The organism is Halosimplex amylolyticum (genome assembly GCF_051414035.1).
Taxonomy (GTDB): domain Archaea; phylum Halobacteriota; class Halobacteria; order Halobacteriales; family Haloarculaceae; genus Halosimplex; species Halosimplex amylolyticum.
This window is the reverse complement of the sequence record NZ_JBLKNW010000002.1, coordinates 165,497-277,649: the sequence shown is the minus strand read 5'-3', so window position 1 is coordinate 277,649 and position 112,153 is coordinate 165,497. Positions and strand designations below refer to the sequence as shown.

At 68.3% G+C, this 112,153-nt stretch carries 104 protein-coding genes and 1 tRNA gene (2 of these 105 cut by a window edge); 58 read left to right on the top strand and 47 right to left on the bottom strand.

The features are described from left to right. Positions 1-14 carry the 5' portion of an IclR family transcriptional regulator gene (locus ACMGFE_RS11970; protein WP_436925430.1) on the bottom strand. It extends 763 nt beyond the left edge of the window, so the window shows 14 of its 777 coding nt (coding positions 1-14); it begins with the start codon at positions 12-14; the stop codon falls past the left edge of the window. Between the two features lie 178 nt (positions 15-192). After that, positions 193-1,536: an alpha-galactosidase gene (gene melA / locus ACMGFE_RS11965; RefSeq protein WP_436925429.1), complete on the bottom strand. Its 1,344-nt coding sequence runs from the start codon at positions 1,534-1,536 to the stop codon at positions 193-195. Positions 1,537-1,710: 174 nt separating this feature from the next. On the opposite strand from melA, the gene ACMGFE_RS11960 reads away from it, so the two are divergent. The 7 genes from ACMGFE_RS11960 to ACMGFE_RS11930 all read left to right on the top strand — a co-directional run bounded on the left by ACMGFE_RS11960 (position 1,711) and on the right by ACMGFE_RS11930 (position 10,078). Continuing rightward, positions 1,711-2,892, top strand: coding sequence for an ABC transporter ATP-binding protein (locus ACMGFE_RS11960; protein WP_436925428.1), 1,182 nt, complete (start codon positions 1,711-1,713; stop codon positions 2,890-2,892). A 78-nt stretch (positions 2,893-2,970) separates the two neighbouring features. Continuing rightward, positions 2,971-4,371 carry an ABC transporter substrate-binding protein gene (locus ACMGFE_RS11955; protein ID WP_436925427.1) on the top strand — a complete coding sequence of 467 codons (1,401 nt, stop codon included), beginning with the start codon at positions 2,971-2,973 and terminating at the stop codon, positions 4,369-4,371. A 22-nt stretch (positions 4,372-4,393) separates the two neighbouring features. Next, complete coding sequence (locus tag ACMGFE_RS11950) at positions 4,394-5,308, top strand: carbohydrate ABC transporter permease (RefSeq protein ID WP_436925426.1); 915 nt, start codon at positions 4,394-4,396, stop codon at positions 5,306-5,308. Then, on the top strand, positions 5,308-6,216 hold the full coding sequence (locus ACMGFE_RS11945) for a carbohydrate ABC transporter permease (protein WP_436925425.1): 909 nt from the start codon (positions 5,308-5,310) through the stop codon (positions 6,214-6,216). Before ACMGFE_RS11950 ends, ACMGFE_RS11945 begins: the two co-directional genes overlap by 1 nt. Before the next feature lie 783 nt (positions 6,217-6,999). After that, entirely contained in the window at positions 7,000-8,340 is a 1,341-nt protein-coding gene (gene hemL, locus ACMGFE_RS11940; RefSeq protein WP_436925424.1) for a glutamate-1-semialdehyde 2,1-aminomutase, read from the top strand. Between the two features lie 153 nt (positions 8,341-8,493). Beyond that, on the top strand, positions 8,494-9,156 hold the full coding sequence (locus ACMGFE_RS11935) for a DUF7344 domain-containing protein (RefSeq protein ID WP_436925423.1): 663 nt from the start codon (positions 8,494-8,496) through the stop codon (positions 9,154-9,156). Positions 9,157-9,274: 118 nt separating this feature from the next. Beyond that, positions 9,275-10,078, top strand: a complete 804-nt coding sequence (locus ACMGFE_RS11930; RefSeq protein WP_436925422.1) for an HVO_0234 family beta-propeller protein — start codon at positions 9,275-9,277, stop codon at positions 10,076-10,078. Between the two features lie 63 nt (positions 10,079-10,141). Here ACMGFE_RS11930 and ACMGFE_RS11925 read toward each other — a convergent pair whose 3' ends face one another. Then, a complete protein-coding gene (locus tag ACMGFE_RS11925; RefSeq protein WP_436925421.1) occupies positions 10,142-11,503 on the bottom strand; it encodes an endonuclease/exonuclease/phosphatase family protein in 1,362 nt (453 codons plus the stop codon). Positions 11,504-11,668: 165 nt separating this feature from the next. Between ACMGFE_RS11925 and prs the strand changes: the two genes are divergently transcribed. Together prs and ACMGFE_RS11915 are read left to right on the top strand one after the other, a co-directional pair. Beyond that, positions 11,669-12,520, top strand: coding sequence for a ribose-phosphate diphosphokinase (gene prs / locus ACMGFE_RS11920; RefSeq protein ID WP_436925420.1), 852 nt, complete (start codon positions 11,669-11,671; stop codon positions 12,518-12,520). 135 nt (positions 12,521-12,655) lie between these two features. Next, a complete protein-coding gene (locus ACMGFE_RS11915; protein ID WP_436925419.1) occupies positions 12,656-12,835 on the top strand; it encodes a hypothetical protein in 180 nt (59 codons plus the stop codon). 1 nt (position 12,836) lies between these two features. On the opposite strand, the gene ACMGFE_RS11910 is transcribed toward ACMGFE_RS11915, so the two are convergent. The 3 genes from ACMGFE_RS11910 to ACMGFE_RS11900 all read right to left on the bottom strand — a co-directional run bounded on the left by ACMGFE_RS11910 (position 12,837) and on the right by ACMGFE_RS11900 (position 15,839). Continuing rightward, positions 12,837-13,157, bottom strand: a complete 321-nt coding sequence (locus tag ACMGFE_RS11910; protein WP_436925418.1) for a HalOD1 output domain-containing protein — start codon at positions 13,155-13,157, stop codon at positions 12,837-12,839. Positions 13,158-13,742: 585 nt separating this feature from the next. Next, a complete protein-coding gene (gene ilvD, locus ACMGFE_RS11905; protein WP_436925417.1) occupies positions 13,743-15,494 on the bottom strand; it encodes a dihydroxy-acid dehydratase in 1,752 nt (583 codons plus the stop codon). Between the two features lie 210 nt (positions 15,495-15,704). Next, positions 15,705-15,839 (bottom strand): hypothetical protein, encoded by a 135-nt coding sequence (locus ACMGFE_RS11900; RefSeq protein WP_436925416.1) that lies wholly within the window; start codon positions 15,837-15,839, stop codon positions 15,705-15,707. Between the two features lie 162 nt (positions 15,840-16,001). On the opposite strand from ACMGFE_RS11900, the gene ACMGFE_RS11895 reads away from it, so the two are divergent. Together ACMGFE_RS11895 and priL are read left to right on the top strand one after the other, a co-directional pair. Then, positions 16,002-16,613: a cell division protein CdpA domain-containing protein gene (locus ACMGFE_RS11895; RefSeq protein WP_436925415.1), complete on the top strand. Its 612-nt coding sequence runs from the start codon at positions 16,002-16,004 to the stop codon at positions 16,611-16,613. Between the two features lie 232 nt (positions 16,614-16,845). Further along, a complete protein-coding gene (priL, locus tag ACMGFE_RS11890) occupies positions 16,846-18,069 on the top strand; it encodes a DNA primase regulatory subunit PriL (protein WP_436926088.1) in 1,224 nt (407 codons plus the stop codon). Between the two features lie 54 nt (positions 18,070-18,123). Here priL and ACMGFE_RS11885 read toward each other — a convergent pair whose 3' ends face one another. Continuing rightward, complete coding sequence (locus ACMGFE_RS11885) at positions 18,124-18,372, bottom strand: DUF7472 family protein (protein ID WP_436925414.1); 249 nt, start codon at positions 18,370-18,372, stop codon at positions 18,124-18,126. Positions 18,373-18,585: 213 nt separating this feature from the next. On the opposite strand from ACMGFE_RS11885, the gene ACMGFE_RS11880 reads away from it, so the two are divergent. Next, complete coding sequence (locus tag ACMGFE_RS11880) at positions 18,586-19,257, top strand: SWIM zinc finger family protein (protein WP_436925413.1); 672 nt, start codon at positions 18,586-18,588, stop codon at positions 19,255-19,257. Between the two features lie 73 nt (positions 19,258-19,330). Then, entirely contained in the window at positions 19,331-20,254 is a 924-nt protein-coding gene (locus ACMGFE_RS11875) for a polysaccharide deacetylase family protein (protein ID WP_436925412.1), read from the top strand. Positions 20,255-20,274: 20 nt separating this feature from the next. On the opposite strand, the gene hjc is transcribed toward ACMGFE_RS11875, so the two are convergent. Beyond that, entirely contained in the window at positions 20,275-20,796 is a 522-nt protein-coding gene (gene hjc / locus ACMGFE_RS11870) for a Holliday junction resolvase Hjc (protein ID WP_436925411.1), read from the bottom strand. Between the two features lie 335 nt (positions 20,797-21,131). On the opposite strand from hjc, the gene ACMGFE_RS11865 reads away from it, so the two are divergent. The 7 genes from ACMGFE_RS11865 to ACMGFE_RS11835 all read left to right on the top strand — a co-directional run bounded on the left by ACMGFE_RS11865 (position 21,132) and on the right by ACMGFE_RS11835 (position 29,164). Beyond that, positions 21,132-21,770 (top strand): TetR/AcrR family transcriptional regulator, encoded by a 639-nt coding sequence (locus ACMGFE_RS11865; RefSeq protein WP_436925410.1) that lies wholly within the window; start codon positions 21,132-21,134, stop codon positions 21,768-21,770. 122 nt (positions 21,771-21,892) lie between these two features. After that, positions 21,893-23,530 (top strand): MATE family efflux transporter, encoded by a 1,638-nt coding sequence (locus ACMGFE_RS11860; protein ID WP_436925409.1) that lies wholly within the window; start codon positions 21,893-21,895, stop codon positions 23,528-23,530. An 88-nt stretch (positions 23,531-23,618) separates the two neighbouring features. Further along, positions 23,619-24,269, top strand: coding sequence for a TetR/AcrR family transcriptional regulator (locus ACMGFE_RS11855; protein WP_436925408.1), 651 nt, complete (start codon positions 23,619-23,621; stop codon positions 24,267-24,269). A 132-nt stretch (positions 24,270-24,401) separates the two neighbouring features. Continuing rightward, positions 24,402-26,396, top strand: coding sequence for an ABC transporter ATP-binding protein (locus ACMGFE_RS11850; RefSeq protein ID WP_436925407.1), 1,995 nt, complete (start codon positions 24,402-24,404; stop codon positions 26,394-26,396). Further along, positions 26,393-28,465, top strand: a complete 2,073-nt coding sequence (locus ACMGFE_RS11845) for an ABC transporter ATP-binding protein (RefSeq protein ID WP_436925406.1) — start codon at positions 26,393-26,395, stop codon at positions 28,463-28,465. The genes ACMGFE_RS11850 and ACMGFE_RS11845 overlap by 4 nt, the downstream gene beginning before the upstream one ends. Positions 28,466-28,523: 58 nt before the next feature. Further along, entirely contained in the window at positions 28,524-28,799 is a 276-nt protein-coding gene (locus ACMGFE_RS11840) for a DUF433 domain-containing protein (protein ID WP_436925405.1), read from the top strand. Then, on the top strand, positions 28,796-29,164 hold the full coding sequence (locus ACMGFE_RS11835; protein ID WP_436925404.1) for a DUF5615 family PIN-like protein: 369 nt from the start codon (positions 28,796-28,798) through the stop codon (positions 29,162-29,164). Before ACMGFE_RS11840 ends, ACMGFE_RS11835 begins: the two co-directional genes overlap by 4 nt. Before the next feature lie 118 nt (positions 29,165-29,282). Here ACMGFE_RS11835 and ACMGFE_RS11830 read toward each other — a convergent pair whose 3' ends face one another. Then, positions 29,283-29,699 carry an SRPBCC family protein gene (locus ACMGFE_RS11830; RefSeq protein WP_436925403.1) on the bottom strand — a complete coding sequence of 139 codons (417 nt, stop codon included), beginning with the start codon at positions 29,697-29,699 and terminating at the stop codon, positions 29,283-29,285. 158 nt (positions 29,700-29,857) lie between these two features. Here ACMGFE_RS11830 and ACMGFE_RS11825 point away from each other — a divergent pair, with 158 nt between their 5' ends. From ACMGFE_RS11825 to ACMGFE_RS11815, 3 genes are all read left to right on the top strand, one after another. After that, the gene (locus tag ACMGFE_RS11825) at positions 29,858-30,103 is read left to right on the top strand and encodes a DUF2249 domain-containing protein (protein ID WP_436925402.1); all 246 of its coding nucleotides are present in this window, start codon (positions 29,858-29,860) and stop codon (positions 30,101-30,103) included. A gap of 187 nt (positions 30,104-30,290) precedes the next feature. Continuing rightward, a complete protein-coding gene (locus ACMGFE_RS11820; RefSeq protein ID WP_436925401.1) occupies positions 30,291-30,956 on the top strand; it encodes a DUF7998 family protein in 666 nt (221 codons plus the stop codon). Between the two features lie 81 nt (positions 30,957-31,037). After that, entirely contained in the window at positions 31,038-32,228 is a 1,191-nt protein-coding gene (locus ACMGFE_RS11815; RefSeq protein WP_436925400.1) for an MFS transporter, read from the top strand. A 22-nt stretch (positions 32,229-32,250) separates the two neighbouring features. Here ACMGFE_RS11815 and ACMGFE_RS11810 read toward each other — a convergent pair whose 3' ends face one another. From ACMGFE_RS11810 to ACMGFE_RS11775, 8 genes are all read right to left on the bottom strand, one after another. After that, a complete protein-coding gene (locus ACMGFE_RS11810) occupies positions 32,251-32,742 on the bottom strand; it encodes a hypothetical protein (RefSeq protein WP_436925399.1) in 492 nt (163 codons plus the stop codon). Positions 32,743-32,995: 253 nt separating this feature from the next. Then, a tRNA-Ser gene (locus ACMGFE_RS11805) sits at positions 32,996-33,076 on the bottom strand. A gap of 27 nt (positions 33,077-33,103) precedes the next feature. Then, positions 33,104-33,412: a DUF7981 family protein gene (locus ACMGFE_RS11800; protein WP_436925398.1), complete on the bottom strand. Its 309-nt coding sequence runs from the start codon at positions 33,410-33,412 to the stop codon at positions 33,104-33,106. Further along, positions 33,412-33,789 (bottom strand): Rid family detoxifying hydrolase, encoded by a 378-nt coding sequence (locus ACMGFE_RS11795; protein WP_436925397.1) that lies wholly within the window; start codon positions 33,787-33,789, stop codon positions 33,412-33,414. Before ACMGFE_RS11795 ends, ACMGFE_RS11800 begins: the two co-directional genes overlap by 1 nt. A 96-nt stretch (positions 33,790-33,885) precedes the next feature. Then, complete coding sequence (locus ACMGFE_RS11790; protein ID WP_436925396.1) at positions 33,886-34,377, bottom strand: DUF8162 family protein; 492 nt, start codon at positions 34,375-34,377, stop codon at positions 33,886-33,888. Positions 34,378-34,423: 46 nt separating this feature from the next. Then, entirely contained in the window at positions 34,424-34,942 is a 519-nt protein-coding gene (locus ACMGFE_RS11785; protein ID WP_436925395.1) for a DUF2243 domain-containing protein, read from the bottom strand. A 113-nt stretch (positions 34,943-35,055) separates the two neighbouring features. Then, on the bottom strand, positions 35,056-35,397 hold the full coding sequence (locus tag ACMGFE_RS11780) for a glutaredoxin family protein (RefSeq protein ID WP_436925394.1): 342 nt from the start codon (positions 35,395-35,397) through the stop codon (positions 35,056-35,058). A gap of 458 nt (positions 35,398-35,855) precedes the next feature. Continuing rightward, positions 35,856-37,058 carry an inorganic phosphate transporter gene (locus tag ACMGFE_RS11775; RefSeq protein WP_436925393.1) on the bottom strand — a complete coding sequence of 401 codons (1,203 nt, stop codon included), beginning with the start codon at positions 37,056-37,058 and terminating at the stop codon, positions 35,856-35,858. 203 nt (positions 37,059-37,261) lie between these two features. On the opposite strand from ACMGFE_RS11775, the gene ACMGFE_RS11770 reads away from it, so the two are divergent. After that, a complete protein-coding gene (locus ACMGFE_RS11770; protein ID WP_436925392.1) occupies positions 37,262-39,505 on the top strand; it encodes a hypothetical protein in 2,244 nt (747 codons plus the stop codon). 24 nt (positions 39,506-39,529) lie between these two features. On the opposite strand, the gene ACMGFE_RS11765 is transcribed toward ACMGFE_RS11770, so the two are convergent. The 5 genes from ACMGFE_RS11765 to ACMGFE_RS11745 all read right to left on the bottom strand — a co-directional run bounded on the left by ACMGFE_RS11765 (position 39,530) and on the right by ACMGFE_RS11745 (position 45,417). Further along, positions 39,530-40,246, bottom strand: a complete 717-nt coding sequence (locus ACMGFE_RS11765; protein WP_436925391.1) for a universal stress protein — start codon at positions 40,244-40,246, stop codon at positions 39,530-39,532. Beyond that, positions 40,243-41,658 carry an APC family permease gene (locus tag ACMGFE_RS11760; protein WP_436925390.1) on the bottom strand — a complete coding sequence of 472 codons (1,416 nt, stop codon included), beginning with the start codon at positions 41,656-41,658 and terminating at the stop codon, positions 40,243-40,245. The genes ACMGFE_RS11765 and ACMGFE_RS11760 overlap by 4 nt, the downstream gene beginning before the upstream one ends. Positions 41,659-41,730: 72 nt before the next feature. Beyond that, the gene (locus tag ACMGFE_RS11755) at positions 41,731-43,041 is read right to left on the bottom strand and encodes a nickel pincer cofactor-dependent isomerase, group 22 (RefSeq protein WP_436925389.1); all 1,311 of its coding nucleotides are present in this window, start codon (positions 43,039-43,041) and stop codon (positions 41,731-41,733) included. Further along, on the bottom strand, positions 43,038-44,171 hold the full coding sequence (gene pdxA, locus ACMGFE_RS11750; RefSeq protein ID WP_436925388.1) for a 4-hydroxythreonine-4-phosphate dehydrogenase PdxA: 1,134 nt from the start codon (positions 44,169-44,171) through the stop codon (positions 43,038-43,040). Before pdxA ends, ACMGFE_RS11755 begins: the two co-directional genes overlap by 4 nt. Continuing rightward, a complete protein-coding gene (locus ACMGFE_RS11745; RefSeq protein WP_436925387.1) occupies positions 44,164-45,417 on the bottom strand; it encodes a four-carbon acid sugar kinase family protein in 1,254 nt (417 codons plus the stop codon). The genes pdxA and ACMGFE_RS11745 overlap by 8 nt, the downstream gene beginning before the upstream one ends. Positions 45,418-45,568: 151 nt before the next feature. On the opposite strand from ACMGFE_RS11745, the gene ACMGFE_RS11740 reads away from it, so the two are divergent. Next, positions 45,569-46,150, top strand: a complete 582-nt coding sequence (locus ACMGFE_RS11740) for a hypothetical protein (RefSeq protein ID WP_436925386.1) — start codon at positions 45,569-45,571, stop codon at positions 46,148-46,150. On the opposite strand, the gene ACMGFE_RS11735 is transcribed toward ACMGFE_RS11740, so the two are convergent. Beyond that, positions 46,151-46,564 carry a hypothetical protein gene (locus tag ACMGFE_RS11735; RefSeq protein WP_436925385.1) on the bottom strand — a complete coding sequence of 138 codons (414 nt, stop codon included), beginning with the start codon at positions 46,562-46,564 and terminating at the stop codon, positions 46,151-46,153. Between the two features lie 611 nt (positions 46,565-47,175). Here ACMGFE_RS11735 and ACMGFE_RS11730 point away from each other — a divergent pair. The 5 genes from ACMGFE_RS11730 (at position 47,176) to ACMGFE_RS11710 (ending at position 50,004) form a co-directional block, all read left to right on the top strand. After that, on the top strand, positions 47,176-47,355 hold the full coding sequence (locus ACMGFE_RS11730) for a DUF5786 family protein (protein ID WP_274321919.1): 180 nt from the start codon (positions 47,176-47,178) through the stop codon (positions 47,353-47,355). Further along, complete coding sequence (locus tag ACMGFE_RS11725; RefSeq protein WP_436925384.1) at positions 47,352-47,924, top strand: endonuclease dU; 573 nt, start codon at positions 47,352-47,354, stop codon at positions 47,922-47,924. Before ACMGFE_RS11730 ends, ACMGFE_RS11725 begins: the two co-directional genes overlap by 4 nt. A gap of 59 nt (positions 47,925-47,983) precedes the next feature. Beyond that, positions 47,984-48,577, top strand: coding sequence for a uracil-DNA glycosylase (locus ACMGFE_RS11720; RefSeq protein WP_436925383.1), 594 nt, complete (start codon positions 47,984-47,986; stop codon positions 48,575-48,577). A gap of 105 nt (positions 48,578-48,682) precedes the next feature. Continuing rightward, complete coding sequence (hisH, locus tag ACMGFE_RS11715) at positions 48,683-49,372, top strand: imidazole glycerol phosphate synthase subunit HisH (RefSeq protein WP_436925382.1); 690 nt, start codon at positions 48,683-48,685, stop codon at positions 49,370-49,372. Between the two features lie 68 nt (positions 49,373-49,440). Beyond that, positions 49,441-50,004 (top strand): DUF8173 domain-containing protein, encoded by a 564-nt coding sequence (locus ACMGFE_RS11710; protein ID WP_436925381.1) that lies wholly within the window; start codon positions 49,441-49,443, stop codon positions 50,002-50,004. Between the two features lie 39 nt (positions 50,005-50,043). Here the strand turns inward: ACMGFE_RS11710 and ACMGFE_RS11705 are convergent, their stop codons facing one another. From ACMGFE_RS11705 to ACMGFE_RS11695, 3 genes are all read right to left on the bottom strand, one after another. Then, positions 50,044-51,714, bottom strand: coding sequence for a sensor histidine kinase (locus tag ACMGFE_RS11705; RefSeq protein WP_436925380.1), 1,671 nt, complete (start codon positions 51,712-51,714; stop codon positions 50,044-50,046). 590 nt (positions 51,715-52,304) lie between these two features. After that, positions 52,305-57,530 carry an LAGLIDADG family homing endonuclease gene (locus ACMGFE_RS11700; protein WP_436925379.1) on the bottom strand — a complete coding sequence of 1,742 codons (5,226 nt, stop codon included), beginning with the start codon at positions 57,528-57,530 and terminating at the stop codon, positions 52,305-52,307. Positions 57,531-57,543: 13 nt separating this feature from the next. Continuing rightward, positions 57,544-57,966 carry a PPC domain-containing DNA-binding protein gene (locus ACMGFE_RS11695; protein ID WP_436925378.1) on the bottom strand — a complete coding sequence of 141 codons (423 nt, stop codon included), beginning with the start codon at positions 57,964-57,966 and terminating at the stop codon, positions 57,544-57,546. A 126-nt stretch (positions 57,967-58,092) separates the two neighbouring features. Between ACMGFE_RS11695 and ACMGFE_RS11690 the strand changes: the two genes are divergently transcribed. Next, a complete protein-coding gene (locus ACMGFE_RS11690) occupies positions 58,093-58,896 on the top strand; it encodes an SDR family NAD(P)-dependent oxidoreductase (RefSeq protein ID WP_436925377.1) in 804 nt (267 codons plus the stop codon). A gap of 508 nt (positions 58,897-59,404) precedes the next feature. On the opposite strand, the gene ACMGFE_RS11685 is transcribed toward ACMGFE_RS11690, so the two are convergent. The 3 genes from ACMGFE_RS11685 to ACMGFE_RS11675 form a co-directional block, all read right to left on the bottom strand. Further along, on the bottom strand, positions 59,405-59,761 hold the full coding sequence (locus tag ACMGFE_RS11685) for a VOC family protein (protein ID WP_436925376.1): 357 nt from the start codon (positions 59,759-59,761) through the stop codon (positions 59,405-59,407). A gap of 161 nt (positions 59,762-59,922) precedes the next feature. Further along, complete coding sequence (locus ACMGFE_RS11680; protein ID WP_436925375.1) at positions 59,923-60,831, bottom strand: class I SAM-dependent methyltransferase; 909 nt, start codon at positions 60,829-60,831, stop codon at positions 59,923-59,925. Between the two features lie 173 nt (positions 60,832-61,004). Next, positions 61,005-67,367 (bottom strand): PAS domain S-box protein, encoded by a 6,363-nt coding sequence (locus tag ACMGFE_RS11675; RefSeq protein ID WP_436925374.1) that lies wholly within the window; start codon positions 67,365-67,367, stop codon positions 61,005-61,007. Between the two features lie 315 nt (positions 67,368-67,682). Here ACMGFE_RS11675 and ACMGFE_RS11670 point away from each other — a divergent pair, with 315 nt between their 5' ends. From ACMGFE_RS11670 to ACMGFE_RS11660, 3 genes are all read left to right on the top strand, one after another. Beyond that, complete coding sequence (locus ACMGFE_RS11670; protein ID WP_436925373.1) at positions 67,683-67,928, top strand: HalOD1 output domain-containing protein; 246 nt, start codon at positions 67,683-67,685, stop codon at positions 67,926-67,928. 2 nt (positions 67,929-67,930) lie between these two features. Further along, a complete protein-coding gene (locus ACMGFE_RS11665) occupies positions 67,931-68,083 on the top strand; it encodes a hypothetical protein (protein ID WP_436925372.1) in 153 nt (50 codons plus the stop codon). A 148-nt stretch (positions 68,084-68,231) separates the two neighbouring features. Continuing rightward, a complete protein-coding gene (locus ACMGFE_RS11660; RefSeq protein WP_436925371.1) occupies positions 68,232-68,996 on the top strand; it encodes a response regulator in 765 nt (254 codons plus the stop codon). Positions 68,997-69,314: 318 nt separating this feature from the next. On the opposite strand, the gene ACMGFE_RS11655 is transcribed toward ACMGFE_RS11660, so the two are convergent. Continuing rightward, positions 69,315-70,592 (bottom strand): adenosylhomocysteinase, encoded by a 1,278-nt coding sequence (locus tag ACMGFE_RS11655; protein WP_436925370.1) that lies wholly within the window; start codon positions 70,590-70,592, stop codon positions 69,315-69,317. 909 nt (positions 70,593-71,501) lie between these two features. On the opposite strand from ACMGFE_RS11655, the gene ACMGFE_RS11650 reads away from it, so the two are divergent. Beyond that, complete coding sequence (locus ACMGFE_RS11650) at positions 71,502-71,930, top strand: hypothetical protein (protein ID WP_436925369.1); 429 nt, start codon at positions 71,502-71,504, stop codon at positions 71,928-71,930. An 82-nt stretch (positions 71,931-72,012) separates the two neighbouring features. Here the strand turns inward: ACMGFE_RS11650 and serA are convergent, their stop codons facing one another. The 3 genes from serA to ACMGFE_RS11635 form a co-directional block, all read right to left on the bottom strand. Next, on the bottom strand, positions 72,013-73,602 hold the full coding sequence (gene serA, locus ACMGFE_RS11645) for a phosphoglycerate dehydrogenase (RefSeq protein WP_436925368.1): 1,590 nt from the start codon (positions 73,600-73,602) through the stop codon (positions 72,013-72,015). A gap of 201 nt (positions 73,603-73,803) precedes the next feature. Continuing rightward, on the bottom strand, positions 73,804-73,971 hold the full coding sequence (locus ACMGFE_RS11640; RefSeq protein ID WP_274321938.1) for a DUF7556 family protein: 168 nt from the start codon (positions 73,969-73,971) through the stop codon (positions 73,804-73,806). 207 nt (positions 73,972-74,178) lie between these two features. Further along, the gene (locus tag ACMGFE_RS11635) at positions 74,179-74,856 is read right to left on the bottom strand and encodes an MBL fold metallo-hydrolase (protein ID WP_436925367.1); all 678 of its coding nucleotides are present in this window, start codon (positions 74,854-74,856) and stop codon (positions 74,179-74,181) included. 59 nt (positions 74,857-74,915) lie between these two features. On the opposite strand from ACMGFE_RS11635, the gene ACMGFE_RS11630 reads away from it, so the two are divergent. The 4 genes from ACMGFE_RS11630 to ACMGFE_RS11615 all read left to right on the top strand — a co-directional run bounded on the left by ACMGFE_RS11630 (position 74,916) and on the right by ACMGFE_RS11615 (position 76,723). After that, the gene (locus tag ACMGFE_RS11630) at positions 74,916-75,122 is read left to right on the top strand and encodes a hypothetical protein (RefSeq protein WP_436925366.1); all 207 of its coding nucleotides are present in this window, start codon (positions 74,916-74,918) and stop codon (positions 75,120-75,122) included. 157 nt (positions 75,123-75,279) lie between these two features. Then, the gene (locus ACMGFE_RS11625; protein ID WP_436925365.1) at positions 75,280-75,939 is read left to right on the top strand and encodes a helix-turn-helix domain-containing protein; all 660 of its coding nucleotides are present in this window, start codon (positions 75,280-75,282) and stop codon (positions 75,937-75,939) included. A 63-nt stretch (positions 75,940-76,002) separates the two neighbouring features. Then, entirely contained in the window at positions 76,003-76,317 is a 315-nt protein-coding gene (locus ACMGFE_RS11620) for a toxin-antitoxin system TumE family protein (RefSeq protein WP_436925364.1), read from the top strand. Beyond that, on the top strand, positions 76,298-76,723 hold the full coding sequence (locus ACMGFE_RS11615) for an HVO_A0114 family putative DNA-binding protein (protein ID WP_436925363.1): 426 nt from the start codon (positions 76,298-76,300) through the stop codon (positions 76,721-76,723). Before ACMGFE_RS11620 ends, ACMGFE_RS11615 begins: the two co-directional genes overlap by 20 nt. A gap of 107 nt (positions 76,724-76,830) precedes the next feature. On the opposite strand, the gene ACMGFE_RS11610 is transcribed toward ACMGFE_RS11615, so the two are convergent. Then, a complete protein-coding gene (locus ACMGFE_RS11610) occupies positions 76,831-77,925 on the bottom strand; it encodes an aminopeptidase (RefSeq protein ID WP_436925362.1) in 1,095 nt (364 codons plus the stop codon). 68 nt (positions 77,926-77,993) lie between these two features. Further along, positions 77,994-79,040, bottom strand: a complete 1,047-nt coding sequence (locus ACMGFE_RS11605; protein WP_436925361.1) for a nucleotidyl transferase family protein — start codon at positions 79,038-79,040, stop codon at positions 77,994-77,996. A gap of 180 nt (positions 79,041-79,220) precedes the next feature. Here ACMGFE_RS11605 and ACMGFE_RS11600 point away from each other — a divergent pair, with 180 nt between their 5' ends. Both ACMGFE_RS11600 and ACMGFE_RS11595 read left to right on the top strand, forming a co-directional pair. Continuing rightward, positions 79,221-80,468 carry a hypothetical protein gene (locus tag ACMGFE_RS11600; RefSeq protein ID WP_436925360.1) on the top strand — a complete coding sequence of 416 codons (1,248 nt, stop codon included), beginning with the start codon at positions 79,221-79,223 and terminating at the stop codon, positions 80,466-80,468. Positions 80,469-80,547: 79 nt separating this feature from the next. Next, a complete protein-coding gene (locus tag ACMGFE_RS11595) occupies positions 80,548-81,558 on the top strand; it encodes a threonine aldolase family protein (RefSeq protein WP_436925359.1) in 1,011 nt (336 codons plus the stop codon). Positions 81,559-81,609: 51 nt separating this feature from the next. Here ACMGFE_RS11595 and ACMGFE_RS11590 read toward each other — a convergent pair whose 3' ends face one another. Continuing rightward, a complete protein-coding gene (locus ACMGFE_RS11590; RefSeq protein ID WP_436925358.1) occupies positions 81,610-81,762 on the bottom strand; it encodes a DUF7859 family protein in 153 nt (50 codons plus the stop codon). Between the two features lie 269 nt (positions 81,763-82,031). On the opposite strand from ACMGFE_RS11590, the gene ACMGFE_RS11585 reads away from it, so the two are divergent. Next, positions 82,032-82,676 (top strand): ArsR/SmtB family transcription factor, encoded by a 645-nt coding sequence (locus tag ACMGFE_RS11585; RefSeq protein WP_436925357.1) that lies wholly within the window; start codon positions 82,032-82,034, stop codon positions 82,674-82,676. Positions 82,677-82,756: 80 nt separating this feature from the next. Here ACMGFE_RS11585 and ACMGFE_RS11580 read toward each other — a convergent pair whose 3' ends face one another. After that, entirely contained in the window at positions 82,757-83,299 is a 543-nt protein-coding gene (locus ACMGFE_RS11580; protein WP_436925356.1) for a metallophosphoesterase, read from the bottom strand. A gap of 82 nt (positions 83,300-83,381) precedes the next feature. Between ACMGFE_RS11580 and ACMGFE_RS11575 the strand changes: the two genes are divergently transcribed. The 4 genes from ACMGFE_RS11575 to ACMGFE_RS11560 all read left to right on the top strand — a co-directional run bounded on the left by ACMGFE_RS11575 (position 83,382) and on the right by ACMGFE_RS11560 (position 88,335). Then, positions 83,382-84,341: a cation diffusion facilitator family transporter gene (locus tag ACMGFE_RS11575; protein ID WP_436925355.1), complete on the top strand. Its 960-nt coding sequence runs from the start codon at positions 83,382-83,384 to the stop codon at positions 84,339-84,341. Between the two features lie 95 nt (positions 84,342-84,436). Next, a complete protein-coding gene (locus ACMGFE_RS11570) occupies positions 84,437-86,677 on the top strand; it encodes an ATP-dependent DNA helicase (protein WP_436925354.1) in 2,241 nt (746 codons plus the stop codon). 371 nt (positions 86,678-87,048) lie between these two features. Continuing rightward, entirely contained in the window at positions 87,049-87,510 is a 462-nt protein-coding gene (locus ACMGFE_RS11565; protein ID WP_436925353.1) for a GyrI-like domain-containing protein, read from the top strand. Between the two features lie 135 nt (positions 87,511-87,645). Then, complete coding sequence (locus tag ACMGFE_RS11560; protein WP_436925352.1) at positions 87,646-88,335, top strand: HAD family hydrolase; 690 nt, start codon at positions 87,646-87,648, stop codon at positions 88,333-88,335. Here ACMGFE_RS11560 and ACMGFE_RS11555 read toward each other — a convergent pair. Together ACMGFE_RS11555 and ACMGFE_RS11550 are read right to left on the bottom strand one after the other, a co-directional pair. Next, positions 88,332-89,828 carry a PAS domain-containing sensor histidine kinase gene (locus ACMGFE_RS11555; protein ID WP_436925351.1) on the bottom strand — a complete coding sequence of 499 codons (1,497 nt, stop codon included), beginning with the start codon at positions 89,826-89,828 and terminating at the stop codon, positions 88,332-88,334. The two genes, ACMGFE_RS11560 and ACMGFE_RS11555, sit on opposite strands and share 4 nt — an antisense overlap. A 66-nt stretch (positions 89,829-89,894) precedes the next feature. Continuing rightward, positions 89,895-91,187 carry an O-acetylhomoserine aminocarboxypropyltransferase/cysteine synthase family protein gene (locus ACMGFE_RS11550; protein WP_436925350.1) on the bottom strand — a complete coding sequence of 431 codons (1,293 nt, stop codon included), beginning with the start codon at positions 91,185-91,187 and terminating at the stop codon, positions 89,895-89,897. A gap of 226 nt (positions 91,188-91,413) precedes the next feature. Between ACMGFE_RS11550 and ACMGFE_RS11545 the strand changes: the two genes are divergently transcribed. From ACMGFE_RS11545 to ACMGFE_RS11535, 3 genes are all read left to right on the top strand, one after another. Then, complete coding sequence (locus ACMGFE_RS11545; RefSeq protein ID WP_436925349.1) at positions 91,414-91,713, top strand: hypothetical protein; 300 nt, start codon at positions 91,414-91,416, stop codon at positions 91,711-91,713. 114 nt (positions 91,714-91,827) lie between these two features. Next, positions 91,828-92,124 carry a hypothetical protein gene (locus ACMGFE_RS11540; protein ID WP_436925348.1) on the top strand — a complete coding sequence of 99 codons (297 nt, stop codon included), beginning with the start codon at positions 91,828-91,830 and terminating at the stop codon, positions 92,122-92,124. A 262-nt stretch (positions 92,125-92,386) separates the two neighbouring features. Next, positions 92,387-93,595, top strand: a complete 1,209-nt coding sequence (locus ACMGFE_RS11535) for an RNA-guided endonuclease InsQ/TnpB family protein (RefSeq protein ID WP_436925347.1) — start codon at positions 92,387-92,389, stop codon at positions 93,593-93,595. Between the two features lie 78 nt (positions 93,596-93,673). Here the strand turns inward: ACMGFE_RS11535 and ACMGFE_RS11530 are convergent, their stop codons facing one another. Further along, a complete protein-coding gene (locus tag ACMGFE_RS11530; protein ID WP_436925346.1) occupies positions 93,674-95,347 on the bottom strand; it encodes a DNA-directed DNA polymerase II small subunit in 1,674 nt (557 codons plus the stop codon). Positions 95,348-95,529: 182 nt separating this feature from the next. On the opposite strand from ACMGFE_RS11530, the gene ACMGFE_RS11525 reads away from it, so the two are divergent. Continuing rightward, positions 95,530-96,546 carry a S24/S26 family peptidase gene (locus tag ACMGFE_RS11525; protein ID WP_436925345.1) on the top strand — a complete coding sequence of 339 codons (1,017 nt, stop codon included), beginning with the start codon at positions 95,530-95,532 and terminating at the stop codon, positions 96,544-96,546. An 86-nt stretch (positions 96,547-96,632) separates the two neighbouring features. Here the strand turns inward: ACMGFE_RS11525 and ACMGFE_RS11520 are convergent, their stop codons facing one another. Beyond that, positions 96,633-98,528 (bottom strand): AAA family ATPase, encoded by a 1,896-nt coding sequence (locus ACMGFE_RS11520; RefSeq protein WP_436925344.1) that lies wholly within the window; start codon positions 98,526-98,528, stop codon positions 96,633-96,635. 1,102 nt (positions 98,529-99,630) lie between these two features. Here ACMGFE_RS11520 and ACMGFE_RS11515 point away from each other — a divergent pair. The 5 genes from ACMGFE_RS11515 to ACMGFE_RS11495 all read left to right on the top strand — a co-directional run bounded on the left by ACMGFE_RS11515 (position 99,631) and on the right by ACMGFE_RS11495 (position 103,496). Beyond that, positions 99,631-100,272, top strand: a complete 642-nt coding sequence (locus tag ACMGFE_RS11515) for an Era-like GTP-binding protein (protein WP_274321957.1) — start codon at positions 99,631-99,633, stop codon at positions 100,270-100,272. 5 nt (positions 100,273-100,277) lie between these two features. Further along, positions 100,278-100,667 carry a DUF2073 domain-containing protein gene (locus ACMGFE_RS11510; protein ID WP_436925343.1) on the top strand — a complete coding sequence of 130 codons (390 nt, stop codon included), beginning with the start codon at positions 100,278-100,280 and terminating at the stop codon, positions 100,665-100,667. A 6-nt stretch (positions 100,668-100,673) separates the two neighbouring features. Then, a complete protein-coding gene (locus tag ACMGFE_RS11505; protein WP_436925342.1) occupies positions 100,674-101,582 on the top strand; it encodes an OapC/ArvC family zinc-ribbon domain-containing protein in 909 nt (302 codons plus the stop codon). Between the two features lie 151 nt (positions 101,583-101,733). Next, positions 101,734-103,248, top strand: coding sequence for an aldehyde dehydrogenase family protein (locus ACMGFE_RS11500; RefSeq protein WP_436925341.1), 1,515 nt, complete (start codon positions 101,734-101,736; stop codon positions 103,246-103,248). Between the two features lie 116 nt (positions 103,249-103,364). After that, entirely contained in the window at positions 103,365-103,496 is a 132-nt protein-coding gene (locus tag ACMGFE_RS11495; protein WP_436925340.1) for a hypothetical protein, read from the top strand. A 72-nt stretch (positions 103,497-103,568) separates the two neighbouring features. Here ACMGFE_RS11495 and mdh read toward each other — a convergent pair whose 3' ends face one another. Continuing rightward, positions 103,569-104,492, bottom strand: coding sequence for a malate dehydrogenase (gene mdh / locus ACMGFE_RS11490; RefSeq protein ID WP_436925339.1), 924 nt, complete (start codon positions 104,490-104,492; stop codon positions 103,569-103,571). Positions 104,493-104,655: 163 nt separating this feature from the next. Between mdh and ACMGFE_RS11485 the strand changes: the two genes are divergently transcribed. Further along, the gene (locus ACMGFE_RS11485; protein WP_436925338.1) at positions 104,656-105,447 is read left to right on the top strand and encodes an Sjogren's syndrome/scleroderma autoantigen 1 family protein; all 792 of its coding nucleotides are present in this window, start codon (positions 104,656-104,658) and stop codon (positions 105,445-105,447) included. Between the two features lie 41 nt (positions 105,448-105,488). On the opposite strand, the gene ACMGFE_RS11480 is transcribed toward ACMGFE_RS11485, so the two are convergent. The 3 genes from ACMGFE_RS11480 to ACMGFE_RS11470 form a co-directional block, all read right to left on the bottom strand. Next, positions 105,489-106,022 (bottom strand): redoxin domain-containing protein, encoded by a 534-nt coding sequence (locus ACMGFE_RS11480; RefSeq protein ID WP_436925337.1) that lies wholly within the window; start codon positions 106,020-106,022, stop codon positions 105,489-105,491. A gap of 144 nt (positions 106,023-106,166) precedes the next feature. Further along, positions 106,167-108,752: a DEAD/DEAH box helicase gene (locus tag ACMGFE_RS11475; protein WP_436925336.1), complete on the bottom strand. Its 2,586-nt coding sequence runs from the start codon at positions 108,750-108,752 to the stop codon at positions 106,167-106,169. 102 nt (positions 108,753-108,854) lie between these two features. Continuing rightward, entirely contained in the window at positions 108,855-109,178 is a 324-nt protein-coding gene (locus tag ACMGFE_RS11470; RefSeq protein ID WP_436925335.1) for a DUF8593 domain-containing protein, read from the bottom strand. Between the two features lie 252 nt (positions 109,179-109,430). On the opposite strand from ACMGFE_RS11470, the gene ACMGFE_RS11465 reads away from it, so the two are divergent. Both ACMGFE_RS11465 and ACMGFE_RS11460 read left to right on the top strand, forming a co-directional pair. Then, positions 109,431-109,916, top strand: a complete 486-nt coding sequence (locus ACMGFE_RS11465; RefSeq protein WP_436925334.1) for a cation:proton antiporter regulatory subunit — start codon at positions 109,431-109,433, stop codon at positions 109,914-109,916. Continuing rightward, the gene (locus ACMGFE_RS11460; protein WP_436925333.1) at positions 109,913-111,109 is read left to right on the top strand and encodes a cation:proton antiporter; all 1,197 of its coding nucleotides are present in this window, start codon (positions 109,913-109,915) and stop codon (positions 111,107-111,109) included. The genes ACMGFE_RS11465 and ACMGFE_RS11460 overlap by 4 nt, the downstream gene beginning before the upstream one ends. A gap of 52 nt (positions 111,110-111,161) precedes the next feature. On the opposite strand, the gene ACMGFE_RS11455 is transcribed toward ACMGFE_RS11460, so the two are convergent. Next, complete coding sequence (locus tag ACMGFE_RS11455; protein WP_436925332.1) at positions 111,162-111,743, bottom strand: dolichol kinase; 582 nt, start codon at positions 111,741-111,743, stop codon at positions 111,162-111,164. A 49-nt stretch (positions 111,744-111,792) separates the two neighbouring features. Then, positions 111,793-112,153, bottom strand: partial view of a glycine--tRNA ligase gene (gene glyS / locus ACMGFE_RS11450; RefSeq protein WP_436925331.1) — the 3' end only. The gene runs 1,442 nt beyond the window's last position; the window shows 361 of its 1,803 coding nt (coding positions 1,443-1,803); its start codon lies beyond the right edge, outside the window — the gene reads right to left on this strand; it ends in the stop codon at positions 111,793-111,795.

Genomic DNA, 112,153 nt, shown 5'->3' with positions numbered 1-112,153 from the left:
GGTGTCTCGTCCATACCTCGATCCTCGGTATCCAGCCCCATAGTTGTTCACATATTATGAACGGCGTCGCGGGAGCGAGCGGCCGCGGCGGCCGAATCGGCCGATTTTCGCCGCCTCACGAACGAGTCGGAACTCGGCGGCGTCTCGTTGTTCATACATCGTGAAGAAAAAGCCGCGTCGATGCCCGGCGTTTCAGTCGTCGGCGGCCGCGGACACGCGGGGTCGCCCGTCGTCGAGATCCGGGAGATACGCCTCGTTCGCCTCGATGAGTTCCTCGGTCATCTCGTGGATCTCGTCGAGCGTACAGGAAGCGGCCGTGAGCGGGTCGAGTTTGAGCGCCTGGTGGATCTTCTGGCGGTCACCTTCCAGCGCACCCTCGACGGCGAGTTCGTACACCGTCGTGTGCTGGCGGTCCAGGGCGGCGACCTCCGAGGGGAGTTCGCCCACCGAGCAGGGGTGGAGACCGGCCCCGTCGGCGAACACCGGGACCTCGACGCACGCGTCCGACGGCAGGTTCTCGATGGCGTCGTCGTGATTCGGGACGTTGAGGTTGAACCGCCGCGGCGTGTCGGTCTCCAGGGAGTGGATGAGCCGCGCGGCGTACTCCTCCGAGCGCTCGACCGCGACTTCGTCGAGGTCGACGGCCATCTCCGGGCTGTCGCGCTCCTCGGAGCGCTCCTTCCAGCCCTCGAGGTACGTCGCCGTCGCCATCCGTTCGGCGTAGTCCGTCCCGGCCAACTCGTCGATGACGTCCTCGTCGGTCCGGAAGTACGGGACGTACTCGCTCATGTGGTGGCTGGACTCCGTCGGGAAGTACCCGAAGTGGCGCATCATCTCGAAGCGGACCGTGTCCTTCCGGTAGGTCTCCTCGTCCTCGTAGGCGGCTTCGAGCGCCGGGTACACCGACTCGCCGTCGTGTTCCGCGGTGAGGAACCACGCCATGTGGTTGATGCCCGCGACCCAGTAGTCCAGTTCCTCCTGCGGGACGTCGACGTACTCCGCGATGGCTTCTGCCGTGTGCGGGACCGAGTGACAGAGGCCGACGACCTCGACGTCGGTCGCCTCGTAGACGGCCTTGCAGACGATGGCCATCGGGTTCGTGTAGTTGAGCAAGAGCGCGTCGGGACACAGCTCCTCCATGTCCGCGGCGATGTCGAGCATCGTCGGGATCGTCCGGAGGCCGCGGAACACGCCGCCGGGACCGGTCGTGTCCCCGATCGCCTGCTCGACGCCGTACTTCTCGGGGATGCGGATCTCGTTCTCGAAGGGCTCGGTGCCGCCGACGTTGATCATGTTGAGGACGTAGTCGGCGTCGTCGAGTGCTTCACGGCGGTCGGTCGTCGCCTCGACGGTGGCGTCGAGCCCCTCGTTCTCGACCATCGCGTCCGCGACCTGGCGCGTCTGTTCCAGTCGGTGTTCGTCGATGTCCATCAGCCGGATACGGCTGTCGGACAGCGTCTCGTAGGAGAGGATGTCGCCGACGAGATTGGTGGCGAACACCATACTACCGGCTCCGATGAACGTAATGGTTGGCACAGGTAGGTATGAAGAACAATACTATATAAATGCTTTCGTGCTTTAAAAATGCCCGTCGATCCGGGCCGGAGAACGCCGGACAACGCGTCTCAAGTCGCGTCAGGGGGACGTATGGTGGGATTCGGGTCGCGAACCCAGGAAAGCTTTAAGTACCTGTATCAGGAGTATCCGGTCATGGGTGACCTCGAGATCGAGAAGCTGCAGAAGGTGTTCCACGACGACGACGGCGACGTCGTCGCCGTGGACGACTTCGACGTCGACGTCGAAGACGGCGAACTGATCGTGCTGGTCGGCCCGTCGGGCTGCGGGAAGTCGACGACGCTCCGGTGCGTGGCCGGGCTCGAATCGCCGACGAGCGGGCAGATCGTCCTCGACGGCGAGGACGTGACCGACAAGAAGCCGAAGGAGCGTGACATGGCCATGGTGTTCCAGTCCTACGCGCTGTACCCGCACATGACCTCGCGGGAGAACATGGCCTTCGGCCTGAAGATGACGACCGACCTCTCGAAGGCGGAGATCAGAGAGCGCATCGACGACACGGCGGAGATGCTGGGCATCCGCGACCTGCTGAACAAGAAACCGGACGCGCTGTCGGGCGGCCAACAGCAGCGCGTCGCGCTCGGGCGGGCCATCGTTCGCGAGCCCGAGGTGTTCCTGATGGACGAGCCGCTGAGCAATCTCGACGCGAAGCTACGGACGCAGATGCGGACGGAACTCCAGTCGCTCCAGCAGGAACTCGGCGTGACGACGCTGTACGTCACCCACGACCAGACCGAGGCGATGACGATGAGCGACCGCATCGCCGTCCTCGACGGCGGCAAACTCCAGCAGATCGGGACGCCCCTGGAGTGCTACCACGAGCCGGCCAACCGGTTCGTCGGCGGGTTCATCGGGTCGCCGTCGATGAACTTCTTCGAGGTCGAACTGGACGAGTCCGGCGAGGCCCCCGCGCTCGTCCACGGCGGCTTCAGGTACGAACTCGACGAGGCGATCCACGCGGACATCCGCGGCCACGGGGACCGCTTCACGCTGGGCATCCGCCCGGAAGACATCGAGGTCGTCGCCCCCGAGGAGCACAACGCCATCTCGACGACGGTCGAGGTGACCGAACCGCTCGGCGAGGTGACCTACGTCTACATCGACATCGACGGCCAGCAGTACACGGCCACGCTAGAAGGCGACCTGGTCATCGACCCCGGACGCACGCTCACGATCCGCTTCCCGAAAGACCGGATCCACGTCTTCGACGGGGACACCGGCGAGGCACTCCGGAACCGCGCGCCCCCGGAAGACGACGAGTTCGAGGCGCTGGTCGGCATCGAAGACGCCGGCGGCGCGGAAGTCGGCGTCGAGTGACCGCGGCACCGCATAATATAATAAATGCGAAGAAAAGTATAAATAGAAATAACTGCACGTGGACGATAGGCGTTAATTATGCACGACTCAGACGCACCAGGGACGACGAGGCGGTCGATAGTCAAGACGCTCGGTATCGGCGCGACGGTGGGACTCGCCGGTTGTAGCGGTGGCGGCGGCGACGGCGGCGACGGCGACGGCGGAAGCAGCGGTGACGGTGGCGACGGCAGTGACGGTGACACCGGGACCACCCAGAACACCGACAAGGCGCTGATGTGGGAGTACGGGTTCCCGAACGAGGAGGGCGCAGAGCCCATCTGGAAGAACGCGTTCACGGAGAACTACGAGGACCGCACCGGCCAGGCGATCGAGATCGGGCGGTTCTCCTACGAGGACATGCGCCAGAAGTTCCTCACCGGCGCTCGAACTGGTGACCCCGACGCCATCGAGGGCGTCCTCAGCCACCTGACGGAGTACGTCAAGGCGGGCCACCTCGAATCGCTCGACGGCTGGGCGGAGGAGCTCGAACACTACGACGGCTTCGTCGAGAGCGCGCTCGACGCCTGCCGGTACAAGGGCAAGCTGTACGGCCTCCCCTACGAGGGCAACGGCCGCGCGTTCATCGTCCGGAAGGACATCCTCGACGAACTCGGCCAGGACATGCCGGAGACGACCCAGGAGATGCACGAGATCGGTCGGATGGTCAACAAGGAGGTCGACGGCGTCACCGGCTTCCACAACTGCACGAAAGACGGCAGCGTCCGGGCCTTCCAGGAGTTCATGAGCAGTGTCTACCAGTTCACCGACAACCTCTACGTCCCTGACGGCGACTCCTGGAAACTCAACATCGAGGCCGAGGCGCTCGGGAAGATCCTCGACGACTACTACTACCAGATCTACGCGGCCGACAACCCTGTCGGCACCCCCGACGACCTCGGGACCGGCTGGCAGACCAACGACCCCGGCTACATCAACGGGAACTACGCGTTCATCGAGTGCGGGACGTGGCTCCGTGGCTGGACGAGCGGGGAGAACATCGACAGCACCGAGGAGGCCGAGGACATCCTCGACAACAAGACCCGCGTCACCCACATCCCGCGCAGTGAGGGCGGCGAGAAGGGGACCTTCCTCGAGATCAAGCCGGTGATGGTCAACAGCCACTCCGACAACAAACAGAAGGGCAAGCAGGCCATCGCCGCCTGGACCGAACCGGACACCCTCGAAGGGATGGCCGAGGACTCGCCCGGCAAGGCGATGACCCCGGTCCACGAGGACATCGAGTCTACTATCGACAACGACGACTGGGCACCGTTCACCGAGGTCTTCAAGACCGGTCGCGCGCTGGCGAAGATCGCCTGGGGCCCGGTCCGACAGGAGTTCTACCCGCTCATGCAGGAAGTCGCCTACGGCCGAACCGACCCCTACGAAGCCGGCGACCAGCTCCACACCGCGCTCAAGGGCCTCGAGAGCGACCTGTAGGCTCACACGACACCCTCGAATCATGGCAACACCCACGAAATCACGAGTCCGCCGCTACGGGACCGAGTTCAAGTCTTTCCTCTCTGAGACGTGGCTCGGGTACGCGTTCGTCATTCCGGCGACGCTCCTGCTCGCGGTCATCATCGCCTACCCGACGCTCCGGGGTATCCAGCTCGCCTTCTATCAGGCGTCGCTCCTCAATCCCGGACAGATGCAGTTCATCGGGCTGGAGAACTTCGCCCGACTGCTGAGAGACACCACGTTCCACGAGGCGTTGTGGCACACCGTCCTGCTGACCGGCCTCGCCGTCTCGCTCCAGTACCTGCTGGGGCTCGGGCTGGCGCTGGTCCTCAAGGAGAAAGTGCCCGGCGCTGGCGTCTTCCGGAGTCTGTCGATGGTGACCTGGGTGATGCCCGTCATCGTGATGGTCATCATCTTCCGTTTCCTGGTCCAGAACGGATTCGGGCCGGTGAACATCATCCTCGGGAACCTGGGGATGGAGACGACCTACTGGTTCGGTGAACCGGGCGTCGCGTTCCCGCTCGTCGTGTTGATGCACGTGTGGCGAAACGTCCCGTTCTACGCCATCGCCTTGCTCGCGGCGATGAAGTCCATCCCCGTCGAGCAGTACGAGGCCGCGCGGCTCGACGGCGCGGGCCCGCTCCAGCGGTTCCGCTACATCACCCTGCCGCAGATCTCGTACGTCTCGATGATCATGATCATCTTGCACGTGACGTTCACGTTCAAGAACTTCGACATCGTGTTCCTGGCGACCGGCGGCGGGCCGCTGGGCAACACCGAGGTGCTTGCGACCTACGTCTACAAGCAGGCGTTCCAGCAGTACGCGCTCGGCTACGGCGCGAGCATCGGCGTCGTGATGCTCGTCATCATGCTGGTGTTCACCGTCGTCTACGTCCACATGGAGGAGACCGACTAATGGCGACCGAAACCGACACTCGAGACCAGACGCGAGACCTGAACTACGCCCAGCGGCTGGACGCGTGGCTGGACGAAGACATGTCGCCCCGGCGTGCGCTCTTCGTGTACCTCGTGCTCGGGCTGTACTTCTCGTTCCTGCTCCTGCCGGTGGTGTACATGGCGCTCGTGTCGTTCACGACCCAGGAGTTCCTGTTCTCGCCGGCGCTCATCCCGTCGCTCGGCGACCTCTCGCTGGACAACTACGCGACGGTGCTGTCGCAGGGCGAGTTCCAGACGTACTTCGTCAACTCGGTGATCGTGTCCACGTCGACGACGCTGACGGTGCTGGTCGTCGGCATCTTCGCGGGCTACTCGATGAGCCGCTTCGAGTACCCCGGTCGCGGGGGGCTGCTGTACGCCTTCCTGTCGACCCAGATGCTGCCGGTCGTGCTCATCCTTATCCCGTTCTACCTGCTCATGTTCAACCTGGGCCTCATCGACTCGCTGCTCGGGATCATCGTCGCCCACTCGGTCATCGGCATCCCGCTGGGGACGTGGCTCCTCAAGGGCTACTTCGACGACATCCCCGAGTCGCTCGACGAGGCCGCCAAGATGGACGGCTGCTCGGAGTTCGACCTGCTGTGGCGCATCCTCGTCCCGCTGGCGATGCCCGGCATCGCCGTCGCGGGGTTCTACACGTTCATCCTCTCGTGGAACGACTTCCTGCTCGTGTCGGTCCTCTCCCAGACGGCGGCCACGCGGACGCTCCCGTTCGGCCTCCAGCTGTTTCAGTCGCAGAACGCCGTCGCCTGGAACCTGCTCATCACCGCCGCGGTCATCACGATGATCCCCGTCATCCTGCTGTTCGCCGTCGCCCAGAAGTGGGTCGTCGAAGGACTCGCCAGCGGCGGCATGAAGGGCACCTGAGCGGCGGGCGTTCTCCGTTTCTCTCTATTGTCCGAGACAAGATAGGTTCCGCGGTGGCCCCGTGACGTTCGATCCGATAGACGTCATATAATTCTGCTTTAACCTGTGCTTTCATACCATATCTTATATATTTTCAACCGCGGCTTCCGCCACGACTGCGCCGGCGGTCGAGGGGCGACAGCAGGAAGTGACGTCTCAGTCCCGGAAGGCCCCCGATTCACGGACTGCTCACCGAGATCGCGTGCCGTCGCCGAACGACGGAGGGATCGCGGGGGTCATTCGCCCCGCGTTCGAACCACAGGGCCGTTGTGATCGGTCGGTCGCTGCTGATCCCCCGGATCTTGCTCCGCACGCGTGCGGTACGTCCGGTCCGGCTGGGCACGGATACCGTCGGGCCGTCTCCACTCGGTCACGAGCGGTCTGCCGACCCGAATTCCCGGATTTAATAAAGATTATATACATTTAAGAAAACAGACTTGATAGCGCTATCGATCGGATATCGCTCCCTCGAATCCGGTCGATCAGACGTGTCGGGAATTCTTCTTAACTGCCGCCAGCGATCGGCAGCGCGAGCCGACCGGCGGCGAAGTGACCGGCGATCGGACTGGATCGAACGCGGCGAGCGATCGCTCGGTCTGCGATCCCGCGGCCGGTTCCGGTGTCGGAACGGAGGGGCGGAGCCGTGTCGGCGAGGCGAACCCGTTCGGGCCGCACAGTGGGGAGAAACCGGCAGGCGCGTCCCACCTCGGTACGCCTTTGGGCGACGAGCGAGAAGGCGCGTGCATGAACCACGACCGGTCACGGGACCTCTACGATCGCGCGCTGTCGGTCATGCCGGGCGGCGTCAACTCCGCCGTGCGGGCGGCCATCGAGCCCTACCCCTTCTTCGTCGAGCGGGGCGACGGCGGCCACGTCGTCGACGCCGACGGCAACCGCTACGTCGACTGGGTGATGGGGCTGGGCCCGCTGCTGTACGGCCACGACCTGCCCCAGCCGGTCGAGTCGGCGATCCAGTCCCGCGTCAGCGAGGGACCGATGTTCGGCGCGCCCACCGAGATCGAGGTCGAACACGCCGAGTTCGTCACTCGGCACGTCCCGAGCGTCGAGATGATCCGCTTCGTCAACTCGGGGACCGAGGCGACCGTCTCGGCCTGTCGGCTCGCCCGCGCCGCGACCGGCCGGGACAAGATCGTCGTCATGCAGGGCGGCTACCACGGCGCCCAGGAGACCACCCTCGTCCAGGGCGAGTACGACGACGTCGAGCCCTCCAGCCCGGGCATCCCCCAGGAGTTCGCCGAACACACGCTCGCGGTGCCGTTCAACGACGAGGAGGCCGCCCACCGGGTCTTCGAGGACCACGGCGACGACGTCGCGGCCGTCCTCGTCGAGCCGATCCTCGCGAACATGGGCGTCGTCGCACCCGTCGACGGCTACCACGAGACGCTGCGCGACCTCACCGAGGACAACGGCGCGCTGCTGGTCTTCGACGAGGTCATCACCGGCTTCCGCGTCGGCGGCCTCCAGTGCGCCCAGGGGAAGTTCGACATCGAACCCGACCTGACGACCTTCGGCAAACTCATCGGGGGCGGGTTCCCCGTCGGCGCCATCGGCGGCCGCTCGGACCTCGTCGAGCAGTTCACCCCCTCGGGCGACGTGTTCCAGGCCGGCACCTTCTCGGGTCACCCCGTCACGATGGCCGCCGGCCTCGAATCACTGCGCTACGCCGCCGAACACGACGTCTACGACCACATCAACGACCTCGGCGAGCAGTTGCGGACCGGTCTGCAGGAGATCGTGCGCGACCAGGCGCCCGAGTACACGGTCGCCGGCACCGAGGGGATCTTCAAGGTGCTGTTCACGCGGGAAGCGCCGGACACCTTCGAGGACCACTGCGAGGGCGGCTGTTCCCAGCGACCCGACTGCCCGCGGTACGACGTCTGCCCGAAGAACGCCGCGGACGTCGCCGCCGGCCAGACCGACCGCTGGCGGCGCGTCTTCTGGCAGGAGATGAAAGAACAGGGTATCTTCCTCTCGCAGAACCAGTTCGAGGCGCAGTTCGTCACCTACGCCCACACGGAGGACGACGTCGAGGAGACGCTCGAAGCGTACAAGACGGCGCTGTGACGACGACGTGACGGCGCTGTGGCGGTGACGTGACGGCGGAGACGCCCTGATTATTCACTCGTCGCGTCGGTGGATGCCGTCGCTGCCCCGGTCGTCTCCGAGTGCTATCAGACCGTGAAATAGGCCACGATCGTTATTACGAGTGGACGCGGTATGGAGAGTAGCATGGACGTCCCGACGGCCTCACCGACCGCGCTTGACGCGCTGTCGGTCTCGGTCCGGCGGGTCGCGCTCGCCGCGCTGCGCGAGCGCGAGAACGCGATCTCGGTCGACGCGCTGGCCTCGGCCGTTGCGAGTCGGCTGTCCCAGTCGGCCGCCGACGGGCACGACGACACCGACGAGGCACTGCGGGCGCTGTATCACGTTCACCTCCCCGTGCTCGGGGAGGCGGGTGCGGTCACGTTCGATCCGGGCTCCGGGCTGGTCGCCGCCGCGAACGAGCCGCCGTTCGACGAGACGTGGGTGGAGCGACTGGTCGCCGACCACCCCGACCCGGCGTACGATCCGGTCCTCGACGCGCTGGCGAGCGGGCGGCGACAGGCCGTCCTCTACGAGCTGTTCACCGGGGGAGTGACGACGCCGGACGCGCTGGCCGCCGCGGTAGCCGCCCACGAGCGCGACGGGGCCGACGTGCCCGAACCCGTCTCACGCGTCGTCAGGCTCTCGCTGGCCCACACGCACCTGCCGGTGCTCGTCGCGGCCGGATTCGTCACCTGCGACCCGGAGGCCGGGACGGTGCGCGCGCGGGAGACGCCCTGGCGGTCGGACCCGTGGGTCCGAGAGAGTCAGATCGGCGAGTGGGCTGCCGTCGAGTGAGCGCGGGCAGGGGACACAGCGCGCACGCGGTCAGCGCGCCACCGCTCCGAACCGGTGCCCCCTCCGCTCCGAACCGGTGCGGCGGCAGGTTTTCACACCGGGGCCGCCCAGAGCTAGTATGAGCGCTCTCGAGGAGAAGCGGATGTACGGCGAGCGCCGCGAGGAGACGGTCGCGTACCTCGCGGCGGGACAGGGGGTGGCCACCGTGCGGATCTCCGGCGACCAGGTCGGCCGGTTCGGTCTCTCGCACCGCTGTCGCGCCCGCGACGTCGCGACGGCCGACGGTGCGGTCCTCGTCGCGACCGACGAAGACGTGCTCGTCGGCCCGGAACCGTTCGAATCGCTCGGGTTCGGTCCGGCGGTCGCGGTCACCGCGGACGACGGTGCCGTCGTCGCCGCCGACGAGGCGGGCCGCGTCTCGCGCTACCGCGACGGCGAGTGGACCGCGCTCGGGGAGGTCGACGACGTCCGCGCGCTGTCGGGCGCGTTCGTCGCCGCCGCCGACGGCGTCTTCCGGATCGACGGCGACGAGCTGGTCGGCGCAGGTCTCGACGACGTGCGCGACGTGGCGAGCGCCGACGGAGCGCCGCTCGCGGCGACTGGCGACGGGCTCTACAGACTGGGCAACGGCTGGCTCCGGGAGTGCGAGGGAGCGTTCACCGCCGTCGCCGCCGAGGACGGACAGGCGCACGCGGCGACCGCCGACGCGCTGTACGCCCGCGGGACGGACACCTGGGAGGCGGTCGACCTGCCCGTGGCGGGGACGGTCGTCGACGTGGCCTACGGGGAGTGCGTCTACGCCGTGACGGAGACGGGGACCGTCCTCGTCGACGCCGATCCGGAGACGACTCCCGATGGCGCCGGCGGCTGGCGAGCGCGGTCGCTCGGCCTGCCCGACGTCACGGCGCTGGCCGTGGCCTGACCGCCGTCCGCGGCGAACGGCCGGGACGCGGCGAACGTCCGGGGCAGCCGTACGGCCGACCGGTCAGTGCCGCTCGCGCGCGAGCGCCGCGTAGGTGAACGCGACCGCGGCCCCGAGCGCGCCGAACCCCGGCCCCGCTCCGCTCGACGGGTCGGATGGCCGGTCGGTCGACGAGGCCGGCGCGGACGCCGCCGACGGGTCGTCGGTCGTTCCGGTGGTGGCGTCCGTCCCGGCAGTCGTCGCCGTCGCTCCCGGTTCGTCCGTCTCCGTCGTCGGCGTCGCCGTTGGCGTCGGCGTGGGGGCGGGGACGTCGAACGTCCCGACGACCCCGGCGTGGTCTGACGGCCATACCGAGACCGAGTCGCCGTCGACCGTCGCCTCGACGCGGTCGGCCCCGTCCTCGCCGAGGCGCTCGACCGCGGTCGCTCGCACCTCGCCGCGCGAGAGGAGGCCGTCGACCCGCTTCGTCAGTCGCGAGTCGCCGGCCCCGACCAGCGACGGCCGACAGCACGTGTTTCCGTCGTCGTCGGGACGGAGCCGGCCATGGACGTCCGTGAGCGAGTCGGTCAGCGCGTCGTACGCGCCGGTCGTCGTCCCCGGGCCGCTGTTGAAGTCGCCGCCGACTACCACCGATCCCTCGGCCGGGAACGCGTCGAGCAGTTCCGTCGCCTGCCGGCGTCGGGCCGCCCCCGACACCGACTCCAGGTGCGTGGAGACGGCGGTGAACGCGGTCTCCTCGGGCCCGACGTCCGCCCGACAGTACCCCCGTCGGAGCGTGACCGTCCGGCCGGTCCCGGGGACGGGGAACGTCAGTCGCTCGTCGTACGTGTCTCCGCCCGCGTTCCGCGCGTCGACGCCCGGGCCGACGAGCACCGCGACCCGGTCGGTCAGGCGAACGGTCTCGGCGCCGGACTCGCTCTCGATCGGGAGTTCGACGTCGGTCGTGACGGTCGAGGCCGCGACCTCGAACGGCCGGCCGCGGCCCTCCAGCGCCGAGCGCACCGAATCGAGCACGTCGGTCACCAGTTCGCCGCCGTCGTCGGCCTCGCCGCCGGAACTGGCCTGGATGCGCGCCGCTTCCTGGAGCGCCACGACGTCGGCGTCTGCGGCGACCAGCGCGTCGGCGATCGCGCCGGCGCGCGCCTCGTAGGGGTGTCGACGGGCGCTGTCGAGCAGTTCCCCGGCCGTTTCGCGCACGTCGTCGGCAGTGCGGGCCTCGAGCAGGCGGAACAGGTCGACGCCGAGCGATACGTTCCAGGTGGCGACCGTCACGGGCCGGGTTTCCGTCACGAGTCGATTCCCGGTCGAGCGCGGTCGCCGGTCGGCGTGCCGACCGGCGAGTCCGGCCGGGAGGCCGGCGACACCCGCGAGCACCGCGCGGCGCGAACACGTCGGGGCGGCGCGATCGGGGGACGCGGAGGGCATCGTTGGCCCCCCTTGCGAGTGCAGGCTCTTGATGATGTCGCGTCGTTCTCAGCGACGACAATCGGGTCGCGTCGGCGTCGTTCCCGCCGCGCTGGCGTCGGGCGGTCCGCGCGGCCCGCCGCTGCAACCGAAACGGTGTTTACCGGCGAAAGCGACCACCCGCACATGATCGTCAGCGGGTCCACGTCACAGGCGTTCGCGGCCGCACTTGCAGAGGCGACGGGCCGGGAACTCGCCGCCGTCGAGTACGACCGCTTCCCCGACGGGGAACTCCAGGCGGCGGTTCCCGGATTCGCGGCCGACGACGCCGTCGTCGTCGGCTCGACCGTCTCCAGCGACGCGCACCTCGAACTGCTCCAGCTCCAGGACGCCGTCCGCGAGGCCGGCGCCGGCGAGGTGACGACCGTCCTCCCGTACATGGGGTACGCTCGCCAGGACCGGGCGTTCACCGCGGGCGAACCCGTCTCGTCCCGCGCGGTCGCCCGCGCCGTCTCGACGGGGACCGACCGCGTCCTCACCGTCAACCCCCACGAGACCGCCGTCTGCGACTTCTTCACCGTTCCGGCGGAGGCCGTCGACGCCGCCGGCCGCCTGGCCGAACCCCTGCCCTCCGACCTCGCGGACCCGCTGTTCCTCTCGCCCGACGAGGGTGCCGTCGACCTCGCGGCGACGACCCGCGACGCCTACGGCCGCGGCGCGACCGACTACTTCGAGAAGGAGCGCGACTACGACACCGGCGAGGTCGAGATCGAACCGAGCGACGCCGTCGTCACCGACCGCGACGTCGTGCTCGTCGACGACATCGTCGCCACCGGGTCGACGATGGCCGAGTCCATCGACGTGCTCACCGACCGCGGCGCCGCCCGCGTGTTCGTCACCTGCGTCCACCCCATGCTGGCCGCGAACGCCCGGACGAAACTCGAACGCGCCGGCATCACCGCCGTCTTCGGCACCGACACCATCGAACGACAGGTCAGCGCCGTCAGCGCCGCCCCGGCCGTCGCCGACCGCCTCTGACGGCGTCACCGTCCCGCCGCTCCTGCCCTGCCCCGCCATTCGGCCGCCCCCGGCCCCGCAGCGCTCGACGGTCGACAGGTGTCAATACCGTAACCTATAAACGACCAGTGAGCGAGATAGCGACTAACACGGACCATGACCGGCAAAACACACGGGCACTCGGGGTCCTCCGAGCCCGCGATCGGCACGCTCGATCCGGATTCGATCGACCGGATCGACGTTCACTTGCAGCGGGCGCTGGGGACGGACGACGCCGACGAGAAGGACTTCCACGTCCGACACGCCAGACAGTTGCTCGAAGCCTGTCGGGAGTAGGCTACGCCGACTCGATCGTGAGCTCGATCCGACCGTCGCCGGTGATCGTTACTTCCGTCCCCGCGTACGGGAACGACACTCGGACGGCCGCCGGGTCGCCAGATCGAACAATCACGTCCAGCGAGTCGGCGTCGATCACGTTCTGCAGCGGCTGAATCGCGGTAACGTTCCGGTTCGTGACGGCCGCGACCGCCTCCGGGACGGCGATGCTCGGCGTGTCCGCACCGCGCCAGTCGTAGTGGTCGAAGACGACAGTCTCCGCCGGCCCATCGCTGTCCCCCTCAGCGTCGTCGGTATCGCCCCCCTCGTTTCGGTCCTTCATGTCTCGATGTCCGGATGACCCCGCCGGATCGTCGGCCAGTTCACAATAATATTTGGACCTAAGCGGTCGCCCCGCATATACCTTGTGACAGAGATATCATTCGTGAAATTAACACTCACACCGCGAAGGGCGGTCGGTCGGCGCACCTGATGGGCGTAGTGCCCGGTAAAGCACAGTGCAGGACCGCCACGGCGTGTTCCTCATGGCTGAAACCTGTATCCGCTCGCTCACGAGCGGTGCATCGCGGCCACTTCGTGGCCGCTCGCTTCAGATAGACTCCCTACGGTCGTCTTTCGACCTTCGCAAATCCTTCGGATTTGCTCACTTCCGAAAGGCTCACTCCGTTCGCCTTTCGGCGTTCGCGGCCACTTCGTGGCCGCTCACTCCCACTGCACGCCGGGGTTCGTAGCACCCACCTTTTTCGCCTCGGGGTCGCTCGCTCCGCTCGCGACCCTCTCGGCCAAAAAGATGGGGCAAAAAACGGCCGCTCACACCGGAAGAGCGAGCACTTCCGAGCCCTCGTTCGCTTCGCTCACGAGGACTCCGTTCGCGGCCGCGGGTAAACCGAGACCACCGCGTCCGCCCTCACTCCCACTGCACGCCAGGGTTCGTGACCGCGCCGTTGGCCGCCGATCCGAAGTCGCGGTGGTACTTGGCCAGGACGCCGTTGTCGTAGGTCGGCTCGGGGTCGTAGTCTTCGAGGCGCTCCTCGATCTCCTCGTCGGTCAGGTCGACCGACAGTTCCAGTTCGTCGACGTCGATGGTGATGGTGTCGCCGTCCTCCAGCGCCGCGATGGGACCGCCGACGAACGCCTCGGGGGCGACGTGCCCGATGGAGAACCCGCGCGTCGCGCCGGAGAAGCGACCGTCGGTGAACAGCGCCACGTCCTCGGCGTGGCCCTGCCCGGCGACGGCGGAGGTGACGCCGAGCATCTCGCGCATGCCGGGACCGCCGCGGGGCCCCTCGTTGCGGATGCCGATGACGTCGCCGGACTCGACGTTGCCCTCCTGGACGTACTTCATCGCCTCGCTCTCCTCGTCGAAGATGCGAACCGGGCCCTCGTGGCGCAGGTGGTCCTCGCCGGTGATCTTGATGACCGCGCCGTCGGGCGCGAGGTTGCCCGTCAGGATGCGGATGGCGCCCTGCTCGTTCTTGGGCTCGTCGACCGTGTAGAGGTAGTCGACGTCCAGGTCCTCGATGGCCGGCGGGTCGTCGGCCTCCAGTTCCTCGCCGATCGTGTTGCCGGTGACCGTGAGGGCGTCGCCGTGGAGCAGGTCGGCCTCGTAGAGCGCGTTCAGCACGACCGGGACGCCGCCGACCTCGTGGAGGTCGTTCATCACGCGCTCGCCGCCGGGCTGCAGGTCGGCGATCTTCGGCGTGCGCTGGCTGATCTCGTTGAAGTCCTCGATGTCGAGGTCGACGTCGGCCTCGGCGGCCATCGCGAGCAGGTGCAGGACGGCGTTGGTCGAGCCGCCGACCGCGACCTGCAGCGCGATGGCGTTCTCGAAGGACTCCCGCGAGAGGAAATCGGAGGGCGAGCGCCGCGCCTCGACGACTTCCGTCGCGAGTTCGCCGGCCTCGCGGGCGACCTCGTAGCGGGCCTCGTCTTCGGCCGGTGGGGAGGCCGACCCGAGCGGCGCGAAGCCCAGCGCCTCGGAGATGGACGCCATCGTGTTGGCGGTGAACATCCCGCCGCAGGAGCCGGCGCCGGGGCAGGCCTGCTGTTCCATCTCGTAGAGTTCGTCCTCGGTCATCTCGCCGTCCGCGACGGCGCCGACGCCCTCGAACATGTTCTGGATAGTGATCTCGCGACCGTCGTGCTCGCCGGGCATGATCGACCCGCCGTAGAGGAAGACGCTCGGCAGGTCCGTCCGGATGGCCGCCATCATCATGCCGGGCATGTTCTTGTCACAGCCACCGATGGTGACGAGGCCGTCCATGCGCTCGCCGAAGGAGACGAGTTCGACGGAGTCGGCGATGAGCTCCCGGGATATCAGGGAGGCCTTCATCCCCTCGGTCCCCATCGAGATGGCGTCGGAGATGGTGATCGTGCCGAACTCGATGGGCATGCCGCCCGATTCGTCGATCCCCTCGTAGGCGGCGTCCGCCACGTCGTCGAGGTGGACGTTACAGGGAGTGATGTCCGCCGCCGGGTTGGCGACCCCGATCATCGGCGAGGACAGGTCCTCGTCGTCGTAGCCCATCGCGCGGAACATCGCCCGGTGGGGCGCCTTGTCGGTCCCCTCCGTGACTTCGCTGCTCGGCAGGTCGTCGGGTTTCTCGCCGGGAGCACCCTCGCGCTCGTCGTCGCGGGGTTCGGGTTCCTGGTGACTCATACCTCAGAGTGGTCGCCTGTGCCCTAAACCGTTTTCTACCGCGTGGTGTCGGGTGTCATCCGACGTCCGAACCGGTTCGGGGCGCGCGCTGGGGTTCCCGCGGCCCGTCCCCGGCCCACGATTCGGACCCCGTACTGGCCCACGATTCGGACCCCGTACTGGCCCACTCTTCGGGCCCCGTGCTGGAACACTCTTGGGCCCCGTGCTGGATCACTCCTCGGACGGCTCGCCCAGTGAAACGGCACAGCGGCGCTCGGCGGGGTCGATCCCGTCGGCGTCGGGAATTCCGTCCGACTGTTCGTCCCGCGCCCCCGTCGCCTCTGTCGATCCTGAGTCCGCGCCCATGTGAATATCCACCACGATCGTCTCACTTAAGGCTTGTTACCGGGTCCCTACCGGACGCACAGCGCCGGTCACGTCCGCGCTGTGTCGCCGTACTGGTCGCCTACGATTCGTCTTGCGCGCGTCTGACGGGTAGTTTTGTAGGTCGCGTGTCAACGGAGATCCATGCCCAGTCTCTCGGAGGCCTACGACCGCGGGGAGTGGACCGGGAGGGACCCGCGGCGCGTGTCCGCCGGCGGGAGCCTGTTCGTCGTCGGCGCGCTGGCCGTCGTGAGCGCCATCTTCGTGCTGACGACGGGGCTGGCGACCGTCTTCGACGCGACTACGACTACCGAGACGCGACGCGTCGCCGGCGTCCTCGCGGGCCTGGGGATCCCCGCGATGTTCCTCGGCGTCGTCGCCGTCCTGCCAGCGAGTCGCCGCGAGCGCCTCGGCGTCCTCGTCGGCGCCGCGCTCAACGTCGCCGGCGTCGGCCTCTTCAACCACGCCTACCCGACCCGGTGGGTCGAGGCCAGCCAGTCGCTCGCGTTCCCGACCGCCATGGTCTACTTCGTCGGCGGCTCGGTCGCGCTGTGGTTCGTCCTCTCGGCCGTCGCCTCGTTCAAGCTCCGCAACAACCCCCAGGGGACCATCCGCCTGGAAGTCACCCGCCAGGGCGAGACCGAGGAGATCCACGTCTCCCGCAGCCAGTACCGCCGCTACAAGCGCGCCGTCCAGGGCGACGACGAGCACAGCGAGGCCGTCGCCGAGGAGTTGCGCGCGCTCCACGAGGACTGAGGAGTTACGTTTCGCGGGTTTCGAGCGAGATCTGTCCTGACGGAGCAGCGACAGCTGGATCGCTTCCGGCGAGCACAGCACGAAAGTCCCGCCCGCACAGAATGACCGGTCAGTAGAAACCGGTCGGGCTTTCGTGCCGTCTCCGATCGCATCGCACTCGAAGCGTTCCGTTCGCGTCCCCGGTGACCGTCGGCTTTATTCGACGGTAGTCACAACAGAGCGCTCGATGACGATCCAGCCCATCCACGCGCGCTATCCGTTCCGGCAGGTCTCCCGTCAGGCGGTCGGCGAGGCCGACGTCGACCTCGCGGCGGTGGTCGCCGAGGAGCCGGAGGTCGTCGCGCGCGGCGTCGAGCGCGTGGTCTGGGCGCTGGAAGACGGCACCGTCGGCGAGGCTCACGACGTCGACAGGATCGAGTTGCTCTCCTATCCGGTCGCGCGCGTCCTCGTCTCGCTCGTCGACGAGCACGTCCTCACGCGCCGGTACGCTCAGGCGGAGGCGGCGACCGCCTACGAGCGGTTCACCGCCGATTTCGCCGACACCGCCGAGCTGAAATACGCCAACACGGACCGGCTCACGCTCCCGGACCTGCTCGCGGAGTTCGACCTCTCGGACGCGGTGCGCGCAGTCGACGGGGCCGTCGGCGACGGGTCGGCCGTCGCCAGCGACGGGCAGTCCCGCGAGTTCCTCGTCGGCGTCGGCACCTACCTCGAACTGGCCTCCGACCAGCGCGGCGACGAGTGGCGACTGGTCAACCGCGCGCTCGCCGACGGCGAGGTGGTCGTCGACGGCGAGGAACTGCTCGTCCTCTGCCGCCAGGCCGTGCGCCGGCGGGTCGACGACGGCCTCCCCCTCTCGGTCCCCGAGGCCATCGAGACCGAGGTCACCGCGGAGGTCGAAGACCTCCGGGAGCGGCTCTCGGAACTCGACCTCACGCGCGACATCGACACCGTCGTGCCCGAGCTGTTCCCGCCCTGCATGAAGTCGCTGCTCGACCGCGTCCAGAAGGGCGAACACCTCGAACACCACTCGCGGTTCGCCATCGCGTCGTTCCTGACGAGCATCGGGATGACGACCGACGAGATCGTCGACATCTTCCAGGTCAATCCCGGCTTCGGCGAGGAAGCGACTCGCTACCAGGTCGACCACATCCGCGGGGCGACCAGCCCCACCGACTACTCGCCGCCGTCGTGTGCGACGATGCAGTCCTACGGCGACTGCGTCAACAAGGACGACATCTGCGAGGACGTCATCGACGAGTCCCACCCGCTGAACTACTACGAACACCGTCTCGACCAGGAGGACGAAGACGAACTGACCGACTGGCGCGACGAACAGGAAGAGGGAGACGGGGGCGAGGACGACGAAGGAGGCGACGGTGGCGCGACCGGTGGAGGGACGGAGAGCACCACCGCGGAGTCCGGGGCGGAACCGGAGGCCGACTCGGGAGCCTGAGCGGTCGACGGCCACAGGCGTCGAGAAGGGACGAACGCGAGACCGGGCGGACGACTACTCTTCGTCGAAGTCGGCGCGGTACATGATCAGGCCGGCGATGGCCATCACGAGGACGAACAGGCCGATGACGCCGACCATCGCCAGGCCGCCGTCGGGCTGGAGAACCGGCGAGGCGGACCCGTTGTTCGTCGCGTTCCCCGGGACGGCGTAGTTCGAACTGACGACGTACGCGGCACCGACGAACACGACGACCGAAACCGCCGACACGGCGAGTTCGGCGGCCAACTTCCGGTCGATTTCCATGACCAAGCGTTTCCCCGGCCCCGGCAAAAGCGCTTCGAAGCCCCGCCTTCCCCCACCGGCGAGTCCGACCGACACCGCTCGACCGCGACTCCCACCGCCAGACGGCGACCGATCGGAGCGCCCGCCGGCGCACGACCCCGACGGACTTAGGTTCGTTCGGCACCTACGTTTCGTGTGGACGCAGTAGCGGAAAACACCAGCGTCCGAGCTCCTATGCCCGAAACACACACCCCTACCCACGCGCGAAAGACCGCACTCGCACCGGACGTTCGGCGGCTCGACGAACGGGCCGCCCGCGCCTGGACCGAGCGCATGGCCGTCCGCCCCCTGGGCGACGGGCGGTACGCCGTCGACAGCCAGAGCGGCGCGACCTACGTCGTCGACCTCCCCGCCCGCAGTTGCACCTGTCCCGACAACCGGATCCGTCACAATCGCTGCAAGCACATCCGCCGCGTCGGCATCGAGATCACGACCCGACGCGTGCCCGCACCCGGAAAGCGCGCCGCGACCTGTGCCGCCTGCGGCATCGACACGTTCGTCCCCGAAGACGACGACGAGCCCCACCTCTGCGGGGCCTGCCGACTGGAGAACGGCGACGTCGTCCGCGACCGCGAGGCCGACGACCGCCTCGTCGTCGTCCGCGTCACGCCCGAGCGCGCCCACGAGGTCGTCATCGATGGCGTCGGCGAGACGGTCGCCGACTACGCGACCAACGCCGGTTACCCCCGCGACGACCTCGTCGTCGAAGTCGTCTACCTGAGCGACCTGGCCCGCTCGCCGTCGCCGCGGCGCTACTCGTTCCCGCGCTCGCGGCTGGAACGGGTCGACGACGCCGAAATCGTGGACCGGGACCTGGGCGACCGGGTCCCGGCGGACGCGGAGTAGCCGCCCTCCGACTCGATCGACGGCACGAGCGGCTTCGCCGAACACTTATCTCCGCCCCGCGGAACGAACGCGCATGAGCGACGGCCGACTCGCGCTGACGTTCGACGACGGCTACGCCACCGACTACGACGAGATCTATCCGGTCCTCGACGACCGCGACGCCCCGGCGTCGCTCGCGATCGTCGCCGACTGGCTCGGCGAGGAGGGACACCTCTCCGTCGACCGACTCCGCGAACTCGTCGACGAGGGCTGGGAGGTCGTGGCCCACGGGCGGAAACACCGCTACATGCAGGCCCACGGCCTCGCCGCGGACGCCGACGCCGGCGACGAGCGCCTCGTCCTCGACAGCGACCACGTCTTCCCGGACGCGGACCACGGGCTCTACCCCGAGGACACCTTCGAAGTGACCGACGGCGACCGGACGGAGACCGTCACGCTCGCCGAGAAAGGGCGAGTCGAGGGCGACGACGCCGGAGGGGACGACGAGGAGGGTGCGAGTGTCGATCCCGGCACCCCGTTCGTTCGGTTCGAGGCCCCGCTCGGGTCGGGCTTCGACGCGGCGGAGGCCGTCTTCCGGCCGTCGCGCGAGCAGATTCGAGACGAAATCGAGGGGTCCAAGCGCGACCTGCAGGAACTGGGGTTCGAGCCGACGACGTTCGCGCTGCCCTACGACGCTGCCGACGCGCGGGTCTGGCGCGTCGTCACCGAGCACTTCGGCGCGCTGGCGGACGCGGCGGTGCGCTCACTGCCGAACCCGCCGGGGCAGTCGCCGCTGGACCTGCAGCGCTACTACCTGGAGACGGACGCGATGCGCATGGTCGAGATCGAGACCTACCTCGATAGCGTGGCCGAGCGCGGCGGGCTGGGCATCCTGGCGGGCCACACCGACTGGGAGACGGTTCCTCCAGGACGCGTCGCCGCGGTCGTCGACGCCGCTCGCGAGCGCGGGATCGAGGTGACGACCGTCCGCGAGGCGGTGGGAACGGCGTCGAACTGACCGCCGCATCGGCCGGCTCGCTACAGCATCTCGGCGGCTTCCTCTCTCGTCAGGTCGCCGCGCTCGAAGGCGGCGAGCACGTCCAGCGTGCCCTGATCGGGGCCGTCGTCGGCCACCTCGTCGAGGGTGACCTTCTCGGAGTGGCCGACGAGTTCGTCGAAGTCGGTGCCGTGGGCGAGCGCGGTCTCTTTCTTGACGCGGTAGTTCCCGCCGTCGGTGACGTGGACGGCCTCGTCGCCGGGGTGGAAGAAGTACCAGTCCTCGCGGTCGTAGCGGACGCCGATGCGGGGTTTCGCGCCGAAGTTCCGGGAGAAAAAGAGGAGTGCCTCGACCTCGGCGCCGTCGAGGTAGATGGGGTCGCCCGACGAGGACTTGGCCTCGATGGCGTAGAAGTCCTCGCCGTCGCCGGCCAGCACGTCGGGGAGTTCGCGCTCGGTGGCGCTCCCGCTGGCGGGGGCGCGCATCACCGCGAAACCGGCCGCGTCGAGTTCGTTGACGAGCTCTCGCTCGCGGCGGTCGCCTTTCGCGTTCGAGTTCGCCATCTGCCGAGTAGTTGCCGGTCGACGGCTAAAGGGTATCGGGACCGGAGCGAAAGTGATCGCCCGACCGCACCGCGAGCGCGACGCGCTGGCCGTCTTTCGTCCCGGTCCTGCCCCCGCGCCGGCGGACCGCTCGCGTCCGGGTCCCCGATCCGCGTCGGGCCCGCGACGGCTGTCGCTGTCATCCTCCGTATCTCCCCCTCCGTATCCCATGCGATTCCGTGGCTGTTCCCCCTGGTCTACCGCGTCTGCGGTGGCGGGGCCGGCCCGTTCGAACACACCGGAGAGTTGTTCCGGCGATCCGTCCGCTTAAGTCCTGACTGGACGTTCGACCAGCTATGACCGGGGAGGATTCCACGCGACAGGCGATCATGGAGGCGACCTTTCGGGCGCTCGCGGCCCACGGGTACGCCGACCTGACGATCCAGGCCATCGCCGACGAGTTCGACAAGAGCAAGTCGCTCATCCACTACCACTTCGACTCCAAGGCCGACCTCATGGTGGCGTTCATGGCCCACCTCCTCGAGGGGTTCATCGACGAGGTCGAGGGCGGCGCGGACGCCGATCCGCGGGACCGCCTCCGCCGGATGGCCGAGATCGTCGTCCACGGGATGGGCGACGAGGAGGCGACCCGGGACTTCCACACCGCGCTGCTCGGGATGCGCGCGCAGGCCCCCTTCGACCCGGACCTGCAGGGCCAACTCGTCGAGAACGACCGGCTCATCCGCGGCGTGATCGCCGACATCGTCCGCGAGGGGATCGAGTCCGGGCAGTTCCGCGACGTCGACCCCGAGCGCTACGCCGCCCTCTTTCGCTCCGCCATCGAGGGCGCCCAGTCCCACGACGTGATCCTCGGCGACGACGCGCCGACCGAGGAGGCGTTCGCCGGCGTCGAATCGTACCTGATCGACGACCTGCTGGTCGCCGGCGAACCGACCGACGCGGAGGCCGCGACGAGCGCGGAGGACGAGCGGTGAGTCGGGGGCGAGTCGGCGTGCGAACGGAACGCACGGTACCCCCGATACTGAAGCGGGCGCACGGGTATAGCAACGACGAACGGACCGGGCCGCCCGCGGACTCCGGTCGGGAGTGACGAGCCATGCACGACGGAGACGAGTCAGACGGGACGGAGCACGAGACCGACGAAGCGGACGCCCAGGACACCGACGAATCGGCTGTCACGAACGCCGGTGAACCGGACGCCCGGGATGCCGACGAACCGGATTCCGACGAACCGGATTCCGACGAACCGGATTCCGACGAACTCGTCGACCAGACCGGGGACAGCGACTACGACCTGACCGAGGGGTCGCTGTTCCGGCCGTTGCTCGCGCTGTCGACGCCGATCGTCCTCACCCAGTTGCTCCAGGTCGTCTACAACCTCGTCGACACCTTCTGGGTCGGCCGCCTCGGCGGCGACGCCGTGAGCGCGCTCTCCTTCTCCTGGCCGCCGGTGTTCGTCCTGATCTCGCTGGGCGGCGGACTGACCCTCGCCGGGAGCGTCCTCGTCGCCCAGCACAAGGGCGCCGACAACGTCGAGCGCGTCAACGAGGTGGCCGGCCAGACGCTGGCGTTCGTGTCCCTCTTCTCGCTCGTCCTGGGCGGGGTCGGATACCTGCTCGCGCCCGCGTTCCTGCGGCTGATCGGCGCCGAGCCCGGAACGACGGTGTTCGCCTACTCGCTCGAGTACATGCGGGTGATCTTCCTGGGCGTCTGGTTCATGTTCGGCTTCTTCGTCTTCCAGTCGCTGCTGCGGGGCTGGGGCGACACCCGCACCCCGATGTACCTGATGGCCGTCAGCGTCGCCGTCAACGTCGTCCTCGACCCCGTCTTCATCTTCGGGTTCGCCGACAACCCCCTGTTCGGCGCCCTCGGCGCGCGGGGACTCGAAGCGAGCCTGCTGGACGCCACCGGCTTCACCGGCCACGGCGTCCGCGGCGCGGCGATGGCGACCATCTTCTCGCGGGCGCTCGCGACCGTCCCCGGCGTCGCCCTGCTGTTCTCGGGTCGCCTGGGCCTGTCGCTGTCGCTCGCGGACCTGCGACTCGAACGCGAGACGGTCCGGAAGATCGTCGAGGTCGGCTACCCCGCGAGCATCGAGCAGAGCTCCGGAGCGCTCTCCTACAGCGCGATGACGGCCATCGTCGCGTTCGTCGGGCCGACCGCCGTCGCCGCGTTCGGGATCTGCGCCCGGCTGACCTCCTTCGTCTTCCTGCCCGCCGTCGGGCTCGGGATGGGCGTCGAGACGGCCGTCGGCCAGAACCTCGGCGCGAAGCGCGCCGACCGCGCCAGGCGGGCGGTCTACCTCGCGCTCGGGATGCTCGCCGCGGCGTACGTCGTCGTCAGCGCCGTCGGCGTGGTCTGGGCCCGCGAGATCGTCGGCGTCTTCATCGTCGGCGCCGAGGCGGGGACCATCGTCGACATCGGCGAGGAGTTCATGCGGATCGTCGCCCCGACGTTCGCCTTCATGGGCGCGTTCCACGTCGTCAAGGGCTGTTTCAACGGCGCTGGCAACACCCGCGCCGCGATGATCATGTCCGTCACGTCGGTGTGGGGACTGCAAGTGATCCCCGCCTACGTCCTCGTGACCGCGTTCGACACGGGCACCACCGGCGTCTGGTGGGCGCTGGCCATCATGCACGTCGGGTCCGCGCTCATCGTCGGGTCGTGGTTCCTCCGGGGCACCTGGACCGACAGCGTCGTCGAGGACGACCCCGTCCCGACACCCGCCGACTGACGCCGCCAGCCGCGGTCGACCCCGACGAATCACGGAACCCGCACCAGAACCATCAGATACTTGTTTGATTGAGTACTCAATCAGCAACATGAGTGATAGTTCGGGCAGCGCGGACGGCGGCGACGACGACGGAGGATCCGACGGAGAGCCGTCGACGGCGGACGAGATCCGGTGGGCCGCCTTCGACGTGCTGGTCGAGCGCGGCTTCGACGACTTCACGACGCAGGCGGTCGCGGACGCGGCCGGCGTGAGCCAGTCGCTGGTCCACCACTACTACGACACCAAGGAGGATCTGGTCTTCTCGATGTTCACGAACGGACTTGACCACCTCACCGACGAGGTCCGCGAGCGCGCCGACAGCGACGACCCCCGGGAGCGACTGCTCGAACTCGCCCGGTACATGCTCAGAGACGTCGAGGGTGACGAGGACGCCGCCGTCGAGTTCTCGCGGATGCTCCTGGAGATCGAGGCCCAGGCCCCCTACGACGACCGCCTGCGCGAGGCCGTCGAATACGACTCCGACTTCCTGGAGGGGTTCGTCGCCGACGCCGTCACGGAGGGGATCGAGTCCGGGCAGTTCCGCGACGTCGACCCCGAACCGTTCGCGGTCACCTTCGTCGCGGCCATCCGCTCTGGGCAGAACCGCCGCGCCATCTTCGCCGACGGCGAGCGCGTCGAACCGGTCCTCGACGGGCTGGAGTCGCTGGTCGAGGACTACCTCGCGGAGGGCGGCGCGTGAACCGGCCGCCGCCCCGGGCCCGGCTCGGCGCGTCATCGGTTGTCACACCACCGGTAGCGATATCCGGCCCCCGCGGACAGATCGCTGTACACGGCGGCGTCTCCCGCTGCGACCCCGCCCAGGTGATCCGACGTGAGTGAGTCCCCCGAGTCCTCCAAATTCGAAGTCCCTGACGGCGTCGGCAACCCGCTCTGGCACCTGGCCCGCCGGTACGCCCGGCCCTACGTGCCCAGATACGTCGTCGCGATCGTCGGGACGGCGCTGGCGCAGGTCCCCCAGCGGGTGCCGGCGCTCGTGGTCGGCGTCGCGCTGGACGCCATCCTCCTGTCGAGCACGCCCTACGCGCTCCCGGGCGTCCCGACCGGGTGGATCCCGGAGACCACGGAGGGCCAGATCACGTTCACCGTCGGCCTGCTCGCGGCGGCGTACCTCCTCGACGGGACGCTGAGCTGGCTCGCCGGGAGGATCGCCGGGACGGCGCGCCTGCGGACGCTCCACGACATCCGCGTCGACGCGTTCGACGCGCTGGTCGGGCGCGACCTGGGTTTCTTCGACGAGCGCCAGACCGGGGACGTGATGAGCGTCCTCAACAACGACGTGAGCAACCTGAACGGCTTCGCCAACAACGCCGTTCAGGGGCTCCGGTTCGTCACGCAGATCGCCGTCGCCTTCGCGTTCATGGCGACGCTGCACCTGCGTCTGGCCGCGCTCCTCCTCGTGATGCCCGTCGGACTCGCCCTGGTCGGCCACTGGTACACGACGCGCGTCGAGACGGTCTACGAACGCGTCCGCGAGAGCGTCGGCCGGGTGAACTCGCGGCTGGAGGACAGCATCGACGGCATCGCGACGGTCAAGAGCTTCGCCCGCGAGGACCGCGAGCGCGACGCGGTCGCATCGGCCTCGCGGGAGTACCGCGACCGCAACTGGTCGGTCATCCGCCTGCGTCTCGCCTTCAACTTCAGCAGCTGGTCGATCGCCTCCTTCTCCTTCGTCGGCCTGTTCGCCATCGGCGCGTACATCAACCTCAACGGCGCGCCGCCCGTCCTCGGCCACTCGCTGACCGCCGGGACGCTCCTGACGTTCCTGCTGTACAGCAAGTCCTTCTACGGCCCGATCCGCCAGCTCATGCTCGACGTGCTCGACAGCTACGAGAACGCGCTGGCCTCCAGCAAGCGGATCGTCTCCGTCCTCGAGACGGACCGCGACGCCACCGAGACCGGCGAGGACCTCGACGTGCGCGAGGGCCGCATCGAGTACGACGACGTGAGTTTCGGCTACGCCGGCAGCGACGAGCGACAACTCACCGACGTGCGCTTCACCGCCGAGCCGGGCTCGCTCGTCGGCATCGTCGGCCCGACCGGCGCGGGCAAGTCGACGATCACCAAGTTGCTGTTCCGGTTCTACGAGCCGGACGACGGGTCCGTCCGCATCGACGGGACGGACGTGGCCGAGGTCTCCCCGCGCAGCCTGCGCGAACACCTCGGCTACGTCTCACAGGACCCGTTCCTGTTCTACGGGACGATCCGCGAGAACATCGCCTACGGGGTGAGCGAGGGCGACCACCGGGAGCCCTCGGAGGGCGAGCGGCGGAGCCGCGAGCACGAGGACCCGACCGACGAGGAGATCGTCGCGGCCGCGAAACTCGCGGGCGCTCACGAGTTCATCCGCGACCTGGACGAGGGTTACGACACGCAAGTCGGTGAGCGCGGCGAGAGCCTCTCGGGCGGCCAGCGCCAGCGCGTCGCCATCGCTCGCGCGCTGTTGCGCGAGCCGGAGATACTCGTCCTCGACGAGGCGACCAGCCACGTCGACAACGAGACCGAACGGCAGATCCAGGAGAGCATCGACGCGCTCGCCGGCCAGCGAACGACGCTCGCCATCGCCCACCGCCTCTCGACGGTGCGGAACGCTGACAAAATCGTCGTCGTCGACGACGGCCGGATCGTCGAGCAGGGAACCCACGAGGAACTCGTCGAGCGGGACGGCCTGTACGCCGACCTCTGGAAGGTGCAGGTCGGCGATGTCGACGCCGTCTCCGAGGCGTTCCTGGAACGGGCGCGGGGCCGCGAGCGGGCCGGCGAGACCGACGCCCCCGAACCGGTCGCCGACGGGGAGGTGTCCCGATGAGTGACAGCGAGGGGGAGGGCGAGCGAAGCGAGTCCTCGGAAGACGCAGCCGATGAAACCGCGAGCCGCGAGCGCGGGCGAATCGCCGCCGCGGCGGACGACGAGCGCTGGCCGCTGCTCTCGCTGCTCCGCGACGGCGGGCGCGGCGACCTGGGCTGGGTGGGACTCGGGGCCGTCTCCTCGGTCTGCGCGCAGTTCATCTCGAACATCGACATGTTCATCATCGGGCTGGCGTTCGACGCGATGTTCAACGACCGGGCGTACGCCCTGCCGCTGGTCCCGACCGGCTGGATCCCGACCGAGCCGACGCCCCAACTCGCGTTCACCGTCGCGCTCCTGTTCGGGTTGAAAGTCGTCGACATGAGCCTGGGCATCCTCGCCGAGTACTCGTTTTTCCTCTTCGCCCAGCGGACGCTCCACCGCGTCCGCGTCGACGCGTTCGACACCGTCCAGCGCCTGGACATGGGCTTTTTCGACACCCAGCAGACCGGCGAGGTGATGAGCGTCCTCAACAACGACGTGAACTCCCTCGAACGGTTCCTGGAAGTCGGCCCGAACCTCGGGGTCGTCTCCGTCTCGATGATCGCGAGTTCGCTCGTCTACATGGCCCTGCTGAACTGGCGCCTGGCGCTCATCTCGCTGGCGGTCGCGCCGGTGCTCATCGCCGTCAATTTCTGGTACGGGGCCCGCCACGAGGCCAGGAACGACGACGTCCGCGAGGAGACGGGCGTCCTCAACGCCCTGCTGGAGACGAACATCAGTGGCATCCAGACGGTGAAGGCGTTCGGCGGCGAGGGGTACGAGACCGACCGCGTGGAGCGCCAGTCGGCCACCCATCGGACCGCGAGCTGGCGCGCCCATCTCGTCGGCGTCCGTCACCAGCCCTCGCTGCGCATGCTCGCCGGCGTCGCGTTCGTCGCGACGCTGTTCGTCGGTACGGAGTGGGCGATCAACGGCCGCTTCTGGTTCCTCCCGGGGACGATCACCGCCGGCGAACTCGTCCCGTTCATGTACTACACGCAGAACCTCGTGCTCCCGGTGCGCTTCGCCGCCTGGGTGACCGGTCTCTACAAGGCCGCGACTTCCTCGGCCAAGCGCATCCTCGGCGTCCAGCGCATCGAACCGCCGCGCGACGACGGCCGAACGGTCCTCGAAGACCCCGAGGGCCGCGTCGAGTACGACGACGTGTCCTTCAGTTACCCGAGCGAGGCGCGAAACGCCTCGAACCAGTCGAGCGGCGAACGGAGTGAGCCGCGAGACGAGGAGACCGACGAGCGCGTGTTGCGGGACGTCGACCTCGACGTCGAACCCGGCGAAACTATCGGCCTCGTCGGCGAGACCGGTGCCGGCAAGTCGACGCTGCTGAAGCTCCTGCAGGCGTACTACGATCCCGACGAGGGCGCGGTCCGCGTCGACGGTCACGACGTTCGAGACCTCACGCGGGAGTCCCTCCGTCGGTCGATCGGCTACGTCGCCCAGGACCCGTTCCTCTTTACGGGAACCATCCGCGAGAACATCGCCTACGGGGTGAGCGAGGGCGAACGGAGTGAGCCCTCGGAGGACGCGAGCGGTGAAACCGCGAGCCGCGAGAGCGACCCCCGGGAGCCCTCGGACGGCGAGCGGCGGAGCCACGAGCCCGACGGGGCCACAGACGCCGAAGTCGAGGCCGCCGCGCGGGCCGCCGGCGCCCACGAGTTCATCAGCGAACTGGACGAGGGGTACGACGCCGAAGTCGGCGAGCGCGGCGTGAAACTCTCGGGAGGGCAGCGCCAGCGGATCGCCATCGCCAGGGTCCTGCTGGCGGACCCCCCGATGCTGGTCTTCGACGAGGCGACCAGCCACGTCGACAACCGGACGGAGGTCCTGATCCAGCGCTCGCTCGCCGAGGTGACCGACGACCGGACCACCTTCGTCGTCGCCCACCGGCTCTCTACAGTCCGAAACGCCGACCGCATCGTCGTCGTCGACGACGGGCAGATCGTCGAGCAGGGCACGCACGACGAGCTGCTCGACCGCGACGGACAGTACGCCGACCTCTGGAAGGTGCAGGTCGGCGCGCTCGGTTCGTGAAGGGCACGTTCCCGCGACCGGCGAAAGTTTATAACCGGATACGAGCCCTACTCGTAGTATGACGATCGTTCGCGACGAGGACGTGCTCGGCGGTGAACCCCGCATCGACGGGACTCGCGTCGGGGTCCGTCACGTCGCCGCGCGGGTGGTCGACGAGAATCGGTCACCAGCGCACACTGCAGATCAGTTCGATCTATCGCTCGCGGAGGTGTACGAGGCGCTGTCGTACTACTACGACAACATCGAAGAGATACGGGAGTTCGAACGCGCGAACGAAGCAGCGTTCGAGCGCCTCGGTGACACCGCACTGAAGCCGAAAGAGCCGGTCGAGTGACGGACCCCGACGTTCTCCTCGACGAGCACGTCGGGCGCGTTTTCGAGCGAGTCCTCGCCGAACGGGGCTACGAGGTCCAACAGGCGAAAGATCGGTTCGGCGAAGAGACAGAGGACCCCACGTTGGTTCGCTGGTGCGGTGAAAACGGCGTCATCCTCGTTACGAACAACGCGAAGGACTTCGAGCCGTTACACGAGGATATCGAACACGCCGGCCTGTTTCTCTACCGCGAGCAATCGCTCCCCGACGACGATCCTGAAGGGCTCGCGCGAGCGGTGGACGAAGTCGTCTCACAATACGGGTATCGCGCGCTCACCGACGAAATCGCCGAACTCGACGAGTGGTACGAGCTGTTCCACGAGTAGAGACTACCGTCAGCGTGCGCTGTCGCGCGTCACGTCGCACGACAGTAGTCGTGCGAGCGGGCCAGGAACGTTCACCGCTCACCATCGACTACAACAGAGACCGCCCGAGAAGAGCCGCTCACTCCTCGACTTCGTCTTCGAGCCAGTCGAACTGCTGTTCGAGTTCGTGACGGCGCTGGCGTTTGATGACGGTCGCGTCGAGGATCTGGCCGACGAGCGCGACATCGAGCGCGAAGTCGGTCGTCGCGGTCACCTCTGACGCCTCGTCGCCCACGGGCGTCACCCGGTACTCGGTGTCCATGACCTCGAAGAAGCCGTCGGCCTGTTCGTAGGCGAGGTCGGCGTCCGTCTCGACGACGCGGAGGTCGAGGGTGACCGTCGCGAGGCCGACCTGGTTCTCGAGGTGCATGTCGGCACCGTCGACGGTCACGTCGGTGAAGCCAGCGGCGAGCATTAACTCCTCCAGGTCGCCCATGGCCGCGCGGACTCGCTCGGGCGGCGCGTCGACTCGTCGAGACACGGTGACCGACTGCATGCGCGACCCCACGCGCCCCAGCCCCGTCAGTGTCACGGAGTGCCGGTTCGGTGGCGGCGTTCGCGGATCCGCCCCATCGAGCAGTCGTACGGGCGGCCGAGCGGGGGGCCGAACGTCTTCGGCACAACGCGCTCGCCCGGCGACCCCCAACTCGGGGTATGGCCAGCGACGAATCAACGGAGGCGACGCGAACGCTCGACGCGCGGGAGATCGAGGGCGAACCGTTCGGCGACATCATGGGCGCGCTCGAATCCCTGCCGGAGGACGGCACGCTCCGCCTGCTGAACAACTTCGAACCGGAACCGCTCTACGGCGTGCTCGCCGAGCGCGGGTTCACCCACGAAACCGAGCACGTAGCCGACGACGAGTGGCTCGTCCGCATCAGCCACGCCGGCGGCGAATGACCGCGAGTGACTGCGCTGACGGACCGCGACCGCTGACGGACCACAATCGCTGACCGCACCCTCGACTGCATTCGCTGATCGCCACCGAACGCCGCTCCCGACCGGGCCGTCCCCCCGCCACACCGCTGCGCAGCGCCCCGAACCAGTTCGGGACGAGGCATAGCCTCGCAGACGCCCAATCGGGGACATGGTCAGCGTTCCATCGCCGTTCGGCGCGGACGAGGACACGTTCGACGCCTACGACGAGTTCGTGCCGGCGCACGTCCCCGCTCCCGGGGAGTTTCTCGACGGACACGACGTGCTCGCGGACCGGCGCCACCTCGCCGTCCACCGGCTCGCGCGCGAGCTGTTCGAGGAGCGGGCGGTGTACGACATGACGTTCGGGTACAACCTCGCGCGGCTGAACTGCGACACCCGACACCCCGACGCGGGCTACCGGTACGCCGTCGAAGACGCCGATCGAGTCGCCGAGGCGGGCGCCACCGACGGTCTGCCAGCGGGTGCCGACGGCCCGCCCGAGGTCGCCGCGGACGCGCGAGTCCTCCGCGCGGAGTTCACGCCGACGACCGCGTTCTGCCCGCAGAGCGACACGCTCACGAAGGGGTCGTTCCGGGCGTGGAACGGGCTCACCGACCGCCACGAGTTCGACCTCGTGCGCGTCCGCGTGGCGCCGATGCACCAGCGGTCTGTGCCGATCAACGCCGCGTTGCGCGAGCTGGAGTCGACGTTCCTGGAGACCGGTGAGATGCCGGCACCGGACGACGGCGGCGGATCGGGGGCCGGTCTCGAGACGGAGATCGACGACGGCCTCCCCGGCGCGCCCGAATCCGACGGGTCGCAGACGCCGTTCTGAGGAGGGTGACGTGGGGGCGGCAACGGCGGGGCGAGTCGCATCCGACACACCGATGGTGCTCTCGTCCCACGTCTCGGGTGAATGACGAAGTCGCGCGACCGCTGGTCGCTGGCGGCGATGGTCTTCGCCGTATTGCTGGCGCAGGTGCTCCTGTACCCCGGCGTCGACCGGCTGGTCGGCGCGCTCGGCGCGACGACGGATCTGGACGCGAGCATGTGGTTCCTCGCGGCGGAGTTCGCGGCGTTCGTCGCCTTCGCCGGTGTCTGGGGAGCCGCGAGCGACCGCGCCGGCCGGCGGACGCCCTTCATCGCCGCCGGCGCTATCGGGGGGAGCGTCGGCTACCTCGCGCTCGCGGTGGTCCCCGGGCTCGCCTCGCTCTCGTTCGGTGCCGTGCTCGCGCTCCGCGCGCTCCAGGGCGCGGTCACCATCGGCGCCTTCTCGCTCGCGATGACGATGCTGATGGATCTCGACGGCGGGCACGGCCGCAACATGGCCGCCGCGGGTGCCGCCATCGGCGGCGGGACTGCACTCGGCGCGCCCATCGGCGGCCAGCTCTACGAGGTCGGCCCGTTCGTCCCGCTCTATCTCGCGAGCGCGCTCCTCGCCGGCGTCGGCCTGCTCGCGCTGGCGGTCGACGACCGGGCGCCCTCCGGCGACCGCGACTCGCTCGCTCGCGCGATGGCGGGCGTGCGGCGGACGCCAGCGCTCGGCGTCCCCTACGCGTTCGGGTTTCTCGACCGGCTCACCGCCGGGTTCTTCGCGCTCGTCGGTACGCTGTACTTCCGGACGGCGTTCGACCTCGGCCCGGGCGCGACGGGGCTGATGCTCGCGCTCTTTTTCGCTCCCTTCGCCCTCCTGCAGTACCCCATGGGCATCCTCTCGGACCGGATCGGTCGGACCCTGCCCATCGTCGCCGGGTCGGCGAGCTACGGTCTCGTCGTGATCGCTGTCGGCCGCGCGCCGACGGTCGAGTTGGCCGGCGCGGGGATGCTGGCGGTCGGCGTCCTCGGCGCGCTCATGTCGCCGGCGACGATGGCGCTCGTGACGGATCTCGCCAGCGAGCGCGAGCGGGGTGTGGCCATGGCCGGCTTCAACGTCTTCGGTAGCCTGGGCTTCCTCGCAGGCGTCCTCGTCGGCGGCAGCGTCGCGAGTGCCTACGACTACCCCACCGCCTTCCTCGTCGCCGGCGGCCTGGAGATCATCGTCGCGCTCGTGACCCTGCCGGTCTTCCTGCGATTACGTATCGGCCGGACGGCGACGTTCGCGGAGTGAATCCCGTCGCGCGGGTTCGTCCTCACCCGTCGGCGTCGGGCGTCTCGGGCAATTCCTCGGGCGTTTCCTCGGGCGCTGTCGTCGATTCCAGCGTCTCCAGTCCGTCGACGAGGTCCCGCGCGGCGTCGACCTTCTCGCTCGCGCGCCGCTGGAGGTTGTCGACGTTCGACGGCGTGCTCTCCATCGCGTCGGCGGTAGTCTGTCTGTCGAGGCCGGCGACCTCCCGGAGGAGATACGCCAGCGCCTGGCGTTCCGTCATGAGTCCGTCCGCGAGCGCCTCCGCGGCGGTCTCGGCGGCTCGGACCACCACTTCGGAGTCGGCAGACTGGGTCGTCCAGTCGCCGCAGTTGTAGCAGACGCTCTGGGCCTCGGCCTGCAACAGCGGCACCTCGTGGATCATCCCGAATCCGCAGAACGTACACGTGAACGACCGCTCGACAGTCTCGTCGAGCGCCGTCTCTGCCTCGGATCCCCCCTCTGAGCTCCCTTCACCCTCCGTGTCAGGATCTCCCATTGCATCAGTATTGATGCGACGAAGGGGCTTCAAATTTTGCACCAGATGCGATGCAAGGGATAGATGCTGAGGTACGGCTCTAAATCGGAAACGGTGGTAATAGGGGCCAGCATACCGCGCGAGCGGAGCGAGCGCGGTTTCTTCCGAGCGCGCCGACGGCGCGCTCGGCCTTTTTGCCCCATCTTTTTGCGGTGAGCGGTTCCCGCAGGTCGCCGAAGGCGACCGAGGAAACCCGAGCCGCAAAAAGGTGGTACGCCAGGACTGGGATTTGAACCCAGAATCCCAAAGGGAACACGCTTTCCAGGCGTGCGCCTTACCGTTCGGCCATCCTGGCTCAGTTGGAGATACCGCAGTCGGTCGGTTAAGGGCTTTCGTTCTGCGTCGGCAGTCGGCCCCGGGTGACGTGGGTCAGCCCAGCCGCGCCGACGGCCACCACCAGCGCGACGGCGAACTTCACGCCGATGCCGACCGGCAGATCCGTGAGGAGTTCGTAGCCCTGGACGAGCACCATAAACGAGAGCCCGCCGACGAGACCCCACAGCAGGCTCGATTTCGTCCGTGAGTCGAGCATCGGCTCGTCGGTGGACCGCTCGCGTGGCCCGTCGTCGTCGCTCGGCGCGTCGTCGTCGCTCGGCGCGTCGTCGTCGCTCGGCGCGTCGTCGCCGGCCATCACTTCGTTGCGATGGCCTCGATCTCGACGCCGACGCCCTTCGGGAGTTCGTCGACGCCGACGGCGCTGCGGGCCGGCGGTTCGTCGTCGAAGAAGGTCTCGTAGGTGTCGTTCATCGCGTCGAAGTCGCCGATGTCGTCGAGGTAGACGGTGACCTTCAGCACGTCGTCCATGCTCGCGCCCGCCTCCTCGAGGATGGCCGCGACGTTCTCCAGCGACTGCTGGGTCTGGACGTCGATGTCGGCGTCGTCGAGGAGTTCGCCGTCCGGCGTCAGGGGGATCTGCCCCGCCGTGAACACGAGGTCGTCGGTCTCGGTGGCCTGGCTGTACGCGCCCACCGCCGCGGGCGCCGCGTCGGTGTCGACGATGCGTTTCATACCCGGAGGAGCGCCCGCGACCGGCTTAAAACTCGGTGGCGTCCGGCGAGTGACCGCGCGGTCCCGGCGGCCGCGGACCGAAGCCCCGCGCTCGGGTCAGGTCGGGAGGTAGTAGAACACCATCGCGAGAAAGAGCGGGACGGTCGTCACTGCGGCGTACCAGACCGCCCCCAGGAAGAGGAACAGTCGGGACACCACGGCGTCTTCGACCCAGTCGTAGCCGACGAGCGGGAGCGCGAACGCGGCGACCGCCCAGCAGACGAGCGCGAAGGCGGGATTGCCGAGCATGACGATGCTGGCGACCGCGTCGTCGGTCGGCGCGTTCGTCAGCGTCCCGAACAGGAGAGCGGTGTGGACCGCTCCGACGACGACGAATCCGGCGACGAAGTTGCCCAGCCAGTGGCTCGTCGGCCCCATCTCGAACAGCCGCCGGACGCGCTTCGAGAGCGTGAACGGGAGCCACAGCGCCGCGAGTGCGAGCCCCGGGAGCACCAGCGCGAGCACGAGGATGGCGATGCCGAGGAGCGTCCCCGCCACGTCGCTGCCGACTGACTGTGCTGGCGGGCGGAGAGCGAGCGGGAGGGCCATGCGGACCGATCCGGCGAGGGCCGGAAAGTGTTTTCTCCTGTATCGGTCAGGACCCGGTGCGCTCGCCGGACTGTGCGCTCGTCCGCTGGACGACGGCGTACCCGCCGACGACGAACAGGGCGCCCCACGCCAGAAACGCGAGATCCCAGAGGAGCACGGAACCGGGACCGTCCGGCCAGACGTGGTGGATCGCCAGCAGGTGGTGGTCGACGACGCCCTCGACGACGTTGAACGTCCCCCAGCCGAGGATCGTCGCCCCGAACAGCACCCGCCCCGACGGCGGGACGGCGGGGTCGCGCCACGCCCGCCAGAGGAGCACCACGCCGGCGATGGTGAAGACGTACGTCGCGACGTGGAACAGCCCGTCGGCGAGCACGTTCAGCTGCAGGTCGCCGGCGACGGCCGGGTCGGGATGCGCCGAGAGCATGTGGTGCCACTGGAGGACCTGGTGGAGGACGATGCCGTCGAAGAAACCGCCGAGTCCGAGCCCGAGGACGACGCCGGCCCGGACGAGCGGCGCGATATCGTGCGGGACACCGAGCCAGCTACCCGAACGGTCGGCCATATCTCCGATACGACGAGCGCGAGGAAAAGGGCGCGGCCGGCGCCCGAAACCCGGCCGGCGTAACGGAACTCCGGCCGCCGTGACGGAAATCCGGCGTGTCGCTGGTGTGAACGTCAGGCGGTCAGTTTCGGTTCGAGGTCGCCGCGCTCGTCCAGCTGTTTGAGGATGTCGCTGCCGCCGACGAACTCGCCGTCGACGAACGTTTGCGGGATGGTCTCCCGGCCGCTGTGGCGTTCGAGCGCGACGCGGAACTCGTCGAGCGATTCGAGCGTGTCGACCACCTCGACGTCGTCGCGGTACTGCTTGAGCAGTGTGAGTGCTCGGTCGGAGTAGCCGCACTGGGGCATGATCTCCGTGCCCTTCATGAACAGGACGACCTCGTTGTTCTCGATCGCCTCGTCCACGCGCTCGTCGACCTCGTCCTGGGGAAGGCTCTCGTTGGGATCGAACGTCATACCCGTGTGCTGGCGCCCCTCGTGGATACCTCTTGCGACGACCGTCTCTGAGTCGACCTTTTCGCTGGTGACAGCACGCGGTGAAAGTCCTCGTCCCGCTCGCTAGGAGTCGCGACCACGGCCGACGTTCAGTGTCGAAAGCCCTCGGCCCGCTCGCGGTCGCTGGCCGGGATATCCTCGGTCGCTTCGCTCCCTCGAATAGTGCCCACCCAGCGACTCCCCTGCGGCGCGAGCGCGCCTCGCCCTTTCAGTCCGCCAGGAGGACAGCTATCACACCGCCACAGTAACCGCAAACAGCCTCACGCCTCCCCAACCGACTGCGCTACTCGGCTCGCTTCGCTCGCCTGCGTTGCTCATCCCTCGCACGGCTCCGCCTCGCGGCCCCACTATCGTTCGGCACGCTCGCCAGCGGCCGCCACAACGTTCGTTCAACACATCATCGCACCAGAATAATGTCTTCACCCGAGCACGGCGGCGAACACGCGGTAGAGCCCGAACCCGATGGCGATGGAGGCGACGAGCGTGATGAGCCAGAAGGCGAGGGTGACGCCGATCTTCCGGCGGGAGACGCCCGCCGAGCCACCGGCGAGGCCGCCGCCGATGACGCCGGAGATGATGATGTTGTTGAACGAGATGGGGATGCCCAGGGCGATGGCGACCTGGGCGATGACGAACCCGGGGACGAGCGCGGCGATGGAGCGGCGGATGCCCAGCGAGGCGTACTCCCGGGAGGTCGCCTGGAGGAGTCGCGGCGCGCCCATCCACGCCCCGCCGAGGATCCCGACCGCGCCGATAGCGAGCAGGACGATGCCCGGCAGTCCCAGTTCGGCGCTGTAGAGGTTTTCGAGCGGTCCCGTGGCGAGGCCGACCTGACTCCCGCCGCTGGAGAAGGCGACGACGCTGCCGAGGACGACGAGAAAGGTCCGGATCCCCTTGTCGACCGATTGCTGGGTCCGCCGACGGATGAACTGGAAGCTCAGGACCGCGAGGGCGACCGTCACGACGGCGACCATCGGCTGGACGGTCGTGACGGCGGGCAGGTCGACCAGGTCGGCGGCGAGTCCGGCCAGCGAGTTCTGCGTGGCGTCGGGCCCCGAGGGGATGACGCTCAACTCGACGTTGGCGACGATCGCGCCGACGACTGCCGCCAGGAGGGGGACGCCGACGGTCTCGGGGATGTCGTCGCGGCGGAGGATCGTGGCGGTGAGGTAGGCGAGTCCACCCGAAACGGGGGGGACGAGCACCCAGAACGTGACGATCCGGCGGTACGTGTCGAACGCGGGGTCGCCGCCGAGCGAGAGGCCGACGCCGACCATCGCGCCCGTGGTCGCGAAGGCCGCGGGGACGGGATAGCCCGTGTAGACGCCGAAGGCCATGAACGCGCTGGCGGTCAGCAGGCCGGCGGTGGCGGCCAGCGAGGTGATCGCGACGCCGTCGATCAGGCCCGCCCCGACCGTCTCGGAGATGGCGCCGCCCTGGGTGATCGCACCGAGGGCGGCGAGGATGCCGATGAGGAACGCGGCGCGCATCGTCGAGATGGCGTTGGCGCCGATCGCGGGCGCGAACGGCGGCGAGTTGCTGTTGGCGCCCAGCGCCCACGCGGTCAGCAGGCTCGTGACCGTCGCGAGGACGACCAGCGCCCAGAAACCGACACCCGCCACGCTCACGACCCTCCGTCGGTAGACGATGCAGCCATCGCCGGCACGTTGTGTCGGCGTCCGAATAAACGTTCGCGCCAGCGCACCCCGGCGACGATCGGCATCACCGGGCGGCGACCGCGACACAAGACATATCCGCCGCCGCTCGAAGCACTGGCCATGCGATTTTCCGGCGCGTCCGACTCACCCGTCCGTGAGGTGGAGCGATGATTCCGGACGGACCGCAGACGCTGACTCGCCGGCGACTCCTCGGCGGCGTGGCCGGCGCCGGCGCTGCGGCGCTGGCCGGCTGCGGCGCCTTCGAGCGCGAGGCCGACGACGCGACGACCGCCGTCCCCGACGACCGGGCGCGGGACCTCGCCGAGCGGTTCGCCCCGACGCTGTACTTCGACGAGGGCGAACGGTGGCTCCCGACGGACCCCCGACCCTACGAGCGCGAGCGCGACGGCGAGACGGTCGTCGACGGCTTCGCCGCGTTCGACGGCTACACCGACGCGTTCGACGGTGACTCTCCACCTGAGCCGACCGTGTTCTACAACGCGGTCGCCTACGAGGGCTCGCCCCTGGCGGTCGTCCAGTACTGGTTCTACTCGGCGTTCGACCAGTTCACCACCAACTTCCACTGGCACGACTGGGAGGTACTCCACGTCTTCGTCGACACGGATTCGGGCGACCCACAGCTGTACGTCGCCAGTTCCCACTCCCGGACGGTCCCGAACAACGAGTTCCTCGACCCCGACCCCGGCCGCCGACCGCGGATCCTCTCGGAGCTCGGCTCCCATTCGAGCGCGCTGTCGGTCAACGACGCCGCCGACCGCTTCCAGCGACTCGGGGGCGGCGACCTCCTCGCCGACATCACCAACAGCGCCATCGAGGGCCTCGAAGACGTCGCCGAACTGCCGCTCGCCTACGGCCTGCCGCGCGACGAAGGGGGTCGCCTGCCGTTCGTCGTCCCGGAACTCGACGGCGCACCGGTCTACGAACACGACCGGCTCCCGTCCGTGGCGGAGTCTGACCTCGTGCCGGCGGAGGCGACTGTTCGGTCGTTCGACGCGCTCTCGTCGCCGCCGACCGACCTCCCGGAGCGCTCGACCGGGCTGGTCTTCGACGCGGCGGCCACCGACGCCGACGCCGAGATCGACGCCGACGTGACGTACGACCTCGTACCGACGGCCGACCTCGAACACGTCGCCGACTTCACCGGCCCGCAACTGAGTTTCGAGTTCGCGATCCCGGGCGCGGTCGAAGACGCCGTCGCGAGCCACCTCACGGCGCCGGGAGCGCCGTGGGAACAAGCGCGATACGAGAACCCGGCCGCCGACGTCTCCGACCCGACCCACCGGCGGGCACTCGCCGACCGCTACGACGCCGTCGGCGACCCCGCACCGGTCAACACCGTCCTCGCCCGCGTCGTCGAAGCGGTCCCCTCCCCCGACGCGCCGGAGAACGAAGGCCTGACGACGCGGGAGTCACCGGTCGAAGCGGTCGCGCTGGTCGAGAGCGAGCCCGAGGCCGTCCCGACGTTCGGCGGCATCGCCGTCGCGCAGGACGTCCCCGACGGCGAACACCGCCTGACGGTCAACGGCGCCGGCCTCGCGCCGCACAGCGAGACCGTCGCCGTCGGCGAGGCGGCGACGACCGACGCCTCGGCTGCCGGGACTGAAACGGCCGACGGCACGGCAGCGGCGACCGACGTCGGGACACGAACGCCCGGTGACGGCCCCGTTTCGGGCGTGACGGCCGCCGGCGTCGGCGGCGACGTGTCGCTGGTCGCCCGCGAGGACGCGACGAAACTCGCCGTCGACCCCACCGAGAGCGACGACGACCTGACGGACCTGGCCGTCGAGGACGACTTCGCGGGGCGCCTCTACGACGCGCCGCTGTCCGGCCCGGACGCCGTCTACGTCCACCGCGGCGGCGCCTACACGGCGGAGGTCAGGGACTCGGACGACGAGGTCGGTGCCGAACGCGTCAATCCCGGTACCGAGGAGCGCGTGAGCGTCGACCGCCCGCAAACTGGAAAAGCATCGCTCGCCCGGTATCTCGCCGACGTGGCCGAAGAGACCCGAGCGGCGGTCGCGGCTGAACTCGACGACGAGAGCGACGTTGACGGCGACGCCGGTTCGTCGGGGCAGGGACAGGGCGGCGGCGGAGGTGGTGGCGGCGGGAGCGACGACGACGGCGGACCGGGCAACTCGCTCCGGGGCCTCGTACAGGTACTCGAAGCCATCGCCGCGGCCGCGGAGCGGGCCGCCGAGCGCGCCGAGGCCGGCGACCGCGGGCAGGCCGACGCGAGTATCGACGCCGTGGCTTCGCGGCTGGAACGCGCGACCGAGCGACTGGAGACGGCCCGTTCGGCCCTCCCGCCGGGACTGGCGAACGCGGCCGACAACCGCTTCGAGCAGATCGACCGGCGGTCGAAACAGGCCAAAAACTCCGAGAAGCTCTGATGGGTTTCCCGGGGGAGAGCCGCGTCACTCGGTGTCCGCGTCCGAGTCGCGCTCCTCGTCCTCGCGGCGGACGACGAGCACCGGGCCGACCGTCTCGGTGGCGACGCGGTCGGCCTCGTCGCCGAAGAGGAACGACTTGAGCGACGGCGCGCGCTCACCCATGACGACGGCGTCGTGACCCGCCGCCGCGTCGACGAGCGAGTCGAACGGTGCGCCGGTCGCGTGTACCGTCTCGACGTCGATACCGGCTTCGCGAAGGATCGTCGCACCCTCGTCGAGGACGGTCTGTTCCGCCTCGCCCTCGTCGTCGGACGCGAAGAAGAGCGTCACCTCGATGTCGCGGTCGCCGACCAGTTCGGTGACGAACGCCGTGATGCGGTCGACGGCCACGTCGCCGATCACCGGGACGAGCAGTCGCTCGACTGGCCCGGTCGCGCCGGTGACGGCGAACGCGTCGGCGGCGACCTCTTCGGCGACGCGCTGGATCGACTGCCGCCGGTCGTGCGTGAACACGAGTCGCCGCTCGGCCGCGCCGCCCGCGGCCGCGAACTCCTCGGTCACGTCGTCGAGCGCCTCGTTCGCCCGGTCCTCGTACTGGAGTCGGGCCTGGTCCGGCGGCGTCTGCTCGGGGACGACGTGATAGCCCAGGACCGTCACGTCGACGGTCCCCAGCAGGTCGATCAGCCCCGGTGAGACGGTATCCCCCTCCAGTATCGCCAGCGACACGAGGACGCGAGTCATAGTGCTCCCCGCAGACTAACGTCGCGAGCGTAATAGAAGTACCAGGCCGCGCTGGCGAGCATCACCGCGAGCCCGATGACCTGTGATATCCGTCGCATGAAGCCGATGAGCGCGAAACTCGACAGCGCGCCGAGTATCGGCACGACGGGGTAGCCCGGCACCCGGAAGTCGGGGTCGTACCACTCGGGTTCGTCCCGGCGGAGCATCAGGAGAGCCACGCACATCAGCCCGTAGAGGATGAGGTGCAGGAAGGAGGCGACCTCCGCGAGGACCTCGACCTCCCCGGTCGCGACGAGCACGAGCACCGGTCCGCCGGCAAGGCCCAGCGCGACGTGGGGCGTGCCGTACTTGAGGTTGATACGACTGGCTCCCCGCGGGAGGAGGGCGTCGCGGGAGACGGCGTAGATCGCTCTCGACGTACTCAGGATCGAGGCGTTCGCGCTGGACATCGTCGCGAGCAGGCCGCCGAAGACGATGGCGAGCGCGCCCGCGCCGCCGAGGTAGTGCCGACCCACGTCGACCATCGCCGTCTCGCCGAGTTCGGCGAGGCGGGCGCTCTGGAACGCGCTCGTCGCGACGAACACCGTCACGACGTACAGCACGCCGACGATGACGACCGACCCGACCATCGCCAGCGGGAGGTTCCGCCCCGGCTGCTTCATCTCGCCGGCGACCGTCGCGACCTGTGCGAACCCCAGATAGGAGGTGAACACGAGCGCCGCGGTCGTCAGGACCGACACCGGACCGAACGGCATGAACCGTTCGGGAGCGCTCGCCGTGCCGACCACGCCGAGCGCGTCGAGGCTGCCGTACAGCAGGAACACCGAGAGGATCGAGAGGAGGAGCGCGACGACGCCGTTCTGGAGTTTGGCGGCGTTCTCCGTCCCGGTGACGTTCAGGACGGTGAAGCCGGCGCCGAACAGCAGGGCGATCGGGATGACGAGGCCGGTGCCGACGCTGACCCCGATCTCGGCGAGCGTGTCGACGGCGTAGTAGCCGAAGCCGACGAGGTAGAAGGCGGTCGCGAACACGAGCCCGAACCACAGCGAGAGGCCGACGACCGTCCCGGCGAGCGTCCCGAGGCCCCGGGAGATGAAGTAGTAGCCGCCGCCGCTTTTCGGCATCGCCGTCGCGAGTTCCGAGGTGGGGAGCGCGACGAGCAGCGCGACGACCGCGCCGATGGTGAACGACCCCGCCGCGGCCGGGCCGGCCTCGCCCGCCGCCAGCCCGGGGAAGACGAAGATGCCCGCCCCGATCATCGTCCCGATCCCGATAGCGAGCCCGCCGGTCAGGCCGAGCGTCCGCTCTAGCTCGGCGTCGTCGGTGATCGTCGCCTCGTCGGTTTCGACTGTCTCCTCGACGACCGGCGCCTCGCCCTCGATGTTCGCTCCGCCGGGCGCGTCTGTACTCACGAGACGTACGATCTGTCGCCATCCACCTATGTCCAGCGACGGTTCAGACCCCGATCAGCGACGGCAGCACCGTCAGTACGGGTCGGGGTCGAGCCGTCCCCCGTCGAGTTCGAGCGGCGCGGACGCTCCGACGGTCACGTCGTCGCGCTCGCGCAGTTCCGTCGCCACCGGCTCCGAGACCACGAGCGTATCGGGATCCATCGTGCTCGGGATGCGAGCGACCCGCAGATCGGCCGGGTCGGCGACGCCGGTGGTCGAGCAGGCAAGCACGAGCGCGGTGGCGTCGTCGGGGACGACGAACGGGAGTTTCGCCCGCCGGGGCTCGCCGCTCGTGACGATGTTGACGTACGTGTCTTGGAAGTCCACGTCGGCGACCAGATCGCGGTGGACGAAGTCGGCCAGACCGATCCCGACCGCGTTGCCGTGGGACGGGTCCGTCAGCGACCGGGCGTAGACCCGGGTGATCGACGGTGAGTCCGGTTCGGCCTCGCCGTGGAAGTCGTAGCGACCGAGGACGTTCGTGTCCATCCCCGTCCCGGACTTGTCCTTGCCCATCGCGTCGACGACGAGCAGGTCGAGGTCGTCGACCGGGAGTTCCGCAAGGTGTTCGTGAGCGAGGTCCAGCAGTTCGGGTTCGCGGTCGAGCACGTCCGCGGCGTCGATGCCCTCGACGTGGGCGGCGCGGTGGTCCGCGTTCTCGACGACGGCGATCCCGCCGACGATGGGCGTCTGGGCCCGCAGGATCTCGTAGCGGTCGGCGATCACGTCGGCGAAGTCGGTCGCGATGGCGGCGTTGTGCAGCGACTCGGCGCCGCGGTGTTTGCCGAGGCCGATCACGGCCATCTTCGCGAGACCGCTCTCGACGTCGCCGCGGAAGTCCGTGTGGGGCTTGACGCGGTTGGCGAGCAGGACCGCGTCGGCTTCCAGGGCGTCGCGAGCGGCGTAGACCGGCCGACCGAGGTCGTCCTCGCCGACGGCATCGACGGCCATCGACGAGCGGATCTCGCACCCGAGCGTCTCGGGCGTCACGCCGAGCGCCGCGAGCGTCTCGCGCTGGCCCGCGGCCGTCGCGCCGCCGTGGCTCCCCATCGCCGGGATCACGAACGGGTTGAATCCTCGGTCCCCCAGGCGCTCGACCGCGGCCGCGAGGACTGCGGGCATGTCGTGAATGCCGCGGCTCCCCGCCGTCACCGCGACCGACGCGCCCGCATCGAGGTCGTCGAATCCGTCGATCGCGTCGACGGCCTCGCGCGCGGCCGCGGCCACGTCCTCGACGGATTCGGGGTCTCGCTGCCGGTGGGCGACGGCGAACGCGGGGAGGTCCGCGACGGTGTAGTCGTTGGCACCGGCCAGCGCGTCGGCGTCGGGGAAGTCGACGTTCATGATCTCCTCGGCGGGCTCGAGGTCTGGTCGTCCTCGCGAGCGGCGCGGTTGCGCGCGATCCGCGCCGCGAGGTCGACTGCTTCGACCATGCTCCGCTCGCTGGCGACGCCCTGTCCGGCGATGTCGAAGGCCGTGCCGTGGTCGACGCTGGTGCGAACGATCGGCAGGCCGACGGTGACGTTGACGCCCGAGACGGCGTCGTCGCTGGCGAACCCGAGCATCTTGATCGGGATGTGGCCCTGGTCGTGGTACATCGCGACGACGCAGTCGTACTCGCCGGCCGCCGCCCGCGCGAAGACGGTGTCCGGCGATTCCGGGCCACGAACGTCCAGACCCTCCGCGCGGGCGTCCTCGACGGCGGGTCCGATCTCGCTACCTTCCGTGACGCCGAGGATCCCCCCGTCGCCCGCGTGGGGGTTGAGCCCCGCGACGGCGATGGTCGGGTCCTCGACGCCCAGGTCGCGCATCCCCTCGTGGGTCAGGCCGATCGTCGTGCGGACCCGCCCGGTCGTGACCATGTCGCAGGCCTCCGTCAGCGGGACGTGCGTGCTGACGTGCGTGACGGCGAGGTCGTATCCCGCGTCCTCGTCACCGGAGCCGACGCTGTTTCCGTCGGCAGAGCCGACGCCCTTCCCGTTGGCAGAGCCAACGCCCTCCACGAGCATCATCGCGTAGTCGTCGGTGCCGGTCGCGTCGGCGAGCAGCCCGGTGTGGCCGGCGAACTCGCTGCCGGCGAGTCTCGTCGCCTGCTTGTTGATCGGCGCGGTCGCGATGGCGTCGACATCCCCGGCAGTCGCGAGGTCGATCGCTCGCCGGACGTAGTCGAGGCTCGCCGCGCCGTAGTCCTCGCTGACGACGCCGTACTCGAGCGCGTCCGCGTCGACGTTGTCGAGGTCCAGCACGGGGATCGTCCCGGGTTCGGCGGTCGTCTCGGTCGCCGATTCGACGGCCGCGACCGCGAGGTCGCTGCCGCGCGTCTCGACGGCCGCCCGCAACACGTCGGCGTCGCCGACGACGAGCGGGTCGGCCGCGTCGAGCAACGCCGGATACGCCGCGGCGACGACCTCCGGGCCGACGCCCGCGGGGTCGCCCATCGTCACGGCGACTGTCGGTCGCTCCATGCTACGCACCCAGCGCGTCCAGACAGTTGAGGATGACTCTTTCCCCTCCGAAGCCGCCGGCCTTCGTGACGACTCGGGTCCCCGCCGCCGGCCCGGTGGCGATCCGCCCCTCCGGGACGCCCTCGGCGACCGACTCGCCGGTGAGCGCGAGTTCGTCGGCGCCGAGCGCGTCGAGGACCGCCCCTGCCACGTCGCCGCCGGTGAGGAACAGCACGCCGGGGGCCGCGCCGTCGACGGTCGCCCGCGCGGCCGCGGCGAGGGCGGTCGCGATCCTGTCGGCGGCGACCGCGTCGACGTCCGCAGCCGCTCGCTCGGCCGCGCTCACGTCGTCGGCGCCGGTCGCGGCCGTCACGACGGCTCGGCCGCGTCTGTCGAGGAGCGTGGTGAGGGTCTCAGCGGCCGCTCGCCCGGTCTCCTCCGGGTCTCGGACGGCGGCCGCCGGGTCGAGGCGGACGACCGCGGCCCCGTCGACTGCCGCGAGCTGCGCGAGCGTCCGCTCGTTGACGCTCCCGACGACGCCGAGGACGCCCGATTCGCCGCTCGAATCGGTGCGCGGATCGGCCGCCGCCGCGGCCTCGCCCGGCACCGCGACGTGCGCCGCGAGACCACCGCTCCCGACGAAGAGCACGTCGAGATCCACCGATTCCGCGCCGTCGGCGATCGCCGCGAGTTGGTCGTCGGTGTGCGCGTCGCAGATCGCCAGCGCCGGTCGGTCGTCGGCCGCGAGGGCGGCGAGGCGGTCGGCGACGGTGTCCGCGCCGACCGCGACGGTCGCCGTGTCGACCCGGCCGACCGGATAGGCCGAGGGCGTGAAGAACGCTCGCAGGGCAGACTCGCTCGCGCCGTAGCCCGCCTCGGCCAGGGGCGTCCCGTCGACCAGGTGGCGGCCGTCCTCGGTGGTCCGGCCGGTCGCTGGAAAGGCGGGGGCGACGACGGCCAGATCGGCTCCGGCCGCGGCGACGGCGGCGTCGACTTCGGCGACGACGTTGCCCCGGAGCGTCGAGTCGACCTTCTTGTAGACGAGCCCCGCGGGATGGGTGTCGACTGCGCGGGCGACGGCGGTCGCGGCGACATCGGCGTCGTCGTCGCGGCTGTCCGTGTCGACCACGAGCACGTCGGCAGGGCCAGTGGCGGTGTCGGGTGGGTCGGCGCCGGTCGAGCGGCGGACACGGACGGACCGGCCGCGTTCAGCGAAGCCGTGCCCCGTGTCCATCGCCCCTGTGAGGTCGTCCGCGACGACGAGCGCGTTCGGCATTGACACGGATTCCTCCCGCTCGTATTTAACCGCGTCCGTCGGGGTGGAATCGCTGGCCGCGGAGGGAAACGCGTTGCCCGGTGGCCCAGTCACTGGCCGAACGTCTCGTCGGCGGCCTGTGATTTATTCGCCTGACAGCCCAACAGATCACATGACCGAACCGAACCAGGCAGTCGTCGACAAGGCGGTCCACGAGGGGGAGTCGATGGGCGCGCGCGACCTGGTCGAGTTGATCGAACGCTACGAGGAGGGGCCCGGCGTCGACCCGGAGACTGTGGAGGCCTACGCCGCGGCACTCGAAGCGCGCGACGACTACGCCTTCGACGCGGAGGACTTTCTCGCCCACGTCGACGCGAACACGACCGACGCCGACTGGTGGGAGGGCGGGGTGTACTACGAGATCGGCGACGGCGTCGACGACCGCCGGATCAGCCTGTTCCCGAGGGCGTGGCACGAGCGCCTCGGCGGGTCCACCGACGTGCGCGAGTACGTCGCGTTCATCCTGGACGAGGACCCCGACTACCTCGACGACCTCGCGCTGGGCGGTCCCGGCGGGGGCGTCCCGGAGAAGGCGGTCGTCGAGGCGCTCATGCTCGTCGGCCGGGTCGACCGCCCCGAGGCGAACACGCTCATCAACGAGGCGCGCGAGCGCGGCGACGTCGTCGAGGACGCCGACCAGAATCCGGATGCCGACGTCTATCTCCCCGAGCGCAGGTCGGACGATATGAGCTGATCAGTCGTCCGCGGAGGCGACCGCGTCGGCCCGCCCGTCGCCGTCCTCGCTCGGGTCGTGCCCCAGCGCGTCGAGTCCGCCCACGAAGTACCCGATCATGAAGGTCGCGAGGACGACGACGTGGAGTCCGGCCTGGTCCGCGAACGAGACCTGGACGGCGAAGACGGCCTGGAACGCGACCGCCACGACGAACATCTGCCCCGCGGCGCTCCACTTGTTGTCGCGCCAGCTGCTGGCACCGCCGGTATAGTCGGGGTGGTCGCGCACGAGCCGGCCGGCGACCAGTCCGAGGACGAGCAGGGACATCCCGGCCGCGACAGCGAGCCCGGGGGCAGCGCCGAGCCACCAGAGGCCCCCGCCAGTGACGGCACCGAGGAGCAGCGAGAGGGCGCGATGGCGCGTTGTTCGCGTCATACTCACCGCTACGGTGGGAGGGTAGAAAAGATCAACGTAGCGAACAGTCCCGGGAACCGGCAGACCCGCTGGACGTGCCGAAATTACCCGAGCGAGCGGCTATTCCGGGCATCTGTGCGCGATCTCGGTGGCTCTTCCCCCGAACCAGCACCGCGGCGTCGCTCGCCTCGGCCGACCGGACGGTGAGACTGTTCGGGAGGAGACAGGACAGACTTCTGTCGTACCGAACTGGCCCCACTGGCTTCCCCGGTGAGGCGGGTGAACGCATCCCGCTGGAGGTCGCGCCCAGCGGAGCACGCGCCCAGAAGTAGTTACGTCACTGTCATCACTGGCTCGCTCCCGCCCGTAGGGACCGATTACCCATCCGTTCAGACCCCGTGCCGTCCGAAATACCCGGATCGTCTCCGTCCGTTCGGCCCCCGTCCGGTGTGATACCCCGCCGCACGGGCGTACAGTTATCCACCGCATATCTGGACTAACACCCGAGTTAGTGGGACCTTTTCGATATTCCTCGTATTTTACGGCCAGTCGTCGATGTTCGATCAGTTAATTGCCGGTTACTCCCCACCGGGCGTATGATTTTTCACGGTTAGCGTGTTATGATCACTCGTATGGGGTTCGGGAGCTACGACGAATCAGAACAAGAGAACCAGGAGCTTGACGCCGACCTCGAAGACGAGGACGGAGTCAACACGGCAGAAAACACACACGACGGAGACGTGTCATACGAGTTCGACGCCTCGAACGACGAGCTGTTGGACCGCCTGGAGGACATCAAGGACAACACGTGAAGACAGGGGTCCGCGCCCTCGGCGTCGCCGAATCGTACCGGGGGCAGCACAGCACGCTGGCGGGTGCCGTCGTCCGCGCGAGTCGGGTCGTCGACGGGTTCGCGTTCGACACCTGCGCGGTCGGCGGGACCGACGCCACCGAAACGGTCGCCTCGCTGGTCGATAGCCTCGACCGCGAGGACGTGCAGTACGTGTTTCTCGCGGGCATCGCGCCCGCGTGGTTCAACCTCTTCGACCTGCCGGCGATCCGCGAGCAGGTTGACCGACCGGTTCTCTCGGTCAGTTTCGAGGAGAGCGCGGGCCTGGCGTCCGCGCTCCGCGACGCCTTCGACGGCGACGCCCTGGACGAACGCCTGGCGACCTACCGTCGCCAGCCTGACCGCCGACCCGTGACCGTCGGCGACGAGACGGTGTACGTCCGCGCGGCCGGCCTCGCTGGCGACGATGCCGCCGACGTGGTCCGGGCGTTCACTCCCGAGGGCGGCCGACCGGAACCGCTCCGGGTCGCGCGGCTAGCCGCTCGCGCCGCCGACGAACGGTTCGTCGCCGACGAGGCGGACTCGGCGTAACCCGTCGCTCCCGGGCGGGGACCGACCCGGTTATAGGCCTGCCGAGCAGACGGAGTGTCATGAGCGACGGCGTGATGGACGGCCTCGAAGTGACCGCCTGCGAGCGGTGTCCGACGCTCGTCGAGTGTCGGAGTCGCATCGTCAACGGCGTCGGGCCGGCGGACGCCGACCTGCTGTTCGTCGGCGAGGCCCCGGGCCAGTACGAGGACGAACAGGGCGAGCCGTTCGTCGGCCGGAGCGGCGACGTGCTCGACGACGGCCTCCGCGACGCCGGTCTCGACCGCGGCGACGTTCGCATCAGCAACTGCGTCCGCTGTCGTCCGCCCGACAACCGCGACCCGACCGACGAGGAACTCGCGAACTGCCGGGGGTACCTCGAAACCGAGATCGACCGGATCGACCCCGAGGTCGTCGTCACGCTCGGCAAGGTCCCCGCGGAACACCTGCTCGAACGCGACGTCGGCGTCACGAACGAGGCCGGCGACGTGGTCGAGGCCGAGATCGGTGGCGAGCGCCGGCGCGTGCTCGTCTGCGTCCACCCTGCGGCGACGCTGTACGACCCCTCCCAGCGCGACACGTTCGCGTCGACGCTGGAGCGAGCCGCCGAGTTCACCGACGAGACGAGCGGCCAGTCCCGCATCGGCGACTTCTGACCGGCGACGGTTCCGCGATTTTCTTCGGCTGGGTCGGACCCGTCGCGACCCGCAGGCTTCGCCCGGACGGAAAGGGACTTGTCCGCGGTGTTCGTAGTCGCTTCCATGAACACGCGACAGACCGCGGCCGAGGTCGTCGTGGTCGACTACGGGCTGGGGAACCTCCGGAGCGTCACGCGCGGCCTCGAACGCGCGGGCGCGACCGTCGAGCTCAGCGACGACCCCGGTGACTTCGACGGCGTCGACGGGATCGTCCTCCCCGGCGTCGGCGCCTTCTCCGAGGGCATGGACAACGCCGGCCCCTTCCGCGACGCGCTGGTCGAGCAGGCCGCGGCCGGCACCCCCCTCTTCGGCATCTGCCTGGGCATGCAGATGCTGCTCACGACCAGCGAAGAGGCCGAGCGCGAGGGACAGGGCGACGTGGAAGGACTCGACCTGATACCCGGGAAGAACGTCCGCTTCCGCGGCGACCTGAAGGTCCCGCACATGGGCTGGAACGAACTCGACGTCCAGCGTGACCACCCGCTCGTCGACGGCGTGGCGTCGAAGACGCCACGAGAAGACGGAGCCGGGGGCTCCGTCGACGGCCAGTACGCCTACTTCGTCCACTCCTACTACGCCGAACCGGACGACGCCGAGGCGGTCGTGGCGACGACCGACTACGGGACGGACTTCGCCTCGATCGTCGCCAACGAGCGCGGCAACGTCTTCGGCACCCAGTTCCACCCGGAGAAATCGGGCGAGACCGGTCTGCGGATCCTGCGGAACTTCGTCGATATCTGCGTCGAGGGGTAGTCGGCGTGTCACCTCGGCGGTTCGCGGCCGGCGGTGGCTACTTACGGTCGGCCGTCGACGTTCGGACTATGTTTTCCCCCGCAGTCGGCCCCCCGGTGCTGGCGCTCCAGACCGACCTCTCGGCGCTGGCACTGCAAGTCGACCTCTCGACGCTGTTGCTCCAGGTCGACGTGGACGTCGATATCGACCCCGTCGCCAACGTGGTCGGGAGCGCCGTCGGTTCCTTCCTGACGACGCTGATCGTCGGCGCCATCCTCGTCGCCGTCGCCCCCGAGTTCACCGAAGACCGGATGGCCGCGGTTCTGGACGACCCCGTCGGGTCGTTCGTCTACGGATTCCTCGTCCTGATATTCGCCGTACTCGCTATCATCGTCCTCTTTTTCACCCTGATCGGGATTCCGCTCGCGCTCGGTCTCGGGCTACTCACCTACGTCGTCTGGGCCGTCGGTGCCGCCGTCGCCTTCCTCGCCATCGCCGAGCGCATCGTCGGCCGCGACGGCGACGACTGGACGAAGCTCCTCGTCGTCGCCGCCGCGCTCAACGGTGGCCTCGTTCTGACCGGCATCGGCGGCCTCGTCGCCTTCTGCATCGGCGCCGCCGGCTTCGGCGCCGTCCTCGAAGACCGGCTCTGAGGGTCGTCTCCCTCGTCGCTCCTGCCGTGGAACTCCCCGTCAGTCTCCCGCTCCGCCTGGTACGGTGACCGTCGCGACGGTCCCCTCGGTCGTATCGACGGCGAGGGCGCCGCCGAGCGCCGTCGCGCCCCAGTCGGCCACCCAGAGACCCAGCCCCGAGCCGTGTTCGAGCGCCGACTCCGCGCCCGCGGAGAGCACGGCGAGTTCGTGGTCGGGCACGCCCAGCCCGTCGTCGGCGACGACGACCGCGACCTCCCCGTCCCGGCGCTCGGCCGAGAGTTCGACGGTCGGCGCCTCGCCGGCGTGTTCGAGCGCGTTCTCCAGCAGCGCACCGACGACGACCTGCAGGACCGCCGGATCCGTCGTGACCGCCAGGTCGGCCGCGTCGACGGTCACCGTTCCGTCTCCGCGTTCGTCGGCGTGCTCGTCGCGGACGGTCGCGAGCAGGTCCGCGATATCGACTCGCTCCGAGCGCGGGTCGCTGTCGATGACGCGCTCGACCGTTCGGGCTTTCGCCCCGAGCGCCGTCAGCTCCGTGGCTTTCGACGTCGCCCGGTCGAGCATCGACCTGGCCTCCTCGTCGTCGACGCGTTCGGCCGCCGCCTCGGTGAACCCCCGCACGACCGTCATGTCGTTGCGGAGGTTGTGCCGGAGGACGCGGTTGAGGACGTCGAGGCGCTGCTCGCGTCGGCGCTCGTCGGTCACGTCCTGGAAGACGACGGTGTAGCCAACGTGCGTCCCGCCCGCGTCCGAGAGGGACGTCGCCGTCACCGCGAAGACCCGCTGGCGCCCGCCGTCGCGGACCATCACGACGTCGTCCCCGCCGGTCGGATCGACGCTCCCCTCGCCGAGCAGGTCGTCGAGCGGGCGCGTCAGTGCCGCCGCCTTCGTCACGTCGAACACCGTCTCCGCTGCACCGTTGAGCGTGACGATCCGGCGCTGTTCGTCGACGATCACCACCGGTGCGCCGAGGTCGTCGATCGCCGCCCGCTCGCCGGCCCGTCGCGTCGCGGGGTGGAACTCGAACATGTCGCTCCCGACGAACGCGTAGGCGTCGAGCGCGACGTGTGGCAAGAAGGCGGCCGTCGCGAGATTCACCTCGGGGATCGGTCCCGCGCCGTAGAGCCAGCCGAGCACCGCGACCACTGGCGGAATCGTACTCAGCCCCACCGCCACCGCCTCGCGCCGGTACAGCGGCCCGTAGCTGACGACCGTGTCGAACAGCACGAGGCTCCCGACGGTGATCAGCGAGACGCCGACCGTCGCGGCGACGACCGCCCACAGTCGCACGTCGTAGGTCGCCCCCGCCATCCCGGCGACAGGAACCACCGTGAAGTCGGACCAGGCCAGTCCGTGGAGCGGGTTCGTCGCCCCGATCAGCCCGATCACCAGCGGGGTGGCGAGAAATCCCCGCCACCACCGCTCGACGAGGCGCCCGCGGCCGGTGTACGCCAGCGCGAACGCCAGGAAGTAGACCCCCGTCCCCGCCATCGCGGCCCAGGAGACGACTTCCAGGGCCCAGCGCACCGGCTCGGCGAACGTCAGGAGTGCTACCCCGTAGGCGACGCTCCATAGCGTCTGGCAGCCCAGGCTCGCGAGGAACCAGTCCGCGCCGGGCTTGTCGCGGTAGCGCCAGAGGTATCGAACGAGCAGGACTGTCCCGCCCGCGGCGAGCAGCGAGGCCGCCGCCGGCCACGGGACGGGTGCCATGGGTAGTACAGCGAGTACAGCTACTTCGTGATTTGGGTGTCTGGATCCCCGCGGTGTTCGGTTCGTGTGCTCGTTGAGCAGTTGTTTCTGTGGGCTTGGTTATGGAAGGAAGTCGAGTCGGAGCGACCGCAGCCAACAGCAGGCGTTGAAAGCCCTCGGCCCGCTCGGGGGTGCTGTGCGGGATATCCTCGGTCGCTGGCCCTCCCTCGGATAGAGCCCGCGCACCACCCCCGAGCGCGCCTCGCCCTTTCAGTCCACCAGGGACAGCACAGCACCGCACCACACACCTCCCCAGCCGACTGCGGTGCTCACTGCGTTGCGCTCTCTGCTCACGGCGCCTTCGGCGCCGTTCGCATGGTCCGAGGGACCTTCGGTCCCTCGCTACTCGTCCCTCGCACGGTGCCGTCGCGGGATGAAACCCGCGACAGCGCGCGCCACCGCGATCGTTCACTCTATGGACTGTACTGAGCATCCGCCGAGCGAAGCGAGCGCGGTTCACCGGAACCGAGCGAAGCGAGGTTCCGGCCTTTTTCACCCATGTTTTTCGCTGGGGGGTCGCCGGAGGCGACCCCCCAGCGAAAAAGATGGTTTTACATGAAGTCCGCAATCCCGCTCTGCTTGTTGTTGTCGTTCTCGAACACCCGCTTTATCGACCGGTCGAGCACTTCGAGGCGCTGTTTCGTGTAGGTCCGGCAGCCGAACTCCTCGGCGACGCGGGTGGCGGTCTCGATGTACTTGTTGACCGAGCCCTCGTGGACGGTGAGGTTGACGCGGCCGCCGCACTCCCGGCAGTCGCCCGAGAGGGGCATCCGCCGGTACTTCTCGCCGCAGTCCAGACAGCGCACGTCCTGGCGGCTGAAGGCCCGCAGGTTCCCGATAAGGTCTGGCAGGAAGTGGTACTCGATGATCCGCTCGGCCACGTCCGTCTCGTCGACCGCCCGGATCTTCCGCGAGAGCTCGAGCTGGGCGTCCATCTTCTCCTCCATCGACCCGAGGGTCTTGTACGCCGACAGCGCCGGTCCCGCCGCGATGTTCGTCGTGTCGTGGGTGTGGTCGAAGCCCGTGTACTCCTCGTCGGTCCCCAGCGTCGCCTCCGCGATGGTCATGACGTCCTCGACGTCCTCCGGGTCCGCGAGTTCGCGCGTCGCCTCGTAGAACTCCTTCGGGTACTCCCGCATGATGTCGACGTTGTGCGCCTCGTCGTCGATCTCCGCCGGGTCGATCCGCGAGGACATGACCAGCGGCGCGTCCATCTGCCCCCCGCGCTGGTCGGGCAGGAACTGTTTCGAGAAGTTGAGCAGTCCGTCCATGAGAAGCATCACGCAGTCCTCGTCACCGTCGCATTGGCCGACAAACAGGTCTTCAGCAACTAGCGTGTTAGTGTCCTCGACTGTCAGTGAGTACAGATGTGACGTTTCGCTCTCGACAATATCGATAGACTCGATTTGGTCTAGCCAGATATCTCCGCCATCTCCACAGAGCCGCTGAGTTCGGACTTCGATCGAATCGACCGACTCCTGCAACGTTTCGCTTTTTCGCGGGAGATGGAACCCAATTTCGTTCGCAAATCGAACGGCGTTCTCTGACGTTACCTTGAGGACCCACGACTCGAACGTCTTCGGTTCGTCGTAGAACTCGGCGATGGCCCCGGTTTCCGGTGTCCGCGTTTCTCGATAGGCCTTCGTGACGACCCCGAACCGTTTCAACGCGGCGATGAGGTCGGATTTTAACTCGTCGCTCACGGTATGGGCCCGCACCTCGATACGGGAACTGGACACACTCCCGTCACCGCTGAAGTATGCCGCGAGGAACGATCGAAGAGTGTCTCTCGGACCAGCGAGCACTGAATCCGGGATTCGTTTCGTTTCCGCTCGGCAGCCGGTGTCCAGAATCTCGTCGAACAGAGCGGTCACCAATCTGCTCGAAACCGTTATTTTCCACTCGTTCTCTTCGAATCCATCGATACCGAGCGAACTGTGGAAGGTCTCGATAATCTGATCACGTGCGACCTGATCCGGAATGCAAATCGTCGTCTGATAGAAATTTGCCTCGCTCTGACGCGTGAACCCCTCCGCAGCGTAGTATCCGAGGACAGTGGCGAACTTGTCGTCGACCGTGAGGTTTCGTTCTACAGTGGCGGTGTCTCGACGCAGTGAAAGCACGATATCGTCGGGGAGTACTTCGGCCGGAGACTGCTCGAAGAGTTCATCGAAAACAGCGACCGGAACGCTGTCCCGGTTTACCCAGTTGTAGACGGTGGAGTCGCTCAGTCCCAACTGTTCGGTAGTGGGCTTGAGATAGTACTCACCGGGCGTCGCTTCGTCGAACAGCGATTTGATCCGGTCCGATCCCAGTCCGCGGACCACGAGGTCATCGTTCGGAATCGCGTCGGATTCACAGAACTCTTTCAAGAGATCGATCTGTTCTTGATGTCCATCGACCTGAACCGACTTCGGCATCGGGAGATCGTCGCCTACTTCGAGATCGCGAGCGGATAGCCGCTCGATCTCTCCGTCCCACCGACGCATCGAGTGTTCGGGAGACACAGTGAGTGTTCGACCCGTCTTCGTCTCGATCTCGAGTAGGTGATCAGTCGACGGATGCTTCGACACCGCTTTGACCGGTTTCTGGGTCGGTTCACCGTCTTCCGTTACGGATGGGACTGAGAGATTACCGGGTAGTTCCTGAACGAGCGCTCCGAAATCGTCTTTATCCGGGTTCTCCAGACGGGTTTCGACTAACTGCTCGATGGTCTCGTGGTGCCATTCGCCCACCTCGTCCTCGTACCAGACCTTGGTATCCGGATGGAAGCAATTCCTCCTCTTCGCGGCGTGGAAATAGGGGTGAGCGTAGCCAACTGCTGCTGTCGTGAAGCCGACAATTCTGCCGACGGTCGCGGCGCTCGTGTGGGGTGCCATCCCGAAGACCAACTCCCCGACGAGGTCGTCGCGCTCTTCGAGGTTGTAGAACGGGTCGAGGCCGTAGTAGGATTCCAGCAGGTCGTCGACGAAGTCGGCGGTCTTGAGCATGTGCTCGGCGGCGCCCTCCGAGAGGACGACGTCCTGGACGTTGAGTTCGACCAGCTGGTCGTCGTGCTGGAGCGGCTGGCCGTGGATGTCCTCCTCGTAGCCCAGCGCGCGGAACGCGTCGGCGGTCACGTCGAGTTCGGAGGGGCGGACGGCCGTGACGGGCAGGTCGGTCATGTCGTAGCGGACGGTGCCGTCCTTGAACGCGGAGACGCCGTGTTTCGCGCGGAGGATACCCTTCTCCATCGGTTCGGGCGTCTTCTTCTCCGAGGAGAGGCCCTTGACGGCCTTGAGCGCGTCGTAGGCGGTGGGTCGTTCGTTGAGGTTCGCCAGCGCGTCCTTGAACTCGCTGTTGACGTCGACGACCTCGGTCTGGGTGGGGCGCGCGAGCGTCTCGCAGCGCGAACACTCCGCGCGGCCGGACTCGTCGACCGCGACCTCGGTGTCGCAGTCGGGGCAGACGTAGACGGCCTCGCAGACGCCGCCGCAGTCGGGACAGCGGGGTTTGTACGTCCGCGTCCCGCAGTCGGTGCACTCCTGGCGACCGACCTCGACCTCGACCTTGCCCTGGGTGTCGTCGTAGCTGTCGCCGGCCACCGCCGCGTCACCGACTTTCCGCTGGGAACCGCCGGCCTCGCCGATGGGGAACAGGGTGTGGACCGCCGGCGAGAGGTCGCGGCTCTCGGACTTCTCCGGGCGACCCATCCGGTTGCCGATGCGCGTCGGGGCGCGCTCGCGGACCGGGAAGGGGGCGATCTCGTTGACGGCCTCGATGGCGTTGGCACCGTCCTCCGTGGATGCCGCCGACGAGTCGAGTTGCGCGTCGCTCGCCTCGCCTCCGCCGTAGGTGCGTGCACGCTCCGAGAGGTCGGCGGGCGTCCACTCGCGCTCCAGCGAGTCGGAAAAGCCGAGGGTACGGACGAGCGGGCGCCAGTCCGGGATCACGAGCGTCTCGTCGGTCTGGGTGTGCTCGACGAGGAGGTGTTCGACCGCCTCGCTGACGGGCGGCGAGCGCGGGAGGACGAGGTCGCCAGCGGCCGCGGCACCGGCGTCGCGGTCGTGGCCGTCGGTCGCGGCGTCGTGCTGAGTGGTCATGGAGCGGTCGCCGTCGCCGTCCCTGTCGTCTGGGTCCTGCGCCACGGCTCGCGGGTCGCTACGCTCCCCGCTCGCTTTCGAGGCGCTTCGCGCCTCGCTCGCCCCATCAGTCTGCGCGATCCGTCCCTGATCCACGGCGTCAGCCAGCGCGCACACCTCGTCGACGCTCAGGTCGTGCCAGCAGTAGGTGTATTTGGGGTGCAACGGCGCGTCGTACTCGTCCGCCCAGTCGAGCGCTTCCTGGGCGCTGGGGTTCGACAGGTCCACGTCCGTCGAGTCGCGCATGGCCTGCACGTCCGCGCCGGCCTCGTCGAACTCCTGGGCCCACCACTCGACCGTGTAGGAGGCGGGCGCGAGCGGGTGGTTGTTCTCGACGAACTCGCCGTAGTTGACGAGGTACTCCCCGAGGTCGATCACCTTCTCGACGCCGTTGCGGACTTCCAGCGCGTCCTCGGGGTCGTCGATGCGCCGGACCTCGCCGTTGGCGAGGCGGACGGTCGGTCCCTCGATGGAGTCGACGGGGACGACGCCCGCGGCCTTGCCCGGCCGCTCGGTCTTGATCTGGGTCCCCGTCGCGAGGAAGTCGTCGACGAGGTGCATCGTCGCGGGATGGACGCCGGCGGTCGCGTTCCCGTGGTTGCGTGCACGGCCGTAGCGCAGGCGGAAGCCGCCCGCTTCGCTCGGGTGCGAGAAGACCGGGCGGCCGGCGATGAGGTCCCGCAGGAACTTCTTCGAGGGGTCGAGGCGGGGCGGGCCGGCCGCTTCCTCGCTCTCGTCGCCGTCGTCCGCTTCGGCGTCGTCTGCTTCCGCGTCTTCTTCCTCTCCGTCGGCCTCGGCGTCGTCGCCCTCCTCCTTGCCGATGGTGCCGTCGATGAGGTCCTGGAGCCACGGCCAGTCGACCTCGTCGAGATTGCGGGTGTATCGCTGGATCTTCGGGGCCTTCAGGGCGATCCCCTCGGCCATGACGAGACACATCCCGCCGCGGGCGGAGTTCGAGTCGATGCGTTCGAGGTCTCGATACCCCGAAACCTCCTCGTCGCCGGTCGCCTCGCCGTCGAGCATGATCGGCATGTGCTCGGCGATGAACTTGCTCTCCTTCTCCTTGGGCGTGTACTGCAGCCCCGTCTCCTTGTCGTAGAGGTCGATCTCCTCGGCGTAGCGGCCGATCTCGTCGTCGCGGGCCTTGTACTGGTCGATGCCGAGCATCGCGCGGGCGTAGTCGGCGACGAGCACGGACAGGGCCTGCGCGGTCCCGCCCGCCGAACGGATCGGGCCCGCGTAGTAGACGTTGACGAACTCCGTCCCGTCGTCGTTCTCGAGGATTTCGACGCGGTCGATCCCCTCGATGGGGGCGGCGACGACGCCCTCGGTGAGCAGGGCGACCGCGGTGCGAACCGCGCCCTCGACCTTCCCGGCGCGGGTGTCGTAGTCGCCCACCTCGCCGTCGACGAAGTCCGAGACGAGTTCGAGCGCCGCTTCCTCGCGGCTCATCTCGCCTTCGAGTTCGCGGACGCGTTCGGCCACGCCGTCGATGCCGAGGATGTTCTCGACGCGGTCGGCCATGTCGCGGGCGACGGGGATCTCCACGCTGTCGGTGGGGTCGCCGCCGCGCTCGCGGGCCGCCTCGGCCACCTCGAAGGCGTCGTCGAGGCCCGACTCCAGTCGTTCGAAGTAGCGCTCGTCCTCGGGTTTCATCGTCGCGCTCCCATCACAGCGGCCACAGGTCGAGCGCGGTCTCCTCGTCGTACTCCCGCTCCAGCGGGACGTCGAACTCGCGGACGTACAGCTCGCCGGCGAAGACGGTGGCGCTGTCGAGGTGGCCCGCCAGCGTCGTCCCGTCCTCCCGGGAGAGGACGGCGTGGGTGTGCGCGAACGGTTCGCCGTCGAGTTCGGAGACGTTGCCGACGCAGGCGGCCATCTCCAGCGGTTCGTCGAACCGCTCAGGGTAGTACTCCTCGTCGTCCTGGTCGTAGTAGAGGATCTCCGCGTCCTGCACCGCGCCGAGGCCGAAGAAGAACGCGGCGTCGACCCCTTCGTCGGCGGCGAAGGCCTCGATCTGCGCGCGCCAGTCCGCGCCGTGTTCGAGGCGAGCGACGAACTCGCGAGCGCCTTCGAGTTCCAGGTAATCCATACCCACTACAGCGAGTGGCTCGACAAAAAACGTTTCCGACCCGGCGACATCCGGTGCGTGCCCGCGCGCGGTCCGTCGAGGGCCAGTGACTCCGCCGCATTTCCGCGATGGTCGGGCTTGAAGACGGTGGCAGTCGAACCCGCCTGCATGGATCTCGACCTGACAGGCGAGACGGCACTGGTGACCGGCGGCGGCCGCGGCAACGGCCGCGCCATCGCGCTCGAACTCGCCTCCCACGGCGCCGACGTCGTCGTCAACGACCTCGACGAGGACGTGGCGAACGACACCGCCGCCACTATCCGCGACCGCGACGACGACAGCGACGCCGTCGGCCTCGCCGCGGACGTGACCGACGAGGCCGAAGTCGAGGCCATGGTCGAGCACGGCGTCGAGGAACTGGGCAGCATCGACATCCTCGTCAACAACGCTGGCGTCGGCAACGCCGGGCCGTTCCTCGACGAGGACTACGACTCCGACTTCCGCCTCAACATCGAAGTCCACCTCTTCGGGTCGATCAACTGCACGCGCGCCGTCGTCGACGGGATGGTCGAGCGCGGCTACGGCAAGGTCGTCAACATCACCTCCATCCACACCAAGAACGCCGTCGGCCAGTCCCCGCAGTACGACGTCGGCAAGTGGAGCCTCCTCGGCCTCACCAAGAGCCTCGCGCTCGAACTCGGCCGCGAGGGCATCCGCGTCAACGCCGTCGCCCCCGGGTGGGTCAACACCCGCATGACCGACGGCTTCTCCGACGCCGTCACCGAACAGATCAAGGACCTGAACCCGCTGGGCTACTTCGCCGAACCCGAGGACATCGCCAACGGCGTCACGTTCCTCGCTTCCCCCGCCGCCGACTACGTCAACGGCCACGAACTCCGCGTCGACGGCGGCCAGGTCCCCATCCCCGACTGGCGACTCGACAACCGGTAATCGAACCGAGAGAGGGTTTTCCGCGGATTTCGGCGACTGAATTCGATTCTGGCGCGCGCTGTCGTCTCGGAATCGCTCGCGATTCCGAGGGCCGTCAGAGCTGTGCTCTGACGTTGGCGAGTTTTATCTCGCGACAGCAGTCGCGCGAGGGATGAGAAGCACACCGAGCGGAGCCTGCGGAGCGAGGGAGCATCGCAGTCGGTTGGGGAGGCGTGTGGCGCGGTGCTGTGCGATGCGGTTCCTGGCGTCCTGCCGAGCGGAGCGAGGCAGGGCTCAGGAGAGCTTGCTCTCCTGGCGGACTGAAAGGGCGAGGGTCGGTCGGGCGGTCTGCGCGGGCCCTATCCGAGCGTAGCGAGGATATCCCGCACAGACCGCCCGAGCGGCCCGAGGGCTTTCGACGCCGAGTGTTGCCTGCGGTCGCAACTCCTAGCGAGCGCGTCGAGGGCTTTCGACGCGTGCCGTCAGTTACCGGAAGAGCCACTCCTGCCGAGGGGAGAACGCGACGTACTCACTCGGCGTCGACAGAGAAGACCTCGACGACGTTGCCCTCGGTGTCGCGGAAGTGGAAGCCCCGGTAGCCGTCGACGTCGAAGAGGCCGTCCGAGACGATCTCGGGGGCGAGATCCGCGATCCGGTCGTACGCCGCATCGACGTCCGCGGCCTCGAAGTTCGGGACGCAGTTGTCGCCGAACTCGAACTCGTGGCCGTCGGCGCCGGCGTTGTAGAGGCCGAAGTCGGCGCCGTCGAACTCGAAGATCGAGAACCGCTCCTCGGCCTGCTCGGGGGCCATCTCGAAGACGTCCTCGTAGAACGCGAGCGCCCGGTCCATGTCCTCGACGCCGACGTAGACGGTACTCAACTCCATCCTACCACCACCGGGCCCCGTGCCACCACCGAGTTCCGTGCTACCGCGGATGCGTGCCGTATCGAAACCATCACACCACTGAGTCGACACGACGGCGCATAAACGTCCGCCGCGGAGCGAAACTGTCCGGCCCTCGCGAGTTCGACACGAAACAGAGGGGGTTACTCCCGGACGGCGACGAACCGCAATCGCCGGTAATCGGCCGTCCAGACGCCCTCTTCGCCCGCATCCGGGTCGAACAGCTCGTCGCGAACCCGCGCTTCCACAGCGTCGACGACATCGGCTTTCTCGCCGTCGTCCAGGTCGGCGAACAGCGAGTCGCCGAAGACGTCGAGCCAGCGCGCCAGCCCCTCGGCCCCGCCCTCCAGTTCCGTCGGGCGGTCGAACAGGCGGGCCAGTCGCACCTCGAAGCCGGCCGACTCCAGCACCGCGGCGTGCTCACCGACGGTCGGGAAGTGCCACGGGTTGGTCGCGTCGTACCCGCGCGCCCGGAGTTCGGCCAGCGTCGCGTCGACGACGGTGGCGACGTTCCCGGCCCCACCCATCTCGGCGACGAACCGGCCGCCGGGGACCAGCAGTTCGCGCACGCGCTCGGCCACCGAGGGCTGGTCCGCGCCGGGGATCCAGTGCAGCGCGGCGTTCGAGAACACAGCGTCGAACCGCTCGTCTGCGGGGGCGTACTCCCGGGCGTCGGCGACTTCGAACCGCTGATCGTGGTAGGTCGCTCGCGCCCGCTCGACCATCTCCGCGGACTGGTCGACGCCGACGACAGAACCGGACTCGCCCACCGCGTCGGCGATCGCGGCGGTCAGGTGACCGGTGCCACAGCCCAGGTCGAGGACCCGCTCGCCGGGGGACGGATCCAGCAGGTCGACGACGGACCCGCCGTACTCGTGGACGAAGCCGGTGTCGCGGTCGTACGCGTCGGGGTCCCAGTCGTTGGCGGTGCCAGTGGCCGAGTCGTCGGGCGTGTCAGGGGCCGCGTCCTCGGGAGTGTCAGGGGCCGAGTCGTCGGGGGTGCCAGAGGCCGCGTCCGCGGGAGTGTCAGCGTCGGAGGGGTCGTCTGCCATACCGTGACTGCGGGGGCCGGTCCCCTGAACGTTCTCCCGACGCGACAGCGACTCACACGCGGGCGAGCCGCCGACCCGCCCCGTCACGGATCGGTCCCGTCAACGGCTCCATCGCCACCGTGACCGACCGGCCCCGTCAACGGCCCCATCACCACCGTGGCCGACAGGCGCCGTCAGTCGGCCGTCGCCTCGACTTCGGCGGCGCTCTCCTCGAAGAGCTGGCGGAGGAGTCGCTGCTGGCCGAGACGGAGGTGGCGGTTGACGGTGGGCTGGCTGACGTCGAGCATGTCGGCGACGTCCTCGCCAGTCGAGGTGCGGGGCCACTCGAAGAAGCCGGCGAAGTAGGCGGTCCGGAGCACCTCTAGCTGGCGGTCGGTCAGCGCGTCGAACAGCGTGGTCGCGAGCGTCCCGCCGGTCTCGTCGCCGCGCTCGACGGTCCGCCGGCTCGCGAGGTCGACGCTCGGGTGCGTCTCCGCGAGCATCTCGACGAACTCCCGCACGTCCGTCGCGGTCGGCACGTCGACGACCGCCTCGATACCTGCGGCGGTCGCACGGATGGACTGCGGGCCGGCGCCGTGGCGGACGAACCGCGAGGGGAGGCTGTCGGCGTCGACGGTCAGTTCGAACAGCGAACTGCCGCCGTCGCCGTCACCGGCGTCCGCGTCGTCACCGTCGCTCACGACGCGATACGCCGAGACCGACACGAGGTCCTCGAGCACCTCCGCGACGCGCGCCGACGGCGCGCCCGAGGCGGTGACGAAGAGTCCGGCCTCCGAGTCCGAGTGAGTCGCCAGGCCGGCGAACTCGATCGTACAGTCGGCCGCGGCGGCCAGGCGGCCGAGTACGTCGTCCTCGGCGTCGAAGTCGAGCGTGAGTTCGATCCGCTGGTCGGTGTGGAGCGCGCGCTGGGTCTCGACGGCGTTTATCGAGTGGGCGACGCTCTCGCCGAGTTCGGCGAACACTTCGCGTTCGAGGTCGCCGAAGGCGTCCGGGTCCGTGGCGTAGACCGTGAGCACGCCGTAGAAGTACTCCTCGAAGGCGACCGGGACGCTCAGAACCGACTGGAACCCTTCCGAGAGCGCGGTCTGGCGCCAGTCCTCGCGCTTGAGGTCGTCGACGACGTTGCGGACGACCGTCGGCGACTCCGAGACGGCCGTCGCGACGGCGGGTTCGACGGCGTCGCCACCGGTCGCCAGCGACACCCCGTCCAGGTAGTCGGCGCCGTCGCCGGCCCAGGCGCTCGGTTCGACGCGTTCGTCCGCGGCGTCGAGCGACCCGATCCAGGCGAAGGCGACGTCGTCGCTCTCGACGAGGCGGTCGCAGACGGCCGACTCGATCGCCTCGCGTGACTCCGCCTGGATGAGCGACTGGTCGATCCGCCGGATCAGGTCGGTGATCTGGATCTGCCGGCGGAGGCGGCGATTGCGCGCCTCCAGTTCCGCGTCGCGCTCGCGGAGCGTCTCCTCGCTCGCCAGGCGGTCGAACGCCGCCTCCGTCGTCGCGACGAGCGTCTCGGCCAGCCGCCGGGTCGCCGGGTCGACCGCCCGGTCTCGCGTCGCGACGACGAACACGCCGTGGTCGCCGATGGGAACCAGCAGCCCGCCGCTGACCTCCGGCCCGAACACGCTGGACTGGGCGGCGGTCTGCGTGTCGTCGAACACCGTCGGCGTCCCCGTCACGTAGGTGTTCCACAGCAGCGAGTCGCCCGCGCCGGCTCCCACCGGTTGGGCGTCGCACAGCGCCTCAAACCCCTCGGAACAGGCGAGCGCGTCGAGCTGGTTTGACGTGTCGTCGAGCAGGTAGACGGCGACGCCCGCCACGTCCAGCACCGCGTGGGCCGTGTCGACGACCAGCTCCGCCGTCTCGACGTCGTCCTCGACCCCGAGCAGCCCCCGCGTCGCCTCGTGGAGCGACTCGAGGGCGAGCTCGCGCTCTTTCTGCTCGGTGATGTCCTGGATCGACCCCCGGACGCGGACGACCTCGCCGTCCTCGGTGACCGGGTCGCCGATGGCGCGGACCCAGCGGACCGTCTCCTCGGTGGGCTGGAGGCGCACTTCCATGTCGTAGCTCTGACCGAGGCCGATGGCGTCCTGGAAGTACCGGCGGATCTGCGGCCGGTCGTCGGGGTGATAGAACTCGACGGCCCGCTCCAGGTCAATCTCCGTGTCCGGCGAGACGCCGTGGAGCCGATAGAGCTCGTCGGTCCAGGTCATCTCGTCCTCCGGACCGGTGAGGTCGAGTTCCCACCCGCCGACGCCGGCGATGCGCCCGGCCTGCTGGAGGAGGTCCTTCGTCCGTTCGAGCTCGCGCTCGCGCTCGACGCGCTCCGTGACGTCCTGGAGCGACCCCCGGAGCTCGATCCGCCGGCCGTCGTCGGCCTCCGTCCCGTCGCTGGGGGACCGGGGCAGCTCCTCCTCGACGACCGGCTCGCAGATCGAGTGGACCCACCGCTCGCTCCCGTCGTCCCTGATCACCCTGTACTCCACGTCCCAGGGTTCGCCGCTCGTTCGCGCGGCCTCGATGCGTTCGCGGTGGGCCTCGCGGTCGTCGGGGTGGACGAGTTCGAGCATCTTCTCGGCCAGCGGTCCCTCGTCGCGGGAGACGCCGAGGATCTCGTAGACGTTGTCGGTCCAGCGGATCTCGTCCCGACCGTCGCTCGAGACGACGCTCGTCCAGCCGCCGACGTTCGCCATCTGTTCGGCGCGGGCGAGGAGGTCCGTCGTCCGTTCGAGTTCGCGTTCGCGCTCCTTGCGCTCGGTGACGTCGTTCTGGACGGCCACGAACCGGTCGACGGTGCCGTTCTCGTCCGTCACCGGGGCGATCGTCTGTTCGGCGTAGTACAGCTCGCCGTTCTTGCGGCGGTCGACGATCTCCTCGTCCCACACCTCGCCGGCGCGGATCGTCTCCCAGAGGGCGTCGTAGTAGTCTTCGCTGTGTTCACCCGAGTGGAGGATGGTCGGCGTCTCCCCGACGGCCTCCGCGGCGCTGTAGCCCGTCGTCTCCTCGAACGCCGGGTTGACGTAGGTGATCTCCCGGTCCGCGTCGGTCATGTAGATGGAGTGTCCCGACGCCTCCACCGCGCGTTTGAAGCGAGCCAGCTCCCGCTCGCGCTCCTTGCGCTCGGTGATGTCGCGAACCACGCAGATCTGTCTGCCGTCGTCGAGGACTGTCAGCGACAGCTCCTGGGGGAACCGTTCGCCGTCGGCCTGTTTGCCGACGGCCTCGCCACGCCAGTCGCCCTCGTTCGCGAGCGCCGGGAGGGCCTCTGACGCGAGTCGGTCGCGCTCGGCCCCGTCGTAACACATCTCCCACGTCTCGCCCAGGAACGCGGCCGGGTCGTCGTAGCCGTAGACGTCGGCGTGCGCCTGGTTGACGAACTCGTAGACGCCGTCCTCGTCGAGGATCGCCATCCCGTCGCTGGCCTGTTCTATCGCCGCCGACCGCGCCACCAGTTCGCGCTCGCGCTCCTTGCGCTCGGTGATGTCCTCGATGTAGCCGACGATCTCGGTCACCTCGCCGTCCTCGTTCCGGATCGGTCCCGTCGACAGCGAGATGTCGATCACCTCGCCGTCCTTGCGGACTCGCTGGACCTCCACGCCCGAGACGGACTCGCCGTCGAGCACCCGCTGGCGGACCTCGTTTTCGCTCTCCTCCTCGGGCACCGCGGGGTACGGCTCCCAGAGTATCTCCTCCTCTGACCAGCCGAGGATGTCCTCCATCGCGTCGTTCCACAGCGTGATGCGCCCGTCTGGGTCGGTCGCGACGACCCCGACAGGCGAGGTGTCGATGAACTTCTGCAGGCGCTCCTTGGTCGTGCGCAGCTCCCGCTCGCGGGCCCTCCGGACGGAGACGTCGCGGCCGATCCCCACGAGCACGTGGTCGCCGTCCGGGTTCTCCAGTCTGGAGGCGACGAACTCGTACGGGATCCGCTGGCCGTCCTTGGTCAGGACGGGCGCCTCGACCCGTCCGTCCTCGCCCGTTGTGAAGACCGTCGCGATGGCCTCGGCGATCTGCCCGTGTTCGCTCTCCGGGAAGAAGTCCGTCCCGTGCATCGACTCGATCTCCGCGTCGGTGTAGCCGGTCACCTCGCAGAAGCTCTCGTTCCACCGCTTGATCTGGCCCGCGTCGTCGAACACGTAGAACACGTCGTCGATCGCGTCGAGGATGTCCTCGGTGTACTCCCGGTACTCCTCGAGACGCTGCTCGCGCTCGCGTAACGCTTGCTGGGCGGCCCTGCGGTCCGAGACGTCGCGTCCGATCCCGACGACGACGGGGTCGCCGTCGGGGTTCGCTATCCGCGAGGCGACGAACTCGAAGGGGATCTGCTCGCCGTCGGCGGTCAAAAACGGCACCTCGACGACCGTGTCGCCGGTCTCGAGCGCCGTCTCGATGGCCGCGGCGACCTGCGCGCGGTCGCCCTCGGCGAAGAAGTCGGTCGCGTGCATCGACGCGATCGCCTCCTCGTCGTAGCCGGTCACCGCCGACAGCGTCCCGTTCCACCGCTGGAGGTCCCCCTCGGCGTCGAGCACGTAGAACACGTCGTCGACCGCGTCGAGGATCGCCTCGGTGTACTCCCGGTACTCGTCGAGGCGCTCCTCGCGCTCGCGGAGTTCCCGCTCGGTGGCCTTCCGATCGGTGATGTCCCGGCTGATTCCCATGAGACCGACGATCTCGCCATCCTGGTCGCGATAGGGGTACTTGTGGTCCAGGAACACCCGCTCGTCCCCGTCGATGGGCCGGATCACCTCCCGGGTGACGGACTCGCCGCCCTCGACGACGCGCTCGTCGTCCCCCCGGATGTCTTCGACCGTCGCTTCGTCGAAGAAGGCCTCGTCGGTCCTGCCGACCACGTCCTCCGGTTCGAGACCGAACGACGCCGCGACGGCATCGTTCACGAACTGGTAGCGCCCCTCGCTGTCTTTGATGTAGATCGGGTCCTCCGTGTTCTCGACGACGGCCTCCAGCTTTCGCTCGCGCTCCTTGCGCTCGGTGATGTCCCGGGCGATCCCGACGATGACCCGTTCGCCGTCGGGAGTCTCCATGGGCGAGGCGACGATCTCGTACGGGATCCGCTCGCCGTCCCTGGTCTGGAGTCGCCCTTCGAGCGGGACGCCCGCGAGGTCGTCGATGTGCTCGATCCCCTCCCGGACCGCCTGCCGGTCCCCCTCGACGATGAAATCCGTCGCGTGCATCGACTCGAACTCGTCGTCGTCGTAGCCGGTCACCTCCACCAGCGTCTCGTTCCACCGCTGGAGGTTCCCCTCGGCGTCGAGCACGTAGAACACGTCGTCGATCGAATCGAGGAGGTCGTCCGTGTACGCCCGGTACTGTTCGAGTTCTTGCTGGCGACGCTTTCGCTCCGTAATCTGCCGGGAGACGCCGATCAGCCCACGGATCTCGCCGTCCGCGCCCCGCCAGGGCACTTTCGTCGTGAGGTTCCACTCGTCGGCGTGGTCGACGTACTCCTCCCTGTTGACGATCGGCTCGCCCGTCTCGATGACCTGCAGGTCGTCCTCGTAGGACTGCTCGGCGAACTCGGCGTCGAACACTTCCGGGTCTGTCTTCCCGAGGACCTCGGTCGTTGTCAGGTCGGAACCGGACTCTTCGGCGAACGCGGTGCTGTAGCGGACGTGTCGGGCCTCGCGGTCCTTGACGTAGATGTGCATCGGCAACTGCTCGAAGATCGCGTCGAGCAGCGACCCGCGCCGCTCCAGTTCCGCCTCGCGCTCGACGCGCTCGGTCACGTCCTCCTGGAACCCGACGAAGTGGGTCACCTCCCCAGAATCGTCAGCGACCGGCGCCAGCCGAACCCGGTTCCAGAACTCCGTGCCGTCCTTCCGGTAGTTTCGCAGTTCGACCGTCGTCTCCTCCTCGGCCTCGACGGCCCGGCGCATCTCCGCGACCGGTTCGTCCGCGGTCCCTTCGCCCTGCAGGAACCGACAGTTCTCGCCGAGACACTCGGACTCCTCGTAGCCGGTCAGCTCCTCGAAGCGCTCGTTGACGGCGACCAGCGGACAGTCCTCCGCGGTGGCGTCGGCGACGGTGATCCCGACCGGCGCCGAGTCGATGACCCGTTCCCGGAGGTCACGCTCGCGCTCGCACTCGCGCAGGTCGTCCGCCAGTCCCGCGACCGCCTCGGTCAGCTCGCCGAGCTGGCCCTCCCGGTCGGTCTCGAAGGTCACGTCTTCCCCCGCGCGGACGCGCTCTACCTCGTCCGTCAGCGCCGCGATGGCGTCGTCGCCGTCGCTCGACGCCGCCAGCCCCACGACGCCCGCGGCGAGCAGTCCCGCGAGGGCTCCCGGCCCGCCGCGCGGTGCCGACGGTCCGTGCGCGGCGAGCACGGCCAGCACCCCGATGCCGAACGCGAGCGCCACCAGCGCCAGTGCGACGCGCTGTCCCCCGGTGGTGCGTCCGTTCGCCCCCGTCGCTTCGGTCACCGTGTGACTCGGATCTGTGTCGACGCCTCGCTCCAGACGGTCCCCCGTGTCCCCGGCGCCCCGGCCGACGACAGCGCCGCGGATCGAACCAGCGTCCATTGGTAGCGTTTGATAGCACTCGCAATTAACCGTTACTTCCAGAATACGTGAGAGATCGCTCCCAGTTGCGTTCCGGCGCCCGTCCGCGCCCTCGCGCCGGACGGGTATCGACCCCCGTCCGCTCGACAGCCCGCGCCTACTGTCGGTAACGGAGCGCTATAGCCGGCCGTCTCGCCGCCGAATTCGGACGAGCGAGCAACGCGCGTCTTCGGTCCAGGTTGGGAGTGGGGTTATACATATTGCCCCCCGGATCGGGGCCGCGTTATTCACGTAGCGGTCAGACCGATACCGGTTGTCGACGGAGGAAGAGACATAATGGACGGCATGGCAGTTCACGACGCCGGCGATCAGATCAGCCTCGAAGTCATCGAGACGATAGCGAACGTTACGGATGCGGACCCGTTGACGATGGAGCCGCCGTTGTACGACGTGGTCGACACGGACGCGCTCGATTCGCTCTACCAGAACGGCGCCGAGGCGTCCGTCGAGTTCGAGTACAACGGGTACACGATCGCCATCGACGGCGACAGGACGGTCACGGTCGACGGGGAGGGCGCCTGACGATGGCGACGCACACCACCGAGACCACCGACGAGGCGATCCGCGAGACCTACGAGGAGTACGACGTCGGCGACACCCGCCTGGCCATGATCGCCGACCCCGAGAACGAACACGCCTGGATCCAGTCCGACCAGACCGAGCCAATCGAGCAATGAGGGACACGGGGAGGGCGTACAGTGAGCGGCCACTCGACCGCGGCCGGCGAGCCACGCACTCGCGCGCGCCACGCGGTGGAGATGGGTCCCTCTCCCGGTCCACGCCGCTCGACCGACCGGGATCGCAACACAGTGGAAGTGGATGATGATGACCGATCACGTCGACACTACCGTCTCGACGCAGTCGACCGTCGAAGAGACGATCGACGTCCTCTGTGTCGACGACGACCGCGACTACCTCGAACTGATAGAGGAGCACCTCTCCAGAAACGAGGACTTCGCAGTCCGCACCGAGACCACCCCGTCCGCCGCGCTCGACGCACTGGACGAGGTCGACTGCGTGGTGAGCGACTACGACATGCCGGGGATGGACGGCCTCGACCTGCACGCGAAGGTGCGCGAGCGCTCGGCCACGCTCCCGTTCGTACTCTTCACCGGGTCGGCCCGAGCGGAGATCGCCGAGCAGTTCCCCGACGACATCTGGACCGAGTTCCTCCGGAAGGACGACCCGAAGGCCACGATGCCCATCCTCGCCGGCCGGGTGCGCCGCCTCGTCGACCACCACCGCACGCTTCGCCAGGCCAATCGGAGCCTCACTGCCATCGAAGCCACCGGCGACGGCATCGCTGTCGTCGCTCCCGACGGGACGTTCACCTTCGTCAACCGCGTCTTCGCCAGCCGCTTCGGCGCCGACCCCGAGGACCTGGCGGGCCAACCCTGGCAGACGTGCTTCCCCGACAACGAGGTCGAACGCCTCGAATCGACCGCCATCGAGACCGTCCGCGACGACTGGCAGTGGACCGGCGGCTGTCGCTACCTGACAGACGGCGGCAGCGAGTTCACTGCGCAGACCCGCGTCGCCGGCCTCGACGACGGCAGCCTCGTCTTCTGCCTCACCGACTCCGACGAGTAGGCGACGGGTCTCGACCGATTTCTCTCTCCACACGAGCGCCCTCCCCGTTCGTATCTGGGTCTTCGCTCGCTCGAACGTGATTCGTGCGAGCGAAGCGAGCAAACATCACACTACGCCGCTCGCGGGTCACTTCGTTCCCCGTTCGCGTTTCGGAGATTCTCACTCGCTTCGCTCACGGGTCACTCCGTTCCCCGTTCGCATCGAGGCGCTCGTTTACACTCGCGCCTCGCATCGGTCGACCTCCCTACCGCTCGCGGGTCGTTTCACTCCCCGCTCGCGTATCGGTGGTTCTCGGTCGCTTCGCTCCCTCGAACCACCCTACGTCCCGTGCTGCCACGACCCCATATACTCTTCCTGGGTCTCGGTCAACTCGTCGAACTCGACGCCTTCGGCCGCCAGCTTGATCTCCGCGACTTCCTCGTCGAGCACGTCCGGCACGTCGTGGACGCCGGCCTCGTACTCGTCGCCGGACTCCACCAGTTCCCGCACGCAGACCGCCTGCACGCCGAAGCTCTGGTCCATCACCTCGACCGGGTGGCCCAGCGCGATGGGCGTCGCGAGGTTCACCAGCCGACCCTCGGCGAGGACGTTCAGTCGGCGACCGTCCTCCATCTCGTAGGCCTGCACGCCGTCACGGGCCTCGTAGGAGTCCACGGCCAGGTCCGAGAGCGCGTCGAGGTCGATCTCCACGTCGAAGTGACCCGCGTTGGCGAGCAGCACGCCGTCGCCCATCTGCTCGAAGTGGTCCTCAACGATGACGTCGCGGTTGCCCGTCGTCGTGATGAACACGTCACCGACTTCGGCGGCCTCGTCCATCGGCATCACGTCGTAGCCTTCCATGTGCGCTTCGAGCGCGCGGCGGGGCTCGACCTCGGTGACGACGACGTTCGCGTTCTGGCCGCTGGCTTTCATCGCGACGCCCTTGCCGCAGTGGCCGTAGCCGGCGACGACGACGGTCTTGCCGGCCCACGAGAGGTTCGTGGTCATCGCGATGGAGGCGAGCGAGGACTCGCCGGTGCCGTGGACGTTGTCGAACAGGCGCTTCATCGGCGTGTCGTTGACGGCGAACATCGGGTAGGCGAGTTCGCCGTCGGCGTCCATCGCGCGGAGGCGGTGGACCCCGGTCGTCGTCTCCTCGCACCCGCCGACGATGGAGTCGATGAGTTCGGGGTAGTCCTCGTGGATGGCGGCGACGAGGTCCATCCCGTCGTCGACGGTGATGGTCGGTTCGTGCTGGATGACCGCCTCGATGGCGGCGTAGTACTCCTCGTCGTCGACCTCGCGCTCGGCGTAGGAGGTGACGCCCTCCACCGCGTCTAACGCCGTGCTCACGTCGTCGTGGGTCGAGAGGGGGTTACAGCCGGTGATGGCGACCTCCGCGCCGCCCGCGGCGAGCAGTTCGGCGAGGATCGCGGTCTTGGCCTCGACGTGCATCGCCATGCCGACGACCTCGCCCGCGAAGGGCTGGTTCGCCTCGAAGTCCTCGCGCAGCGACTCGCAGATCGGCATGTGCTGGCTCGCCCACTCCATCTTTCGGCGGCCGGACTCGCGGGCCGCCTCCGGGTCGTCGACGCGCTCCGTGATCGGGTCAGTCATAGCCCAACGATAGACCAGCGCCGGGAAAACCCCACCGGATCCGGTGCTCGACACGTCCGCTGGCACAGCCGGTGTGGCCGACTGTGTGGCGCGCGCTGTCGTCTCGGAATCGCTTGCGATTCCGATGGGCCGTCAGAGCTTGCTCTGACGTTGGCGGCCTCCGTGCCGCGACGGAATTGCGCGAGGTCTGCTCACGGGCGCGAAGCGCCCGTTCGCACGGCCCGAGGGACCTTCGGTCCCTCGCTGTCTTCGTGAACGGAGTGAACGAAGGCTCGGAAGACGAGCGGAGCGAGTCTTCCGGTGGATGACCGAGGGAGCGCAGCGACCGAGGGAATCGGCTGGGGAGGCGTGAGGCGCGGTGCTGTGCGATGCGGTCCTGGTGTCCTGGCGAGCGAAGCGAGCCAGGGCTCAGGAGACGAGCAAAGCGAGTCTCCTGGTGGACTGAAAGGGCGAGGGTCGGGGGGGGGGGGGGGGGGGGGGGGCGTGAGGCGCGGTGTTGTGCGGTGTGGTCCTGCTGTCCTGGTGGACTGAAAGGGCGAGGGTCGGTCGGGCGGTCTGCGCGGGCCCTATCCGAGGGAGCGCAAGCGACCGAGGATATCCCGCACAGACCGCCCGAGCGTCCCGAGGGCTTTCGAGGCTGGGTGTTGCCTGCGGTCGCAACTCCAGGCGAGCGGGCCGAGGGGTTTCATCGCTTGCCGGTCCCGGCGAGAGCAGATTTTGCCAGCGAGCGGGCCGAGGGCGTTCACCGCCTGCTGTCGACTGCTGTCCCGACTGCTAGCGAGCGGGCCAGAACGATCACATCGCCGCCACGAACCGCAAGAAGGCACTGGTGTGCTACTGATCGTCAGACGTGCGTCGGGTGCCCGTCTGCCCGGTCTTTTTGCACGCGTGTCACCTCTGTTCGAAAGCATGGCCGCAAACGCCGACGCACCCAATCAGGGGGAAGTCCCATGCACCGACCGCCAGTCGGCGGGCGAGTCGTGCGTAGCACCGGCACCGGCGATCGAGGCGACCGACAGCGCCGTCGATCACACGCCGGAGACGCTGTATCTGGTACGGATCGCGATGCTCGAAGCGAGAGTCGAGACGCTCGAAGCGGACCTCGAATCGAAGGAGCGCGACCTCCAGCACGTCGTCGACCGCTACGAACACGTTCTCCAGGAACGTGACGCCTGCCGCGACGAACCACTCGTGTCCGACGAGTTCGACACAGTCCACCCGGACGCGGACGAAGCCGCCCACCGGAGCGAACGGGTCGACCGAGAGCCGACCGAACGAGACCGCCCGTCCGACCGTTCGACCGGCCCGCTCGACCGACTCCGGGCACTGCTCAGCTAGTCGCTGCCCAGCTAGTCGCGGCCGTCGCACGTGGGGAGGAGAACTCCGTTTTCGATACTACAAAAGAACCCCAGAACTGCCCTTACTGCCCGTTGAGCTGGATCTGCGTGATATCGATGACGCGCTCGTCGCCGAGCAGGCGCTCGACCGTCTCCTCGGGGACGGGGTCGTCGAGGTTGTAGACGGTGAGCGCCTCGCCGCCGATGGTCTCGCGGCCGTTGAACATGCCGGCGATGTTGACGTCGGCCTCGCCGAGGACGGTGCCGATGAAGCCGATGACGCCGGGGACGTCCTCGTTGCGGGCGACGAGCATGTGGCCGTGCGGGACGGCGTCGACGCGGTAGCCGTCGATGCGAACGATGCGGGCGTCGTCGCCGGCGAACTGCGTCCCGGAGACGCTGACCTCCTGGTCGCCGTCGGAGACGGTGACGGTGATGAGGCTCTGGAAATCCTCGGCGGAGCTGGTCTTGGACTCGGTGACGTCGATGCCGCGCTCCTCGGCGATGCGCTCGGCGTTGACGGCGTTGACCTGCGTCTCGACGGCGCGCTCGAAGACGCCCTTGAGGGCCGTCGCGGTCACGATTTCGGTGTCGTGGTCGGCGATGTCACCGGCGTAGGAGACCTCGACGTCGGAGACGTGGCCGCCGAACAGCTGGACAGCGATGGTACCGGCCGTGTCGGCCAGGTCGAGGTACGGCTCGACGGCGGGGAACGCGCTCTCGTCCATCGAGGGGGCGTTCAGCGCGTTGATCACGGGCTCGCCGTTGAACGCGGCGACGATCTGGTCGGCGGTGGAGGTGGCGACGTGCTCCTGGGCGGCCTCCGTCGAGGCGCCGAGGTGGGGCGTGACGACCACGTCGTCCACGTCCAGCAGCGGGTTGTCGGGGTCGACGGGTTCGTCGGCGAAGACGTCGATGGCGGCGCCCTTGAGGATGCCGTCTTCGACGGCCTCGGCGAGGGCGGGCTCGTCGATGATCCCGCCGCGGGCGCAGTTGACGACGTAGCCGTCCTCGAGCTGGGCGATCTCTTCCTCGCCGATCATGTTCTCGGTCTCGTCGGTCAGCGGCGTGTGGATGGTGATGAAATCGGCTCGTTCGAGGCACTCGTCCAGCGAGTCGACAAGTTCCGCGCCGAAGCGTTCGGCGCGCTCCTCGCTGATGTAGGGGTCGTAGGTGACGAGATCCATGCCGAGCGCGTCCAGGCGGCGGGCGACCTCCTGGCCGACGCGGCCGAAGCCGACGACGCCGAGGGTCTTCTCGTTGAGTTCGGTCCCGAGGAAGTCGCCTTTCGCCCACTCGCCGTCGCGCAGGCGGTTGTGCGCCTGCGGGATGGAGCGAGCGGTGGCGAAGGCCATCGCGACGGAGTGTTCGGCGGCGGCGCGAACGTTGCCCTGGGGAGCGTTGGCGACGATGACGCCGTGGTCGGTGGCGGCCTCGATGTCGATGTTGTCGACGCCGATGCCGGCGCGGCCGACGATCTGGAGGTTCGGCGCGGCGGCGAACACCTCGGCGGTGACCTCCGTCCCCGAGCGCACGACCAGCGCGTCGGCGTCCTCCACGGCGGCGAGGAGCGCGTCGCCCTCGACGTCGTAGGCTGTCTCGACCTCGTGGCCCGCCTCGCGGAATCTGTCCAGACCCGCGTCGGCGATCGGGTCCGTGACGAGTACCTTCATGGGCGTGGGATCCCCGCCAGCCGGTATAACGCTTGTTTTCTCCGGACGCCGGCGAGGACACTATCGACACTGTCGACACAGTCTACGCGGAAACTGTCGCTCGGGAAGTGTAAGCATTGGCGACTGTCGTCAGTCACGTCGGTGAGACTCGCGAGCAAACGAACGAGCGAGCGAAACGGCAGTCAGGAGACGACGGAGAGCTTACCGCCACTCCGGAAGGGTGGCGGCGTCGGCGAGCGGCGCTGTGAGATACGCGTCGTCACAGCTGATATCGGCGATTACGAGCGTTTCGGTGGGACCGTCCTCCACCGAGGCCATGACCTCGGCGTTCGCTTCCACCTCGGCTTCAGCGACCATATCCGGCGCCATGTGTGACAACATGTAGCAACCACCTATAAACCTGCCGGAACGATTCTCACAAGTTGAAAAACTGGTGTCAGACGCGCGTCAGCCCCACGGATGACGCACCCGATCGAGCGGTATTGATACTGGACAATTATGATCGTCTTTTCGGCAGCGCTCGTGCGAATCCGGAGGGGTGGGAGCCAGTGACCCGTCGCCCCACGGCGGCGCGACTCAGTCAACCATCGACGAGCCGATCGCCGCGATACGGTCGGCGTCCGCCGAGACGGCGCCGCCGTGATAGCAGAGCACGCGCTCGACGTCCAGCGCGGCCAGCCGGGCGACCGACTGACCCGCTTCGGCCAGGTCGAGCGTGAAACGTTCGCTGGGCCCCTGTAACTCGCCGTCGGCGGCCGTCAGCGCGTCGCCCGCGAGCAACAGTCGCTGCTCGGGGAGGTACAGCGACACGTGTCCAGGCGCGTGACCGGGGGTGTATACGACCCGCATCGGCCCCGCGGCGGTCCGGAACAGTTCCTCGCCCACCAGTTCCACGTCGACCGGGACCGGCGGGTAGCGCTCGCCCTCGGCCTTGATCGGGTCCTCGCGCCCGTCGACGTAGGGTGCACACCCCTCGTGGGCGAAGACGACTGCGCCCGTCTCCTCGTGGACTGTCGCGAGCGCGCCCGCGTGGTCACCGTCCTGGTGGGTGAGCACGACGGCCCACACGTCCGCCCACTCGAACCCCGCCTCGGCGAGTTCGGCCGCGAGCGCGTCGGCTTGCCCGGGAAGACCGACGTCGATCACCAGCAGGCCGCGATCGGTCTCGACGGCCGCCGGGTGGAACGCCCGCTCGCCGTCGTCGGTCTCGATCGTCTCCGTCAGGGCGTAGACCCCCTCGGTGAGTCGTTCCATACGTCGTCCTTGGGACGATTCCACAAAGAATCATGAGGGACGCGTCAGTCCGGCCACGTATGGACGACGCCGCCCTCCGGGAACGACTCGGCCGCATCGAGCGCAGGCAGACCCTCGTCCTCGCCCTGCTCGTTCCGCCGTACCTCCTCGGCGCCGCCGAGCTGTTCGGCTACTGGGTCACCACCGTCGCCGCGACCGTGCTCGCACTCGTCGGCTTCGCGCTCGTCGTGGTCCGCCGCAGGCGGCGCCCGGCGACGACCGAGTAGCGCTCCAGCACCCGCTCGGAGAGCACACTGGCGCCCGCTCAGAGAGTACGCTGGCACCCGCCCAGAGAGTACGCTGGCACCCGCCCAGAGCGTACGCCACTCACTCGCCGCCGGAGAGAACCGACGAATCTTAGGGACCGTCCTCGTAGATCCGGGCATGCGGTACGTCACACTGGTGGTGGCCCCGGAGGAGGGGCAGGGCTTCCACCCGGTCGGCGAGCGCATCGCTCGCGACCCCGACGTAACCGGCGAGGCGATCCACCGGATGGACGACCTCGGGGACGGGACGGTGACACTGCTGACCGAGATCTCGGGCGACGCCGACCGCTATCGCCAGATCCTCGCCGACTCCCCGGAGGTCCACGAGTTCACGGTCGCCGACGGCGACGACGACCGCGCGTGGGGCTACTCCCGCGTCGAGACGAACGACCTCGTCGAGTACATGCTCGAACGCGACCGCGAACTCGAACTCGTCCGCGACATGCCCATCGAGATCACCGAGGACGGCGGCCAGCGGGTCACCCTCGTCGGTACCGAGGAGGCGTTCGCTCGCGCCGCCCAGTTCGACGAACCCGATGAGTACGACGTCGAGATCGAGAAGACCGGCGACTACCACCCCGAGGGCGGTCGCCTCCTCGACGCACTCACCTCGCGCCAGCAGGAAGTTCTCGAGGCCGCGGTCGCCGTCGGCTACTACGAAACCCCGCGACAGGCCACCCACGAGGACGTCGCCGACGTCGTCGACTGCTCGCCCGCCACCGTCGGCGAACACCTCCAGAAGATAGAGCGCGCCGTCTTCGGTGCGCTAGTGGGGTAGGATCGGCCGCCGTTGGAGGGCACGACAACAGTCTTATGCCGTTGGAGGTGGTAACAACAGCCGATGGACGGGGACGACTCGGCCACGCTCCTCATCCGAGAGCGGGAGAACTTCGACGAACGGTACGCGGAAGTCGAGGCGTGGAACGTCCCCGAATCCGATCGCTACCCGGACGGAGTGAAGTACAGCTTCCAATACGGTGAATTCGACGGAGACACGATAGTCAGGTACGACAACTTCCCGGACCATCCCGATGCGCCACATCACCACAGACACGGGGAGGACGGGAACGTCGACGGCGTCGAATTCGACGGCGTCGCTGCCCTGTATCGGCGGTTCAAATCCGAGGTGAACGACCATGGTCACGACTGGAACTGACCCGGGCACCGAGCCAGAACGCGTCCTGCACATCCGCTTCGAGCGGAGCAACAGCGACCGCATCGAAGAGACGCTCCGCGCGATAGACGACGGCGAGGAACCGGAGCCGTACTTCGAAGTCACCTTCCACGACTCCGACCAGTTACATCAGGTGACGCGGCCGAAGAATCTGGAGTTACTTCGAGTCATCGCCCGCGAAGAACCGACCGGGATCCGCGAGACCTCCCGCCTCGTCGGGCGCGACGTTCGACAGGTCCACCGGAACCTGACGGAACTGGAGACCCTCGGCCTGATCGACTTCGAGGCCGACGGACAGTCGAAACGACCCACCGTGTGGTACGACGCGATCGAGGTCGATCTCCCGTTGCTCGACTTCGACGGCGAATCCGACACCGCAGACGCGTAAGGCGCCCTTTTCGGCCGGGGTTTGACGCCGCTCACTCCTCGAAGCCGTCCTCGCGGGTCACTGCGCTCCCCGCTCGGAAGAAGTGGCTCTCATTTCGGTCGAGCCACTCACTCCTCGAATCCGTCTTCGAACCGGAACGTCCCGTCTCGCTGCACGACCTCGCCGTCGACTTCGATGAACGACTCGTCGCTCATGTCGACGATCATGTCGACGTGGACGGCGGAGTCGTTCTGCTCGTTGCCCTCGCCGACGGTGTCCTCGTAGGCGCGGCCGACCGCCATGTGGACGGTGTCGCCCATCTTCTCGTCGAACAGCATGTTGTAGGTGAACCGGTCGATGGCGCGGTTCATCCCAATGCCAAGCTCGCCCAGGCGGTTCGACCCGTCGTCGGTCTCCAGCACGTTCCGCAGCACTTCCTCGTTCTTGCCGGCGGCGTAGTCGACGACCTCGCCGCCCTCGAACGTACACTGCACGTCGGTGACTTCCCGACCCTGGTGGTAGAGCGGCTTGTCGAAGTACACCTCGCCCTCGACGCTGTCGGGGACGGGCGCGGTGAACACCTCGCCACCGGGGAGGTTGCGCTCGCCGTAGTCGTTGAGCGTCGGGTTGCCGGCCACGCTCATCGTCACGTCGGTCGAGTCGCCGGAGACGATGCGCACCTCGTCGGCGTCGTCCAGAATCGAGACCATGTTCTCCTGGAACTCCCGCTGTTCGTCCCAGTCGCGGATGATCGCGTCCCAGACGAAGTTCTCGTAGCCCTCGGTGCTCATCTGGCCGAGCTGGGCGTTGGCGGGCGCGGGGTACTGCGTGAGACACCACCGCTTCGAGAGGCGCTCGTTCAGCAGGGGCTGCTGGGCGGCCGCGTACGCCGTCGACACCTCGGGGTCGACGTCGCTGGTCTGGGTGACGTTGTCGCTGCCCCGGATCACGATGTAGACGTCCATCTCCTCGTAGAGCGCCATCTGGTGTTCCGGGAGGTCGAAGTCGCCGTCGTGGTTGCGCTGGAACGCCCGCTGGAAGCGCTTGCCCATGCGGTCCTGGACGACCAGCGGCAGGGCGTCGCGGTCGGCGATGACCTCGTGGAGCGCGGTCACCAGGTCCTCGGCCTCGGGGTGGGCGTCGATGACGACCTGGTCGCCCGCCTGCAGGTCGACGGAGTGGTCACAGATTATCTCGGCGTGTTCGCGAACGCGCGGGTCCATGCCCAACTCCTCGGACGGAACGGTGAAACCGGTTTCGCGTCGAGGCGAGGCGGATAGGTCCTTGGTCGTCACTCCCCCGTCGCTCGCCACCGCTCGGCGAGGTCGACGACGTACTCCGCGTACTCCGCTTTCGCTCGCTCCCACTCCGCGCCGCCGACCTCGCAGGCCGCTTCGAAGTCGTCGAGACGCTCGGCGCCGTGGCCCGACGCGAGACACATCGCCTGAAAGACGGGCGACCCCGCCGGGTCGCCGCCCTCGTCGCCGTCGATCCGCTCGCGGATCGTCTCCGGCGACATGTCGAGGGAGATCCCCGACCCGGGGATAGACTTCGCCATCTTCGGTGCGCCGTCGAATCCCGGGATCATCCGTGTGTAGATGCCGGCGACGCGGCCCTCGACCGGTGCGGCGTCGCGGAACTGTCGGGCCATGCGGGTCAGGTGGTGCTCGTCGATACCGAACGCGAGGACCAACTGCTCGTACTCGCCGGCGTACAGCGGGTGGAGGAAGTCGACGCCGTGGAGGACGGCGCTGTGAGTGCGGGCCGCCTCCGAGGTCGGTCCCGAGTGTTCGACGGTCCGCTCGCCGCCGACCGCCTCGTAGGCGTCGCTGACGGCCCGCTCCCACGCCGTCGGCGAACGGTCTGCGTCCTCGCCATCCGTCCACGAGTCCGGGTCGTAGTACGGCGCCAGCAACTGGGCCGTGTGCATCACGTCGCGTGCTTCCGACTGGGTACGGAGCCGTCCGCGATCCGGGTCGAACCCCAGATCGCGAACGAACTCGCGGTAGCGCTCCGCGAGCGACTGTACCCGCTCCAGCGGCGCGCCGTCGTGGTACGGTTCGAGGTCGGCGATCACGAACTGGACGTCGAGACCGGCCCGCTGGAGTTCGAGGGCAGTCAGGATCTGGCCGACAGTTCCCAGGTGTGGGGGACCGCTCATCCCGACGCCCGTCGTGACGAGCGTTCGCCGGTCGGCGGCGCGGTCGAACACGCCGGGGTCGTCCACGGCCGCGAAGCGCCGCCGCTGTGCCGACGGGACCGGGCCGACGTCCCCCGTGACCGGTTCGTACCCGTTCCGTTCGCGCACGAGTTCGTAGTGGTCGGTCAGTCGAGTCACGCTCGAAACTCATACGCCAGGAGTAAAATGCTAATTTGTGACTAGGTATCGTATGACAATGATCGGGGGAAAGCGCCGGGACGTCGGCATCTGGGGATCTTCGCGGCCATAACCCGAACCTACCCCCGGATTGAGAGTCTATAACGAAATAGCGAAACCACCCTACCCGGATAGCGTGCTATGACGGACCGACCACTGCGGAACACGAGACGGACGTTCCTCGCGACGAGCGCATTGGGGGCCCTCGCGGGGATCGCAACGTCTGGGAGCGCCGGTGAAACGGCTGCAACGGCGCCCGACCCGGAGTTCACGATCGATTGCTCCGTGGTACGGGTCGACGACTGGGACACCGCGACGGGCGCTCGGGCCGTCTTCGGCGACGGCAGTTTCGTCTCGATCGGACAGGGGACGCCGGACCGCTTCGGCGCGCCCGGCCGCGTCGTCGAGTCGGTCACGTTCACCGACCCGAACGGAAACGATCGGACGTTCTCGAACGATCCGACCGGCTGTGATCCGGGAGCGAAGGCGATCACGTTCACCGACTCGCGCGTGACCGTCCGGGGGACGGAGTTCACGGACGTCGACGCCACGCCGGACAGCCTCATCTCGACCGTCGACCTCCACCTCGTGGACGGCACCACCGAGAACGTCTACCACTACGATGGCCCGCCGACCGACGTCCCCGGCGTCTATCGCGGGACGGGGGACAACGAGGGAAAAGTCATCGAGGCCTTCGAGATCTCCTACGACCTCAACTACACCACTCACTACGTGCGCAACCCCGCGGCCGACAAGTACCTCCTCGGCAAGGAGAGCTGCCAGGACCGCTGTATCGAGATCGTGGGCGCGACCGACGGCGCCGTGGACTACGAGTTCACCGTCGACGGGCCCGTGCGCGCGGTCACACTCTCTGACCGGCGGGGCGCCACCCCCGGCGGCAACGACGCGATCAGCGACAACGGCGACGGGACGTGGACGGCCACCGGGTCGACCGGCAACCCGGGCTACAGCGACGTCTACGCCGTCGACGGGGCAGTCACGTCGTTCACCCAGACCGGCGGGCCCGGCGACTACGTGCTCCGGGAGTCCGAGTGGCGGATCCTGGAGGACACCTCGCCCTCCACCGACCTCCTGGCGGTCGTCGCCACCGAGTCCGGCGAGGTCGACTACGAGTTCACCGTCGACGGGGTCGCCCGGCCGATCACCAACGCCGGCGACAAGCGCTCCGCCGCGGGGAACGACAGCGTCACCGACAACGGCGACGGGACCGTCACCGTGGACGGCTTCACCGGGAACGCCGGCTACGGCGACACCTACGCGGTCACCGGCGACGTGACCGACTTCCAGCGGACCGGCGGCGACGCCGACTTCCGCATCGACTACAACGGGACGGAGGTCTCGCCGACCGACCTCGTCGACCAGTACTGAACGGTCGGTCTGTTCCACCGCCTCCCGGTGGTGGTCGCGTCGAGCCACCTATTTCCCTGGCGAGCGCGAACCGGAGGGCATGATCGACTTGCGCAGCGACACCGTCACGAGACCCGACGACGCGATGCGGGCGGCCGCCCGGGACGCGGAGGTCGGCGACGACGTCTACGGCGAGGACCCGACCGTCAACGAACTCGAAGCCCGCGTCGCCGACGTGCTCGGGACCGAGGACGCGCTTTTGATCCCCTCGGGGACGATGGGCAACCAGGTCGCCGTCCGGACGCACACCGACCGCGGCGAAGAAGCGATCCTCGAACGCGAGAGCCACGTCTACAAGTGGGAACTCGGCGGCGTCGCCCAGCACTCCGGCGTCCAGGCCCGCCCCGTCGACGGCGACGAACGCGGCGTCGTCACCCCCGAACAGGTCCGGGACGCCTACGTCGCAGCGGACGGCCACCGGGCCGGCACGGGCCTGCTCGCGCTGGAGAACACGCACAACAGCAAGGGCGGCACCGCCATCGCGCCCGAACGGATCGACGCCGCGGCCGCCGCCGCCCGCGAGCGTGGCGTCCCCGTCCACCTCGACGGCGCGCGCCTGTTCAACGCCGCCGCCGCGCTGGAGGTCCCCGCCGAGCGATTCACCCGCGAGGTGGACTCGGTGATGGTCTGTCTCTCGAAGGGGCTCGGCGCGCCCGTCGGATCGGTGCTGGCGGGGAGCGAGGCGTTCGTCGAGCGCGCCCATCGCGTCCGCAAGCTCATGGGCGGCGGGATGCGCCAGGCCGGGATCCTCGCCGCACCCGGCCTGCTCGCGCTGGACAACCGCGACCGCCTCGCCGAGGACCACGAACGGGCGCGACGGCTCGCCGCCGGCCTCGACGACATCAAGGGGGTCGAGGCGCCCGAACCGGAGACGAACATCGTCGTCGCGGGGACGGACCAGCCGGCCGACGACGTGGTCGCCGCCTGCGAGGGCGAAGGCGTCGGCTGCGTCGCCTTCGGCGAACATCGCGTGCGCTTCTGTACGCACTGGGACGTGGACGACGAAGATATCGACCGCGCGCTCGAAGGGATCGAGCGAGCGATCGCCTGAGCGGCGAGCGGAACGAACCGGTCGGTCCCGGCCGCTACAGGCGGCGGGCCGTCACTGGCGGCCCTGGTTCATGCCTTCCTTGAAGCCCTGTGCGGTCCGGCGGAGGAACAGGTACACGAGGAAGACGAACCCGAGGAGGATGACGACGATGGCGACGAGGACCGGATCCTCGAAGAACCCGGAGATCAGATCACCGATCTGCATGCCCCCGGCTACCGCCCCGCCGGGCAAAGAGGTTTCGGCACGGCCGCTCCCGTCCGCCGACCGGCGAACCGCCGTCCCGTCGGGGGATCTACCCGTTCCGTCGATAGCTGTGCCCGTTCCCTCGGCGGATGCATCTGCTCCGTCGGGGCTCGCTGCTCGGGCAGCGGCCGCACCCGCGCCGTCCCGCGGTGACGGTCGCGCCCGGCGGCGACGAACCCGCCAATCGGGTGATAAGACTGATACCCCAGCAGTGCAAAGCGCGATGTGAGATGTCGCTGCTGCCCTCCAAACCCGACACCACCGCCGCGGACGACGCGGAGCCGCGGGTGGTCGGCGTCGAGAGCGACGACGCCGACGACCTCCTCTCTGCGCTCTCCTCCGGGACCGCCCGCCGGCTCCTGGGCGAACTCCACGAGGACCCCGCCCCGCCGGCCGAACTCGCCGAGCGAGTCGACACCTCGCTCCAGAACGCACAGTACCACCTCGAGAACCTCGAAGAGGCCGGCGCCGTCGAAGTCGTCGACACCGCCTACTCCCAGAAGGGTCGGGAGATGGACGTCTACGCGCCCGCCGACCAGCCGCTGGTCATCTTCGCCGGCGACCAGGAGAAGTCGACCAGCATCCGCACGGCCCTCTCGCGACTCCTCGGCGCCGTCGGCCTGCTCGCCGTCGTCAGCCTCGTCGTGCAGGCGCTGGCCGGCGGGTCCGTCCTGCCCTCGTTCGCCAGCGGCGACGGCGCCGCCGAGAGCGAGGGCGCGGCGGCCGCGGCTCACACCCCGACGCCGGTCCCCGACGCCGGCGCCATGGAGGCGGCGACCGGCGCCGCGGGCGGCCTCCCGCCCGGCGCGTTCTTCTTCCTGGGGGGTGCCGCCGTCCTCGCCGGCGGATTCGTGGTGTGGTACCTCACTAACTGAAATCCGCCTTTGAGTTTTCGCCGTCTACTTTTCCGTCCCGTCCGAAGCAACGAATGCGCGCCGCCCCGCTTCGGCCCCCGTCACTCCCGCCCGGTGGCGGGCAGGTCGAACTCGCTGAAGACCTCCCCGTCCGGCGCCACGAGCCGGCCTTCCCGCCCCTCCTCGGCCGGTTCGAGTTCCGCGTGCGCCGGGCGGTACCAGCGCGGGTCGGCGTGACTCCCCGGATTCAGGATCGCCACCGCCCCCGTTTCCCGCCACCCTGGCTCGTGGGAGTGCCCGACCACGACGACGTCCGCTCGCTCCTGCCGCCCGAGGAACGACAGCGCGGTGTCGTCGTGGTCGTGGCCGTGAACGACGACGAACCGAAGCCCTGCACGCTCCACCGTCCGCGTCGGTTCCAGCCGCCCGCGGATCCCCGCTTCGTCGTTGTTCCCGTACACCGCCACGAACGCGCCGTCGCCGTCCGCGTCGGCGCCCGCCTCCGACTCGAACGCCTCGAGCACCGTCTCCGTCGTGAAGTCGCCGGCGTGGATCACCAGTTCCGCCTCGCGGACCGCTTCCAGCGTCCGTCCCTCGAGTCGGTGTCCGTCGGTGCCGTGGGTGTCCGAGACGACAGTGATCACGGCCGGAAGGCGGGCGTCGACGGACAAAAACGCCGCGAGTCTAACCCAAGCGTTTTGCCCGGTCCGGTTGACTCAACAGGAAATGGCAGGTAGCAGAGGCGTCGTGATCGCGGCGTTGTTCGCGAACGCTGCGATCGCGATTCTGAAGTTCATCGGGTTCCTGTTGACCGCGAGTCCATCGATGCTCTCGGAGACGTATCACTCCATCTCCGACACGGGCAACCAGGTGTTCCTGCTGATCGGCCTCCGCTTTGGCAGCCGCGAGGCCGACCGGCAACACCCATTCGGCTACGGGAAGGCGCAGTTTTTCTACGCCTTTCTCGTCTCCGTGTTCCTCTTCGGCATCGCGGGCTGGGAGTCGCTGAAACACGGGTACCACGTCCTCACGCACGGGGGCACCGAGGCCGGCGGGGCCATCGAGTTCCTCGGGTTCAGCTACGAACCCGCGTTCGGGTTCGACCTGTTCTACGTCAACGCCGCGGTCCTGCTCGCGGCCATCGTCTTCGAGTCCTGGGCGTTCAAGAAGGCCTGGGCCGAGATGCGCCGACAGATGGCCGAGAACGACTGGGGCGGGATCCGGGAGGCGTTCCGCAAGACCAGCGACGTGACCACGCTCACGGCGCTGACCGAGGACACCATCGCGCTGCTGGGGCTGGTCGTCGCGCTCCTCGGGATCACCCTCGCGCGAGTGTTCGACGAGCCGTTGTTCGACGCCGCCGGCGCACTGGTCATCGGGGGGATGCTGATGGTGTTCGCCGTCGCGCTCGCCTGGGAGAACAAGCGGCTCATCCTCGGCGAGAGCCTCCCGCAGGACGAGGAACGCAAGCTCAGGGCGATCGTCACGGACCGCGAGGAGGTCGACCGCATCGTCGACTTCCGGACCGTCTACTTCGGCCCCGAGCGCATCGTCGTCTCCGCGGACGTGGAGTTCGCACCCGGGTTCCAGGGGGGAGACCTCGACGCCATCATCACCGAGATCGAGGAGGAGATGAAGGCGACGAACGGGAGCGTCCGCACGGTCTACATCGAACCCGAGGTGTAGCGCTCGGCGGGCGGCCCGTCCGGTGCGGGGCCCCGGACCACTTTCGCCGCGATGGGGCTAGGGCTTTTATTCGGGCGCGCAAACAGCTATCTACAGTGGCGAGCGCGTCAGACCCACCGGACTATCTCCGCTTTTTCCCGTACGACGAGCCCTACGACCACCAGACCGAGGCGATGGGCAGTATCTACGACGCGCTGGAGGACGCCCGGAACGTCCTCTTCGAGGGGGCGACCGGCACCGGCAAGACGCTCTCCGCGCTCGCGCCCGCCCTCGAATACGCCCGCGAGACGAGCAAGACCGTGGTCATCACGACGAACGTCCACCAGCAGATGCGCCAGTTCGTCCGCGAGGCCGCCGCGATCACCGACCAGGAGCCGATCCGCGCGGTCGTCTTCCAGGGCAAGGCCTCGATGTGCCACATCGACGTCGGCTACGAGGAGTGTCAGGCGCTGCGCGACACGACGCGCGAACTCGTCGACGCCGAGGAGAACAGGGCAGAACTCGAAGCCCAGCAGCGCGCGCTCCTCGAAGAGAGTCAGGACGGCAGCGCCGAGGCCGCCGACGCCCGCGGGGCGGTGATGGACGAACTCGAATCCGTCGAGGAGGAGATCGGCCAGATCCGCGAAGATCGCAACGTCTGCGACCACTACTACCGCAACCTGACCGCCAACACCGACGAGTTCTACGGCTGGCTGTTCGACGGCGTCCGCACGCCCGAAGACGTCTACGACTACGCCGACCGCGAGGGGCTCTGTGGCTACGAACTCCTCAAGGAGGGCATGGACGGCGTCGATCTGGTCGTCTGCAACTACCACCACCTGCTCGACCCGATGATCCGCGAGCAGTTCTTCCGGTGGCTGGGACGGGACCCCGAGGACGTCATCGCCGTCTTCGACGAGGCCCACAACGTCGAGGACGCCGCCCGCGACCACGCCCGCCGCACCCTCACCGAGACGACCCTCGACCAGGCCGTCGACGAGCTGGAGACGACCGAGGACCCCCGCGCAGACGCCGCGCTGAACGTCCTCACCACCTTCCGCGACGCGCTGGTCGATGCCTACCAGGAGGCCTTCTCCTTCGGCGAGCGCGAGGGCGTCGACGAGCACTGGTACGATCTGTCCATCGACAACGACGACGCCCGCGACGACCTGACGCTCGCCTTTCTGCAGCACTACTCCGGCCCGGGGTTCCGGACGGAACTCGATCGGACGCTCGACCTCGGGCGGGAACTCGACCAGCGCTACGAGGAGGCCTACAAGAACGGCGAGACGACCTCCCGCCAGGAGTGCCAGACGCTCCAGGCCGCCTCCTTCGTCGAGGACTGGCTCGACGAGTCCGCCGCCGAGGGCCAGTACCCAGTGGTGAGCGTCAGGCGTGCGGAAGAGGGAGGCCCCCACGAGGCCGGCGAGATCTACGGCCGCGCGGAGCTGTACACCTGCATCCCGAGTTCGGTCACCGCGGAGCTGTTCGGCGACCTCTACGCGGGCGTCCTGATGAGCGCGACCCTGCGGCCGTTCGACGTGACCGAGGACGTCCTCGGGCTGGACGAGCCGGAGACGCTCGCCTACGGGCCGCAGTTCCCCGAGGAGCGCCGCCGCACCTACGCCGTCGACGGTCCCGCCCTCTTCGCCAGCAAGCGCGACGACATGGAGGTGCAGTCGACCGTCGCCGAGGTGCTGGAAGACGCCGCCCGCATCACGCCCGGCAACACGCTCGCCTTCTTCCCGAGTTACAGCGAGGCCGAGCGCTACCACCAGCGAGTCGACGCCGGCGGGGCGACGTACCTCGACCGCCCGGGCACCTCCGCGAAGGACCTCCGCGAGGCGTTCACCAGCGACGACGGCGCCGTCCTCTTCACGTCGCTGTGGGGCACCCTCGCGGAGGGGGTCAGCTTCGACGGCGACGACGCCCGCACCGTCGTCGTCGTCGGCGTCCCTTACCCGCACCTCGACGACCGCATGGACGCCGTCCAGGAAGCCTACGACGCCGCCTTCGGCGAGGACGACGAACAGGGCCGCGGCGGCGCGAGCGGCCGCACGAACGACGACGAGGGGGCGGGCTGGCGCTACGCGGTCGAGATCCCGACCGTCCGGAAGACCCGCCAGGCGCTCGGCCGCGTCGTCCGCTCGCCCGAGGACTTCGGCGCCCGCATCCTCCTGGACAGGCGCTACACCGAGCGCTCGGAGGTCGAGATGCGCGACTACTCGGTCCGGGGCACCTTCCCCCCGGAGGACCGCCGCGAGATGGTCGATATCGACCCCGAGAAGCTGAAGTTCGCGCTCCTGAACTTCTACCAAGATGTCGACGGCTACGACGGCGACCCACCGCGCCCGTAAGGCCGCTCACCGGACGCGAACGCAGTGAGCGTCCGGCCTTTCGTCCACGTCTTTCGACGAGTGGGTCGCGGAGCGACCCCGAGGAGAAAAAGGTGGTCTCACCTGGACGTCGACGGCTACGACGGCGACCCGCCGCAGCCGTGAGTAGCGACGATTCCGTCGACGTATGCGAACGGGGTCCTGTCGAACGCAGTGAGACAGGGCTCGGAAGACGGACGGAGTGAGTCTTCCGGTGAGTCGTCCGTAAGGGCGTATTACCGCGGTTGAACCTGCAAGGAGTGGATGCGAGTACGTGCGGGCTGGGCGCGACCTGTTCGTCGAGTTATCCCCCGATTCCGGGGACGTAAGCGGGTTCCACCCCAATCGAGCGTATGGTACTCGACACACACGAGTCGGAGACCGAACGCCACGGTAACTTCCTCGTCGCGGGGGTCGGCCACCGCGGCACCGAGGTCGACGAGGCCGCCCTGTGGGCCTCGCTCGACGACTACGCCGAGGACCTCGAGGAACACGCTGTCGGTACCGACCACTACGCGGTCATGTTCGACGTCGACGCCGACAGCGGCGAGTTCACCTACGTCGCCGGCCGGGAGGTCGACTCCGCCGACGATCTCTCGCCGGAACTGACCGTCGTCGAGATCCCCCAGGCCACCTACGCCGTCCTGCGTCCCGAGTACGAGACCGTCGACGAGATGGTCCTCACCATCCACGAGGAAGACCTCGACTACGACGACGAGGACGTCCACACCCCCATTTTCGAACGCTACGAAACCCGCCACGACCCCTCGACCGTCTCCGACCGGGAGATCTACGTCCCGGTCCGCGACGACTGACTCTCTCCGTCCCGGTCCGCGACGACTGACCCCGTCGCAGCGCCGGCCGCGGTCCCTGTTCCCGCGCCTCCAGCGATGCGTCCGTTCCACCCGAAACCGGGGGGTTTGAATCCCCCCGTATCGAACGGGTGAGCCATGACCGTAGTCGCGTTCGACTTCGACGGGACCCTCTCGGACTCGGAGATGACCGTCCTCCTCGGCCGCCAGAACGGCACCGCCGAGGACATGGCCCAGATCACCGAGCGGGCGATGAACGACGAGATAGAGTACGCCGAGAGCCTCCGCCAGCGCTGCGCGCTACTGGAGGATCTGCCGGACGAGGACGCACAGGCCGCCTTCGACCAGGTCGAACTTCGTCCCGGTGCGGCGGACGTGATCGCCGCGCTCCGAGAGGCCGGCGTCTTCGTGGCCATCCTCACCGGGGGATTCGAACGCGGCGTCGCCGCTGCACTCGAAAAAGAGGGCGTCGAGGTCGACGCCATCGTCGCCAATCGACTTCCCGTCGCCGACGGGAAGAGCGAGGCGCGGAGCGCCTCGGAAGACACGAGCGGGCAGCGCTCGCGAGTGCTGACCGGCGCGGTCGACGGCCCGCTCATCGAGGGGACCAAAGACGACGCGCTCGAAGTTCTCACGGCCGCCGTCGGCGAGGACCGGGCGGACACCATCGCCGTCGGCGACGGCGCCAACGACCTCCCGATGCTGTCGGTCGCCGGCCTCGCCGTCGGTTTCGACCCGAAGCCGGCCGTCGCGCCGGCCTGTGACACCATCGTCGAGACGATGGCCGATCTGCAGGACGTCCTCGAAGGCGAAGACGTCCTGGACTAAACGAACTCGACGCCGCGGAACTCGAACCGCGCCCCACCGAGCGGACGGTGGTCACCGGGGGCGTCGTCCGGCCCGGGGAAGCCGTCGTCGTCGCCGACGGTGACGCGCCAGCCGTGGGCCTCCGCGATGACCTGCACGATGGCGAGTCCGAACCCGGTCCCGTCGTCGGAGGTCGTGTAGCCCGACTCGAACACTTTCTCGCGCTCGTCGTCGGGGATGCCCGGGCCGTCGTCCGCGACGTAGAAACCCGACCAGTCGCCGAGCGGGCCGATCCTGACCGTGACGTCGTCGCCGCCGTGGAGGACCGCGTTCCGGAAGAGGTTCTCGAGGAGTTGTCGGAGTCGCGCCGAGTCTGCCTCCAGCGTGAGGTCGTAGTCGAACGTCAGCGTTCCCGCGTCGCCGGTGGCGGTCGCCCAGCAGTCCGTGGCGACCGACTCCAGGGAGACCGCGTCGGGGTCCTCGACCCACTGGCCGTGGCGGACCAGTTCGAGCAGTTCTTCCAGCAGCGCGGCCATCCGGTCGAGCGCGTCGGCGGCTGCGTCGAGGTTGTCGCTCTCGTACTTCTCGTTCGCCAGGCCCAGGTGGCCCGACGCGACCTGGAGCGGGTTGCGGATGTCGTGAGAGATGACGCTCGCGACGGTCCGCAGTCGTTCGTTCTGGCGTTCGAGCTGTCGTTCCTGGCGCTTCCACTCGCTCAGGTCGTGCGTGAGGCCGATCAGCCCGCGGATCTCGCCCGTCTCGTCGCGCCACGGCACCTTCGACGTGACGAAGAAGTAGTTCCACTCCGGGTCCGTGCTCACTTTGTCGATGATCGCCTCGCCTTCCTCGATGACGCGCATGTCGTCCTCGTAGCTCTCGCGTCCATCCTCGCCCCAGATATCCAGGTCGGTCTCGCCGACGTAGTCCCGTGCCTCCGGGTTGTAATCGCTCACTCGCACGTGTCGTCCCTCCTCGTCCTTGATGTAGAGGTAGACGGGGATCGATTCGAAGACGGTGTCGAGGATGTTGCTCTCGCGTTCGAGGAGCGTGCGCTCGGTGACGTCCCGGACGGTCAGCAACGCGTGGGGCTCGCCGGCCACCGCAACCGGTTTCGCGGTCACTTCCACGGCGACTTCTCTCGCCTCGGCGACGTCGACGGACAGCGCGCCGTCGTCGCCGTCCGGCATCACCGGTGCGCCCCCGCTGCCCGGTAGCCCCCCGTCGAAGACCGAACCCCCGTCGGCGTCGCGCTCGATCACCCGCTCGAACGTCGTCGGTTCCGCGAGCGCGTCGACCCACTCGGCCCCCGACGCGGCGTCGACCAGCGGCGTCTCGCCGATCCCGGTGCCGACGAGCGACGTCTCACCGACGCCGAGCGTCGTCTCGACCGCTTCGTTGGCGAACACTATCCGTCCATCATCGTCGCAGGCCACGATCCCCGCGTCGACAGACGAGACGAGCGTCTCGAAAAACGCCTGGTTGGCAGTCGTTCCCGGCTCGAGGCCGTCGTCCATGCGATACCCCCAACCGATGCACTTGATCTATAAAAGTCGGTCGGGGAATCGGAGTGAGCCGGCGCGCTACTGCGTCGCGGTCTCGATGGCCTGGTCGAGGTCGGCGACGATGTCGTCGACGGATTCGACGCCGACCGACAGGCGGACCATGTCGTCGGTGACGCCGGCGGCTGCCTTCTCGTCGTCGCTTAGCTGCTGGTGCGTGGTCGACGCGGGGTGGATGATCAGCGTCTTCGCGTCGCCGACGTTCGCGAGCAGGGAGGCGATCTCCGTCGACTCGACCGTCGAACGGGCGGCGTCGTAGCCGGCCTCCAGGCCGAAGGTTATCATGCCGCCGTAGCCGCCGTCGAGGTACTCGCTTGCCTCGTCGTGGGTCTCGTGGTCGTCGAGGCCGGGGTAGGTGACCCACGAGACCTCGGGGTGGTCGGCGAGGTGTTCGGCGACGGTCTGGGCGTTCTCGCAGTGGCGGTCCATCCGCATCGGGAGCGACTCGAGACCCTGCATGGTCGTCCACGAGTCGAAGGGCGACTGCTGGCTCCCCAGGTCGCGCAGGCCGCGGGCGACCGCGGCGTAGGTGAACGCGGCGTCGCCGAAGCGCTCGCGGAAGTTGACGCCGTGGTAGGCGGGGTTCGGCTCCGCGATCTCCGGGAACTTGTCGGCGTGCTCGTCCCAGGGGAACGAGCCGCCGTCGACGAGTACGCCGCCGACGGTCGTGCCGTGGCCGTGGATCCACTTCGTCGTCGAGTTCCACACCAGGTCCGCGCCGTGGTCGAGCGGCTGGCAGAGGTGCGGCGTCGCGAACGTGTTGTCGACGAACAGCGGCACGCCGTGGTCGTGGGCGATGTCGGCGATGCGTTCGATATCCGGCGTCACGAGCGCCGGGTTGCCGATGGTCTCGAAGTGGACGTAGGCGGTGTCGTCGTCGATGGCGTCCGCGTAGGCCTCGTAATCGAGCGTGTCGACGAAGCGCGCCTCGACGCCCATCCGCGGCGCGGTGTGGGTGTAGTAGGTGTAGGTGCCGCCGTACAGCGACGAGGCGGTGACGATATTGTCGCCGACGTCCGCGAGCATGAACGTCGCGAGATTCAGCGCCGCCATCCCGGACGAGGTGGCGACGGCGGCGACGCCGTTCTCCAGCGCCGCGATCCGCTCTTCGAGCATCGCGTTCGTCGGATTCATCAGCCGCGAGTAGATGTGGCCCGGCTTCTCGAGAGCGAACTGCGCGGCGGCGTCGTCGGCGTCCTCGAAGACGTACGACGTCGTCTGATAGATCGGCGGCGCGCGAGCGCCGGTGGCCGCGTCCGGTTCTTCCTGCCCTACGTGTAGTGCCTCGGTCGCCGGATCCCAGTCGTCGGACATACGACGAGCAGAGGGACGCTACACACATAAGTTCCCTCAAGCGGGCCAATACCGCCCGCTGTCGCCGATTCCGGCAGGATTTCGTGCCCATCCGAACCGGTTCGCTGTCCCGTCGAAGCGATCCCGGCCGTCTCGGTTGCACCTGAAAGGAAGGGGTCTCTCGAAATCGGCGTCTGACGCACGTCTGACGCGTCTTCATACGGGTCCAGTTCGTCGGACTCACCCAATGAGTCGCACCGGAATCGGCAGTCGACTGGTCGCGACCGTCAGCGCGGAGGTGCTCCGGGTGGTCGGCCTGCTCACGGCCCTGCTGTCCGCCGGCGTCGCGGGAGTAAGCGTCTCCACCGAGTACGGCCTCGCCGTCACCGCCGAGGCCGGGAGCCAGACGGCTGCGTCCGTGGCCGACGTGAGCACCGTCGGCGCGCTCGTCGAGTTCGCCGCCGCCCACCCCGCCTACCCGGCCGCAGTGCTGGTCGGGGTCGTGCTGGTCGTCGCCGGCGACGAAACACCTGTTCTCGGGAGCTAGCGATGTCACGTCGTGGGGCACCGTCGCGCCGTCGCTCACGAACGTTCGATAGATCGGCCGTTTCGAATCGTGTCTGACGTAGATTTATGCGGTCGTGCCGTCTGGACACGCTCGATGGCGCGACTCGGCGGCGAACCCGGTACGGGAACGATTCTCGACGGGCAGACGCTCCGGATCGCCGGGCTGGTGGCGGTCTGGTGCGTGGTGGCCGTCACCGCCGCGAGCATCACCACACCACACGGGCTCTCTGTCCCAGGTCAGTCGGGGGCGAACACTATGACTGTCGCCGCCGACGTCGACACCGTTGTCGCACTCGTCGAGTTCGCCGCCGCGCATCCCGCGTATCCGACCGTCGCGCTGATCGGGCTCGTCCTCGTCGTCGCCGGCGAGGAGACGCCGCTGCTGGGCTGATCGGTCACGAAACGTCGCAGGCTGGTCGACCGGACGGTTCGACCCGAAACCGGGGGTTCGGGCGCCCGCGTTGCGCCCGTTCGCCCGCTGTCACCTAATTCGAGGTGGAGGCCCCACCCTCAAGGAGCACCGGGCTTTCGGCCCTGGCGGAAGCACAAGCGGTAGGGTGGGGAGGAAACCGACCTGGTACTAATCAGCCGCCAGACTAGTGGCTGCTAACTCCCAGCTATTAAGTAACTACAAGCATACATGTGAAGATATCGTGAAGTACCGTCGTACCGCCGTTATCAAGCTCGACACGCCCGAAGGCGCGGATACACACCTGCGGGAGACTGTCGAGCAATTCAAATACTGTGCCAACACCGCGAGCGAGTGGTGCTGGCACGGCGACGACGGCTACCACGTCACATCGAAAGCCAAGGCCGACGATGCGCTGTACGACCAACTCCGCCAGGACACGGAGCTGACCGCGAATCTCGTCCAGAAAGGGATTCGCCAAGCTGTCGAAGCCGTCAAAAGTGGCGTCGAACGGCTCAAAATCGGCCAAGAGACGTCCCGTCCAACGTTCACGGCTGGTACCGCCGTCTACGACAAGCGAAGCGCCACGTTCCACCGTGACCATGTTTCGCTTTCGACACCGGACGGGCGTATCGAGTGCGACTACATTCTGCCCGACGATGCCGAGACACCGCCGACGAAGTACGTCGCGGACGAGGACTACGAGTTTCGGCGGGCAACACTGCATCGACGCGACGGCGACTGGTATCTCCATGCGTCGATGCTCAAAGAGGACGACGACACCGACTCCACGACCGGGCACAGAACAGTCCTCGGTGTGGACCTCGGTGTGAATCAACTCGCGGTCGCTTCGACCGGGCGGTTCTGGTCGGCAGACGAGTTTAACCACTGGAAACGAGAGTACGAGAATCGGCGTGGCGACCTCCAACAGTGCGGGACACGAGCCGCCCACGATGCGATCGCGGGTGTCGAACGCAAGGAGGACGGACGCTTCGAGATGTTCCTGCATCGTGTCGCCAACGAGATCGTCGCCGAAGCCGCCGAACACGACTGTTCGCATATCGTGTTCGAGGACTTGACCGACATTCGTGAAAACGTCCCACAGGCGTCGTGGCACCATCTCTGGGCGTTCCGTCGTCTCTACGAGTACGTCGCCTACAAAGCCAGAGAGCAGGGCATCGAAGCCGTCCAAGTAGATCCACGGAACACCTCGAAGCGATGTTCGACCTGTGGGTTTACCCACGACGACAACCGCAACGGCGAGGACTTCGAGTGTCAGGACTGTGGCTACCGGAACCACGCCGACTACAACGCTTCCAAGAACATCGGCCTTCAGTATCTCCGGCGTCGGCAAAACGCAGACGACGGAGGCGCACCCGTAGACGTGCGCTTGAATCGCGGGACGCTGAACGTGAGTGGAGAGTGCAATCTTCCCGCCTCAACCGAGGCGTAGAACGGGAGTCCATGCGAAAGCCCTCCCCTCAACGAGCGAGTGGGGCCATTGCCCCCGAGCGAAGTAGGGAAGGGTAGTTTACTCGAAGTCGTGGATCCGCAGGTCGAGCGTGTCGAGCGAGACGATGGGCGCGAAAGCCACGTCGGGGTCGATGTTCATGCGCTCCTGGAAGTCCGTCTGGGCCTGCCAGCAGCCCGAGTTGATCGTCAGGACGTTGTGGTACTTGCCGTAGCCGAGTTTGTGGACGTGTCCGGCGTGGAAGACGTCCGGGACCGTCTCCATGACGAGGTGGTCCTCTTTCTCGGGCGCCAACCGTGTCTGGCCGCCGAACTGCGGCGCGACGTGGCGCTTCTTGAGGAGCTGGTACATCGGCTTGTGCGGCTCGTCGTAGGTGGCCTTCTCGTCCGGGAGCTCGGCGATGACCTCGTCGAGGGAGACGCCGTGGTACATCAGCACGTCGACGCCTTCGACGGTGACGGTAGAGGGGTTGCCCGAGATGCGGGCGTCGTGGGCGCTCATAATCGACCGCAGTTCCTCGTCGAACGCCGGCTGCGGTTCGGCGAGGCGGACGGCGTCGTGGTTGCCGGGGATCATGACGATCTCCACGTCGCCCGGGACTTCCTTGAGGAGTTCACTGAACTCCTCGTACTGCTCGTAGATGTCGATGATGTCGAGTTCCTCGTCCTGCCCCGGGTAGACGCCGACGCCCTCGACCATGTCGCCCGCGATGAGGAGGTACTCCAGTCGGTCGGCGTCGGCGGTGTGCAGCCAGTCGGTGAACCGATGCCAGGCGTCGGCCTCGAACTCCTGGCTGCCGACGTGGACGTCGCTGATGAGCGCGGCCTCGACCTCGCGGTCCGCGGTCGACGGATCGTGGGTGCGCGGGATCTCCGGGAAGTACAGCGAGTCGACGAAGAGGATGCCCCCGTCGTCGGCGAGCGTCCCGTCCACGGCGATCACCTCGTCCAGGAGGAGTTCGTTGACCAGATCGGCGATGTCGCGGTCTTTCATCACCAGGCAGGGGAAGGTCCCGTTCGTATCCTCGAGTTCGACCAGCCAGTGCCCGCTGGCGGTCGACCGGATGTCCGAGACCATCCCGACCATGGCGGCCTCGCTCCCGCCGGGCATCGACTCGATAGCGTCGGTCGGCCGGTGGTTGACCCGACCGCGAAGTTGCTTCGAGAGCTTCTCGTAGCGGTCGCGAAACACCGCGACGAAGTCCGAGTACTCCCCGGTCCCCGTGCTCGAGATGTCACCCTCGACGTCGATCGACTGCTTGTCTGGATCCGCCGGCGTCCGTCCGCCCTCCGGTGATCGTTCCGCTCCCGTCGCCCGTTCCTCGTTCACGTCCGCCGCAGCAGTCGAAGCGTCCCCCTCGCTCGCTTCCCCGCTCGCGTCGTCGTCGACCCCCTTCGTTTCGAGTGGAGCGTCGGTACCCGCTTCCGTCAGTTCGGAACTGGTCTCTCCAGTCGAAACAGAGGGGTTGTCCGAACGCGCGGAGTCGTCGGTTCCGGCGGGCGCGTCGACGGCGACGTCGCCGACGGACTCGCCGGACCGTGATCGGGTTTCGACGGCGTCTTTGACGTGTTCGGCGGTGAGTTTGACCGCCTCGTCGGGGACCGTTTCGAGTGTACGTTCGAGGGCGCTGACGGGGTCCGGCGCGGCGGCGATCAGGGTGACCGCCTCGGGGTCGGCGTTGTATCCGCGCCTGGCGAGTTCGTTGGCGACGTGGACCGGCGTCTCGAGCGGCACAGTCGATGATCGGAGGCGGTCCGCAAAAGCGTAGCGAACCGGCAAGCGAGTGGTCCGCAATCTGCCAGTCACGAACGCGTGGCGCCGGTGCGGCGAAATCTGACGCGATTCCGTCGCCGTCGGCCGATGCCTCGCGACCCCGGTCAGAACATTCAAACGGCCACTGCACGAACGGACAGTCAATGAGTCCGCCCCGCGACGGCGAAGATTCCCCCGGCGACGGGCCCGACGACAACCATTCTCAAGACGTCCCTCCCTCCGACCACGACGACACGAACCGCGTCTCTCCCGCCGACGGCGACGATACGAACCGCCCCACTCCTATCGGAGATGATTCGACGCGGGGCGACGGTCCCCTGGACCCCGACAATTCGGCGACCGCCAGAGCCGACGAGAACCCTCCCAGAGAGCCCGACGGAGACGGCGGCGTCGCCCCCAACGGCTCGGGTCGATCAGTCGACGCGCCGGCGGCCAGGCGGGCCGAGCCGGACCGGGAAGGGGACGGTAGCGCGCTACAGACGTTCGTCGTCGACGTGCTGAGCAGCGCCATCGCGGTGTTGCTGGTCGGCGTGCTCCTGTTCGCGGTCAGCGGCGTCTGGCCGCCGATGGTCGCGGTCGAGAGCCCGAGCATGACGCCGCACATGAAGACCGGCGACCTGGTCTTCGTCATGGAGGAACAGCGCTTCCCGGGCGACGGCGCCATCGCGGGAACCGGCGTCGTCACCGCCCAGACGGGCGAACGGACGGAGTATCGGAAGTTCGCGAAGACCGGCGACGTGATCGTCTACGAACCCGACGGCCGGCAGGACAGGACCCCGATCATCCACCGGGCGATGTTCTGGGTCAACGAGAGCGAGAACTGGTACGAGAAGGCGGACAAACAGTCGATCGGTCGCTACAGCGAGTGCGGGGAGACCACCGACGAGGCGCTGCCGAACTGCCCGGCCCCCCACGCCGGGTTCGTCACGAAGGGCGACGCCAACGGCGTCTACGACCAGGCACAGGGGCTGAGCAGTCCCGTCAAGCCCGCCTGGGTCGTCGGGACCGCCGAAGTCCGGATCCCGAAACTCGGCTGTATCCGTCTGCGCTCGGAAGGCTGTACGAACGGGATGCTCGGGTTCTCCGGTCCGAGCGCCAGCGCCACCACGTTCGAGCGTTCCTGTCTCTGTAACCGGACTGTCGAACGAGCGGCACCCTGACTCCCGGACGGTCGGTATCCTGATTCCCGGATGTGCGACGTACAGAAATCGCGATCCGCGGGTTCGGAACGGCCGCCGCAGGTGGATTACTCGTTGTCGAAGCGCGTCTGGACGAACGGTTGCGTGTCCTCGATCTCCGAGAGGCGCGAGTCCGACATGAGGACGGCTTCCGTCTCGTCGATGGGGACGGAGAGTGAGATCTCCTTGGTGCGCCCGTAGCGGCCCTTGCTGACGACGACGGCGTTGACGATACCCAGCATGTCGAGTTCGGAGATGAGGTCGGTGACGCGGCGCTGGGTGAGCGTGTCGACGTCGATCTCCTCGCAGAGCCGCTGGTAGACGTTGTACACCTCGCCGGTGTTGATGTTGTGAACGCCGTTTTTCTCCAGCATGATGATCGAGAAGAGGACGAGCTTCGACTGGGTGGGGAGCGTGCGGACGACCTCGACGACGCGGTCGAGTTCGATCTTCTCCTGGGCCTTCCTGACGTGGGCCTCGTTGACGTTGTCGGTCTGGTCGCGCTCGGCGAGTTCGCCGGCCGTCCTGAGCAGGTCGAGCGCGCGGCGGGCGTCGCCGTGTTCCTGCGCGGCGAAGGCCGCACAGAGCGGGATCACGTCGTCGGTGAGTGCGTGACCTTCGAACGCGACTTCCGCGCGGTGTTCGAGGATGTCGCGCAGCTGGTTGGCGTCGTACGGGGGGAAGACGATCTCCTCCTCGCCGAGGCTCGATTTGACGCGCGGGTCCAGGAAGTCGGTGAACTTCAGGTCGTTCGAGATGCCCATGATCGACACGCGGGAGCGTTCGAGCTCGGAGTTCATCCGCGAGAGATTGTAGAGGGTGTCGTCGCCGCTCTTCTCGACGAGCTTGTCGATCTCGTCGAGCATGATGACGACGACGCGTTCGTGGTAGTCGACCGCGTCGAAGAACGTGCTGTACACCCGGTCCGTCGGCCACCCGGTCATGGGGACGTGTTCGAACGATTCGCGGTCTTCCCGGAGGGTATCGATCCGGTCTTCGACGGCAGCGAGCGAGTCGTACTCCGTCTCGGCGAGGACGTGTTCGTTCTCGCGCGCACGCTCGCGTAGGTCGCCGAGTTCCCCGAGTTCCTCGTCGATGACCGCCTCGTTCTTCTCGATGAACTTGTTTGCGAGCTGTGCGAGAACGCGGTACTGCGTGTCCGTCACCTCGCAGTTGATGTACTCCACCTCGCAGGGGACCTCGTACTTCTGGGAGGTCGACTCGAGTTCCGTGCTGACGAACTTGGCACTGGCGGTCTTGCCCGTCCCCGTCTTCCCGTAGATGAGGATGTTCGACGGGGAGTCCCCGCGCAGCGCGGTCACGAGGATCGTCGCCATGTTGTTGATCTGCTCCTCGCGATGTGGCAGCTTCCGGGGGGTGTACGACGGGCGCAGCACCTCCTTGTTCTCGAAGATCGGATCGCCCGCGAGGAGGTCGTCGAATAGCCCCTGTGAGGCCTCTTCGGGGTCCTCGGAGGCGACGTCGTCGAGCATCACATCGTCGAGAACAGACGACTCGCCGTCCGTCTCGTCGGCGACGGGAGCCGAATCGACGTCGACGGTCGGCGACGAGTTCCCCGAACCGCGTACCGTCGCGGACGGATCGATCCCGTCGTTCGTCCGCTCGGCGGCCGTACTGGCGGAACCTCCGTCCTCGGCGTCACTGCCGTCGTCGAGATCCGGTTCGCTCGTGTCAGCAGTTCCCCCGGGCGGTGAGCTCTCGTCAGACTCCACAGCGTCCTCGGTCGCGGAAGACTCGCCGGGAGAGGGGGACCCGTGGGAACCGTCGGCCGCGACTTCGTCTGCCGTCGGCTCGACGGGATTTTCCGCCGAACGGTCGTCGCCGTCAGTTCGCGACTCTGCCCCGTCGGATGGCGCCTGTACCTGTTCCTCCTCGTTGCCCACTCCATCCACGCGGTCGGGTGAATCGAGCGTCGTGTCCTGATCGTTGTCGTCGCCGTCCATTATTCTGTGATTGCTCCGATTCCGAACCCCTCTATTTCGTCTGGAAACCCGGTTCCGCGCCCTCGGAACTCCACTTACACCGAGTAATACGCCGCCATCTCCCGATTTCGGGTGTGACGGCGTGTCCAGTTGAACCACAAGAACCCGTGGTTGATACGATATTAAATATTTCGGTGAGTACCGCCGTCGGGTACTTCTCAGACCGTTCGATTCGGGAGTTAGAAGTCCCACAGGTAGATTTTTCTGATTTTTCGGCGTCAGGTCATTCGGCCGAGTTCGCGAAATCCGTCTCCTCGTTCCCGACGTTCCGATCGACCTGTCGCCGTTCGAGATATTCTAGCCGGATCCCCCCCACCCCATCGTTTCGGGTGGAGCGAGCGAAGAGAGGGTGGGGGGTGAGCGGGACTTGGATGAGTGCCTCTAGAGAGAAAGATTTACTACCTAGTCACTAAAACCAAATCCGCACTAGTAGGAAAACAATTTTTCATCGGGTTTTGTTTCTAGGACTAGGGTGGTAATGCGTGTCAGTAATCGTTGTATGTCTAGAAGACATCGGTATGGCTTCGAAAATCACTCGTGAACATCTCGGTGTGAACTGTCTATCCTGCTCGAGGGTGTACTCCGTCAGACGTCGCCCGGGGCTGTCCACGCTTCCACCTGAAACGAGGGGGTGGGGGTGTTGCCCATCCCGCTTTCCCAGTCGTCAGTCACTCCGGATTCGTCCCGAACGCCGGTACCGACATCCGTTCCCCCTCCGTTTCAGGTCCGGGTCCTTCGACCGACTCGGGAACGCTCCGTTGTACCATCGTTCAACTCGATCTTTCACCGATTCCTCACAACACACTCCGTACTCCCTCGCATCGAGAGCTCCCGCAACGCACTCCGTCGCTTCTCTCGCAACTTCTTCCCGCCACTCGGTCGCTCAGTGATGGGTCACCACACTGATACCACTATCGGCATCACTCGTGAGACGCCGCATCGGCCGCCGAACCGGCCGAATTCCGCGGTTTACTTCGTATAATTTATGTTTGTCTGACGTAGGCTTAAGTAAGTCGGCACGGCTTATTCGCTCAGATGCGTCCCTGTGGCGCAGGAGGATAGGATGGGACTGTTCACAGAACTCAAAGACAGCATCTCGCGGGCAGCATCGACGCTGTTCTCCGAGGAAGACCCGAAACGTATCGGTATTTACGGCCCGCCGAACGCGGGGAAGACGACGCTCGCGAACCGCATCGCGCGCGACTGGACTGGCGACGCGGTCGGTCCCGAGAGTCACGTTCCCCACGAGACGCGACGCGCGCGCCGGAAAGAGAACGTCGAGATCGAACGCGACGGCAAGACGGTGACCATCGACATCGTCGACACGCCCGGCGTGACGACGAAAGTCGACTACACCGAATTTCTCGAACACGACATGGAGAAAGACGACGCCGTCCGTCGCTCTCGTGAGGCCACCGAGGGCGTCGCCGAAGCGATGCACTGGCTTCGCGAGGACGTCGACGGCGTCATCTACGTGCTCGACTCGACCGAGGATCCGTTCACGCAGGTCAACACGATGCTCATCGGGATCATCGAGAGCCAGGACCTGCCCGTGCTGATCCTCGCGAACAAGATCGACCTAGAGGAGTCGAGCGTCCAGCGGATCCGCAACGCGTTCCCGCAACACGAGACGACGGAGCTGTCGGCGCTCGAAGGAGACAACATGGACGAAGTGTACGACCAGATAGCGGAGTACTTCGGGTGACAACCATGGCAGAAGCAAGACATCCCGAAGACGAAGACGGTGTGCAGATAGACCTGATCAGTGCCGAGCGGATGGACGGAAAGACGACGATGGAGAAGATCCGGATGATCCTGGACGGCGTCCGGGACAACAACATCGTCATCCTCGAAGCCGGCCTGACGCCCGACGAGGAGTCGCGGCTCATCGAGGTCACGATGACCGAGATCAGCCCCGACGAGTTCAACGGCATCGAGATCGAGACCTACCCCAAATCCAAGGCCGACGATTCGAGTCTCCTCGGCCGACTCATGGGCAAAGAGGAGACGAAGAAACTCACCGTGATCGGCCCGGCCAACCAGATCGAGACGCTCCACAAGGACGAGACCCTCATCAGCGCACTCGTCTCGCGGAAATAGCCAGGTATGCCCCATCAGTGTACGAACTGCGACCGGACGTTCGCCGACGGCTCCAAGGAGATGCTGTCGGGCTGTCCGGAGTGTGGCGGCACGAAGTTCCAGTTCCGGCCGGACGGCTTCGGCGGGCCGGACTCGACCAGCGACGGCGCAGACGCGACCACGGGCCCGGAGCCGACCGAGAACGCCGAGTCGCCGCCGGACCCGACCGAGCGACCCGGCGAGTCGATGACGCGGACTGTCGGCAACGCCGCCGCGACGGTTCGAGACCTGGTCAGCGGCTCCGCCGGGAGTGACGCGACACAGGCCAAACCGCCCGCCGACGCCCAGTCGACGGCCGAATCTGCACCCGCTCCGGATTCCTCGACGGCGGCATCCGCGACGGAGACGTCGGCGGACGCGGCCGCGACGGAGTCCACGACGTCGTCGAACGGCGGACTGGACGACGACATCATCGTCGCCGAGTCCGAACCCATCGAGGGCGAGGACACCGCCCAGGCGGACGCCCGGAGTCAGCTGGTCGAACCGGACGAGATCCCCGATTCCGAGGGGTTCGATCCCGCCAGCCTGGACGAATCGGACGCGCCGCCGGACGCCGATGGCGGTGTCGACGTCATCGAGGTCGGTGAGGACGGCGACGGAACTGCGTCCGAACCGACCGAGGAACCGGGCGCGGAGTCCGCTCCCGATCGGACGGTGGCGGACGAACCCGACGCCGAACGGGCCGACCGGCCGGACCTCGCGGAACTCCGCGAGGAACTCAACGACCAGTTCGAGAGCATCCGCGTCGTCGAACCCGGCCAGTACGAACTCAACCTGATGGAGCTCTACGACCGCGAGGAGTACATCATCGCGCTCCAGGAAGACGGCCGCTACAGCATCCAGGTGCCCGAAACCTGGCGCCAGGCCGACGCCTGACTCTCTCCTGGGCCCCATCCTCCTGCGTTTCGTCCTTTCACATCGCTGTCCGTCGACGTGAACCCGTTCGTCCGGCAACGGGTGGCAACATTCGCCACTGCCCACTTGATTTAACACGATCTTTTTGTCGATACCGGACTCACGGTCGCGTATGGCACAGCAGGCGCCACACCCGGCGGAGGGATCGCTGTCCACGGAGACGGACTGGGGGTTCCAGTTCGTCGACGGCGAGTGGATCGAACGGGGGGATCGCGAGGGGATGGACGTGTTCGATCCGTCCACGCGAGAGCGAATCGCGACCGTCCCCGCGGGGACGACTGGGGACGTCGACGCGGCCTACGACGCGGCGGCGTCGGCACAGCCCGAGTGGGAGGACACGCCGCCCCACCGGCGGGCGTCGGTGATCCGGTCGTTCGTGGATGCGCTCGACGACCACTTCGGGGAGTTACAGTCCTTGCTCACGGCGGAGTCGGGCAGCTGCGCGACCAAAGCCAAGTTCGAGGTGATGACGGCGAAGGGGGTCGCCCAGGAGGCCGCCGGCTTCCCGACTCGCGTCTCGGGTGAGTACAGGAACTCGCTCATCCCGGGGAAAGACAACCAGGTCAAGCGGGTCCCCGCGGGGGTGGTCACCGTCATCACGCCGTGGAACTTCCCGCTCAGCCTCACCGCCCGTGCGATGGTCCCCGCGCTCGCGCTCGGCAACGCCGTCGTCCTGAAACCAGCGCCCAACACCCCGATTTCGGGTGGACTCGCCGTCGCCCGCCTCTTCGAGGAAGCGGGGCTCGAACCGGGCCTGCTCAACGTCGTCACGGGTCGAGACGAGGAGGTGGGGGACGCGATTTCGGGACACAGCGGCGCCGACGTCGTCGCGTTCACGGGATCGACCGAAGTCGGCAGACGCGTCGGGAAACGCGCCGTCGACTCGCTGGCGTTCCCTGCACTCGAACTCGGGGGGAACGCGCCGTTCGTCGTCCTCGACGACGCCGACCTCGACGCGGCGGTCGACGCCGCGGTCTACGGAACGGTCTACCACAGCGGGCAGGCCTGTATCTCGATCAACCGGCACCTCGTCCACGCGTCGCTCGCCGACGAGTACGTCGACCGGCTCGCCGAGCGACTCGCGGGCGTCCCCGCGGGGAGCGCCCACGACGAGGGAACGGTCGTCGGCCCGCTGGTCGACGAACGCCAGCGTGACAGCGTCCTCGAATACGTCGGCGACACCGTGGACGCCGGCGCTGCACTCGAAACGGGGGGCGAGACGGTCCCGATCGACGGCGTCGACGACTCCCTCGTGGTCGCGCCGACGGTGCTCTCGGAGGTGACCAACGACATGGCGGCGGCATGCAACGAGCACTTCGGTCCCGTTGCCCCCGTTATCACGTTCGCGGACGACGACGAGGCCGTCGAGATCGCCAACGACACCGAGTACGGGCTCGCGGCGGCGGTGTTCGGCGGGGACCTCGGTCGCGCCGAGACCGTTGGGGACGCCATCGACGCGGGGATGGTCCACGTCAACGACCAGCCGATCAACGAGGAACCGCACGTCCCGTTCGGCGGACGGAAGGCCTCGGGCATCGGTCGCTACAACGGCGAGGAGGTCGTCCGCGAGTTCACTGAACCGAAGTGGGTGTCCGTCCAGCGGAAACCCAGGCGGTACCCGTTCTGAACGCGCGGGGGTGCACTGCCATTCCGAACCTGTACCGGCGCAATCGTGCGGTTTCCGGTGCAGGCACAATCGTTATACTCTCGGCCGTCGATACTCGTCTCAACGGAGTGTTTCCAGTGCACCGACAGCGATCACACCTCGAAGAGTGGGCGTCTCTGCTCGACGAGCGCGTGTCGGAAGAGGCCCTCGACGAGGGGCCGGGACGCGACAGCTCCGCCGACTGGTCGGAGCCACGACAGGGCGGTTGAGACGCGCCAGCGAATCCGTCGTCGACGTCCCGGAGGGCACCCGCTAGCAGGAATCGAACCGCGATAGACTCGTCAGTCCTCGCTCGTCATCTGCTCGTACTGGTCGGAGAGCTTCTCGGCCGCCTCGTCCATGAGCTCGTGCTCGTAGTCCGAGAGCTCCCACTCGACGACTTCCTCGACGCCGTTCGACCCGAGTTTGACGGGGACGCCGAAGGCGGTGTCCTCGTAGCCGAACTCGCCGTCGAGGACGACCGAACCGGGGAGGACTTCGCCGGTGTCGCGCAGGATGGCCTCGACCATGTGCGCGACGCCGGTGGCGGGTCCCCACTCGGTGGCGCCCTTGCGTTCGATGACGTTCATCGCCGACTCCTGGAGGTCTTCGAGGATCTCCTCGCGCTCGTCGGCGGAGAACTCGGGGTCGCGGCCGTCGACGCGGACCTTCGAGAAGACCGGGACCTGCGCGTCGCCGTGTTCGCCCAGAATGGTGGCCTCGACGTTGCCGACCTGCGTGTCGAAGCGCTCGGAGAGGACGTAGCGGAACCGCGCCGAGTCCAGGCGGCCGCCGAACCCGACCACCTGCTGGCGGTCGCGGTCGCCGGTCTCGTAGAGGTGGCGGTTGAGGAGGTCGACCGGGTTCGACGTCGTCACGGTCACGTAGTCGTCGTTGTGCTCGGCGAGCGACGAACCGATGTCGTCCATGATCGGTGCGTTGTCGCCCGCGAGGTCGATCCGCGTCTGGCCGGGCTGGCGGGGGATGCCCGCCGTGATGACGACGACGTCCGAGCCTGCGGTGTCCTCGTAGGTGCCCTGCCGAACGGTCGTGTTGGCGTCGTACGCTACCCCGTGGTTGGCGTCGGCGGCCTGTCCGATGGTCACGTCTTCCTGGTCCGGGATGTCGACGAACACGAGGTCGTCGACGATGTCCCGAAGCGCCAGGTTGTACCCCGCTGCTGCCCCGACGGTGCCGGCGGCACCGACGATGCTAACTTTCGTCATACCACGTGAAACTGTCCCACGTTCAGGGGGTAAATCTGTCGAAACCCGCCCGAGAGGGCCGTCATTCGTCCATTCTGTGTTCGACAAACGTCGATTGCAGGGGCCGCTTCCGTCCGGCCGCCGTGGCGACGGCCTTTTTGGCGGTCGCTGGTATCCTTGGGGTATGAGCGACTTCGACAAGGAAGCCGAGCGCGAGCGGCTCCGGGAGAAGTACGAGCGCGACCAGCAGAAACGGGAAGCCAGCGAGCGGATGAGCGACCTCCTGTTGAAGGGCGCGACGATGACGAACTCCCACTGCGGGAACTGCGGCGACCCGATCTTCCGCTACGACGGCGACGAGTTCTGTCCCACCTGCCAGCAGGTCGTGACGAACGACGAGGCCGTCGAGGAAGCAGCCGAGACCGACCAGCAGGGCGACGGTGTGAAATCCGACGCGGGCCAGACCGGAGACGAGGAGAGCGCGACCGCCGACGAGAACGGCGACGCGCCGGACCACATCGAGATCAAACAGCCCGACGGCCCCGCCGTCCGCACCGGCGCGGACCAGGCCGCTGCCGACCAGGCCAGTGAATCAGAACCGGGCTCGCCCGAGGCAGACGCCAACTCGGCCGAAGCGAACCCCGCGGACGCGACAGACGCGAACGCTACCGACGTGAGCGCTACCGACGCGAACGCCGTCGCGAGCAGCGAGTCACAGTCGACGCCGTCGGGGCAGAGCGTCGGCTCACCGCCGAACCGGCAGCCGCCGACCAGCAGCTACTCAGAGGCTGACCAGTCGGCTGCCGCCGGCGACGCGAACGACGACTTCGCCGCGGCGCGCGCGTCGCTGGTCCGGACGCTCCGGAAACACGCCGAGCGCGCGGAGAACTGCGACGACCCCCGGCGCGCTCGCGACCACCTCACGGCGGCGCGCGAAGCGGCCGAGGCGCTATCGGCGCTGTCCGGTTCGTACTGACGCGAAAAGCCGCAATACTGCCCCGCCCCCCGTCTGCGATTCTACCTGTCGAGCGCGTCGAGCGCCGCGTCCAGTGCTTCGTCCGGATCCGGACATTCCTGGAGCGTCTCGCCGCCCTCCGTGTAGACGAGACGCGGGTACGTCGAGCGCGTGTCGAGGACGCCGATCCCCGGCAGCGTGTCGGTGCCCGTCTCGACGTCCGCGAACGCGTCGAAGCGCGGCGTCCCGTCCGTCATCGCGGGGGCCGCCCCGGCGTCGGCGTCCGGGGTAGCGGCCAGTTCCGCGGAGTCGGCGAGCACCGGGTACGTCAGGTCGTAGCGACGACGCCAGTACGTCGCCCGGTCCTCGGTGTCGGGGAGCGCGCCGACGACGGCCACGTCCTCGGCCGCGAAGGACTCGAACGCGTCGCTGTACGCTACCGCCCGGTCGCGGGACACCTGGCAGTAGTGGTCTCGGAGGAGGAGCACGACTACGGCGTCGAACTCGGCCGCGAGATCGTCGCTCGCGACCGTGTCCGGCCCCGGCCCCCCGTTCGGCAACTCGAACCTGACAATCCAGTGCATGCCGTCGCTCATCTATGGCCCCCTGTCGTCGGTCCCCAACGGACCCGGGGGTATTCGTTGTTCCGATCGGTCAGAATCTCCACTCGAAACGAAGGGGTTGGCCACGGGGGGTGGACCGGCGAATCCAGCGGGCCCGGCCCCGCCGAACCGCGGGGATCAGCCGTCGTAGTCGCTGCCGACGACTTCGCGGAACCGTTCGGCGGTCACCTCGCCGACGCCGTCGGCGGCCTGCAGGTCTTCGACGTCGGCGGTCATCACCGCTTCGACGCTGCCGAACTCGGCGAGCAGCGACTCGGCGGTGACCGGCCCGACCTCCGCGACGCTCGCGACGACGTACGCCTGCTGTTCGGCGAGCGTCTTCGAACTCTTCTCCCCGTGGACGCTGACCGTCCGGTCTTCGGTCTCCTGCTCGCGCGTCGCGATCACCCGGAGCAACTCTGTCGTCTCGTCCTCGTCGGTCGTCCGGAGGACGCTCGCGCCGAAGTCGACGGCGAGCGAGGCGAGCGCGCCGCGGACGGCGTTCGGGTGGACGTTCCGCTCGCCGTAGAGGTCCTCGCCCTCGATGACGACGACCGGTCGGGCGTAGTACCGGGTCGCGTCTTTCACCTGCTCGAACATCGAGCGCTCGTCGCCGCCGGTGAGCGTGTCCATGAAGTCCGCGACGGTCTTGCGCTCGACGACCACCCGGTCCGAGAGGACGTAGTCGCCGACGGCCAGCGTCTCCAGGCGCGTCTCGATGGCCTCCTCCCGCGAGAGGTCCTTCGCGATGGAGGCGTCGAGTTCCCGCTGGTCGACGACGATCTCGACCGACTCCTCGTCGTCCGCGCTCGCGGTCGCGATCTCCCCGTCGGGGTCGTCGCGGTCGGCCGAGTCTGCGGCGTCGCGGTCGGAGTCGCCTTCCTCGGCGCTGGACTCGCTCCCTTCGCCACCCGCGAACGCGTCGAGCCCCGCCTGTCCGTCGCCCTCGGCTGATTGCGAAGTAGTTGCGGACTCGTCGCCGTCACCCTCGGTTTCGTCTCGATCGCTCGCCCGTTCGCTCTCAGATGCCGCAGCATCTTCAGCCTCCGTTGCGGCTTCGCCCCCCGTTTCGTGTGGAACGCTGTCGTCGCCATCATCGCCGTCGACGGCTTCGCCCGGACCGGTCTCGCCGCCGTCGAACTCGTCCATCGCGGTCTGGCTGCTCAGTTCGCTCTCGATCTCGCCGGTGATCGCCTTGAGCGACCGCAACTCGTCTTTCATCCGCTTCTGGTCGTTGCGGGCCTTCCAGAAGTACGCCTCGTCGCGGGTGTCCTCGGCGAGCAGGACCGACACCGCGCCCTCGGTCTGGCGGCCGGTCCGGCCCTTGCGCTGGATGGCCCGGATCGCGGTCGGGACGGGTTCGTAAAACAGCACGAGGTCGACCTCGGGCACGTCCAGCCCCTCCTCGGCCACTGACGTCGACACGAGTACCTCGAATTCGCCGGCGCGGAACTCGTCGAGGGTCTCCTGTTGCTGGGTCTGGGTCATCCCGTCGCTGCCGTCGGTGTCGGACTGTCCGACGAACTTCCGGGCCGTGAAGTGCTCGTTGAGGAAGTCCGTCAGCGTCTCGGCGGTGTCGCGGGACTCGGTGAAGACGATGACGCGCTCGCCGTTCTCGATGCCGAGCGTCTGGGCGATGAGCATGCGCGTCCGGCGGAACTTCGGGTGGAGGTCGTCGTAGTCCTCCGCGCGGCGGATCGCTTCCCGCACTTTGGGTTCGGAGATCATCCGCTGGTCGGCCTTCGAGGCGCCCGACGAGCGGGCGGCCTGTTTCTGCCGCTCGAAGTACCGCCGGAGGCTCTCGACGCTCTGGGTCTCGGCGTAGGTCACGGCGGTCCGCAGTTTTCGAACCTCGGCGAGCAGGCTCATGCCCTCGTAGCCCTCCGACTGGTCGTTGTTCATCAGCTCGCGGAGCTTGCCCTGGATCTTCTGGATTTCCCGCTCGGAGACGTCGGCCTTGCTCGTGTTCGTCACGCCCAGCTCCCTGAGCTTCGCGAGGCGGTCCTCGATGACCTCGTTGATCGCGTCGCGGATCTCGATCACGGTCTCCGGGAGTTCGATGCGCTCCCAGTCGACGCTGGTCTCGTGGGTGTAGGCGTCCACGTCGGCGTCCTCCTCGGTCATCACCTCGACCTGGCGGAGGCCGAGGTTGTGACACACTTCGAGGATGGCCTCCTCGTCGTCGCCGGGGGAAGCGCTCATCCCGGTCGCGAGCGGGTCGCGGGCCTGTTCGTGATAGCGCTCGGCGATGTAGTTGTACGCGTAGTCGCCGGTCGCGCGGTGGCACTCGTCGAAGGTGCAGTGGACGACGTCGGTGAGGTCGATCCGCGACCCCACCAGGTCGTTCTCGACGACCTCGGGCGTCGCGACGACGATGCGCGCGCCGGACCACAGCTCCGCGCGGTCGTCGGGGCGGGTGTCGCCGGTGTAGACGACGATCTCGTCGTCGTGGACCTCCAGCGCCTCGCGGTAGAAGTCGGCGTGTTGCTGGACGAGGGGTTTCGTCGGGGCGAGCAGCAGGGACTTGTTGACAACGTCGCCGGCCAGCCGCTGGGCGGTGACGAGCAGGCTCACCGTCGTCTTGCCCAGGCCGGTCGGGAGACAGACCAGCGTGTGCGTGCGCAACGCGGCGTCGGCGAGTTCGCGCTGATACCTGCGGTCCTCCAGGAAGCCGTCGACCAGGAGCGGCCCCGTCACGCCCTCCCCCTCGTCGGTCGTCGCCATTACGTTCCGGTTGGCCGTGCCGGTGGATAAGGCTTCAGGTAGCGCGGTGGAAGTGAAAAACCAGCGGCTGCGGGACGCTTGCCACGCCGCTGTCGCCCCTCGTCAGGGCAGGTGGACGAGTTGCAGGCCGTCCTCGCCGTCTTCGAGGCGGGCGTTGGGGAGCGTGCAGGGCCACTCGTCGTAGTCGACGGGGAGGTCGCTCTCTCCGGCCTGCCAGCGCTGGTAGTCGACGTCCTCCCAGTTGACGTCGTACTCCGCGTGGTCGCCCCAGCCCAGTCCGTCCCAGGTGTTCTCGTCTATCTCCGGCGACGGTTTCAGGAACAGTTCGCCGCGCTCGTCGTCGTAATCGACGACCGATCCCACCGGTTTGCCGCGGTCGTAGACGCGCTCGCCGATGTAGTCGTCCCAGTCGGGCGCTTCGAGCATGGGCGCGCTAGTCGCGTTCGAGCCATGAACGTCTGGCCTGCCGTGGCAAGTTCCGTTCTCTCCCCTCGACCGCCGCATCGCCCCGCCGGATTCGCCTGTTACCGTCCGCCGTCACGTGCCGACGGACGCCCGAACGGGAGGTCTCGAACCGCTCGACGCGGCGCGTCGTGACGGGTCCCGGTGGAGTGATCGAGACAGCCGCAGATCCGTGGGCCGCCGGCAATTTATGCCGCAGCCGGGCGAAGGTACGGTATGACCGTCTACGAGACGGAGGTCCCGGGGGTCGGCCGGAAGTTCGAACTGGAGATAGACGACGACCGGCGCCTCGTCGTCGTCATCCACCACGACGGCAAGCGCGAAGTGTACCTCCGGCCGTCGCCGGAGGCCGACAGCGAGCGGCTGTTCACGCTGTCCGGCGACGAGGCGCGCAAGCTCGGGTCGATCCTGGATGGCGCGTACTTCCAGCCCGTCGAACTCGACGACGCGCAGGTCCCGCTGGGCGAGGCCATCATGGAGTGGCACACCGTCGGGGCGGACGCGGACATCGTCGGCGCGACGCTCGAAGAGTGCGCCGTCCGCCAGCGGACCGGCACCTCCCTCATCGCGATCCAGCGCGGCGGTGACACCATCCCGAACCCGCCGGCGGATACGGTGATCGAACCCGGCGACACGGTCGTCGCGCTCGGGACGCGCGAGGAGCACGGCGACCTCGCGGCGCTGCTCGCGGCCGAGGAATGAGCGCGCCGCTGGTCGAGGTCGCGATCGCGCTCGGCGCGCTCGCCGTCGCCGGCTACGTCGCCTCGCGGGTCTCCCTGTCGGTGATCCCCGCGTACATCGTCGCCGGGATCGTCGTCGGGCCCAACGCTCCGACGTCGCTGTTCGGCGTGTCGCTGACGCTCGTGCCGGAGACGGAGTTCGTCGACGTGCTCGCCGACCTGGGGGTGATCCTCCTGCTCTTCTTCCTCGGGCTGGAGTTCAGCGTCGGCGGGCTGTTCGCCGACGGCCGGCGCATCGCGGCCGCGGGGACCGTCGACTTCGTCCTGAACTTCGGGGCCGGCGTCGCGCTGGGGCTCGCCTTCGGTCGCACGCCCCTGGAGACGCTCTTTCTCGCCGGCGTCGTCTACATCTCCTCGTCGGCGATCGTGACCAAGTCGCTCATCGAACAGGGGTGGATCGCCAACCCTGAGAGCGTGCCGATCCTCGGGACGCTGGTCTTCGAGGACCTGTTGATCGCGGTCTACCTCGCCCTGCTGGCGGCGCTGGTCGCCGGCGGGGAGAGCCCCGCCGCCGTCGCGCTCGACGTGGGGGTGGCCTTCGCCTTCCTGCTCGTTCTCGCCGCGGTGGCGTGGGCGGGGACCGCCCCGCTTGAGGCGGCGTTCGACGTCGACGCGGAGGAGCAGTTTGTCCTCGCCGTACTCGCGGCGACGACGATCACGGGCGCCGCCGCGCTCGCGGTCGGCCTGAGCGAGGCCGTCGCGGCGTTCTTCGTCGGGACGGCGTTCAGCGGGACCGAGCACGTCGAGCGCATCGAGCGGTCGCTCGGGACCGTTCGCGACGTCTTCGCGGCGTTCTTCTTCTTCGCCATCGGGCTGACGATCGACGTCACCGTCCTCGCGACCGTCGCCGGCCTGCTGACTGTCGCGGTCGCGGTCACGACGGCGACGAAACTCGTCAGCGGAACCATCTCGGGCCGGATCTACGGCCTCGGCGCGGTCCGGTCGATCCGGACCGGTATCGGCCTGGTGCCGCGGGGGGAGTTCTCGCTGGTCGTCGCCGCGCTCGCACTCGAAGCCGGCGGCCCCGTCGCCGCCGTCGTCCCGCCGTTCGCGGTGGGCTACGTCCTCGTCATGAGCGTCCTCGGGACGGCCATGATCCAGTACTCCGCCCCGCTGACCCGCGCGCTGGCGCCGCTGGTCCAGACGGAGGAGTGATCGGCCGGCACGGGGGGGTCCGGTTCGACCGGGAAGTGAGACGGTCGGCCGCTCAGACCGGGCTGGCGGGCAGGTACTGTACGGCGAGGAACATCGCGACGGCGCCGGCGACGGGGATGGTGAGGTTGTCGTCGATGACGTAGCCGCGGACGACGGGCTTGATCCCGTCGGCGACGGTGGCGGCGGCGCCCCCGAGCACGGCGGCCGTCGGCGGGACGAACGGGACGGCCAGCAGCGTCGCGACGGCGAACGTGACCAGCAGCACGGAGACGTCCTTGGCGGTCCGGAGTTCGCCGGAACCGAGCAGGCCGCTGACGGGGTCGGCGATGGTGAGCATCAACAGTGCGGGCACCGCGATGGCAGGCTCGAAGACGAGCGCGACGACGGTCATCCCGAAGACGGCGAGGAAGTAACCGGCGAGGTTGTCCTGCTCGTACTCGCGGGTGAGCTTCTCGTAGATCCGCCAGTCGAGGCCGACGACCAGGCGGATCACTTCGAGGACGAACGCCACCATGAGGCCGGCGACCAGCAGGACCTGGATGTGCCGCCAGGTGATCTCGGTGACGAGCAGATACGACAGCGGCACCGCTGTCCCGCTGGCGTGCACCAGTCGTCGGGCGATTTCGTCGTGCATTGAACTGATTCCGTCGCGATCTCGGTGCCGTGGGCCCGGCCGGGCGGGCCTACAGCTCCGCGAACGTCAGGTCGCCGTCCCGCAGGGCTTCGAGCGTCTCGGGCAACTCCTCGATCGGCAGCCGGCGCTGGGCGGTCGTGTCGCGCTCGCGCACGGTGACGGTCCCGGGCTCGCCTTCGTCTTCGTCGCGCGCCTCGCCGATGGTCGCGTAGTCGACGGTGACGCAGAACGGGGTGCCGACCTCGTCCTGCCGGCGGTAGCGCCGGCCGATAGCGCCGGAGTCGTCGTAGGCGACCGAGAGGCCCTGCTCGCGCAGGTCGGCCGCGACCTCGCGGGCGCGCTCGCCCAGGCCGTCGCGGTCCATGAGCGGGAAGACGCCGACCGTCGTCGGCGCCACGTCGGCCGGGAGT

Excerpts from the sequence above, each read along its gene's own strand:
- ACMGFE_RS11910 (WP_436925418.1), bottom strand. The coding sequence starts at position 13,157 with ATGAAGGACCGAAACGAGGGGGGCGATACCGACGACGCTGAGGGGGAC.
- ACMGFE_RS11930 (WP_436925422.1), top strand. The coding sequence starts at position 9,275 with ATGAGCGCTCTCGAGGAGAAGCGGATGTACGGCGAGCGCCGCGAGGAG.
- ACMGFE_RS11710 (WP_436925381.1), top strand. The coding sequence starts at position 49,441 with ATGTTTTCCCCCGCAGTCGGCCCCCCGGTGCTGGCGCTCCAGACCGAC.
- ACMGFE_RS11635 (WP_436925367.1), bottom strand. The coding sequence starts at position 74,856 with ATGGAACGACTCACCGAGGGGGTCTACGCCCTGACGGAGACGATCGAG.
- ACMGFE_RS11660 (WP_436925371.1), top strand. The coding sequence starts at position 68,232 with ATGACCGATCACGTCGACACTACCGTCTCGACGCAGTCGACCGTCGAA.
- mdh (WP_436925339.1), bottom strand. The coding sequence starts at position 104,492 with ATGACGAAAGTTAGCATCGTCGGTGCCGCCGGCACCGTCGGGGCAGCA.
- ACMGFE_RS11470 (WP_436925335.1), bottom strand. The coding sequence starts at position 109,178 with ATGCTCGAAGCGCCCGACTGGGACGACTACATCGGCGAGCGCGTCTAC.
- ACMGFE_RS11720 (WP_436925383.1), top strand. The coding sequence starts at position 47,984 with ATGAGCGACGGCGTGATGGACGGCCTCGAAGTGACCGCCTGCGAGCGG.
- ACMGFE_RS11730 (WP_274321919.1), top strand. The coding sequence starts at position 47,176 with ATGGGGTTCGGGAGCTACGACGAATCAGAACAAGAGAACCAGGAGCTT.
- ACMGFE_RS11880 (WP_436925413.1), top strand. The coding sequence starts at position 18,586 with ATGCCCGAAACACACACCCCTACCCACGCGCGAAAGACCGCACTCGCA.
- ACMGFE_RS11865 (WP_436925410.1), top strand. The coding sequence starts at position 21,132 with ATGACCGGGGAGGATTCCACGCGACAGGCGATCATGGAGGCGACCTTT.
- ACMGFE_RS11785 (WP_436925395.1), bottom strand. The coding sequence starts at position 34,942 with ATGGCCGACCGTTCGGGTAGCTGGCTCGGTGTCCCGCACGATATCGCG.
- ACMGFE_RS11950 (WP_436925426.1), top strand. The coding sequence starts at position 4,394 with ATGGCAACACCCACGAAATCACGAGTCCGCCGCTACGGGACCGAGTTC.
- serA (WP_436925368.1), bottom strand. The coding sequence starts at position 73,602 with ATGAAGGTACTCGTCACGGACCCGATCGCCGACGCGGGTCTGGACAGA.
- ACMGFE_RS11600 (WP_436925360.1), top strand. The coding sequence starts at position 79,221 with ATGACGGACCGACCACTGCGGAACACGAGACGGACGTTCCTCGCGACG.
- ACMGFE_RS11590 (WP_436925358.1), bottom strand. The coding sequence starts at position 81,762 with ATGCAGATCGGTGATCTGATCTCCGGGTTCTTCGAGGATCCGGTCCTC.
- ACMGFE_RS11855 (WP_436925408.1), top strand. The coding sequence starts at position 23,619 with ATGAGTGATAGTTCGGGCAGCGCGGACGGCGGCGACGACGACGGAGGA.
- ACMGFE_RS11860 (WP_436925409.1), top strand. The coding sequence starts at position 21,893 with ATGCACGACGGAGACGAGTCAGACGGGACGGAGCACGAGACCGACGAA.
- ACMGFE_RS11595 (WP_436925359.1), top strand. The coding sequence starts at position 80,548 with ATGATCGACTTGCGCAGCGACACCGTCACGAGACCCGACGACGCGATG.
- ACMGFE_RS11560 (WP_436925352.1), top strand. The coding sequence starts at position 87,646 with ATGACCGTAGTCGCGTTCGACTTCGACGGGACCCTCTCGGACTCGGAG.
- ACMGFE_RS11885 (WP_436925414.1), bottom strand. The coding sequence starts at position 18,372 with ATGGAAATCGACCGGAAGTTGGCCGCCGAACTCGCCGTGTCGGCGGTT.
- ACMGFE_RS11740 (WP_436925386.1), top strand. The coding sequence starts at position 45,569 with ATGACCGAACCGAACCAGGCAGTCGTCGACAAGGCGGTCCACGAGGGG.
- ACMGFE_RS11455 (WP_436925332.1), bottom strand. The coding sequence starts at position 111,743 with ATGCACGACGAAATCGCCCGACGACTGGTGCACGCCAGCGGGACAGCG.
- ACMGFE_RS11745 (WP_436925387.1), bottom strand. The coding sequence starts at position 45,417 with ATGCCGAACGCGCTCGTCGTCGCGGACGACCTCACAGGGGCGATGGAC.
- ACMGFE_RS11640 (WP_274321938.1), bottom strand. The coding sequence starts at position 73,971 with ATGGCGCCGGATATGGTCGCTGAAGCCGAGGTGGAAGCGAACGCCGAG.
- ACMGFE_RS11795 (WP_436925397.1), bottom strand. The coding sequence starts at position 33,789 with ATGAAACGCATCGTCGACACCGACGCGGCGCCCGCGGCGGTGGGCGCG.
- ACMGFE_RS11845 (WP_436925406.1), top strand. The coding sequence starts at position 26,393 with ATGAGTGACAGCGAGGGGGAGGGCGAGCGAAGCGAGTCCTCGGAAGAC.
- ACMGFE_RS11800 (WP_436925398.1), bottom strand. The coding sequence starts at position 33,412 with ATGGCCGGCGACGACGCGCCGAGCGACGACGACGCGCCGAGCGACGAC.
- ACMGFE_RS11915 (WP_436925419.1), top strand. The coding sequence starts at position 12,656 with ATGACCGGCAAAACACACGGGCACTCGGGGTCCTCCGAGCCCGCGATC.
- ACMGFE_RS11820 (WP_436925401.1), top strand. The coding sequence starts at position 30,291 with ATGGTCAGCGTTCCATCGCCGTTCGGCGCGGACGAGGACACGTTCGAC.
- ACMGFE_RS11685 (WP_436925376.1), bottom strand. The coding sequence starts at position 59,761 with ATGGAGTTGAGTACCGTCTACGTCGGCGTCGAGGACATGGACCGGGCG.
- ACMGFE_RS11585 (WP_436925357.1), top strand. The coding sequence starts at position 82,032 with ATGTCGCTGCTGCCCTCCAAACCCGACACCACCGCCGCGGACGACGCG.
- ACMGFE_RS11700 (WP_436925379.1), bottom strand. The coding sequence starts at position 57,530 with ATGAAACCCGAGGACGAGCGCTACTTCGAACGACTGGAGTCGGGCCTC.
- ACMGFE_RS11610 (WP_436925362.1), bottom strand. The coding sequence starts at position 77,925 with ATGGACCCGCGCGTTCGCGAACACGCCGAGATAATCTGTGACCACTCC.
- ACMGFE_RS11665 (WP_436925372.1), top strand. The coding sequence starts at position 67,931 with ATGGCGACGCACACCACCGAGACCACCGACGAGGCGATCCGCGAGACC.
- prs (WP_436925420.1), top strand. The coding sequence starts at position 11,669 with ATGATCGTCAGCGGGTCCACGTCACAGGCGTTCGCGGCCGCACTTGCA.
- ACMGFE_RS11895 (WP_436925415.1), top strand. The coding sequence starts at position 16,002 with ATGCCCAGTCTCTCGGAGGCCTACGACCGCGGGGAGTGGACCGGGAGG.
- ACMGFE_RS11540 (WP_436925348.1), top strand. The coding sequence starts at position 91,828 with ATGGCGCGACTCGGCGGCGAACCCGGTACGGGAACGATTCTCGACGGG.
- ACMGFE_RS11650 (WP_436925369.1), top strand. The coding sequence starts at position 71,502 with ATGGCCGCAAACGCCGACGCACCCAATCAGGGGGAAGTCCCATGCACC.
- ACMGFE_RS11520 (WP_436925344.1), bottom strand. The coding sequence starts at position 98,528 with ATGGACGGCGACGACAACGATCAGGACACGACGCTCGATTCACCCGAC.
- ACMGFE_RS11480 (WP_436925337.1), bottom strand. The coding sequence starts at position 106,022 with ATGAGCGACGGCATGCACTGGATTGTCAGGTTCGAGTTGCCGAACGGG.
- ilvD (WP_436925417.1), bottom strand. The coding sequence starts at position 15,494 with ATGAGTCACCAGGAACCCGAACCCCGCGACGACGAGCGCGAGGGTGCT.
- ACMGFE_RS11735 (WP_436925385.1), bottom strand. The coding sequence starts at position 46,564 with ATGACGCGAACAACGCGCCATCGCGCCCTCTCGCTGCTCCTCGGTGCC.
- ACMGFE_RS11475 (WP_436925336.1), bottom strand. The coding sequence starts at position 108,752 with ATGGCGACGACCGACGAGGGGGAGGGCGTGACGGGGCCGCTCCTGGTC.
- ACMGFE_RS11675 (WP_436925374.1), bottom strand. The coding sequence starts at position 67,367 with ATGGACGCTGGTTCGATCCGCGGCGCTGTCGTCGGCCGGGGCGCCGGG.
- ACMGFE_RS11810 (WP_436925399.1), bottom strand. The coding sequence starts at position 32,742 with ATGGGAGATCCTGACACGGAGGGTGAAGGGAGCTCAGAGGGGGGATCC.
- ACMGFE_RS11900 (WP_436925416.1), bottom strand. The coding sequence starts at position 15,839 with ATGGGCGCGGACTCAGGATCGACAGAGGCGACGGGGGCGCGGGACGAA.
- hemL (WP_436925424.1), top strand. The coding sequence starts at position 7,000 with ATGAACCACGACCGGTCACGGGACCTCTACGATCGCGCGCTGTCGGTC.
- ACMGFE_RS11525 (WP_436925345.1), top strand. The coding sequence starts at position 95,530 with ATGAGTCCGCCCCGCGACGGCGAAGATTCCCCCGGCGACGGGCCCGAC.
- ACMGFE_RS11770 (WP_436925392.1), top strand. The coding sequence starts at position 37,262 with ATGATTCCGGACGGACCGCAGACGCTGACTCGCCGGCGACTCCTCGGC.
- ACMGFE_RS11670 (WP_436925373.1), top strand. The coding sequence starts at position 67,683 with ATGGACGGCATGGCAGTTCACGACGCCGGCGATCAGATCAGCCTCGAA.
- ACMGFE_RS11515 (WP_274321957.1), top strand. The coding sequence starts at position 99,631 with ATGGGACTGTTCACAGAACTCAAAGACAGCATCTCGCGGGCAGCATCG.
- ACMGFE_RS11505 (WP_436925342.1), top strand. The coding sequence starts at position 100,674 with ATGCCCCATCAGTGTACGAACTGCGACCGGACGTTCGCCGACGGCTCC.
- ACMGFE_RS11825 (WP_436925402.1), top strand. The coding sequence starts at position 29,858 with ATGGCCAGCGACGAATCAACGGAGGCGACGCGAACGCTCGACGCGCGG.
- ACMGFE_RS11625 (WP_436925365.1), top strand. The coding sequence starts at position 75,280 with ATGCGGTACGTCACACTGGTGGTGGCCCCGGAGGAGGGGCAGGGCTTC.
- hisH (WP_436925382.1), top strand. The coding sequence starts at position 48,683 with ATGAACACGCGACAGACCGCGGCCGAGGTCGTCGTGGTCGACTACGGG.
- ACMGFE_RS11755 (WP_436925389.1), bottom strand. The coding sequence starts at position 43,041 with ATGAACGTCGACTTCCCCGACGCCGACGCGCTGGCCGGTGCCAACGAC.
- ACMGFE_RS11565 (WP_436925353.1), top strand. The coding sequence starts at position 87,049 with ATGGTACTCGACACACACGAGTCGGAGACCGAACGCCACGGTAACTTC.
- ACMGFE_RS11460 (WP_436925333.1), top strand. The coding sequence starts at position 109,913 with ATGAGCGCGCCGCTGGTCGAGGTCGCGATCGCGCTCGGCGCGCTCGCC.
- ACMGFE_RS11510 (WP_436925343.1), top strand. The coding sequence starts at position 100,278 with ATGGCAGAAGCAAGACATCCCGAAGACGAAGACGGTGTGCAGATAGAC.
- ACMGFE_RS11555 (WP_436925351.1), bottom strand. The coding sequence starts at position 89,828 with ATGGACGACGGCCTCGAGCCGGGAACGACTGCCAACCAGGCGTTTTTC.
- ACMGFE_RS11545 (WP_436925349.1), top strand. The coding sequence starts at position 91,414 with ATGAGTCGCACCGGAATCGGCAGTCGACTGGTCGCGACCGTCAGCGCG.
- ACMGFE_RS11765 (WP_436925391.1), bottom strand. The coding sequence starts at position 40,246 with ATGACTCGCGTCCTCGTGTCGCTGGCGATACTGGAGGGGGATACCGTC.
- ACMGFE_RS11680 (WP_436925375.1), bottom strand. The coding sequence starts at position 60,831 with ATGGCAGACGACCCCTCCGACGCTGACACTCCCGCGGACGCGGCCTCT.
- ACMGFE_RS11925 (WP_436925421.1), bottom strand. The coding sequence starts at position 11,503 with ATGCCCTCCGCGTCCCCCGATCGCGCCGCCCCGACGTGTTCGCGCCGC.
- ACMGFE_RS11575 (WP_436925355.1), top strand. The coding sequence starts at position 83,382 with ATGGCAGGTAGCAGAGGCGTCGTGATCGCGGCGTTGTTCGCGAACGCT.
- ACMGFE_RS11840 (WP_436925405.1), top strand. The coding sequence starts at position 28,524 with ATGACGATCGTTCGCGACGAGGACGTGCTCGGCGGTGAACCCCGCATC.
- ACMGFE_RS11935 (WP_436925423.1), top strand. The coding sequence starts at position 8,494 with ATGGAGAGTAGCATGGACGTCCCGACGGCCTCACCGACCGCGCTTGAC.
- ACMGFE_RS11615 (WP_436925363.1), top strand. The coding sequence starts at position 76,298 with ATGGTCACGACTGGAACTGACCCGGGCACCGAGCCAGAACGCGTCCTG.
- hjc (WP_436925411.1), bottom strand. The coding sequence starts at position 20,796 with ATGGCGAACTCGAACGCGAAAGGCGACCGCCGCGAGCGAGAGCTCGTC.
- ACMGFE_RS11830 (WP_436925403.1), bottom strand. The coding sequence starts at position 29,699 with ATGCAGTCGGTCACCGTGTCTCGACGAGTCGACGCGCCGCCCGAGCGA.
- ACMGFE_RS11955 (WP_436925427.1), top strand. The coding sequence starts at position 2,971 with ATGCACGACTCAGACGCACCAGGGACGACGAGGCGGTCGATAGTCAAG.
- ACMGFE_RS11875 (WP_436925412.1), top strand. The coding sequence starts at position 19,331 with ATGAGCGACGGCCGACTCGCGCTGACGTTCGACGACGGCTACGCCACC.
- ACMGFE_RS11960 (WP_436925428.1), top strand. The coding sequence starts at position 1,711 with ATGGGTGACCTCGAGATCGAGAAGCTGCAGAAGGTGTTCCACGACGAC.
- ACMGFE_RS11790 (WP_436925396.1), bottom strand. The coding sequence starts at position 34,377 with ATGGCCCTCCCGCTCGCTCTCCGCCCGCCAGCACAGTCAGTCGGCAGC.
- ACMGFE_RS11620 (WP_436925364.1), top strand. The coding sequence starts at position 76,003 with ATGGACGGGGACGACTCGGCCACGCTCCTCATCCGAGAGCGGGAGAAC.
- ACMGFE_RS11550 (WP_436925350.1), bottom strand. The coding sequence starts at position 91,187 with ATGTCCGACGACTGGGATCCGGCGACCGAGGCACTACACGTAGGGCAG.
- ACMGFE_RS11815 (WP_436925400.1), top strand. The coding sequence starts at position 31,038 with ATGACGAAGTCGCGCGACCGCTGGTCGCTGGCGGCGATGGTCTTCGCC.
- ACMGFE_RS11695 (WP_436925378.1), bottom strand. The coding sequence starts at position 57,966 with ATGGATTACCTGGAACTCGAAGGCGCTCGCGAGTTCGTCGCTCGCCTC.
- ACMGFE_RS11630 (WP_436925366.1), top strand. The coding sequence starts at position 74,916 with ATGGACGACGCCGCCCTCCGGGAACGACTCGGCCGCATCGAGCGCAGG.
- ACMGFE_RS11465 (WP_436925334.1), top strand. The coding sequence starts at position 109,431 with ATGACCGTCTACGAGACGGAGGTCCCGGGGGTCGGCCGGAAGTTCGAA.
- ACMGFE_RS11780 (WP_436925394.1), bottom strand. The coding sequence starts at position 35,397 with ATGACGTTCGATCCCAACGAGAGCCTTCCCCAGGACGAGGTCGACGAG.
- ACMGFE_RS11655 (WP_436925370.1), bottom strand. The coding sequence starts at position 70,592 with ATGACTGACCCGATCACGGAGCGCGTCGACGACCCGGAGGCGGCCCGC.
- ACMGFE_RS11500 (WP_436925341.1), top strand. The coding sequence starts at position 101,734 with ATGGCACAGCAGGCGCCACACCCGGCGGAGGGATCGCTGTCCACGGAG.
- ACMGFE_RS11705 (WP_436925380.1), bottom strand. The coding sequence starts at position 51,714 with ATGGCACCCGTCCCGTGGCCGGCGGCGGCCTCGCTGCTCGCCGCGGGC.
- ACMGFE_RS11945 (WP_436925425.1), top strand. The coding sequence starts at position 5,308 with ATGGCGACCGAAACCGACACTCGAGACCAGACGCGAGACCTGAACTAC.
- ACMGFE_RS11485 (WP_436925338.1), top strand. The coding sequence starts at position 104,656 with ATGAGCGACTTCGACAAGGAAGCCGAGCGCGAGCGGCTCCGGGAGAAG.